This window comes from Ruegeria sp. CDSA020, assembly GCF_059612345.1.
In genome coordinates this window covers 1-115,343 of the sequence record NZ_JBXWQK010000004.1, presented here as the reverse complement: position 1 = coordinate 115,343, position 115,343 = coordinate 1, and the positions used below count along the sequence as shown (strand labels likewise).

At 55.6% G+C, this 115,343-nt stretch carries 96 protein-coding genes and 5 pseudogenes (1 of these 101 running past the window's edge); 42 read left to right on the top strand and 59 right to left on the bottom strand.

What is annotated here, in order from left to right; all coding sequences use genetic code 11:
- The 14 genes from AC2FJW_RS08105 to AC2FJW_RS08040 all read right to left on the bottom strand — a co-directional run.
- Positions 1-624: the 5' portion of a glycosyltransferase family 4 protein gene (locus AC2FJW_RS08105; protein WP_496749775.1), read on the bottom strand. The gene continues 540 nt to the left of window position 1, outside the view; the window shows 624 of its 1,164 coding nt (coding positions 1-624); the start codon lies at positions 622-624; the stop codon falls past the left edge of the window.
- Positions 625-699: 75 nt separating this feature from the next.
- Positions 700-1,911: a polysaccharide biosynthesis/export family protein gene (locus AC2FJW_RS08100; protein WP_496749773.1), complete on the bottom strand. Its 1,212-nt coding sequence runs from the start codon at positions 1,909-1,911 to the stop codon at positions 700-702.
- On the bottom strand, positions 1,908-3,185 hold the full coding sequence (locus AC2FJW_RS08095) for an O-antigen ligase family protein (RefSeq protein ID WP_496749771.1): 1,278 nt from the start codon (positions 3,183-3,185) through the stop codon (positions 1,908-1,910). The genes AC2FJW_RS08100 and AC2FJW_RS08095 overlap by 4 nt, the downstream gene beginning before the upstream one ends.
- On the bottom strand, positions 3,182-4,528 hold the full coding sequence (locus AC2FJW_RS08090) for a lipopolysaccharide biosynthesis protein (RefSeq protein ID WP_496749769.1): 1,347 nt from the start codon (positions 4,526-4,528) through the stop codon (positions 3,182-3,184). The genes AC2FJW_RS08095 and AC2FJW_RS08090 overlap by 4 nt, the downstream gene beginning before the upstream one ends.
- 173 nt (positions 4,529-4,701) lie before the next feature.
- Positions 4,702-6,558, bottom strand: coding sequence for a GumC family protein (locus tag AC2FJW_RS08085; RefSeq protein WP_496749767.1), 1,857 nt, complete (start codon positions 6,556-6,558; stop codon positions 4,702-4,704).
- 290 nt (positions 6,559-6,848) lie between these two features.
- Entirely contained in the window at positions 6,849-8,414 is a 1,566-nt protein-coding gene (locus tag AC2FJW_RS08080; RefSeq protein WP_496677171.1) for a carbamoyltransferase C-terminal domain-containing protein, read from the bottom strand.
- A 54-nt stretch (positions 8,415-8,468) separates the two neighbouring features.
- Positions 8,469-9,791 carry an alginate O-acetyltransferase AlgX-related protein gene (locus AC2FJW_RS08075; RefSeq protein WP_496697080.1) on the bottom strand — a complete coding sequence of 441 codons (1,323 nt, stop codon included), beginning with the start codon at positions 9,789-9,791 and terminating at the stop codon, positions 8,469-8,471.
- Positions 9,792-10,396: 605 nt separating this feature from the next.
- A complete protein-coding gene (locus AC2FJW_RS08070) occupies positions 10,397-12,613 on the bottom strand; it encodes an NADP-dependent isocitrate dehydrogenase (RefSeq protein ID WP_496749765.1) in 2,217 nt (738 codons plus the stop codon).
- 219 nt (positions 12,614-12,832) lie between these two features.
- On the bottom strand, positions 12,833-13,858 hold the full coding sequence (locus AC2FJW_RS08065) for a trans-3-hydroxy-L-proline dehydratase (protein WP_496749764.1): 1,026 nt from the start codon (positions 13,856-13,858) through the stop codon (positions 12,833-12,835).
- A gap of 11 nt (positions 13,859-13,869) precedes the next feature.
- Complete coding sequence (locus tag AC2FJW_RS08060; RefSeq protein WP_496749763.1) at positions 13,870-15,108, bottom strand: NAD(P)/FAD-dependent oxidoreductase; 1,239 nt, start codon at positions 15,106-15,108, stop codon at positions 13,870-13,872.
- A complete protein-coding gene (locus AC2FJW_RS08055; RefSeq protein ID WP_496749762.1) occupies positions 15,105-16,037 on the bottom strand; it encodes a 4-hydroxyproline epimerase in 933 nt (310 codons plus the stop codon). Before AC2FJW_RS08055 ends, AC2FJW_RS08060 begins: the two co-directional genes overlap by 4 nt.
- Positions 16,028-16,987 (bottom strand): dihydrodipicolinate synthase family protein, encoded by a 960-nt coding sequence (locus AC2FJW_RS08050; protein ID WP_281995060.1) that lies wholly within the window; start codon positions 16,985-16,987, stop codon positions 16,028-16,030. The genes AC2FJW_RS08055 and AC2FJW_RS08050 overlap by 10 nt, the downstream gene beginning before the upstream one ends.
- Positions 16,988-17,145: 158 nt before the next feature.
- Positions 17,146-18,204 (bottom strand): ABC transporter ATP-binding protein, encoded by a 1,059-nt coding sequence (locus AC2FJW_RS08045; protein ID WP_271948765.1) that lies wholly within the window; start codon positions 18,202-18,204, stop codon positions 17,146-17,148.
- Entirely contained in the window at positions 18,201-19,007 is an 807-nt protein-coding gene (locus tag AC2FJW_RS08040) for an IclR family transcriptional regulator (RefSeq protein ID WP_496749761.1), read from the bottom strand. The genes AC2FJW_RS08045 and AC2FJW_RS08040 overlap by 4 nt, the downstream gene beginning before the upstream one ends.
- Positions 19,008-19,147: 140 nt before the next feature.
- Here AC2FJW_RS08040 and AC2FJW_RS08035 point away from each other — a divergent pair, with 140 nt between their 5' ends.
- The 10 genes from AC2FJW_RS08035 (at position 19,148) to AC2FJW_RS07990 (ending at position 30,412) form a co-directional block, all read left to right on the top strand.
- Positions 19,148-20,407: an ABC transporter substrate-binding protein gene (locus AC2FJW_RS08035; RefSeq protein ID WP_496749760.1), complete on the top strand. Its 1,260-nt coding sequence runs from the start codon at positions 19,148-19,150 to the stop codon at positions 20,405-20,407.
- 94 nt (positions 20,408-20,501) lie between these two features.
- Positions 20,502-21,425, top strand: a complete 924-nt coding sequence (locus tag AC2FJW_RS08030; RefSeq protein WP_142636168.1) for a carbohydrate ABC transporter permease — start codon at positions 20,502-20,504, stop codon at positions 21,423-21,425.
- Position 21,426: 1 nt separating this feature from the next.
- Positions 21,427-22,275, top strand: a complete 849-nt coding sequence (locus AC2FJW_RS08025; RefSeq protein WP_142636166.1) for a carbohydrate ABC transporter permease — start codon at positions 21,427-21,429, stop codon at positions 22,273-22,275.
- A 22-nt stretch (positions 22,276-22,297) separates the two neighbouring features.
- Positions 22,298-23,638 carry an alpha-glucosidase/alpha-galactosidase gene (locus AC2FJW_RS08020; RefSeq protein ID WP_496749759.1) on the top strand — a complete coding sequence of 447 codons (1,341 nt, stop codon included), beginning with the start codon at positions 22,298-22,300 and terminating at the stop codon, positions 23,636-23,638.
- Positions 23,639-23,662: 24 nt separating this feature from the next.
- Positions 23,663-25,372 (top strand): IlvD/Edd family dehydratase, encoded by a 1,710-nt coding sequence (locus AC2FJW_RS08015; RefSeq protein ID WP_496749757.1) that lies wholly within the window; start codon positions 23,663-23,665, stop codon positions 25,370-25,372.
- Positions 25,372-26,139: an SDR family NAD(P)-dependent oxidoreductase gene (locus AC2FJW_RS08010; protein ID WP_496749756.1), complete on the top strand. Its 768-nt coding sequence runs from the start codon at positions 25,372-25,374 to the stop codon at positions 26,137-26,139. Before AC2FJW_RS08015 ends, AC2FJW_RS08010 begins: the two co-directional genes overlap by 1 nt.
- 4 nt (positions 26,140-26,143) lie before the next feature.
- Positions 26,144-27,037 carry a 2-dehydro-3-deoxygalactonokinase gene (locus AC2FJW_RS08005; protein WP_496697100.1) on the top strand — a complete coding sequence of 298 codons (894 nt, stop codon included), beginning with the start codon at positions 26,144-26,146 and terminating at the stop codon, positions 27,035-27,037.
- Positions 27,034-27,639, top strand: coding sequence for a 2-dehydro-3-deoxy-6-phosphogalactonate aldolase (locus AC2FJW_RS08000; RefSeq protein WP_496749754.1), 606 nt, complete (start codon positions 27,034-27,036; stop codon positions 27,637-27,639). The genes AC2FJW_RS08005 and AC2FJW_RS08000 overlap by 4 nt, the downstream gene beginning before the upstream one ends.
- Positions 27,636-28,496, top strand: coding sequence for an SMP-30/gluconolactonase/LRE family protein (locus AC2FJW_RS07995; RefSeq protein WP_496749753.1), 861 nt, complete (start codon positions 27,636-27,638; stop codon positions 28,494-28,496). Before AC2FJW_RS08000 ends, AC2FJW_RS07995 begins: the two co-directional genes overlap by 4 nt.
- Positions 28,493-30,412: a beta-galactosidase gene (locus tag AC2FJW_RS07990; RefSeq protein ID WP_496749751.1), complete on the top strand. Its 1,920-nt coding sequence runs from the start codon at positions 28,493-28,495 to the stop codon at positions 30,410-30,412. Before AC2FJW_RS07995 ends, AC2FJW_RS07990 begins: the two co-directional genes overlap by 4 nt.
- 27 nt (positions 30,413-30,439) lie before the next feature.
- On the opposite strand, the gene AC2FJW_RS07985 is transcribed toward AC2FJW_RS07990, so the two are convergent.
- The 14 genes from AC2FJW_RS07985 to AC2FJW_RS07920 all read right to left on the bottom strand — a co-directional run bounded on the left by AC2FJW_RS07985 (position 30,440) and on the right by AC2FJW_RS07920 (position 47,690).
- On the bottom strand, positions 30,440-31,690 hold the full coding sequence (locus AC2FJW_RS07985; protein ID WP_142636150.1) for an ABC transporter permease: 1,251 nt from the start codon (positions 31,688-31,690) through the stop codon (positions 30,440-30,442).
- Positions 31,687-32,607 (bottom strand): ABC transporter permease, encoded by a 921-nt coding sequence (locus AC2FJW_RS07980; protein ID WP_142636148.1) that lies wholly within the window; start codon positions 32,605-32,607, stop codon positions 31,687-31,689. The genes AC2FJW_RS07985 and AC2FJW_RS07980 overlap by 4 nt, the downstream gene beginning before the upstream one ends.
- Before the next feature lie 12 nt (positions 32,608-32,619).
- Entirely contained in the window at positions 32,620-33,732 is a 1,113-nt protein-coding gene (locus AC2FJW_RS07975) for an ABC transporter ATP-binding protein (protein ID WP_142636146.1), read from the bottom strand.
- Positions 33,733-33,849: 117 nt separating this feature from the next.
- The gene (locus AC2FJW_RS07970; protein WP_496691368.1) at positions 33,850-34,974 is read right to left on the bottom strand and encodes an extracellular solute-binding protein; all 1,125 of its coding nucleotides are present in this window, start codon (positions 34,972-34,974) and stop codon (positions 33,850-33,852) included.
- Positions 34,975-35,115: 141 nt separating this feature from the next.
- Complete coding sequence (locus tag AC2FJW_RS07965) at positions 35,116-37,080, bottom strand: beta-galactosidase (protein WP_496749750.1); 1,965 nt, start codon at positions 37,078-37,080, stop codon at positions 35,116-35,118.
- A complete protein-coding gene (locus tag AC2FJW_RS07960) occupies positions 37,077-38,723 on the bottom strand; it encodes an amino acid ABC transporter permease (protein ID WP_496749749.1) in 1,647 nt (548 codons plus the stop codon). The genes AC2FJW_RS07965 and AC2FJW_RS07960 overlap by 4 nt, the downstream gene beginning before the upstream one ends.
- A gap of 65 nt (positions 38,724-38,788) precedes the next feature.
- A complete protein-coding gene (locus AC2FJW_RS07955) occupies positions 38,789-39,538 on the bottom strand; it encodes a basic amino acid ABC transporter substrate-binding protein (protein ID WP_142636138.1) in 750 nt (249 codons plus the stop codon).
- A 22-nt stretch (positions 39,539-39,560) separates the two neighbouring features.
- On the bottom strand, positions 39,561-40,607 hold the full coding sequence (locus AC2FJW_RS07950) for a LacI family DNA-binding transcriptional regulator (RefSeq protein ID WP_496749748.1): 1,047 nt from the start codon (positions 40,605-40,607) through the stop codon (positions 39,561-39,563).
- Positions 40,607-41,359 (bottom strand): sugar phosphate isomerase/epimerase family protein, encoded by a 753-nt coding sequence (locus AC2FJW_RS07945; RefSeq protein WP_496749746.1) that lies wholly within the window; start codon positions 41,357-41,359, stop codon positions 40,607-40,609. The genes AC2FJW_RS07950 and AC2FJW_RS07945 overlap by 1 nt, the downstream gene beginning before the upstream one ends.
- 84 nt (positions 41,360-41,443) lie before the next feature.
- A complete protein-coding gene (locus tag AC2FJW_RS07940) occupies positions 41,444-42,526 on the bottom strand; it encodes an ABC transporter ATP-binding protein (protein WP_496697111.1) in 1,083 nt (360 codons plus the stop codon).
- Between the two features lie 3 nt (positions 42,527-42,529).
- A complete protein-coding gene (locus AC2FJW_RS07935; RefSeq protein WP_496749745.1) occupies positions 42,530-44,185 on the bottom strand; it encodes an alpha-amylase family glycosyl hydrolase in 1,656 nt (551 codons plus the stop codon).
- Positions 44,186-44,194: 9 nt separating this feature from the next.
- On the bottom strand, positions 44,195-45,343 hold the full coding sequence (locus AC2FJW_RS07930; RefSeq protein ID WP_496749743.1) for a carbohydrate ABC transporter permease: 1,149 nt from the start codon (positions 45,341-45,343) through the stop codon (positions 44,195-44,197).
- A gap of 3 nt (positions 45,344-45,346) precedes the next feature.
- On the bottom strand, positions 45,347-46,354 hold the full coding sequence (locus tag AC2FJW_RS07925; RefSeq protein ID WP_281995048.1) for a carbohydrate ABC transporter permease: 1,008 nt from the start codon (positions 46,352-46,354) through the stop codon (positions 45,347-45,349).
- A 67-nt stretch (positions 46,355-46,421) separates the two neighbouring features.
- Positions 46,422-47,690, bottom strand: a complete 1,269-nt coding sequence (locus tag AC2FJW_RS07920) for an ABC transporter substrate-binding protein (protein WP_282021726.1) — start codon at positions 47,688-47,690, stop codon at positions 46,422-46,424.
- A 223-nt stretch (positions 47,691-47,913) separates the two neighbouring features.
- On the opposite strand from AC2FJW_RS07920, the gene AC2FJW_RS07915 reads away from it, so the two are divergent.
- The 7 genes and pseudogenes from AC2FJW_RS07915 (at position 47,914) to AC2FJW_RS07885 (ending at position 53,797) form a co-directional block, all read left to right on the top strand.
- Positions 47,914-48,945, top strand: a complete 1,032-nt coding sequence (locus AC2FJW_RS07915) for a LacI family DNA-binding transcriptional regulator (RefSeq protein WP_496701951.1) — start codon at positions 47,914-47,916, stop codon at positions 48,943-48,945.
- Between the two features lie 2 nt (positions 48,946-48,947).
- Positions 48,948-50,252 (top strand): annotated as a pseudogene (locus tag AC2FJW_RS07910) (GH1 family beta-glucosidase); the annotation flags it as partial.
- Positions 50,253-50,291: 39 nt separating this feature from the next.
- Positions 50,292-51,272, top strand: coding sequence for a glucokinase (locus tag AC2FJW_RS07905; RefSeq protein WP_496749950.1), 981 nt, complete (start codon positions 50,292-50,294; stop codon positions 51,270-51,272).
- A 36-nt stretch (positions 51,273-51,308) separates the two neighbouring features.
- The gene (locus AC2FJW_RS07900; protein WP_496749742.1) at positions 51,309-52,235 is read left to right on the top strand and encodes a carbohydrate kinase family protein; all 927 of its coding nucleotides are present in this window, start codon (positions 51,309-51,311) and stop codon (positions 52,233-52,235) included.
- Positions 52,236-52,251: 16 nt separating this feature from the next.
- Positions 52,252-52,917 (top strand): D-lyxose/D-mannose family sugar isomerase, encoded by a 666-nt coding sequence (locus AC2FJW_RS07895; protein WP_496749740.1) that lies wholly within the window; start codon positions 52,252-52,254, stop codon positions 52,915-52,917.
- A gap of 127 nt (positions 52,918-53,044) precedes the next feature.
- Positions 53,045-53,314 (top strand): hypothetical protein, encoded by a 270-nt coding sequence (locus AC2FJW_RS07890; protein ID WP_496697121.1) that lies wholly within the window; start codon positions 53,045-53,047, stop codon positions 53,312-53,314.
- Positions 53,315-53,323: 9 nt separating this feature from the next.
- Complete coding sequence (locus tag AC2FJW_RS07885; protein WP_496705194.1) at positions 53,324-53,797, top strand: hypothetical protein; 474 nt, start codon at positions 53,324-53,326, stop codon at positions 53,795-53,797.
- Between the two features lie 3 nt (positions 53,798-53,800).
- On the opposite strand, the gene AC2FJW_RS07880 is transcribed toward AC2FJW_RS07885, so the two are convergent.
- The 5 genes from AC2FJW_RS07880 to AC2FJW_RS07860 form a co-directional block, all read right to left on the bottom strand.
- A complete protein-coding gene (locus tag AC2FJW_RS07880; RefSeq protein ID WP_496749738.1) occupies positions 53,801-54,973 on the bottom strand; it encodes an acetate/propionate family kinase in 1,173 nt (390 codons plus the stop codon).
- The gene (locus AC2FJW_RS07875) at positions 54,966-56,360 is read right to left on the bottom strand and encodes a bifunctional enoyl-CoA hydratase/phosphate acetyltransferase (RefSeq protein WP_281972984.1); all 1,395 of its coding nucleotides are present in this window, start codon (positions 56,358-56,360) and stop codon (positions 54,966-54,968) included. Before AC2FJW_RS07875 ends, AC2FJW_RS07880 begins: the two co-directional genes overlap by 8 nt.
- 520 nt (positions 56,361-56,880) lie before the next feature.
- Entirely contained in the window at positions 56,881-57,957 is a 1,077-nt protein-coding gene (locus tag AC2FJW_RS07870; protein ID WP_496749737.1) for a helix-turn-helix domain-containing protein, read from the bottom strand.
- 54 nt (positions 57,958-58,011) lie between these two features.
- A complete protein-coding gene (locus AC2FJW_RS07865; protein WP_496697128.1) occupies positions 58,012-58,752 on the bottom strand; it encodes a hypothetical protein in 741 nt (246 codons plus the stop codon).
- Positions 58,749-59,345 carry an RNA polymerase sigma factor gene (locus AC2FJW_RS07860; RefSeq protein ID WP_246097204.1) on the bottom strand — a complete coding sequence of 199 codons (597 nt, stop codon included), beginning with the start codon at positions 59,343-59,345 and terminating at the stop codon, positions 58,749-58,751. Before AC2FJW_RS07860 ends, AC2FJW_RS07865 begins: the two co-directional genes overlap by 4 nt.
- Positions 59,346-59,582: 237 nt before the next feature.
- On the opposite strand from AC2FJW_RS07860, the gene AC2FJW_RS07855 reads away from it, so the two are divergent.
- Complete coding sequence (locus AC2FJW_RS07855) at positions 59,583-59,726, top strand: hypothetical protein (RefSeq protein ID WP_496693718.1); 144 nt, start codon at positions 59,583-59,585, stop codon at positions 59,724-59,726.
- 151 nt (positions 59,727-59,877) lie between these two features.
- Here AC2FJW_RS07855 and AC2FJW_RS07850 read toward each other — a convergent pair whose 3' ends face one another.
- The 8 genes from AC2FJW_RS07850 to AC2FJW_RS07815 all read right to left on the bottom strand — a co-directional run bounded on the left by AC2FJW_RS07850 (position 59,878) and on the right by AC2FJW_RS07815 (position 70,402).
- A complete protein-coding gene (locus tag AC2FJW_RS07850; protein WP_496749736.1) occupies positions 59,878-61,389 on the bottom strand; it encodes a M81 family metallopeptidase in 1,512 nt (503 codons plus the stop codon).
- Positions 61,389-63,035 (bottom strand): amidohydrolase, encoded by a 1,647-nt coding sequence (locus AC2FJW_RS07845; RefSeq protein ID WP_496749735.1) that lies wholly within the window; start codon positions 63,033-63,035, stop codon positions 61,389-61,391. Before AC2FJW_RS07845 ends, AC2FJW_RS07850 begins: the two co-directional genes overlap by 1 nt.
- Before the next feature lie 11 nt (positions 63,036-63,046).
- The gene (locus tag AC2FJW_RS07840; RefSeq protein WP_142636099.1) at positions 63,047-63,970 is read right to left on the bottom strand and encodes an oligopeptide/dipeptide ABC transporter ATP-binding protein; all 924 of its coding nucleotides are present in this window, start codon (positions 63,968-63,970) and stop codon (positions 63,047-63,049) included.
- A complete protein-coding gene (locus tag AC2FJW_RS07835) occupies positions 63,967-64,947 on the bottom strand; it encodes an ABC transporter ATP-binding protein (protein WP_271948711.1) in 981 nt (326 codons plus the stop codon). The genes AC2FJW_RS07840 and AC2FJW_RS07835 overlap by 4 nt, the downstream gene beginning before the upstream one ends.
- Positions 64,944-65,801, bottom strand: coding sequence for an ABC transporter permease (locus AC2FJW_RS07830; RefSeq protein ID WP_281995038.1), 858 nt, complete (start codon positions 65,799-65,801; stop codon positions 64,944-64,946). The genes AC2FJW_RS07835 and AC2FJW_RS07830 overlap by 4 nt, the downstream gene beginning before the upstream one ends.
- Before the next feature lie 12 nt (positions 65,802-65,813).
- Complete coding sequence (locus tag AC2FJW_RS07825; protein ID WP_496749734.1) at positions 65,814-66,752, bottom strand: ABC transporter permease; 939 nt, start codon at positions 66,750-66,752, stop codon at positions 65,814-65,816.
- An 86-nt stretch (positions 66,753-66,838) separates the two neighbouring features.
- The gene (locus tag AC2FJW_RS07820; RefSeq protein WP_142636091.1) at positions 66,839-68,404 is read right to left on the bottom strand and encodes an ABC transporter substrate-binding protein; all 1,566 of its coding nucleotides are present in this window, start codon (positions 68,402-68,404) and stop codon (positions 66,839-66,841) included.
- 21 nt (positions 68,405-68,425) lie between these two features.
- On the bottom strand, positions 68,426-70,402 hold the full coding sequence (locus AC2FJW_RS07815) for a CocE/NonD family hydrolase (protein ID WP_496749733.1): 1,977 nt from the start codon (positions 70,400-70,402) through the stop codon (positions 68,426-68,428).
- Positions 70,403-70,530: 128 nt separating this feature from the next.
- Here AC2FJW_RS07815 and AC2FJW_RS07810 point away from each other — a divergent pair, with 128 nt between their 5' ends.
- Entirely contained in the window at positions 70,531-71,292 is a 762-nt protein-coding gene (locus AC2FJW_RS07810) for a helix-turn-helix transcriptional regulator (RefSeq protein WP_281972993.1), read from the top strand.
- 151 nt (positions 71,293-71,443) lie between these two features.
- On the top strand, positions 71,444-71,593 hold the full coding sequence (locus tag AC2FJW_RS07805; protein ID WP_496749732.1) for a hypothetical protein: 150 nt from the start codon (positions 71,444-71,446) through the stop codon (positions 71,591-71,593).
- Positions 71,594-71,662: 69 nt separating this feature from the next.
- Here the strand turns inward: AC2FJW_RS07805 and AC2FJW_RS07800 are convergent, their stop codons facing one another.
- Together AC2FJW_RS07800 and AC2FJW_RS07795 are read right to left on the bottom strand one after the other, a co-directional pair.
- Positions 71,663-73,489, bottom strand: a complete 1,827-nt coding sequence (locus AC2FJW_RS07800) for a BCCT family transporter (RefSeq protein WP_496697191.1) — start codon at positions 73,487-73,489, stop codon at positions 71,663-71,665.
- 485 nt (positions 73,490-73,974) lie between these two features.
- On the bottom strand, positions 73,975-74,130 hold the full coding sequence (locus tag AC2FJW_RS07795) for a hypothetical protein (RefSeq protein WP_281995035.1): 156 nt from the start codon (positions 74,128-74,130) through the stop codon (positions 73,975-73,977).
- 87 nt (positions 74,131-74,217) lie between these two features.
- Here AC2FJW_RS07795 and AC2FJW_RS07790 point away from each other — a divergent pair, with 87 nt between their 5' ends.
- The 4 genes from AC2FJW_RS07790 to AC2FJW_RS07775 all read left to right on the top strand — a co-directional run bounded on the left by AC2FJW_RS07790 (position 74,218) and on the right by AC2FJW_RS07775 (position 77,885).
- Positions 74,218-74,976 (top strand): IclR family transcriptional regulator, encoded by a 759-nt coding sequence (locus AC2FJW_RS07790; protein ID WP_496749731.1) that lies wholly within the window; start codon positions 74,218-74,220, stop codon positions 74,974-74,976.
- A gap of 81 nt (positions 74,977-75,057) precedes the next feature.
- A complete protein-coding gene (locus tag AC2FJW_RS07785) occupies positions 75,058-76,458 on the top strand; it encodes a selenium-binding protein SBP56-related protein (protein WP_281995033.1) in 1,401 nt (466 codons plus the stop codon).
- 3 nt (positions 76,459-76,461) lie between these two features.
- A complete protein-coding gene (locus AC2FJW_RS07780; RefSeq protein ID WP_496691393.1) occupies positions 76,462-77,130 on the top strand; it encodes a hypothetical protein in 669 nt (222 codons plus the stop codon).
- Between the two features lie 446 nt (positions 77,131-77,576).
- Entirely contained in the window at positions 77,577-77,885 is a 309-nt protein-coding gene (locus AC2FJW_RS07775) for a DDE-type integrase/transposase/recombinase (RefSeq protein ID WP_496749730.1), read from the top strand.
- On the opposite strand, the gene AC2FJW_RS07770 is transcribed toward AC2FJW_RS07775, so the two are convergent.
- The 3 genes from AC2FJW_RS07770 to AC2FJW_RS07760 all read right to left on the bottom strand — a co-directional run bounded on the left by AC2FJW_RS07770 (position 77,796) and on the right by AC2FJW_RS07760 (position 81,591).
- Complete coding sequence (locus tag AC2FJW_RS07770; protein WP_496749728.1) at positions 77,796-78,683, bottom strand: LysR family transcriptional regulator; 888 nt, start codon at positions 78,681-78,683, stop codon at positions 77,796-77,798. The genes AC2FJW_RS07775 and AC2FJW_RS07770 overlap by 90 nt on opposite strands.
- Positions 78,684-79,145: 462 nt before the next feature.
- A complete protein-coding gene (locus AC2FJW_RS07765; protein WP_496749727.1) occupies positions 79,146-80,213 on the bottom strand; it encodes a ParB/RepB/Spo0J family partition protein in 1,068 nt (355 codons plus the stop codon).
- Positions 80,206-81,591, bottom strand: coding sequence for an AAA family ATPase (locus tag AC2FJW_RS07760; protein ID WP_496691397.1), 1,386 nt, complete (start codon positions 81,589-81,591; stop codon positions 80,206-80,208). Before AC2FJW_RS07760 ends, AC2FJW_RS07765 begins: the two co-directional genes overlap by 8 nt.
- 581 nt (positions 81,592-82,172) lie before the next feature.
- Here AC2FJW_RS07760 and AC2FJW_RS07755 point away from each other — a divergent pair.
- Positions 82,173-83,432, top strand: a complete 1,260-nt coding sequence (locus AC2FJW_RS07755; protein ID WP_496749725.1) for a replication initiation protein — start codon at positions 82,173-82,175, stop codon at positions 83,430-83,432.
- Positions 83,433-83,470: 38 nt separating this feature from the next.
- On the opposite strand, the gene AC2FJW_RS07750 is transcribed toward AC2FJW_RS07755, so the two are convergent.
- Both AC2FJW_RS07750 and AC2FJW_RS07745 read right to left on the bottom strand, forming a co-directional pair.
- Positions 83,471-85,777, bottom strand: a complete 2,307-nt coding sequence (locus AC2FJW_RS07750) for a Tex family protein (RefSeq protein WP_496749724.1) — start codon at positions 85,775-85,777, stop codon at positions 83,471-83,473.
- A gap of 64 nt (positions 85,778-85,841) precedes the next feature.
- Entirely contained in the window at positions 85,842-86,864 is a 1,023-nt protein-coding gene (locus AC2FJW_RS07745; RefSeq protein ID WP_496749723.1) for an Ldh family oxidoreductase, read from the bottom strand.
- Positions 86,865-87,236: 372 nt separating this feature from the next.
- Between AC2FJW_RS07745 and AC2FJW_RS07740 the strand changes: the two genes are divergently transcribed.
- The 9 genes from AC2FJW_RS07740 (at position 87,237) to AC2FJW_RS07700 (ending at position 96,737) form a co-directional block, all read left to right on the top strand.
- Complete coding sequence (locus tag AC2FJW_RS07740) at positions 87,237-87,869, top strand: helix-turn-helix transcriptional regulator (RefSeq protein WP_496749722.1); 633 nt, start codon at positions 87,237-87,239, stop codon at positions 87,867-87,869.
- A gap of 210 nt (positions 87,870-88,079) precedes the next feature.
- Positions 88,080-88,706 (top strand): hypothetical protein, encoded by a 627-nt coding sequence (locus AC2FJW_RS07735; RefSeq protein WP_142640307.1) that lies wholly within the window; start codon positions 88,080-88,082, stop codon positions 88,704-88,706.
- 73 nt (positions 88,707-88,779) lie between these two features.
- Positions 88,780-89,379 (top strand): hypothetical protein, encoded by a 600-nt coding sequence (locus AC2FJW_RS07730; RefSeq protein WP_496749721.1) that lies wholly within the window; start codon positions 88,780-88,782, stop codon positions 89,377-89,379.
- 23 nt (positions 89,380-89,402) lie between these two features.
- On the top strand, positions 89,403-89,996 hold the full coding sequence (locus AC2FJW_RS07725; RefSeq protein WP_496749719.1) for a hypothetical protein: 594 nt from the start codon (positions 89,403-89,405) through the stop codon (positions 89,994-89,996).
- Positions 89,997-90,032: 36 nt separating this feature from the next.
- Positions 90,033-91,340, top strand: a complete 1,308-nt coding sequence (locus tag AC2FJW_RS07720; RefSeq protein WP_496749717.1) for a hypothetical protein — start codon at positions 90,033-90,035, stop codon at positions 91,338-91,340.
- Positions 91,341-91,381: 41 nt separating this feature from the next.
- Positions 91,382-92,062: a hypothetical protein gene (locus AC2FJW_RS07715; RefSeq protein ID WP_496749715.1), complete on the top strand. Its 681-nt coding sequence runs from the start codon at positions 91,382-91,384 to the stop codon at positions 92,060-92,062.
- Between the two features lie 5 nt (positions 92,063-92,067).
- Complete coding sequence (locus tag AC2FJW_RS07710) at positions 92,068-95,364, top strand: hypothetical protein (protein ID WP_496749714.1); 3,297 nt, start codon at positions 92,068-92,070, stop codon at positions 95,362-95,364.
- Complete coding sequence (locus AC2FJW_RS07705; protein WP_496702403.1) at positions 95,361-95,999, top strand: tail fiber protein; 639 nt, start codon at positions 95,361-95,363, stop codon at positions 95,997-95,999. Before AC2FJW_RS07710 ends, AC2FJW_RS07705 begins: the two co-directional genes overlap by 4 nt.
- A 21-nt stretch (positions 96,000-96,020) precedes the next feature.
- On the top strand, positions 96,021-96,737 hold the full coding sequence (locus AC2FJW_RS07700) for a glycoside hydrolase family 25 protein (RefSeq protein WP_496749713.1): 717 nt from the start codon (positions 96,021-96,023) through the stop codon (positions 96,735-96,737).
- A 129-nt stretch (positions 96,738-96,866) separates the two neighbouring features.
- Here the strand turns inward: AC2FJW_RS07700 and AC2FJW_RS07695 are convergent.
- The 6 genes and pseudogenes from AC2FJW_RS07695 to AC2FJW_RS07670 form a co-directional block, all read right to left on the bottom strand.
- Positions 96,867-98,045, bottom strand: a pseudogene (locus AC2FJW_RS07695) (IS3 family transposase).
- 53 nt (positions 98,046-98,098) lie between these two features.
- The gene (locus AC2FJW_RS07690; protein WP_496749712.1) at positions 98,099-98,722 is read right to left on the bottom strand and encodes a class I SAM-dependent methyltransferase; all 624 of its coding nucleotides are present in this window, start codon (positions 98,720-98,722) and stop codon (positions 98,099-98,101) included.
- Between the two features lie 9 nt (positions 98,723-98,731).
- The gene (gene pssA / locus AC2FJW_RS07685) at positions 98,732-99,478 is read right to left on the bottom strand and encodes a CDP-diacylglycerol--serine O-phosphatidyltransferase (RefSeq protein ID WP_496691414.1); all 747 of its coding nucleotides are present in this window, start codon (positions 99,476-99,478) and stop codon (positions 98,732-98,734) included.
- A gap of 12 nt (positions 99,479-99,490) precedes the next feature.
- Complete coding sequence (locus AC2FJW_RS07680) at positions 99,491-100,165, bottom strand: phosphatidylserine decarboxylase (RefSeq protein WP_496749711.1); 675 nt, start codon at positions 100,163-100,165, stop codon at positions 99,491-99,493.
- 347 nt (positions 100,166-100,512) lie between these two features.
- Positions 100,513-101,946, bottom strand: a complete 1,434-nt coding sequence (locus AC2FJW_RS07675; protein ID WP_496691416.1) for an NCS1 family nucleobase:cation symporter-1 — start codon at positions 101,944-101,946, stop codon at positions 100,513-100,515.
- A 222-nt stretch (positions 101,947-102,168) separates the two neighbouring features.
- Positions 102,169-103,626: an NCS1 family nucleobase:cation symporter-1 gene (locus AC2FJW_RS07670; protein WP_496749710.1), complete on the bottom strand. Its 1,458-nt coding sequence runs from the start codon at positions 103,624-103,626 to the stop codon at positions 102,169-102,171.
- Between the two features lie 109 nt (positions 103,627-103,735).
- Between AC2FJW_RS07670 and AC2FJW_RS07665 the strand changes: the two genes are divergently transcribed.
- Positions 103,736-104,302: a recombinase family protein gene (locus AC2FJW_RS07665; protein WP_496691418.1), complete on the top strand. Its 567-nt coding sequence runs from the start codon at positions 103,736-103,738 to the stop codon at positions 104,300-104,302.
- Positions 104,303-104,348: 46 nt separating this feature from the next.
- Here AC2FJW_RS07665 and AC2FJW_RS07660 read toward each other — a convergent pair whose 3' ends face one another.
- Together AC2FJW_RS07660 and AC2FJW_RS07655 are read right to left on the bottom strand one after the other, a co-directional pair.
- Positions 104,349-105,302: a helix-turn-helix transcriptional regulator gene (locus AC2FJW_RS07660; RefSeq protein ID WP_496749709.1), complete on the bottom strand. Its 954-nt coding sequence runs from the start codon at positions 105,300-105,302 to the stop codon at positions 104,349-104,351.
- A 454-nt stretch (positions 105,303-105,756) separates the two neighbouring features.
- Positions 105,757-106,234, bottom strand: a pseudogene (locus AC2FJW_RS07655) (IS6 family transposase); the annotation flags it as partial.
- 178 nt (positions 106,235-106,412) lie between these two features.
- Here AC2FJW_RS07655 and budA point away from each other — a divergent pair.
- Both budA and AC2FJW_RS07645 read left to right on the top strand, forming a co-directional pair.
- Positions 106,413-107,207 (top strand): acetolactate decarboxylase, encoded by a 795-nt coding sequence (gene budA / locus AC2FJW_RS07650; protein ID WP_496749708.1) that lies wholly within the window; start codon positions 106,413-106,415, stop codon positions 107,205-107,207.
- Between the two features lie 123 nt (positions 107,208-107,330).
- Positions 107,331-108,983, top strand: coding sequence for an NAD-dependent malic enzyme (locus AC2FJW_RS07645; protein WP_496749707.1), 1,653 nt, complete (start codon positions 107,331-107,333; stop codon positions 108,981-108,983).
- 97 nt (positions 108,984-109,080) lie between these two features.
- On the opposite strand, the gene AC2FJW_RS07640 is transcribed toward AC2FJW_RS07645, so the two are convergent.
- Positions 109,081-110,268 (bottom strand): YbfB/YjiJ family MFS transporter, encoded by a 1,188-nt coding sequence (locus AC2FJW_RS07640; RefSeq protein ID WP_496749706.1) that lies wholly within the window; start codon positions 110,266-110,268, stop codon positions 109,081-109,083.
- A 178-nt stretch (positions 110,269-110,446) separates the two neighbouring features.
- Here AC2FJW_RS07640 and AC2FJW_RS07635 point away from each other — a divergent pair, with 178 nt between their 5' ends.
- Positions 110,447-110,656 carry an isochorismatase family protein gene (locus AC2FJW_RS07635; RefSeq protein WP_496749949.1) on the top strand — a complete coding sequence of 70 codons (210 nt, stop codon included), beginning with the start codon at positions 110,447-110,449 and terminating at the stop codon, positions 110,654-110,656.
- Between the two features lie 208 nt (positions 110,657-110,864).
- Here AC2FJW_RS07635 and AC2FJW_RS07630 read toward each other — a convergent pair whose 3' ends face one another.
- Complete coding sequence (locus tag AC2FJW_RS07630; protein ID WP_496749705.1) at positions 110,865-111,377, bottom strand: class I SAM-dependent methyltransferase; 513 nt, start codon at positions 111,375-111,377, stop codon at positions 110,865-110,867.
- 270 nt (positions 111,378-111,647) lie between these two features.
- Here AC2FJW_RS07630 and AC2FJW_RS07625 point away from each other — a divergent pair.
- Positions 111,648-111,755: pseudogene (locus AC2FJW_RS07625) on the top strand (IS6 family transposase); the annotation flags it as partial.
- A gap of 323 nt (positions 111,756-112,078) precedes the next feature.
- Here the strand turns inward: AC2FJW_RS07625 and AC2FJW_RS07620 are convergent.
- Positions 112,079-112,648, bottom strand: a complete 570-nt coding sequence (locus AC2FJW_RS07620) for a hypothetical protein (RefSeq protein ID WP_496749704.1) — start codon at positions 112,646-112,648, stop codon at positions 112,079-112,081.
- A gap of 120 nt (positions 112,649-112,768) precedes the next feature.
- Here AC2FJW_RS07620 and AC2FJW_RS07615 point away from each other — a divergent pair.
- The 3 genes and pseudogenes from AC2FJW_RS07615 to AC2FJW_RS07605 form a co-directional block, all read left to right on the top strand.
- Positions 112,769-113,184, top strand: a pseudogene (locus AC2FJW_RS07615) (Tn3 family transposase); the annotation flags it as partial.
- Positions 113,185-113,355: 171 nt separating this feature from the next.
- Positions 113,356-113,754 carry a hypothetical protein gene (locus AC2FJW_RS07610; RefSeq protein WP_496749703.1) on the top strand — a complete coding sequence of 133 codons (399 nt, stop codon included), beginning with the start codon at positions 113,356-113,358 and terminating at the stop codon, positions 113,752-113,754.
- Between the two features lie 469 nt (positions 113,755-114,223).
- The gene (locus AC2FJW_RS07605) at positions 114,224-115,234 is read left to right on the top strand and encodes an autotransporter outer membrane beta-barrel domain-containing protein (RefSeq protein ID WP_496749701.1); all 1,011 of its coding nucleotides are present in this window, start codon (positions 114,224-114,226) and stop codon (positions 115,232-115,234) included.
- Positions 115,235-115,343: the final 109 nt, after the last annotated feature.

Sequence of the window (115,343 nt, the reverse complement as noted above, 5' to 3'; positions counted from 1 at the left end):
ATATCCCAGAAGAACTGCATTTTCCGGCGCACCGATTTCGTTCAGGATCATCCGACGCGCCGCGTCTGGATCCGGGCGCTGAATGCTCAGGTCGAAGGGGCTGCGGATGACCTGAAACTTTTTGTCAACCGAGCGTATCGGGCGCGAGGGTTTCGAAAAATACGACACGCTTAGGATGCGGTTCGAAAACACCGGCGCGACATAGTTAACGCCTACCGCGCGCGGATCCTGCCTGTGGTGCCAGATATGCTTGATCCCCAACCGTCTGGCCGGAAACACCCAATTCACATGCAATCGGCCCTCATTTGTGTGGACGATATCTGGCTTTTTGTCCCGCAAAAACCGGACGAGCTGGCCGTAGGTCCGGCTCCAGTATTCCGGAAAGCCAACATCTGCATCCGTTTTGTTGTTTGGAGGGCCCATAAGCCTGGGGCCCTGCAAAACATCGACATTCAGACCCAACGATTGAGCATACTGCCCGACCGACCCGGCTTCGTTGTGGCAAAGGACCAATGGTTCAAACTGATCCCGGTCCAGACAGGACGCAAGTTTGAGCGCGGAAACATGACTGCCGCCCAGATCTGCCCAACCTGCAAAGGGAAATAAAACGCGTATCTTTTTCATTCTGGCCTGCCGCCTTTTTGGCTCAGCGCCGAACATCAGAACCGCGCGCTGAACCATAAATCATTGAACTGAAATCTATTGTGTTTGCGTGACGAAGGTTCGAGAAACCGAAAGCGTATCCCCGGGGGACAAGACAGTGTCACCCGAAATCGCCGTTGCGGCTCCTCCGGCCGCGCGGGTGACCGAGTATTCGATGACGATCTCTTCGACCGCATCAACCTCTTCAACAACGCCAAGCGCTGCCAGCTCGGCCTGCAGGATTTTCGCGGTGCCCAGCCGGGTCTGCAAATCCTCGAGTTCGATCTGCACCAGATTCAGCCGCACCAGCGCATTCGAGCGCGCGGTATCAAGCAACTCCAGCTCATCGCGTTGCGCGCGGTTCAGCTGTTGCCGGGCCAAGCCCAAAGCGATCTCGATATCCACACTTTTGCTTTCCAGATCGTTCAGCGAGTTGGACAGAGATGACACGCGCGAACTGACCGTAAGGCCCTTTTTCTGTAGTGCCAGAGCATCATCCAGATCTTTGCGCGTGATCCCGATCTGATTTGCGCGCAATTCCAGCTGCCGCTCGAGGCTATCGATCTGATCTTTGAGGGTTTCCTGCAATTGGATGATGCGTTCACCCTGCCCTTCCCGGGCCTGTTGATCCGCTTGCAGAATCTCCCCCTGCAGACCTTGCGGGGGTTCAATTTTGGCATCACCACCGTCCGGGGATAGTGTTGACAGATCAGCCAGCAGTCGGCGTTGTTCGGCTTGCAGAGCTTCGATCTGTTCATTGTACAACTGAACTTCACCCTGAACCCGCAATCCGGTAAAGTTCGTTCCTACGTCATTTTGCAACGGCAACCGGTATTCCCCGCCCGCAAGCGCCATCGCCTGCTGCGCAGTCAGTTGTGGCCGATAGGGGTACGAGCCTGGAATCTGGACATCCCCCAATATGTATACAGGCAGATGGCCGATGACTTCGATCGCCAGATGAGGCGGTTCTGCCATCCCCACGCGAGTGCGCATCTGAGTTTCCAGCAGCAGTACCAGTTCTTCGGTCGTTCGCCCTTCAGCATGAACCTGACCGGCCAGAGGCACCATCAGCATTCCTCCCGAAGAAAGCGCATATTCACCGGAAACGCCTTGCCAGTTCACAAAAGACGCGCCCACCGGATCCCAGCGCATCGCACGCAAATTGATCTTGTCCTGCGGTGCCAGAACATATTCATCGGCCTGAAGCGCACCGATAAAACAAGCCGAAGCCGCGATCACAGAAAGCATCAGTTTTTGCAATAATTTCACGACATTCTCCTAAGTGTATTCGTTGGTCCAAACACCGGCAGGCGCGACACGCTAAGCGCAATGGCTAGGACAAAGGGTACGTTCCAGAACCGGGCATAAAAGGTCGTCGCTCCGGCAAGCAGCACGACATACATCAGCATGGCAACGATGGTCAGTGCCCCGACCGATGGCGAGCGGCCGACAGAAATGGCCATCCAGGCCAAGTATATGCTGGCCAAAATAAAGCCGACCATACCGAGCAGAGAAATCAAGCCACCTTCGGACAGAGTCAGCAAATAGGCCGAATGAACCACGATTCCCTGTTCGCTGGCCAGGCTGTACTGGTTTGCACCCAGCCCGATCAACAAAGTGCCACGGGATACCTCGAAAGCCTCTTGCAGCAGGAATAACCGGTCAGAGAACGTGCCCGCCTGGCTAATGTCACCTGCAAGAACGGCATTCAGCACTCGTTCGCGAAAGACCTCGGGCAAGAAAAGCTCACCAAAGTTCAGGACCACCAAAACCGCAATCAACGTGCCGACGATCAGGGTCACAACATGACGCGGGGACCCGCTGCTGAGGATAATGGCGACAGTCCCCACTATGGTCACGATCAGACCAGAATTCGAACCGGTCAGAATGACTCCGTAAAACAGGATTGGCAGCCCGATCAGCCCCCAGATGCGGCTGCTTTGCTTCTGCAGGATCAGGCTAAGCAGGAAAACGATGGCCATCGCCAGCATAAGCGCGCATTCATTTGCCCGCTCGACCAGCGAAAGCATGCGACCATTGGCGGATACAAACCGGTGTGTCGGGTCTTCCATGAAGTTGATTGCATAGATGCCAAACAGCACAACAATGCCCATACCAATAATAAATGCCTTCATCAGAAGGACGATCTGATCAAAGCTTCGATTGCCGATCAGGACTGGCAGCACGATCAACGAAAAGAAGTACTGAACAAACACTGTCAGCAGCTCGGTCGGATCACCGTTGATCAACGAACCTATGGTCAGGCCCCCTGTGAAAAACAGGAACGAACTGTACCAGAACCCGCTTGCTGGCCCGAATATCTTAACCGGCAGCTGGCCGGTTGCCAGCATGACAAACCCAGCCAGCACAAAGAAGAAATCCGAGAGGGTGAAATAGACGAAATCCACTCTGAGATAGTTCATCGGCGCCAGGGCTACAGCCGCCATCAGGAAATAGAGAGCTGCCATGTCTACGCTTGGCAAATAGCCGATTCCATTGGTCGGCTTGCCAAAGGAAACTGATTGGGCCGATGCAGGTCTCATGGGCGCACCTGCTCCTTTCCGTGTAATGCAGGGTTCAGCAATGTACGCCGCAAGTGTAACACACACAGCCCTAGCCAGACGGAATTACACAGCACATGCGCCACAGCGGCACCGACCACACCCAAAACAGAAACCATCGGTGCGATGAGGATCAGAAACAAAATGGTGTTCAACAAACCGATCCGAACCAAGGCCCGGTCTTGCCCCAGGCTCAGCAGTGCAGGGTTCAGCAGTATCCCACCAAGATAAATACCTACCGCGATTGCCTGCACGCGCACGACCGGTACTGCGGGGGCATAATCCACGCCAAAAATCGCAGTAACGATCGGTTCCAGCATCAAGATCACTGGAATCAAGACAAGGGCAATTACCCCCCAGAACCCGGCGCTGAGACCCGTTAGCATTTTTTGCAAACGGTCAAATTCATTTCGGGCGGCAAACCGGGTGAACTCGGGATAGATCGCCTGGCTTAGCGGTCGTCCAAGACGCAGTGCAGCTTCGCCGCACCGTTTCGCGATATGGTAATATCCCACCATCGTCGGTGAAATCAGAACACCCAATATGATCACGTCCAGGCGCTGCGTGGTCTGACGCAAGATGACCGAGAGATTGCTGTTCCAAACAAAGCGCAGAAACCCGGAATTTTCACCCAGAGTTTGCTTTATTCCAAGCATCGGACGGCCATAGCCATTCCGCGACATTTCTCGCAGCCCCGCGGCAAAGGCCAGAACGCCGTCTAAAAGGCTGACAGCAACAAATATCGCGACAAAGCCAGGCAGCCCAAACCCCAATTGCCAGACAATCACCCCCAGCACCATCCGCACAGACGCTGCGAAAATATCCAGTTTGGCCAACAGATCGAACCGGTCGAAGGACCGCAACAAAGCCAGCCCGGTTGGCCTCAGCGAAACCAGAATTCCCAGCGATGCGACCGGCAGCACCCATGCAAGATCCTGATCCAGCCCCAGCCATCCGGCGATAATCGGTGCGAATGCGATCGCTGCGCCGGCGGCCAATACGCCCCCAACCACGTCAATCAGGACCGACAGCCCGACAAGTCGGCGAAATCGTTCGCGGTCTTCTTCCTCCAGCGCAGTGCTTCCATATCTAATCACCGCCTGCCAGGGCTCAAGATGAAGGAACCGGGAAACGATCCGCGCATAGGCCTCGCCTATTGCCATTACCCCCAAGCCTGCAGCTCCAAGTGCGCGAGCGGCCACCGGCAGAAACACAAGACCCAGCAAAGCGACTGCTATCTGAGAGGAAAAGATCCATTTCAGATTGCGCAGTAAACGCCGAAGCACAGCAGCCGGGATTGAGGTTGCGCCGGGCTGAGAGGTCATGTCTGATCCACCCGCCCGCCGCACAAACGACCGGCCAATTCCACCCCTTGGCGGCTGCCGGTCATTGGACCACGCCGCAAAAGCGTCGCGGGCGCTGTGCCCTCATATTCGCAAATAAAAACCAATACCCAATCACCAATCTAACAAATCCTACAAGGGTCTGCGAACCGTAATCAGCTGCTTTTCCCAGGCTCATCCGAGTAATGATATGTATAGGCACCATACCCATATTGCCTTTGCTTCCGCATGTTCACACCATTCATGATCGTACCGGAAATCTTGATATTGCTCATCCGCAGCTTTTCGATTGCATCCTTGAGAATTTTTTCGGTGGTCTGCCCCCAGCGCACCACCAGGAACGTACCATCGACAAGCGGCCCAAGTCGGATCGTGTCATCAATGACCAATGTCGGCGGCGTATCGACCAACACAAGATCGTACTGATTGCGCAACATGCGCCCGTATTCGCCAAGCTGCTGCATCAACTGTTTGCGGGATATTTTCGGACGCAGGTTCAGACTGATCGACGAAACCCCCGGTACCCTTTCACCATCGACATAAATCTGGCTGGGTTGCACGGCACCGCTCAGCGCGTCATCGATCTCGACCGGGGCCGCCCCGGTCAGACCCAGTGTTTTTGAGGCACGGCAACGGTGGTTGTCCATATCCAACAATAGAACGCGCATCCCATCTGTACCCGCCACTAGGGCCAGCGAAACCGCAACCACGGTCTTGCCTTCTCCAGGAACACCAGAGGTGACCATGACGATGCTGCCGTCATCATTTGTGTTAAACCACATGGTCAAAACACTGCGCAGCGCCTCGACATAAGGCGAGCGGCCCTGATCACGGATAAAGCGCAACAACTCCTGCTGACCATCCGTGTCCGAATCCATCACCGTATCCGGCAGGAAACCCAGATTGGTCAGATCGGTTTGCTGTTCGATCTGGTTTTCGTTGACGATCCGCGTGTTGCTGCCCTCCATCAACAGGGCGATCACAAATGCCAGAGAGAACCCGACAATCGCGCTGACTGCGACGGCGACTTTGGTATTCGGCCAGAATGCCGAAGTCGGCGCATGAGCAACCGAAACCTGCTGAACCGCCTGGCCAAGAAACTGTTGCTGGGTTTCGAAATCATTCAGCTTTTCAATCGTCGTCTGATACCGGATCCGAAGAAGCTCTAGCGCGCGTTCCATCCGCAGCAATGCAATTTCCGAACCGGTCCGGCTGCGCAATGCCTGTTCAACAACGGCAATCTGGTCAGCAATTTTGTCGACCTCTTCGCTGCTGGCTTCGTTGATCTCATGCACATCTTTTTGCGAGTTCAGCCGCGCAAGTTCCGACCGAAGCCTACCCGGCACGGATTCATCCGCCAGATTTTCTTCAAGAATAAAGGCCGCCATCTGAAGTTCGTCACGGGTTAGTTCGTCACCCAGCTCATTTACGCGGTCCTTAAGAAAAGAAATGGAAGATGAAAGACCCTGCTGCCGCCGCTGCTGCAGGCGAAGGATAAAGGTTTCTGCAACTGTATTAGCAATATCGGCTGCCAGCTGCGGGTCTTCGGCTGTTGAGATGATCTCAATCGCAAGGCTCTCTCCTTGCCGAAGTACGTTATATGTCGACAGTGTATTGTCGATTACACGATTGCGGATAACGGATGTGGATTGCGGATTTGCGGGGTTTTGCGCCCCGGCAAAAGCCTCATTCTCGAACAGGTCCAGCGCCAGGGCGACCTCTGCCGCAAACTCCCGTGACCGCAGGATGTCGATTTCGGTTTCAATCAAAGTGCGGGTCAGCTCGTAGGATTCAAGTTCGACACTGTCGGCGCGGACGCGCATATCCAGAGATGTGAGAACGATTTCGGCGCGGGATTTGTATCTTGGGTCCAGTTGATTGACGACCATAAACGTGCCGACGATCACAGCTGCGGTCACTCCGAGGATCAACTTCAGATGACGGTAAATCATCCGCCATATGCCATCCAGACGCTGTTGGCCAAATTGGTTTGCGATATGGTTTTGATCCATTCTCTATCGTCCCTTGTAGCGACCAAGATCACCGTCGCCTGAAATACAAATCTTTGATGCTGCGCCCATGTTCGAACGAATTCTTATCCTAATGATTGGACAGCTTGGCCATTTTTCCGAGTTTTCTTGTCGTTATTTGCTCAATGTTTCCACACAAGAGACAATAGGCCGAAATCCTTGCTGTTGCAGAAGCTAAGAGGCGGCGTCTTTCAAAGTTTTGCAGACCTGATTCATACGACAAAGTACTTAACCTCCAAAAGTGCGGCGACACCGCAAGCGCGCCAATATTACTAGTTAAACCTGTAGAACGTGTTTCCTGCGACAAAGCCGTCCAGCTTTGCCGATCTTGCATAGTGATGCAGATCACTGGTTTTGTTTATGAACCCCGCTCCGCGAAAGTTCAGTGACGTATTGCACAATACACCCGTGCCCGAAGCCGACTTGAATGCGTTCAGCAGGTCGTAAAAGAAAGCATTCTGATCCCGGCGGACTGTTTGGACCCTTGCTGTCCCGTCTACATGCGTGATCGCGGCCAGGTTCTGATTGGTCACCTTCTGCAGATGCAACATATAAGGCGCGGAGTTTTCCCACTCAAAATGCTGGCTGACATCTTCCTCAAGGCAGGATGGGGCCACGGGGCTTGTATCCGGCCGGTTTTTAGCCCTGTTCAGGCGCACGCGGGTTTCGGCCCAGAACGGGGCCGCCAGAATCGAGCGGTTGCCCAATGCGCGCGGACCGATTTCACAGTTCCCTCTGGCCCAACCGATGAGCTCACCGGACATCAACGCATCCGCGACATCGTTCAGACGCAGCTCGCTGACCCGCATGCCGCTACTGTCGATTTTATCATCCACAAAGGACTGTCCGGAATAAACCGTCCAATCCAGCTTTGCCTGGCCCGTATAGTGGCGCATGGCATCAACTGCAGTTCCTATGGCGCAGCCGGAATCACTGCTGCAAGGTGGTACAAATACATCTCGGAACAAGCCGCAATTCTGCCACTTGGTGTTCCAATCGCAGTTCAATCCACATCCGCCGGCAATCACCAGCGGATAGCCCTCTGTCAGGTTCTGTTCGGCAAAGGCAAGGAACCGTGAAAAAATCGCATCCGAGAGTTTCTGTGCAAGATTACTGAACTGCTGGCTGTGCATTCCGACATTGAAAAACGGGGAATCGGTCAACCGATCCTTGCGCAGAATTTCGGCCAATGGCTGATCTGACAAAAGATAGTCTATCAGTGCATGTTCATCCGCGTCATGTGAACCGGGCTCTGCATAGGCACATGCCGCCATCATCCTCCCGGGGTCCTCACGCCGTTGTTCACGCGAAAGCACGGGATAATCGGGATCAACCAGTGCGCTCAGGAATGAATATCGGGCACCTGGCCCGGTCATTACCCGACCGACATGAGACAGCTTTAGATCTTCATCAATCTTGTAGAAATCGCCAAGCGTGTCTTCCCAAACCAACACATAACAAGGTTCACCCTGACGAAACGGAGACATCCCATAAGCGCCCCAAATATGTGCCCTTTCATGGGTCGATGAGAAAAAGTCGATCTCCTTGCCAAAAAACGTTCGTTTCCCCACGGTCTGAGCATCTTCGCCAATGCCGAAATACCCTGCCCCCGAGGTCGTCACATGTTGTGTTCCGGTCGTTGACCAGCCGCTAAGGGCCAGGATATCAGGCAAGTCCCGGAACCACAGGCCAGAGTCGATAAATGTATCCGGTGTGACTGACGTATTGCGGGGAAAACTGTCTTTCTCGGATTCATAGGAAAACAGCAGGTTACCGTTTTGGGCATCAATACCCGCAACCGTACCGTCGTGACCCGACTTGAATGACAAAATCTTCATTTCACACCTCAATACCGCGCCTGTTGCGCGGCCCTGGCAAAACACACCAATTCGTTACTGTTCTATCAAATTGCGTTGGCGCAGCCCCTCTGTAATTGCCCGAGCGGCCAGTTCTGCGCCTGCTTCGTTGAAATGAGAATCCGGCGCATAATACGATGCCGGATCCTCTTGCATTTCGATAACATCCGTTAAGTCTATCACGTCCAGCCCGGCCTGCGCAGCCGCATCTTTCACCAATACTCGCAGCGGGTCGTGGATAAAGGGCTGGGCGACCAGACCCATATAGCGGCTGACCGTCGGCACATACACGATGACGATCTCACCATCCCATTGTGATGTTATCTGCTTTGCCCGGATTAGAACATCCGCAAATACCGGGTTCTCATCGGTCGCTTTGGGATAGTGAATCCCAAGAATCTCGGCCGTTTTCTGCAATGCCAGAAAGTTCCTGAACACCCTTTGCGCCCGCAGGTAGTCGATCCAGGACAACGTCGTCTCAGACCACCATCCAGAAATAATTGGAGCGGATATTTCCGACTGATCCGGATGCTCGATCGGGCCAAAATCTGCAGCCGGGTCGAGTGCTTCGCGCAGCCACGGCTTCTCAAGCTCTCGTTCCAGATTGCGCCAGTCATTGCCCGCAAAGAAAGAAAAGATCGTAAGATCAGGCTGGAACTCTGGCCCGTATCGGCCCAAAACCGCCAGTTGATACAGCGGGCCAATGCCTCTGTGACCGGTGTTAAGCAAGCTCGGCATATCCTGACGCAGCTTATCCGCCAGATGCTCACCCTCTCTCAGGCAGAACCCTTCGGAAAACGAGTCGCCCAGCAGCATCACATTCAAATCGTTTTCAAAGACCGAAGGTGGATTGCGAAACCCCAAACGATCAGGCGTATAGGTCACCGGCTCGCCCAGCACCGAGCACAGCAGCATCTTGTCACCCGGCATGGGCGCCAGATACGCGGATTCGAGCAGCTGTGTATCCAGCGCATCGTTCACATGTTTCATTGTCCGGCCCGGCGGCAAATTTTCCTTGTATTCTTCGACGCTGACGTCATCGCCGACAAACCCGACCAGCCCCAGGCGCCCGGGGATTATCTTGATTGTCAGATAGGCCTCGAATGCGAACAGAGCCGCCAACAGGGAAACAGCGCTCACGCCAACTGTCAGCCTGCCTTCGTCTGATAAAAAGACCGCGCATAAGGCCAGCACCAGCCCAATCGCGCCCGGGGCCAGAATGTACCGGATCAGCCGCGCGGTTCCATTGGCAAATTCCGCTGAATTCATCAGCGCGTATGCGACGACCCCAAAGAAATAGAGAGCGGCAACCAGACATAGGATTGACCCGAAACGCGAACTGCGGGTTTTTTCAGTCATTCCATCTGGTCCCTTTCGACCGATATCGACATTTGCCGTCATTAACGGCGAAACCAGGCGAATTCAGTTGAACCGATTTGCATATCATCGGCAAGCTTTTCTGCGGCGCCCGGACAGGCGCAGGAAAAAGACGCATCACATGGACCTGTGAAATAGGAAAAATGCTCAAAAACAACGGGATAAACACACACGGCACACAACACTCGAATACAAAACAAAATCAGATTTTCTTACCACCGTTGTGCTGAAAAGCAAATCACCCGCTCTTTCAACACCTTGTGGGCACATGGCACAATCACATTTCGCGCATAATTCGCCTTTTCCAAGCCTATTGTTCCCGAATTCAACACGGCGCCAAAGCCCTTTCTGCGGCGGTAGAGCAATGATTTTGGTAGGTGTATCGTCTGCGGCACAGCAGACGGATGAATATACGGGAAACCCCTAATATCCAGCCAGCAGGGTTTTGTTACAGTTAACGCAACTACACCGGAGAGGTTTCGGCCTCCCCACTCGCTCAAAAAGGGACTGACTTTGGGGGTCGGTCCCTTTTTAATTTTCACGCCAGGTTCAGAACCCTGCCCAAATCAGGACAGAGGGCACCTGGATTACCCGTCAATGATACCATTGAGTGTCGCGCTCGGGCGCATGACTGCTGCAGTCTTGGTCGGGTCGGTGTGATAGTAACCACCCAGATCTGCCGCTGCCCCTTGTGCGTTGGCCAGTTCGGATAGGATCTGCTGTTCTTTCGCGGCCAACTCTGCAGCAATCGGCGCGAACTCGGCGGCCAGATCAGCATCATCGGATTGCGCGGCCAGCGCCTCGGCCCAATAGCGCGCGAACCAATAGTGGCTGTCGCGGTTATCCGGCTGCCCGACTTTGCGGCTGGGCGACTTATTGTTGTCCAGAATGCCCTGCGTTGCGGCCTCGGCAGCGGCGCCAAGAACTCCGGCTTTGGCGTTGCCTTTGCTGTCGGCAAGGAAATTCAAAGACTCGCCAAGCGCGCAGAACTCACCCATCGAGTCCCAGCGCAGGTGGTTTTCCTCGACCAGTTGCTGCACGTGTTTCGGGGCAGAGCCACCCGCGCCGGTTTCGAACAATCCGCCGCCCTGCATCAGCTTGACGATCGACAGCATCTTGGCCGAAGTACCCAGCTCAAGGATCGGGAACAGGTCGGTCAGATAGTCACGCAGCACGTTGCCGGTGATGGCGATGCTGTCGTTACCGGCCGTGATGGTCTCCAACGACTGGTGGGTCGCCTCACGCGGTGCCAGGATTTGGAACTTGTCCGCCACGCCAGCAGCTTCCAGTGTTGGTTGGACGGATTTGATCAGTTCGGCATCATGGGCACGGTTTGCGTCCAGCCAGAAGATCGCCTCGGATCCGGTCAGACGCTGACGGTCCATCGCCAGTTGAATCCAGTTCTCAATCGGAGCCTTCTTCACGGTGCAGGCACGCCAGATGTCGCCCTTTTCAACCGCATGCTCGTGCAACGTCTCACCATTGGCCAGCACGATGCGAATGGTCCCATTCGCCGGCGCCTGGAATGTTGTCGGGTGGCTGCCGTATTCTTCAGCTTTCTGTGCCATCAGACCCACATTGGCCACAGCCCCGACGGTGGCTGGGTTCAGCGCGCCATTGGCTTTGAAGAATTTGACGGATTCATCATAAATAGACGCATAACAACGGTCCGGGATCACACAGTTGGTGTCACCCTTGGACCCGGTTTCGTCCCAACCCTTGCCACCAGCACGGATCACGGCAGGCATCGAGGCGTCGATGATCACATCAGACGGCACGTGCAGGTTGGTGATACCCTTGTCGCTGTCGACCATGTACATGGACGGGCGGTCGCCCTTGATCGCGTCAATGGCTGCCATGATATCGGCGTTGCCTGCAACCCGCTCCAGCAGATCGCCCAGACCCGAGTTCGGGTTCACACCCAGCGCATCCAATTCAGCGCCATAGGCCTCGAATACCGGGGCAAGCCACGCCTTGACCGCATAGCCGAAGATGATCGGGTCGCTGACCTTCATCATTGTGGCCTTCAGGTGAAGCGAGAACATGGTGCCGTCTTTTTTGGTGTCTTCGATGGCCTCGGCCAGGAAAGACGACAGCGCATTGACGGACATGAAGGTCGCATCGGCAACGGTGCCCTCGGCCAGCGGCCAGCCGTCTTTCAGAACCGTAGTACTGCCGTCTTGTCCGACAAATTCGATTTTGGCGTCACCGGCTTGCGCCGCAGTGATGGTGGCCGATTTCTCATTCGCGTAGAAATCATTGCCGGACATGGACGAGACTTTAGTCTTGCTGTCAGCGGCCCATGTACCCATCGAATGCGGGTTCTTCTGGGCATAATTCTTGACGGCGCGCGCGGCGCGACGGTCGCTGTTACCTTCGCGCAGAACCGGGTTCACAGCCGAACCCTTGATAGCATCATACCGCGTGCGGATCGCTTTTTCTTCGTCAGTCGCAGGTTCTTCGGGATAGCTCGGGATGTCATAACCCTGTGCTTGCAACTCTTCGACGGCGGCCACCAGCTGCGGCACCGAGGCCGAGATGTTGGGCAGCTTGATCACATTGGCATCGGGTGTCTTCACCAACTCACCCAATGCGGCCAGATCATCGGTGATGCGCTGCGCATCTGTCAGCTTTTCGGGGAAGGTCGAAATAATCCGCCCAGCAAGTGAAATATCCTTGGTTCCGACGCTGACACCGGCGGCGGATGCAAACTTTCGAATGATGGGTAGGAATGAGGCGCTGGCCAGCTCGGGCGCTTCGTCTACAATGGTATACAATATGTCGAAGTTCGATTTATCTGCCATATTCTTTTACCTTTTTAAGCCTTTCGGGGCGTGCGATCCAAGAGTTGGGGCCACGTCGATGTGGCACGTAAGGGACGTTACAAGACTGCCGTCCCGGGATGACTCTGTATTGACAGGGCCTCCCTTAAATGACGTTTGGCTTGGGATCAATCGCCAGAGGCCGCGCATTTTGACACGGTTTGCGGAAAATCATCAAAACTGCTTGCCAATGGGCAAAATTCAGACGCCCCACGTATCGCTGAGCTTATATCCGCCCGGCCAGGGATCGTCCGGGTCAAGCATGTGTTGATGTGTACCGGTAATCCATCCGCGGCCACTGATCTCGGGAATGATCGCGGCACGCCCCCCGATCGTTGTGGCCTCGACGATCTGTCCGGTGAAAGACGAGCCGATGATCGAAACCGCCTGGAAAGTTTGCCCGACTGCCATTTCTCCCTTGGCGGCCATCAGGGCCATACGGGCAGAAACTGCGGTACCGGTAGGGGACCGATCAACTTTGCCCGGCTGGATCGCCACAGCGGATTTTCCGCGCAGGCCATTTGCGACCCGCTCGGTCGGGCCACAAAAAGCGCAGAATGAAATGTGATTCCAGTCCGGGTTTTCGGGATGCGTAAACCCAATTTGTTCGTTGGCCGCATTGGTGATCGCTACACCCAGCCGCGCAATGTCACGCGCCTCGTCCTGCACGATGTCAAACCCAAGCGCCGCCGCATCGACCACCACGAAACTGTCGCCCCCATAGGCCGTATCCACGGTCAGGGTGCCAAGGCCCGGCACCTCAAGCGGAACGGCGAGCCGGTCTACAAAACTGGGCAGGTTCTGCACAAATATGCGCTCAGCCTTTCCATTCCGGCATTCGGCGCGCACCTCGACCAGCCCGCCCGGCGCCTCAAGCGTCAGATGTGTAACCGGTTCCTGCATCGGAATGATCCCGCTATCCAGCAGCACGGTGGCCACGCAGATCGAGTTTGAACCAGACATGGGCGGTGTGTCTTCGGGCTCCATGATAATGAACCCGGCATCTGCCTTCGGATGTTTGGGCGGCACCAACAGGTTCACATGGCGAAACACGCCTCCGCGCGGTTCGTTCAGGACAAAGTTGCGCAGGGACTGGTCGCGGGCGATGAACGACCGCTGCTCCCACAAGGTATCACCGGGTGGCGGAAGAACACCGCCGACGATGACGTCGCCAACCTCGCCCTCGGCATGGGCAGAGATCACATGGAGAGTTTTGTTACTGCGCACGACCCCCTCCCTCAGAACCGGCCAGCAGCAAAGGGGGCTGGCGAAATCGGGGGGGCCTGACGGTCAACCATGGCCCCAACAAGTTCGGCCGTGCCTGCGGATTGGGTCAGCCCAAGATGCCCATGGCCGAACGCATAGAACACGCCAGACGCATTTGGAGAAACACCGATGACCGGGATGCTGTCAGGCATCGACGGCCGGAACCCCATCCATTGCGTGCCTCCTTCGGTCTTGAGGCCGGGTAGAAACTCTTCGGCTTTGTGCAATAACGTGTCGGCCCGTTTGAAATTGGGGGCAAGGTTCAGCCCACCCAACTCAACCGCGCCACCGATCCTGACACCGCCATTGATCCGACTGGCAACGAATCCGTGCCGCGAAAAGGACAGGTGCATCCGCAGATCAAACGCGCCTTCGGGCAGGGTCGTATTGTATCCACGCTCGGTTTCAAGCGGGAACCGATCACCAAGAGTTCTGGCGATGTGATGCGACCATGCGCCCGCAGCCACGACCACTTTCGCCGCCTCCACCGGACCTTCCGCCGTTTCAAGGCGCATACCGCTTTGCTGTGGCACCAGAGCCTGAATATCGCGCCGCTCGATCCGGCCTTGCCGGTTTTGAAAGGTTTGGGCAAGGCGCTCGACCCATTTCTTGGGATCAACGGTATTCAACCAGTTGGGCGTAAATCCCGCATGAGTGAACCGAGGGCTGAGGCCCGGCTGTTTTTCGGCAATCGCCTGAGGGCTTTCCAGCAATTCAAAGTCGATACCATGCTGGCGGCGCACCTCCCAGGCGGGCAGGCTTGCGCGGTATTCGGCCTCGGATTCATAGAGCTGCATCTGACCGTCGCGCTGCATCATCGCCTCGCCGTCAACCGCTGGGATCAACCGTTCAAGCGCGGCGCTGGACACTTTCATGAGGCTGGCCTGAGCGGCCAACAGCTCGGCATAGCGACCGGGCTGGCTCGCGCGCCAGAAACGGTACATCCAGGGCGCAATCTGCAATGCATAGGCAGGCGGGATCGACAACGGCCCCAACGGGTCAAGCAGCCACTTCGGTGCCTTTTTCATGATGCCGGGCGTTGCCAGAGGCTCAACCTCGGAAAAAGCAAAGGCCCCGGCATTTCCGGCCGAGGTCTGCGCGGCGACGCCTTCCTTGTCCAGGACCAACACGGCATGACCCCGGCGCTGTAGTTCCAGCGCAATGGTCATGCCAATCACACCAGCTCCGATGACGACGATCTGCTGGGTCATACCTCAATCCCCGAACGGAATGGATCAGCCGCTTCAAAAATCAACCGCGACTCCGCCATGACATAGGCCTGCCCGGTGATCGAGGGGATGACACCGCCATTGGACCCAGCCTGATAGGACAAGCGATAGGTGCTGCCAATGACACTTTGCTGGACGATTTCCTGCCCCGGTGCCAATAGACCCTCAGCGGCCAGACAGGCCAGGCGGGCGGAGCTGCCGGTGCCACAGGGCGACCGGTCGTAATTGTCATCCGGGCACAGAACAAAGTTGCGGCTGTGAATCGCGTGCTCGGGCGATGCGTCCTGAAAGATTACATGATCAATTGGTTCACCCTGCTCGCCGCCAACCCTCTGCGCGATCGAGGCTTTGCGGATAGCAACGGCCCTATCGGTCAGTTCCCGAATATTGGCCGGAATGACTGAAAGCGGGCTTGGATCGACGATAAAGAACCAGTTTCCACCATAGGCCACATCCCCTGCAACCTCACCGAAACCGGGCACATGAAGTGAAATGTCGCTGTGAACGCGGCGGCTTTCGATATTCGTGACCGTGACAGTATTGGCATCGTGCAGCTCGACCGAGACAACTCCGGCTGGCGTTTCGATCCGATGTGTTCCAACATCGATCCGACCAAGATGCGCCAGCGTCACGGTCAGGCCAATGGTTCCGTGGCCGCACATTCCCAAAACAGCATCGACATCAAAATAGATCACGCCGGTGACACAGGTTGGATCAACCGGTTCCACCAGCAAGGCCGCGACCATGGCCGGTTGTCCCCGCGGTTCAAGCATGACCGAACGATAGAAATCCCTGTATTCGGTGGCCAGCCGCCGGGCGCGTTCAGCCAGAGGGCCAGAGCCCAGATCTGGTGCGCCATCGAGGATAACCCGGGTCGGTTCTCCTCCGGTGTGGCTGTCGATCACATGCATTCTGCGATCACCCCACCTTGTTTCAACCAATCGGCGAACCAAGCCCCAAACAACGCGTATTGCTGTTCGCAATAATTCCGCTGTGCATCTGTCAGGGCATCAGTTTCATTGAAATGCAGGCGGTATTCCTCTTCCCCGTTCAACACCAGAAGATGCTTGTAATACAGCACAAGATCCGGGCCCTCATCAAAACTGGACAGCACCTGAATGGCCTCGGTCAGTTCTTGCGCCCGTAACCGGGCTTCGGCATCGCCCCGCGCGGCCTTTTGAGAAAGCGCAGCCAACAGCAACGCCTCACGCGGGAGGGCCGTTCCGATCCCGGTGATCGAACCGGTTGCCCCACAGTTGACGAAACCGTGGTAAACCTCGGTGTCCACACCCACCATCAACGTCACATCATCATCCTGACTGGTGATGTTTTCCGCTGCATAGCGCAGATCGTCCTTGCCTCCGAATTCCTTGAACCCAATGAGGTTAGGGTGTTCGGCGCGCAGGGCAAAGAACAGATCAGCCTTTGTTGCGAAACCATAATATGGGCTGTTGTAGATAATTGCCGGCACGTCCGGCGCAGCGGACAGGATTGCCTTGAAATGGTTCTTTTGCGCAGTTGATGAGCTCCCTCGGGACAGAACCCGGGGAATGACCATCAACCCGACTGCGCCGACCTTTTGCGCATGTGCTGCGTGGGCCTCGGCGGATTTGGTGTTGATTGCCCCGGTTCCGACCACAACCGGCAACCCGGCATCCACCAGACGTTCCACCCCTTCCATGCGCTGCGCATCCGTCAAAAGCGGCCAGTCGCCCATGGATCCGCAATAGACAACCGCAGACATGCCTGCGTCGATCATTTGCTTGCCCTTCCGAACAAGTGCGTTGAAATCCGGCTGCCTATCCGCCGAGCAAGGGGTCATGAGCGCGGGCATCGTACCGCTAAATACATTGGTCGACATACGGTGCTATCCTCTAGTTACAGGGGTCCAGATAGGCGTCAGGCGCCCGTTTTCACGCGATAACGGATATTGGATACAAAATCCATATATATTCGACGCAAAAAGCCCGCGTTGGACCTTTCGTCTGACGCGGGTGTTTTTGACTGTCTAAACGGCGATTATCTCAACCGCAGGCCGGTTTCAGGATCAAACAGCATGGTGCGTTCCGGGCGGATCGAAATACCAATGCGTGTACCCTGCTTACTGCGCTCGTCTTCGCGCTCTTCAACGATCAGCTTGTCGCCATTCGATGTCAGCAAATAGGAATAGCTGACGCCGCCAAGCGCCTCGGTCAGATCAACAGTGCAGGTATCGCCCGATCGGTCGACCTGAATATGTTCGGGGCGGATACCCAGCGTGACCCGAGACAGACCCAAAGGAACCGATGCTGGGACGGGCAGAGGCTGAGTGATCGCCGGATGAGTCACCTGACCATCAACGATGTCGCAATCCAGGAAGTTCATGGCAGGCGAGCCAATGAACCCTGCTACAAACTTGTTATCTGGATCCCGATACAGATCCATCGGCGCACCGACCTGTTCGATCCGACCATCGCGCAGCACCACGATCTTATCGGCCATGGTCATCGCCTCGACCTGATCGTGAGTCACATAGATCATGGTCGCGCCAATTTCATTGTGAAGCCGGGCAATTTCCACACGCATCTCAACGCGCAATTCGGCGTCCAGGTTGGACAGAGGTTCATCGAACAGGAACACCTCGGGGCCGCGCACAATCGCACGCCCGATGGCAACGCGTTGGCGCTGACCACCCGACAGGGCCTTGGGTTTGCGCTTCAGGTACTGGTCCAGCTTCAGGATACCCGAGGCTTCCTGAACCTTCCTGTCGATTTCGGCTTTTGCCACGCCGTTCATCCGCAGGCCAAACCCCATATTCTCGGCCACCGTCATATGCGGGTACAGGGCATAGGTCTGGAACACCATCGCCACGCCCCGTTTCGCAGGGTCCTGATGTGTCACCTCGCGCGCGCCGATGTGAATTTGGCCCTCGGTCGTTTCCTCAAGCCCTGCGATCATCCGCAACAAAGTAGATTTTCCACATCCCGATGGGCCGACAAAGACACAGAATTCACCATCCTCGATTTCGAGGTCGATCCCGTGAATCACCTGTGTCTGGCCATACCGCTTAATCGTTTGGTTCAGAGTTACTCCGGTCATGTCGCTTGTATCCTGTCCTTCTGGCCATCGGGGCGTGTTTCAGGGAACCGCCAGGCCTGAGCTTCGGCCGCGATTTGATCGGCCACCCGGCGCACGCGGGGAATCCAAGCCTCGAGCTGGTCGAAATTCATCCGCTCGGTCGAGCCGGTCACCGATATTGCACCCAGCATCCGCCCGCCCGGCGTTCGGATCGGGCAGGCAACACAAATGATCCCCGTCTCGTGTTCTTCATCATCCAGGGCGTAGCCCCGGCTGCGGATCAGTTCCAGATCGGACCGCAGCGCAGCTTCCGAGGCCAAGGTCTTATCCGTAAACCGGTGAAAGCTTTGCTGTGAGATCACCTTGTTCAGCTCGGCCTCATCCAGAAAGGCCATCATCGCCTTGCCCACACCCGTACAATAGGCCGGTCCGACCTTGCCCGCCTGTGAATACATCTCAACCGGCTGGGCGGCATTGCGCTTATCGACATACAGAACCTGACCAGAATCGAGCTGCGCCAGATGCACAGTCTCGCCCGTTTCACCGCTGAGCGTATCAAGAAACGGCCTTGCGATCGGCGCTAGTGAGCTTTGCGTCCACGCCGCATGGGCCAGCCGAACCAGCCGCAAACCCGGCGCATAGGTCTGCCTGTCCGGGTCATAGGACAACATCCCCTGATTTGTGAGGGATTGCAGAAACCGATAGAGCGTTGCCTTGGGAAAGCGGCTGCTTTCCAGCAGTTCCGCAAAGCGAACCGGCCGCTGAAACGCGGCCACCTGATCAAGCACGTCACATGCTTTCCCTATCGTTCCATCACCTGCCACGGGCGCTCTGTCTCCTCCGATTAACCTGCGGCCGCAGCCACGAGGGTCTTGACAAGACTAACCGAGTCGATGTGTAGTTTTCAACATATAAAACTAAGTTCCAATATATGGAACTAAAATGGAAGCTAAGGGAGGAAACCATGCATTCCATCTACAAGCGCACCACGGCCGCGCTGGCCATGAGCGTTGCACTTGCTGTTCCCGCCTCTGCCGAGCTTACCGGCGAACTGCGGATATTCCTGGACACATCGAACCCGGCACCCCGGGCCACGATGGAAGCAATGATCGACAGATTTCAGCAACAGCATCCGGATTTGGCCATCGAGACAACGGTGATCGACCGCGAGGCCTACAAAACTCAGATCCGCAACTTCTTGACTGCGGATACGCCGGATGTCGCCACGTGGTACGCGGCGAATCGGATGAAACCCTATGTCGAGGCCGGCCTGTTCGAAGACGTCTCAGACCTGTGGGCGGAACCTGCGATTGCGGACAATCTGGCCTCAACCAAAGGTGCGATGACGATCGACGGCAAACAGTGGGGCGTGCCCTATACCTACTATCAGTGGGGCGTTTATTATCGCAAAGACATCTTTGACGAGCTGGGCCTGACCGAGCCCACCACCTGGGAAGAAGAGCTGGCGAATTGCCAAAAGATCGTCGATTCCGGTCGCGCCTGCTATACGATCGGCACCAAGTTCCTTTGGACTGCAGGTGGCTGGTTCGACTACCTGAACATGCGCACCAACGGCTATGACTTCCACAACCAGCTGGCCAATGGTGAAATCAGCTGGGAGGATGACCGGGTCAAGCAGACCTTCGCCAACTGGAAACAGCTGATCGATATGGGTGCCTTCATCGACAACCACCAGACCTATAGCTGGCAAGAAGCTCTGCCCTTCATGGTCAACGGTGATGCGGCGGCTTATCTGATGGGCAACTTTGCCGTGGCGCCACTGCGTGAGGCGGGCCTGAGTGATGACCAGCTGGACTTCTACCAGTTTGTTGCCATCAACCCCGATGTCGAACTGGCCGAAGATGCACCGACCGACACGTTCCACATCCCGTCAAACGCGGCAAACAAAGAAGCCGCCCGTGAATTCCTGCGCTTCGTTGTGTCTGCGGATGAACAGACCGAGATCAACAATGGCTCGAATCTCGGCCAGTTGCCGGTCAATGCTCAGTCCTCGGTAGATGCCGACAAGTTCCTGCAGCAGGGCTTTACCATGCTGTCGTCAAACAGCCCGGGCGGAGTCGCCCAGTTCTGGGACCGCGACGCACCGGCAGAAATGGCCAAAGCGTCGATGGAAGGCTTCCAGGAATTCATGGTCAAGCCAGACAATGCGGACAAAATCCTGGCCAAACTCGAACGGGCGCGTCAGCGCATCTACGACAACTGAACCGGTCAGGATTGGCAAAGCCCATCCTGAGCCATGACCTGCGTAAGGCGGGTATCAACCCGCCTTACTCCGCCTACCAGAACCGGGGACGCCCATGACCGCCGTCGATACCCACGAACAAGAAAGCTGGTTCCACCGAAACCAACAGCGCATCGCGCCCTGGTTATTTTTGGCCCCAGGCCTGTTGTTCTTTATGGTCTATGTGATCATTCCGGTCTTTCAGTCCTTCAACCTGTCGCTTTACGAATGGGACGGCCTGGGGGCTGCCGAATATGTCGGATTTCGCAATTATGAAGACCTGTACTGGGAATGGTCGGATCGGGACGCCTTTTACATCTCGCTCAAAAACAACCTGATCTGGTTGCTGCTCTATCTGGCGGCGATTCCGGCGGGTCTGTTCATTGCGCTGTTCCTGAACCAGACGGTCTGGGGCATCCGCCTGTATAAATCCCTGTTTTTCTTCCCCTTCGTGATTTCTCAGGTAGTTGTTGGCCTAGTGTTCACATGGTTCTATGACCCCACATTCGGCCTGCTGAACGAATTCCTCGGATTCTTTGGCATGGGCCCCGTGAACGTGTTGGGTGACGAGCGGTTCGTGACCTATGGCATCATCTTTGCCGGTCTCTGGCCGCAGACAGCTTATTGCATGATCCTGTACCTGACCGGCCTCAACGCCGTGGACCCCGAACAAATCGAAGCCGGGCGGCTGGACGGTGCCAAGAGCTGGCGGATGTTGTGGCATATCATCCTGCCGCAACTGCGCCCTGCCACCTTCATTGCCTTTGTCGTCACCATCATTGGTGCGCTTCGCAGCTTTGACCTGATCTCAATCATGACACAGGGCGGTCCGTTCGGATCATCGCGCGTGCTGGCCTATTACATGTTCGAGGTCGCCTTGTCCGAATACGGATTCCGCATGGGATATGGCGCGGCTATCGCGGTGATCCTGTTCCTGATCATGCTGTGTTTCATCGGTTATTTCCTGTGGTCAATGTACCGCGAAGAAAGGGGGCACTGAGATGTTTCCCAAGCCAATCGAAAAACAACCTCGTGCAGCGCAGATCACCTATCAGGCGTTGCTGCCGCTGGCCTTGCTTCTGTGGCTCGGGCCGTTGCTGGCCGTCGCCCTGTTCTCGGTCAAACCCGCCGCGGATTTCACAAATGCCAACTACTGGGGGATGCCGTCCAGCTTTGAGGGCGCATTCAACTATGGGCAGGTGTTTTTCAATTCGGATATGCCGCGCTATCTGATGAATTCCTTCCTGATCACCGTTCCCACGGTCATCGGGTGCGTCGCGCTCAGCAGCATGACGGGGTTTGCACTCGGCATCTACAAATTCAAATCGAACCTTTGGATCTTCTTCCTGTTCGTAGCGGGCAATTTCGTGCCTTTCCAAATCCTCATGGTGCCCGTGCGCGACCTGACGCTGGACCTGGGCCTGTACAACACCAAGACCGGGCTGGTCTTGTTTCACATCGCGTTCCAGACCGGGTTTTGCACCCTGTTCATGCGGAATTTCATCCGCGCCCTGCCCTTTGAACTGATCGAGGCGGCGCGGGTCGAAGGGATCAGTGAATGGCGTATCTTCTGGTACGTGGTGCTGCCGCTGATGAAGCCCGCCATCGCGGCGCTCAGTGTGCTGATCTTTACCTTCATCTGGAACGACTATTTCTGGGCAGTAGTGCTGACGCAAGGTGCTGAGAGCCAGCCTGTAACCGCAGGGATCACCAGCTTTAACGCGCAGTTCCGCGCCGCCTATCAGCTGATGAGTGCCGGTTCCATTGTCGCGGCGCTGCCGCCGGTTGCCATGTTCTTCCTGATGCAGAAACATTTTATCGCGGGCCTGACACTCGGTGCCGTAAAATAACATCAAGCTAAAGGTTTGCCTGATGACCAAAATCACTTTTATCGGGGCCGGTTCCACGATCTTCATGCGCAATATCGTGGGCGATGCCCTTTTGACCCCCGCCCTGGCCGACAGCCATTTCGCCTTGATGGATATCGACACACAGCGCCTGGCTGAGAGCGAATCCGTGGCCCGCGCCATGGTGCGCTCGGTCGGCACGGGGGCCACCATAACCACCCATACCGATCGACGCGCCGCATTGGAGGGGGCGGATTTCGTGATTACCGCCTTTCAGATCGGAGGGTATAACCCCTGCACAGTGACTGATTTCGAGATCCCCAAGCAATATGGCCTGCGTCAGACCATCGCCGATACGCTGGGCGTGGGCGGGATCATGCGCGGGTTACGCACCGTTCCGGTTCTGTGGGACGTGGCGCAGGATATGTTGCAGCTCTGCCCCAACGCGACGCTGTTGCAATATGTGAACCCGATGGCGATCAACACCTGGGCTTTGGCCGAACGGTTTCCGACATTGAAACATGTCGGACTGTGCCATTCGGTGCAAAACACGGTCGAGGAACTGGCCCATGATCTGGACCTGCCCAAGCACGAGTTTCGTTATAAGGTCGCAGGCGTCAACCATGTGGCTTTCTTCCTCAAGCTCGAGCATCGGGGCCGCGATCTCTATCCTGCGCTCCGACAGGGATATGCCGGTGGACAGCTGCCGAAACCGCCTCTTTTGATGCCACGCTGCCCCAACAAGGTCCGATACGAAGTGATGGATCATCTGGGCTATTTCTGCACCGAAAGCTCGGAACATCTGGCCGAATATGTGCCCTGGTTCATCAAGGACGGGCGCGACGATCTGATCGAGCAGTTCTCGATCCCACTGGATGAATATCCCACCCGCTGCGTCGAGCAGGTCGAGGACTGGAAAGAACAGGCCAAGACCCTGACCGACGGGCGTGCGGTTGAGGTGTGCCGCAGCCACGAATTCGCGGCGGACCTGATGAACGCCATCGTGACCAATACGCCCTACACCGCCTATGGCAACCTGCCCAATACCGGCCAGATCCCACAGTTGCCCTTGGGGGCTGCTGTGGAAACGCCATGCCTGGTGGACATCAACGGGGTGCAACCCTCGGTCGTGACCGACATCCCACCGCAGCTGATTGCGCTGATGCGCACCCAGATCAACGTGCAGGAACTGACCGTGCGGGCGCTGACCGACCAGAACCCCGAATACATTTACCACGCCGCCACGATGGACCCACACACAGCCGCCGAGCTCGACCTGCGCCAGATCCGTAATCTGGTCAGCGATCTTTTGATCGCGCATGCGGATTGGTTGCCAGACTGGTGCAAACCGGCCAAAGCGGCATGACCAAATATTAAAGGGCTGACAATAATGACAAAAAAACACCGCTCGCAGCATTGGTATGGCAAGCTGGACAAGGATGGTTTCATCCACCGGTCCTGGATGAAGAACCAGGGCTTTCCCGACCATGCCTTTGACGGGCGTCCCATTATCGGCATCTGCAATACGTGGTCCGAACTGACGCCGTGCAATTCCGGCCTGCGCGATCTGGCCGAAGGCGTCAAACGCGGCGTGTGGGAGGCTGGCGGCTTCCCGGTCGAATTCCCGGTCATGTCGCTGGGTGAAACGCAAATGAAGCCCACCGCCATGCTGTTTCGCAACCTACTGGCCATGGATGTCGAAGAATCCATCCGCGCCTATGGGATTGACGGCGTGGTTCTACTGGGTGGCTGTGACAAAACTACGCCGGGGCAACTTATGGGAGCCGCCTCGGTCGATCTGCCCGCCATCGTTGTCAGTTCCGGCCCGATGCTGAACGGCAAGTATCGCGGACAGGATATCGGCTCGGGCACGGATGTATGGAAGTTTTCCGAAGCCGTGCGCGCCGGGGAAATGACCCTGCAGGATTTCATGAGTGCTGAATCCGGCATGTCGCGCAGCGCCGGTGTCTGCATGACCATGGGCACCGCGTCGACCATGGCATCCCTGGTCGAAGCGATGGGCATGAGCCTGCCCACCAACGCCGCGCTACCCGCCGTAGATGCTCGCCGAATGGCGCTGGCGCATCTGACCGGCAAACGGATCGTCGAGATGGTGGATGAAGACCTCAAACCCTCGGACATTCTGACCAAAGAAGCCTTTGAAAACGCCATTCTGACCAATGCTGCCGTGGGCGGATCGACGAACGCCGTGGTGCATCTGCTGGCTTTGGCCGGTCGTGTAGGCATCGACCTGACACTGAAGGATTTTGAGATCGGGTCGGATATCCCGCTGCTTGTGAACTGTATGCCCTCGGGCCAATACCTGATGGAGGATTTCTGCTATGCAGGTGGCGTGCCTGTGGTTTTAAACGAACTCAAACCCTTCCTACGACCGGCCAAAACGGTTCTGAACAAGGATATTTCGGCCCATTACGAAGGTGCAGAATGTTTCAACCGCGATGTGATCCGCCCCTTCAACGACCCAGTAAAACCTGCCGCAGGCCTGCGTGTGCTGCGCGGCAATCTGGCACCGAACGGGGCCATTGTGAAACCTTCGGCGGCCACGGACGCACTGTTGGAGACCGAGGCTGTGGCCCATGTCTTCGAAAGCATCGAAGATATGAAGGCCAATATCGACAGAGATGACCTGCCGGTGACGCCCGAGACCATATTGGTGCTGAAAGGCTGTGGACCCAAGGGTTATCCCGGCATGCCCGAGGTTGGCAATATGCCGATCCCGGCCAAGCTGGTGAAGGACGGTGTGCGCGACATGATCCGTATCTCGGACGCACGGATGTCCGGCACGGCATTTGGCACTGTCATCCTGCATGTCAGCCCCGAAGCCCAGGCGGGCGGCACGCTGGCGCTGGTCAAGACCGGTGACCGTATCCGTGTATCCGCTAGCAAGGGCGCGCTCGAGTTGCTGGTTGACCAAGTTGAACTGGACGCCCGACGCGCCGCATGGCAACCGGACGCTCCGCATTACACCCGCGGCTATGCCAAGCTTTACATAGACCACGTCCTGCAAGCCGATCAGGGTGCGGACCTGGATTTTCTTGTCGGCAAAGACACCCGCCTTGTGACCAGAGAGAGCCACTGATGGACCAACCCGCCACTTTCCACGACCTGAACGGTGCATCCGTCTTTATCACCGGAGGTGGTTCTGGTGTCGGGGCCGCTTTAACGGACGGATTTCTGGCGCAGGGTGCGCAGGTCGCCTTTATCGGGCGCTCCGACGCCAGTGCCTTTGTTGATGAGATGCGCGCCAAGCACGGGCGCGGGCCGCTGTTTCTGCAAGGCGACATGACAGATACCGACCTGCTGCGCGCCTCAATGGCCAAAGCCGCCGAGGCCCATGGCCCCCTTGATGTGCTGATCAACAATGCCGCCAACGACAAACGCCATTCGCTTGACGAAACCACGCCCAAATTCTGGGACTGGATGATCGAAGTGAATCTGAAGGCGTATTTCTTTGCCTGCCAAGAAGCCGCACGTCAAATGCAGGACAAAGGCGGATCAATCATCAATTTCAGCTCGATCAGCTATATGATGGGTAATTCCGGTTATCCGATCTATACAACATCAAATGCCGGGATCACCGGGATGACCCGGTCGTTGGCGCGCGAGCTTGGCCCGCAGAAAATCCGCGTTAATGCGCTGGCCCCCGGATGGGTTCTGACACAGAAACAGCTGGACATGTGGGCCACGCCAGAAGATCTGGCCGCACATCTGGAACGCCAATGCCTAAAGGACCACCTGACGCCCGAGGATATGATCGCACCGACCCTGTTTCTTGCGTCGGAAGCCAGTCGCGCCATGACCGGGCAATGCATGGCCGTTGATGGCGGTGTTGTAGTAACAGGATGAGAACATGACAATCGAATGGATCGCTGTTGATTGGGGAACAACTCATCTGCGGGCATGGGCAATGCAAGGTGACACCATTCTGGACCAGGCTCAGTCCGCAAGCGGCATGGACCAAATTCCCCGGGATGGGTTTCAAAAAGCATTGCTGGACCTGATCGAGGGCTGGCTTGGCGATGCCGCCATTGATGTGGTCGCCTGCGGTATGGTGGGTGCGCGTCAAGGCTGGGTTGAGGCACCATATTCCGCTGTACCTTCGGTTCCTGTTTCCGATGCACCTGTCCGCGTTCCGGCAACAGATCCCCGAATCCGCGCCTTTGTCGTACCCGGGCTAAAGCAAACAAGCCCCCCCGATGTCATGCGCGGAGAAGAGACACAGATCGCCGGTTTTCTGGCCCACCGGCCAAACTGGGACGGCATCATTTGCCTGCCCGGAACGCATACCAAATGGGTACAGGTCAGCGCGGATGAAGTCGTCAGCTTCCGCACATTCATGACAGGCGAAATCTTCGGATTGCTCAGCAATCAATCCGTCCTGAAACATACGGTCAGCGAAGGCTGGGACGACGCAGCTTTTGCCGAGGCTGTGGCGGATGCCCTGTCCCGACCGGAACAACTTGCCGCGCGCCTTTTCGGCCTGCGGGCCACTGATCTGCTGCAGGGCCAGGACTCTGGTGTCGCACGCGCGCGTCTGTCGGGATACCTGATCGGAGCGGAACTGGCCGCGTCCCGTCCCTATTGGTTGGGCCAGCAGATTGCCATTATCGGGGACCAAAGCCTCTCGGAAATCTATGCCATCGCACTGAAACAACAGGGTGCATTTGTTGAAATAGCCGACAGCACGCAATCTACATTGGCAGGTCTTTTGCAGGCCCGAAATCTGACGAGGCAAACCGCATGAGCCGTCCTATCATTGCAATTCTGCGCGGTCTGCAACCCGTAGAGGCCGCCGAAGTCGGGCAGGCCCTGATCGACGCGGGCCTAGACCGGATCGAGGTGCCCCTGAACTCACCCGATCCGTTGACCAGCATCGGCATTCTGGCGGAACGTTTCGGCGATCGCGCATTGATCGGCGCCGGAACCGTCCTGACCATCGAACAGGTCGATGCGGTGGCCGGGGTCGGCGGCAAGCTGATCGTCTCGCCAAATTTCGACGCTGAGGTGATACAGCAGACTATCAAACTGGGCATACAAAGCTGGCCAGGCGTCTATACCCCGACCGAGGCCTTTGGCGCGCTCAGCGCAGGGGCAACCGGGCTCAAACTGTTTCCGGGCGTGATGGCGGGGCCCTCGGGCCTGGCCGCAATACGCCCGATCCTGCCCAAGGACGCGCTTGTCTTTGCTGTGGGTGGGGCGGGCCCCGAAAACTTTGCCGATTGGCTCAAGGCCGGGGCGGACGGGTTCGGGATCGGCTCGGCCCTGTTTAAACCGGGAATGGCCGTTGCCGACATTGCAGAGCGCGCGCGAAAGATCGTCTTGGCCTATGACAAGGCCACCCAATGAGTGTCGTGTTTGACGACCGTCCCTGCGATCTGGGCGAAGGGCCTTTGTGGCACCCGGAACGGGCGCAGCTATTCTGGTTCGACATCACCGGCAACCGCCTGATGACCCAGAAGGACGGGCAGCAGCAAAGCTGGCAGTTCCCGGAAAATGTTTCAGCAGCAGGCTGGGTGGATAGGGACACGCTGTTGATGGCTTCCGAGACCGGGCTGTGGCGCTTTGAACTGAAAACCGGCGCGCGTAGCTTGGTCACCCATCTAGAGGCGGACGATACGGTCACCCGTTCCAACGATGGCCGCGCTGATTCCTGGGGCGGTTTCTGGATCGGCACCATGGGCAAGAACGCCGAACCCGGCGCTGGGTCCATCTATCGGTTTTGGCACGGAGAACTGCGGCGGCTGGTGCCGGATGTCACGATCTCGAACGCCATCTGTTTTGCGCCGGATCGCACTTGCGCCTATTTCACCGACACGGTCACCAGACAGGTCATGCGCTGGAGTTTGGACCCGGAAACCGGGTGGCCAGAAGGCCAAAGCACCGTGTCCCTCGACCTTACCAAAGACCAGCTGAACCCTGATGGAGCAGTGGTCGATACGAGCGGAAATATCTGGATCGCCCAATGGGGCGCCAACCGCGTGGCTGCTTACTCGCCTGAGGGTCGGTTCCTGAAGGCGGTCGGTTTTGACGCGGCCCATGCCTCGTGCCCGGCTTTTGGCGGGCCAGACCTGACAACGCTGTTCTGCACCACCGCTCGCCAAGGGCTGGATGCGGCACAGATTGAAACCCAACCTACCAACGGAATGACCTTTGCCGCGCCCGACGCAGGCAAAGGTCAGGCAGAGCACAGAGTCATCCTATGAACCCCGAACTTGGCGTTTGCTATTACCCCGAACATTGGCCAGAGGCGATGTGGGCGGACGATGCAGCACGTATGGTCGAAACCGGCCTGACATGGGTGCGGATAGGCGAGTTCGGCTGGAGCTGGATGGAGCCCACGTCGGATGATATGCACTTCGACTGGCTGGATCGCGCAATCGAAACCTTAGGTTCTGCCGGGTTGAAAGTGGTGCTGGGCACGCCAACAGCGACGCCGCCACGCTGGATGCTGGACAAACACCCGGACATGCTTGCCGTGGATGCGCAGGGTCAGCCGCGCAAGTTCGGCTCTCGCAGACATTATTGCTTTAGCCACACCGGGTATATCGAAGAATGCGTTCGGATCGCACGTGTCATGGGCGAACGCTATGGGCGCAACCCGCATGTCGCAGCATGGCAGATCGACAATGAATATGGCTGCCACGACACTACTGTCAGCTATAGCCAACCCGCCCTACACGCCTTTCAAAACTGGCTGGAAGGTCAATACAGCACGATTGAAACCCTGAATGCAGCGTGGGGAAATGTGTTCTGGTCAATGGAAAATGACAGGTTTGATCAGATCGACCTGCCGAACCTGACAGTGACAGAACCCAACCCGGCCCATGTTCTGGCCTTCCGGCGGTTCAGTTCAGATCAGGTGGTGGCCTTCAACAGGGCACAGGTCGAAGTGCTGCGGCCCCTGACCGATGCGCCTTTGCTGCACAATTACATGGGGCGTGTGCTGGATTTCGACCACTTCGCAGTGGGTGCCGATTTGGATATCGCCACATGGGACAGCTATCCGATCGGGTTTCTATCTGACCGGCTTGAGGCGGATAAGGCACATAAGTCGACCTTTCTGCAGCAAGGCGATCCCGACATGCAGGCCTTTCATCACGATCTGTATCGCGCTGTGGGGCGCGGACGTTGGTGGGTGATGGAACAGCAACCCGGCCCGGTGAACTGGGCCCCTTACAACCCTGCACCTCTGCCCGGTATGGTGCGCCTGTGGTCGCTTGAGGCCGTGGCGCATGGGGCCGAGGTGGTCAGCTATTTCCGCTGGCGGCAGGCGCCCTTTGCGCAAGAACAGATGCATGCAGGACTGCTGACGCCGGACAACCGCTCTGCCCCGGCTTTGGCCGAGGCACGCCAAACCGCCGATGATCTGGCCGGGCTGGGAGCAATCACACAGGCCAGAGCGGATGTCGCGATCCTGTTCGACTATGCCTCGGATTGGGCCTGGGCGACGCAACCTCAAGGGGCTGGGTTCGACTATTTCAAACTGGTCTTTTCAACCTACCAAGCCCTGCGCCGGGCTGGATTGTCAGTGGATTTCCTGCCTGCGGATAACATCCCAAAGGCGGGATATAAGGTGATCCTTGCACCGGGTCTGGCGACCATCGGACCCGGTCTGGAACAACGCCTGACCAATGGTTGTGATCTGGCTGTTCTGGGCCCGCGCTCTGGCGCCATCACGCAGGACTTTCAGATACCCGCAACTGGTCGCCCCGGGCTGACTGCACTGGATTGCACTGTCGATCTTGTGGAAACCCTGCCCCCTCAGGTGACCCGGGAAGTTGATGGTGGCGGCGCAGCCCGTCACTGGGTCGACCGCCTGTCAGGAAAGGCCCCGGACCTTTTGGCATTTCAAGACGGAGCACCTGCCCTGAAAGGGACCGACCACATGTGGTATCTGGCCGGGTTCCCGGATGACACGTTATGGGATCGCGTGATCAGCATGGCCGCTGCTCTGACAGGCATTGCCTTGCATCCGATGCCTCAGGGTTTGCGGCGGCGCCAGACCGCCGGGCATACATTCCTGATCAACTACAATTCGGCGCCGGTTGAATGGAACGGCCGGATGATCGAAGCCTGTGATGTGTTCATTCAGGAAAATGACACGCCCGCCAAGGGGTAACCCCGGCGGGCGCAAACTGCGAGGCGCTTAGTTCGCCTGCAAACTGTTGGGATCAAAGGCACCGCCATTGCCCGAAGGCGTTTCAGTACCAGAATCCTCTTCTTCGTCACCCAGAGTATTCGGCGCAAACACATTGCCGAAACCGCTGTTATTCGAGGGTTTCGGGGCCGATTCCTGCGCACCCTCTCCCTCTTGCTCAGCCGCTTCCGCCTCGCGCTTTTTGCGCTGTTCTTCGCGCTGCTTGCGCAGCTCTTGAATACGCAGATCAGCTTCAAGGCGCTTTTGCTCTTTGACATCTGCGACACACTGAGCCGGATTGTAGGCGGTTGCGGTTCCGACCACAGTGATCGTGGCAACCGCAAAGACAACCAGCAGAACCGCAGCAAGGTTCCCGGCAAAGAAGCTGGGAAGCTTGATCTTGCCCGCCAGTTCCTCGACCGTGGCGTTCTTGCGTGCAGCAGCCACCAGTTCCTGTCGCTTCAGCTTGGCCTCGTTCAGCAGGGCAAAGAACACCGTCAGCGCCACGATGATGAAGGCCAGCGCCGAGATCGAGGGCGTGATGCCATAGCGCACCTTCTGCGCCAGTTCGATGGTCAGCGTCGGGTATTCACCAAAGGTGAAGGTGGTGGTGTTGTAGTTCTCAAACGAGGCCAAGAACGCCAGCACTGCCGCGCTGGCAATCGCCGGACGCATGAACGGAAGCATGATCTTGCGGAACGCCTGAGCATGGGTTGCACCCAGATCCAGCGCGGCCTCGGTCAGCGCCATATCATAGCGCTGCAACCGTGCCACCAGCACCAGCATGCAATAGCTGGCGATAAAGGTGGATTGGCCGATCACCGTCAGGAATATCCCGTTTGACAGGAAACTGTCGGCACCCAAGCCCAACATCCGGTTGATCCGGTCCCAGAACACCAGTGTCGAGATACCCAGAACAACGCCCGGGATCAGGATCGGCGCGATGATGACCGTATAGTAGGTCGCGCGCAGTTTTGGCCAGATCTGCGTCAGCATCAGCGCGCCCGCAAGACCCATCGCCACCGATAGAACCACCGTTCCGGCGCCGATGATCAGTGAGTTCTTGATGCCGTTCAGGATACGTTGGTCCTGAAACAATTCGCCAAACCACTGGAAGGTCAGACACTCCCACGGTGTCATCCTTGGGAATTCGGACGAGTTGAAGGCCGTGACCGACATGATCACCAGCGGACCCAGAAGGTACAGGAAGAACAGCACCAGGTAGACCCAAATGCTTACACGGAGGAAGGACAAATTCATTTCCCTATATCCCCCATATTCACCTTGAACAGGCGCATAACGGCCAGCACGAACAAGATACAGGTCACCAGCAGAACGATGGCGTAGGCGGCACCCTGCGGCCAGTCATTGTTGTCGTTGAACTGCTGATAGATCAGCTGCGTGAACCACAGGGAGGACGGCCCGCCCAGAATTTGCGGCGCGGCCAGCGCACCCGCGGACAGCATGAACACCATAGTACAGCCCGAACTGATCCCTGGCTTGGCATAGGGAATGACCACGCGCCAATGGATACGCCACCAGGGGGCTCCCAAATCTCGCGCCGCCTCGATCTGGTTTTTATCCAGACTTTCTATGACGTTATACATCGGGAAGATCATCAGCAAGATATAGGCATAGCCCAGCCCGGCATAGAGCGCGATGTCATTGCGGATGAAATCAAACGGCATATCCCAGACCCCCAGCCCAGTGAACAGCGTGTTCAGTACACCGGTTTCGCCAAAGATGATCCGCAGGGCAAAGGCGCGCAGGATCTCATTGATCCAGTAGGGGATGATCAGCATGATCGCAAAGATGCGGATGTGACTGCCCTTGGACTGACCCAGATAATAGGCGATCGGATAGCACAGGATCAGGTTGAAAATCGTAACGCATACCGCGGCCAGAAGGGTGCGGAAAAACACCCTCAGATCGACGGCGTTATAGTCCTGGCTGCCGCCTTCCGGGCCATAGATCAGGTATTTGTAGTTCTCCAGCGTATAGACATCCTTTGGCCCCCCGATCTCGGGCGGGGGCAGGTTTGGCCGGAATGAGAAATCCAGCATCGACAGCTGCGGCAGGATGATCAGGCCGATGGTCCAGAACAGGACCAAACCCAGTATCATCAATCCCATGCCGGTGCCGTTGCGGTTGAAGAATTCTTTCAGAAAATGGGGCATATTTTTATCCCCTTATTCCGCGGCCAGCTCACCCGCTGGAACCAGAACCGCATTATGGGTCTGATATTCCAACGTGATGGTCTGCCCGGTATGGTCATCGAAAGATTGGCCTAGATTGGGCAGCGATACCTTAATTTCCTTGCCGCCATCGCCTTCGGTGAAAATATTGAAGGCGTTACCTTCGAATTCTTCATGGTTCACGCGGGCGGTTACAAAATGGTCGCCCACTGCACCGTCCGGGGCAATCGCCAGCGCCTCGGGGCGAATGAACATCATCGCGTCATCGCCTTCTTTCAGCTTGCCCTGATTTACAGTGGAAATCCGTGCGACCAGATCGCCGGATCGGTTGGTTGCAATCAGCGCCTCATCTCCCATGACTTGCTTGATCTTGCCGCGGAAAACGTTGTTTTCGCCAACGAACGACGCCGCAAAAGCCGTGTTGGGGTCATTGTAAATTGTCTTGCCATCGGCAATCTGGTCGATCACTCCTGCACGCATTACGGCGATATTGTCCGACATGGTCAGCGCTTCGCCCTGGTCGTGGGTGATATAGATAAAGGTGATACCGACACGCTTCTGAATCTCGCGCAGCTCGGTGCGCATATGCTGGCGCAACTTCAGGTCCAGCGCCGAAAGCGGTTCGTCCAGCAGCAGTACATCGGGTTCGGCACATAGGGCGCGGGCAATCGCCACGCGCTGACGCTGACCACCCGAAAGTTCGCTGGGCAGCTTGTCACCCTGTCCCGGCAACGCGATCATGTCCAACAGCTCATCGGCCCGCTTGCGGCGCTCGGCCGCGCTGGCGCCTTTGATCTCCATCGAGAAAGTGATGTTTTCCCAGACTTTCATCAGGGGGAACAGCGCGAGGTTCTGAAAGATCAGGGCAGTCGGGCGCTTGTTGGGCCCGATGCCGCGCATGTCATTACCACCGATCAGAACCTTACCCTCGCTGGGGTCCAGAAACCCCGAAACAGCGCGCAAAATCGTTGTCTTGCCGCAACCGGATGGTCCCAGGAACGAAAAGAAATCGCCCCCGTTTATGTTCACATTTGCGTCCCGCACCGCGACAAAATCGCCGAAACGGATCCACAGGTTTTCAAGATCTACACCGACCCCTGCACTCATTTTTGGTATCTCCGATTGATGCGCTTGGTGGTGCGCACCCAAATGGGTTCCGTCACGCAGTGGCGTGCGGGTTGGGAGCCCCCCGCGTTTGGCGGAGGGCACTTTTTTGAAAAGCTATCAGGCGCTTTTGAACTTGTTGACGAACTCGGTCCGGGTTTCCGCATACCAGGGCGCTTCGGCCGGCCACGGATTGAGGTTGGCCAGCGAGTCGCCCGGATAGGCTTCGGCGAAGTTCTTCTTGTAGGTGTCGCCCGAATATTGGTCGGCACCCAGAACGGGCGAGTTGTACCCGTGGCTGTCGATCGCAACGCCGGCCGGTTTGGCCTGGTAGGCAAAGTCGATGAAGGCATAGATCTGGTCGATATTGGCAGCACCTGTTGGAATTGCCATACCATCAACCCAGGCCATCGCCCCTTCAACCGGAGCCTGATAATGCACAGGCTCACCTGCAGATTTAAGTGCCAGCGGCGGGCCATCCCATGTCTGGCCAACAATCACGCCTTCGTTCAACAGACCGTTCTTCTGTGTGTCGGCGTCGTTCCAGATCAGCTTGATGCGGTTCTTACGTTCGATACACCAATCTGCGATCTGACCCCAAACCTTGCGCATGGTATCTTCGTCGCCATAAGCGGCCCAGACGGAACCGGGCTCCATCTCGCCTGCGCGCTCCATGTACAGGCCTGCGCCCAGCATCATCGAGTGCGCGCGGCCCATGGTCTTACCTGCGTTTGCTTCGGACCAGACGTCGCCATAGGACGGTGCGTCACCTTCAGGCAGCCACAGATCAGTCCGATATGCGATGCCTTCAGTTCCCCAGATATGTGGCAACCAATGCACACCGGAATCGCCAAAGTTCCAGGCATCTGTACCAATCGCTGCCATCGCCGGGTTCACCAGATCAATCGGAACCTTGTTCATGTCAAAAGGCTGCAACAGCTCAAGCGGTTCCCACTGCAAAGACCGGTTATTGGTCGGCGACACGATGTCGAAACCCTGACCCTTGGTGGCCTTCATCTTGTTGATGATTTCTTCGTTCGACCCGATACCGGTATAGTTCACCTTGATTCCGGTCAGTGTCTCGAATTCCTGCAAGAATGCTGGCGGCAGGTAATCGGACCACATCAGAATGTTGATCTCACCCGAGGACGCCAGCGCGCTTTTGCTGTACAGCGGTGCTGCAAGTGCTGCCGCCCCTGCGCTCTTCAAGATTGTACGTCTGGAAAGGTTTTTCCGTTCGGCCATATTCGATTCTCCCATAGTTGGACTTTCAGTCCTATTGTTATGCAATCACAGGCTAGAGGGTTGCTGCAAAGCTGTCAGTCCAAAAGTGACAGTTTGCAGAATTCATAGGTCCAGTTTGCAATCATGTCCGCAAGCTCTGGTTTACTTCCACTTCCAGACTGAGACACCATAGGATGGGATTTCTGAAGTACCAACAATATATTGCCGATTTTCGTCATCCGGCAGAACCTGTGCGGCAGCCCCGAAGTTGAACGCAAAGCCGAGGTCACCCCGCTGTGTAACACGAAGGTCCGGGCCACATTCCCGTATCGGAAGGCCCGCCCATGTCAGCGCTTTAATCAGGATCGCCCGTAGCAACGGCCCGTTGGGGATCATCGCCAGATACATAGCCCGGTCCGATTTCACAATCGCCGGACTGCCAGCCCTGTAAGCACTTACGAAATGCGCGATTACCTGATTTTCGGTCTCGATGACTTCCCGCCAGCCCTTAAAATCAAAGGTTCCGGTGCTCTCGAGGCTTACGGATTCATCCGCCAGATCCGGCAGGGATTCGACGCGTATGACTTTTATCCCTGCAAGATCGGCCAACTCACCGGGAGCGAGATTTTCAGGGGTCCACATGTCTACAGTCTTGCTGCCCGCACGGGCACCGATCAGCAATTTGGCCTGGCTGTGGTGCAATCTCTTTGCCAGATCGGGCGAGATGATCATGTTTTGCGGCAATACGATCAATGAATACCCTGTCAGATCATCATCGGGACCAACGAAATCCAGATCGACCCCCAATGCACGCAGGCCAGCATACCAAATCCGGAAAATCCCGGCATTCGGGAATGCGTCATCATGCGGCAGGATATCTGCAGCCCAAATGGATTCGTAATCCAACAGAATTGCCACAGCTGCATTCTGCCGGGTGACTTCCGGCAGGGCAGCACGCTCTTGTGCAACCTGAGCCAGTTCCAGCGCGGCCTGATCCGGGCTGCCATCCGATCGCAGAAGCGCCGTGTGGAATTGTTCCTGCGCGAACTTCGCCTGACGCCATCGGAAGAACATCACTGCCTGTGCACCGTGGGCAAAAGCGGCCCAAGTCCAAAGCCTGACCATCCCATCCGCAGGTGAGGGGTTCTTTTCGGCCCAGTCCACCGGACCGGGCTGTTGTTCCAGAACCCACATTCGGCCCCTGCCCTGGCTGCGATACAAATCGCAGTGAAACCCCTGATAGTCCGGCGCGCCTGTTCGCAAGTATCGACGTTTGTCTTCATCAGACAGTGACGATCCCAACAGGTTGCCCAGCGGATAGCTGTCAAAACCGACCACATCCAGATCCGCCGCAACAGCGTGATGGTCGAACTCAAAGCTGCCTGCCATGAAATTATGGGTAATATCGCGCCCCGGCGCAAACCTGCGCAGAATATCCGCCTGAGCACGATTGAAATCCCGCACCCGATCCGAAGAATAGCGGGCAAAATCCAGAGCATGGGTCGGGTTCGGGCTGGCCACCAAACTTATGGGCAGTTCGATCTGATCAAAATCGGAATAGAGCGACCCCCAAAACACTGTCCCCCATGTTCGGTTAAGCGCCTCAATCGTACCGTAGCGGTCTTGCAACCATCTGCGAAAACCGGTGCGAGCGGCATTGGAATAGCTCAGAACCGTATCGTGATCGTTATATTCATTGTCGATCTGCCAAGCACAAACAAATGGATTTTCGCCATATCGACGGGCATATTCCGTGGTGATCCGACGGGCCTCGGTCAGGTAGATATCGCTGGAAAAACAATAGTGTCGGCGCGACCCGAACCCACGCACCCGGCCATCCGGCCCCACTGGCAGAATCTCAGGGCAGTCATCCACTAGCCATTTCGGAGGTGCAGCCGTAGGCGTCGACATCATCACGCGCAAACCGGCATCGCCCAGAATTCCAATCACCTCGTCCAGCCAGCCCCATTCGAACCGGCCTCTTTCCGGCTCGATCAGGCCCCAGGTAAACTCAGCAATCCGAACCCAATCCAATCCCATATCGACCATGCGCTTAGCATCGTCGCGCCACTGCGATTTGTCCCATTGCTCGGGGTAATAGCAAACGCCCAGCTCAAGCCTGCTCATCGGTTTTCCCGTGCGCTGCGGCGTTCGATCCATTTGAGGAAACTAGCGCAACCAAGCGTCACCACGACATAGAGGATCGCCGCTGTGTTGAATGGCGCGAAGGGCAGAAAACTTGAGGCCTGAAATTCGCGCATGCGCTGAGTCATGTCGCGGACCGACAGGATGGACAGCAATGAGGTATCCTTGATCATCGCGATAAATTCATTGCCCAAAGGTGGCGTCACTATGCGCAATGCCTGTGGCAGGATAATAAGCCGGGCAGTTTGCCAGCGGGACAGCCCAAGCGAGCCGCCTGCTTCGATCTGACCTCGTGGGATGGCCTCAATCCCTGATCGGAAAATCTCGGCCATATAGGCCGAATACCCTATGGAAATGGCGATGATGCCGCGGGTCATGTTGGTCATGTCGATGCCGCCACCTGTGGCATCCTTGACCGCACCAGCAAGCGGCAAGCCGATATAGAGGATGATGACCAGCATTGGAATGCCGCGAATGGTATCGACAAAAAACTCGGCCCCTACAGCCAGCGGATGTAGCTTATGCTGTGCGCCTCCGACCGTCAGTGTCAGAAGCAAAAACCCAAAAACCGCAAAAGTCAGCGCCGGGTTACGAAACTTGTCTGGCAGAAAACTGGATTGCCAGATCACCGGATAGCCCTGCGTATGAACGCCAGCCGGAACAAAAGCACCAGATACGCTGTCGACGGTTGTAATCTGATCCAGTGCAGAGACGGCATCGGGGGCGCTGCGAATGCGATACTGTTGGCCTTCACCTCCGTCGAACTCTCCGAACCGGATCAAATCCGCCTGGGCCTGTGGCGTACCCCGAACAATGGCAATTCTTGCTTCAGTACTGCCAACCAGAACAAAGCTCACCTTTGGTTGCATAAAAAAGAACGCCGACACGGCCAATAGTGTCAGGCTGATGGACCCATAGACAACGGTTGTTCGAGCTTTGGGCTTGAAGGACTGCAAACCGACCCAGACCAGACCCATAATGGCCGCAAAGATATAGGCAAAGATCGCTGCACGGAACGTTATCGCGACCCCGGTCGCAAATTGCCAATGCGCCAGAAACATCAGGTAAAACAAAACCAGCCCGGTCAGCAGTTCGAGTCCAATCTGAACATAGGCTTTCATGGATCGTGGGAAACGGGCCGTCAGGGGGATCACCGCGACCACCATCGCAAACCCTACCAGCAGGGCCTGTAGTCTCATTTGCACCTTGGCGACGATCTCGGGGAACAAGACCCAAGGTTGCGAAGATCGGTCAATGAACTCAGACGTGTTTTCGCTGAGCGCATTAAAGAAGACGGATTCCGCAAAGGGCATCAGCATCTGAGGCTGGACAAGTCCAAGGATCGCCAACCCGGCCGAGGCCGGCATTGCCAAAGCCGCCGCAATCCTCAACCAGTTCGGCGCGATGGTTTGAAACCGGATGCGGCGCGCCGAGAGATAGGCCAATATGGCCACGGCCAGTATCAGAAGAAACCCAACAAAAATGGGCCCCGCATTTTCACCAATCCCCAAAATGGCAACCAATGACCTCAGATATTTCGAGGATGAGGCAAACAGGTAGATGATGAACGGGGCAGCGGCGAGCAAAACAAGATTACTCGGCCGGATCGAGCTTAGGCGGATCATGGCGTCCCTCGGGTTATGCTTGACCCGGCAGGTTTTCCCGCCGGGTCAGAAAGGGTTTCAACGGCTCAATCAGTGCCCCAGTATTTGGCAACCAATGCGTCCATCGTACCGTCTGCCTGAATGGCGGCCAGCCCTTCGTTTATGGCGTCAACGGTTGCGTCACCTTCCTGAAACACAATACCCAGTGGATCAGACTGAAGGCCTGTGATGCCTACAGCCAATTCCCCGGCAAATTCCTGTTCATATGCCGATGCCGAGGTTCCATCAATGATCACCCCCTGTACGTCAGCATTCTGCAAAGCCAGGATCGCTGCAGAGAAATTGTCATACAGGCTGACATTCTCGCGTCCGACCAGCTCTTCGGCCAGCTGGGCATTGGTGGTGCCGGTCTGCGCGGCCAGTTTCTGACCGCCTGCTTTGAAGTCATCCAACGTCATGTCGGCATTATCGACCTGCAGCAGGATGGCCTGGCTAACAATGATATAAGGCTCGGAAAAATCCATGTTTTCTTCGCGTTCAGGCGTGATCGAGACGCCCGAGATCACGAGGTCGAACTCTCCTTGCTGAAGCGCGGCGAAAATTCCGTCCCAGGCTGTATTCACGAAATTCGGAACGCAGTTCACCTTTTCGCAGATCGCATTCATCACATCGACGTCAAATCCCACAATCTGACCCGTGGACTCATCGACCGTTTCCATGGGCGGATAGGTGGCATCTGTTCCGATCTTAAGTACGCGCCCTTCAAGATCCGCTGCAAACACAGCAGGCGCGGCAAGCGCGGTCAGGGCGGCGGCGGCAAATAGGTTTCTTAACATCTCCGGTTACTCCTTTGTTGGTTCAGGTGTTTAGCGCCGCTTCTGGCGCGACTGTGTCAGGTTGCCGCTCGATCAAAATGGCCCTGATCTTTTTTTGTGTTTCGGACGGGTCAACCCCGTCCAAAGCCTTGAGCATATACTCACCCAGCAATCGACTGGTTTCCTCAATAGGGACGTAATAGGTGCTGGGCGGAGGGACAAAATATCGGCTAAGTTGCAGATCATCGGTCGAGATCACGGTCAGTTCGCGACCGACCTCAACACCCGCCGCATGGGCAGCAGAAAGCACACCCAGGGTCATGGCTTCGTTCGCGCAGATGATCGCGGTTGGCCTGTCGGATAGCCGCATCAAAACTTCAAAGGCATTAAACCCCGTTCGCGCGGTCGTAGGCCCGCTGAAGATCAGGGCCGGGTCAACGGCCAGACCGGACGCTCTGAACGCCTGGGCATAGCCCGTTCGACGTTGCGTCGCATAAACCAGGTCATCCGGCGGGTTCACCAGGGCAATCCGGCGATGCCCCAAGGCTAGCAGTCGTTGCGTTGCATCGTGACCTGCTGCCTGACTGTCGAAATCGACATAGGCATGTGATCTGCCGCTGTCGCTCATACCCATGGTGACAAAGGGGAAACCATTCTGTTGCAGATAGGCAATGCGCGGATCGGCGTGGCGCGTTCCCGAGAATATCACCCCGTCTGCCAAACCGTTCTGAACGATTTCCTTCAGCGTCGCCATCGTTCCCTGCAGGCCAGCCACGCTGTGAACGCCAAGTTCATAACGCGACCCCTTCAAAGCCCGTGAAATACCCGCGACAATGCGTGTGAATTCGACGCCTTCCCATTCTTCATCTGAATCAGGCGACACGCTGACCAGAACGCCGATGCGATAGGACTTTTTTGTCCGCAGCTTCAGCCCGTCCAGATTGACCCGGTATCCAAGCTGTTCGGCGGCGGACTGAATCTGCTGCCGCGTTTCTTTCTTGACGGTTTCGGCACCACGCAGCGCGTTCGAGACGGTTCCGACAGAAAACCCCGTCTGCTTTGCAATCGACTTGATCGTCGCGCGCGCCACTATGTCACCTCAACGCTGCGCATTCGCATCAACAGGTCATGTCCCGTCTGCAATGTTTGCGCGTGATCGGCGGTTTCATCATGTTCCACAAAAAGGTCAGCGCAGGGACTGTCAGCCAGAACACGCAGGACCAGAGGCCAGTCCACAACCCCCTGCCCCAGATTTCGCCAGCGCTCGTCGCCTTGTCCGGCCAATGGATCGACGTCTTTAGCATGGACGGAAACGATCCGGTCGGAATAACGGCTCAACAATGCAGCGGGGTCAGAAAGCGCCGAATATAGCCAACCGATATCCGGCTGCCATCCAACGGCCTCGTGCGACAGGACCATATCCAATGGCGAGCCCTGCCCAAGATCGACAAGGTCGAAATCGTGGTTATGATAGGCAAGGCGCACACCGTTGGCTGACAGGGCATCAGCCCATTCCGCCAACCGGCCCGACACTGCCTTCCACCCCTCGGCGGTGCCGGGCCGAGCCTTGGGCGACAGCCAAGGCATGACCGCCACAGGGCATTCCAAAGCTTCAAGCATTCTAAGAATGTCATCAAACCGGGTTTCAAATTCTTCCCAGTCAAAATGGGCCGATCGAACAGTGAAACCAGCCTGTCTAACCACATTGGTAACCTGCGTGGGGGTAAGATCGTGGAACCCAACCGTTTCAATATCGGTGAACCCGCAGGCACGCACCAAGTCAAGCTGGGCCGCCAAATCCCCAACCTGCCGGACTGTGTATAACTGCGCTGAAACTCGCATTTCCACGGTTCTACCACAAAATGAAACGTTTCAATCAAGTTGAAACAGCATCAGGGGTCTTGTCAAGAACCGTGTTGGAAAGGGTTATTTCCGCATGGAAACCCCCTGATGGAACAAATGAACCTTGTCAGGATTCGCAGAGACCATCACAGTCTTGCCCCGCATATTCTTCTGAACGCCCGGAAGCTTGGCAATAAGGGCATCCGTCCCATCCTCGACCGCGAAGTATAACAGCGTCACCTCGCCCAAAGCCTCGGTAAAGTCTACGACCCCTTCAAGGATTGGGTCGCTGTCCACGGACACAAAATCCTCGGGGCGGACGCCGATATTCACCTGCTTGCCTTCGTCTCCAGCCTCGGTTGGTACCGCTGATATCGCCGTGCCGCCACCGTCCAGCTTGACGACTGTCTGTGCGCCGGTCGCGGTAATGACCCCCGACATCAGGTTCATTGCTGGTGAACCGATGAATTGCGCGACAAACTCGTTGTCCGGCGTCTCATACAGCTCCAGCGGCGTGCCAACTTGGGCGATCCCTTTGTTGGCTAGCACAACGATACGGCTGGCCAGGGTCATCGCTTCGACCTGATCATGGGTGACATAGATCATCGTGCTGTCCGGCATCGCCTCTTTCAGACGGGCGATTTCGATCCGGGTGGCGACACGCAGCGCCGCGTCCAGGTTCGAAAGCGGTTCGTCGAACAGGTAAACCTTGGGGTCACGAACAATGGCGCGCCCGATTGCGACACGCTGACGCTGACCGCCGGATAGCGCTTTGGGCAACCGGTCCAGATAAGGTTCAAGCTGTAGGATGCGGGCCGCCCGATCGACCGCGGCGCCAACTTCAGCCGCCGGCATTTTGGCTATCTTCAGCGCAAAGGCCATGTTTTCGCGAACGGTCATATGTGGGTACAGCGCATAGCTTTGGAACACCATCGCGATGCCTCGCTGTGCTGGCGGCACATCGTTCATCACCTGCCCTTCAATCTCGAGCGTTCCGCCCGAGATCTTTTCCAACCCGGCGACCATGCGCAGCAAGGTGGATTTACCACAGCCCGAAGGCCCGACAAAAACGATCAACTCGCCCCGCTCAATCTCAAGATTGATGTTCTGAAGAACATCCACATTGCCATAGGTTTTGGCGACATCTGTGAGGTTTAGCTCTGACATGGTTTATTCCTTCTCCCTCAACAGCAGGCAGAATTGTGCAGCACCCAGAGACACTGTCCCCGTTCCCGCGACGCCGCCCAACTCTTCCCCGATCACGCACCAGTTCCCGTCTGGCAAGATTACTTCGGAACGTTCGGTACCGAGGTTAAATGCGCAGAACACCTCTTCTGCATGATCTTCACGCGTGAAAGTTAAAACGGTCCCGATCTGCGTCATGTTCTTTTGTGCCCCCAACATCAAAGCCGAATGGGCATGGCGGAATGCAATCGCACGACGATAATGGTGAAGCATAGATTCGGGCTCGGCCTCTGATCGATCCACGGCACGCTCGGCCTGAGGGTCACTGACAGGCAACCAAGGCTTGCCGGTGCTAAAGCCCGATTGTTCATCCTGCGCAGCCCAAACCATCGGCGTCCGGCATCCGTCGCGGCCCTTGAACTCGGGCCAGAATTCGACGCCATACGGGTCTTGCAGATCGTCAAAGGCCACGTCCGCCTCGGGCAGGCCCAACTCTTCGCCTTGATACAAGCAGGCCGAGCCGCGCAGGCACATCATCAAAACTGCATGCTGTCTGGCGGCTGCATCGTCCAGACGCCAACGCGACGCGTGACGTTCCACGTCATGGTTCGAAAATGCCCAGCAAGGCCAGGCATCACCTGCTTTGTCCTCGAGCTGATCAAATACCTGCTGTGCATAGCTGGCGGTCAAAGCGCGCTTTTCAAGGAACTCGAATGCATAGCACATGTGCATGCGCTTACTACCGCTGGTGTATTCGCCCATTATCTCAAGCCCACGCTGTGCGTCGCCCACCTCGCCCAGACAGGCGCGATCTTCATATTGATCGGTCAGGGCCCGCAGGCGTTCCAGAAAAGCAATGTTCTCGGGCTGGCTTTTGGAGAACAGGTGGTCCTGATGGTTATACGGATTCACCATCGGCGCGATTGAGGCATTGCGCTGATCCACGGGCAAGGCGGGATTGTCGCGCAGCGCCTTGTCGTGGAAATAGAAATTGATCGTATCCAGACGAAACCCATCGACACCCAGATCAAGCCAGAACCTTGCGACGTCCAGCAATGCGTCCTGCACATCCGGACAGTGAAAGTTCAGATCCGGCTGCGAGGTGAGGAAGTTGTGCAAATAATACTGCAAACGTCGCGAGTCCCACTGCCAGGCCGAACCCCCGAAAATCGACAACCAGTTGTTCGGCGGCGTACCGTCCGGTTTTGGATCGGCCCAGACATACCAGTCGGACTTGGCGTTTTCACGGCTGGCGCGGCTTTCGCTGAACCAGGGGTGCTGATCTGACGTATGCGACAGAACCAGATCAATCATCACCTTCAACCCCTGGGCATGGGCGTGATCCAGCAGGTCCCGAAAATCCTCCATCGTGCCGAACATCGGATCAACATCGCGATAGTCGCTGACGTCATATCCGAAATCCTTCATCGGAGATTTGAAGAAGGGCGAAATCCAGATCGCATCAACGCCCAGAGAGGCAATGTACCCCAATCGCTGGGTGATGCCTTTCAGATCTCCGATCCCGTCACCATTGCTGTCCTGAAAGCTGCGCGGATAGATCTGATAGATGACGCCACCACGCCACCAGTCAGCGGTCACCTTGGTTGCATTGGAAAGTTCTGCTGTGTTCTGCACGTTCATCAGACGCCTCTATTTGACGGACCCGGCCAGCAGGCCTCGGACCAGGTAATTTTGCATTGCGAAGAAGACAGCCAACGGCACAGCGATCGAGACGAAGGCCGCCGTGGCAAGGATTTCCCAGTTCCCACCGCGCGTGCCCAACAGCTCGACGATCCGGTTTGTCATCACTGTGGTCTGGCCGGACGCATCGATCAGGAACACTTTGGCAACCAGCAGATCATTCCAAGTCCAGAGAAATTGGAAGATGGCAAAAGACGCCAATGCCGGAAAGCTGAGTGGCAGGATCAGTTTGGTAAAGATCTGAAACTCGGTCGCGCCGTCAACACGTGCGTTTTCGATCAGATCGCGCGGCAGCCCGGCCATGTAGTTGCGCAACAGGTAGATGGCCAATGGCATCCCGAACCCGGTATGGGCCATCCAGACGCCCAGATAGCCTTTACCAATCCCGATACTCAGGTGAAATTTCAGCAAGGGGATCAGTGCCAGTTGCAGCGGCACCACCAACAGGCCAACAACCGCAGCGATCAACAGTGCCCGACCTGGGAAATCCATCCAAGCCAAGGCATAGGCGGCAAAGGCGGCCACTAGGATCGGAATGATCGTCGCTGGTATCGTGACGGTCAGCGTGTTGAAAAACGCCCGTCCCATACTGTCCGTGCTGTCTTCTGCCAACAGAACCTTGTGGTAATTGGCCAGGGTGAACTCGGGAGGGAGTTCCGCCGTCACAAAGACGCGCACGCCGCGACTGCCGGTGAACTCTTCGGTGTTTTCCATCCGGTACTTGCCGTCGGCATCCACCGTAATAGTACCACCCTTACGCAGTTCCGCGGTATCGCCCGGTACAAAATCATCGATCGCACGAGAACTGATGCCCCATTTCGAGATCGCCGCCTGCGTGCCGGTTTCAAACAGGTTGCCCTCGATCATGTAAACGCCGTTCTCCAGCACCTGAGTTTCCGGTGCGGCAGCGCGCAGGGTCAGGTTCTGCTCGGATGGGAACAGCGACCGCCACCAGCCGCTTGTGGCAATCTGGTCGGCAGTACGAAAGGATGAGATCAACAGCCCCAGCGTCGGCACCACCCAGAGCACGACCAGAAAAAGAACCGAGGCATGGACAGCCCAGCGAAGGGCGGGTTTGGTTCCTGCTATATCGCTCATGGCCTACTCCATCTCTTTACGCGCATTGCGCACATTCCAGACAAGGATCGGTGCCACCAGCAGCATGATCACCATGGCCGAGGCCGAGCCCACGCCCCAGTCATTGGCGCGAAACAGCTTGTCATACATGTAATTGGCCAGAACCTGCGTTTCCCACTGGCCGTTGGTCATGGCAAACACGATGTCAAAGACCTTGAGCACGGTGATGGTGATCGTGGTCCAGACCACCAGGATGGTGGTCTTGATCTGCGGCACTTTGATACGGAAGAAAATCTGGAACGGATTGGCCCCATCCAGAATGGCAGCTTCGATAGTTTCCTCGGGAATACCGCGCAGGGCGGCCGACAGGATAACCATGGCAAAACCGGTCTGAATCCAGACCAGCACGACCATAAGAAAAAAGCTGTTCCAGAAGGGAATGGTCAACCATGTCTGCGGCTCGACTCCTCCGAAAAAGATGTAAAGCGCGTTCAGCATCCCGATCTGGTCCTGCTCAACCGGACGGGTGTCATAGACCAGCTTCCAAATCACCGAGGCCCCCACGAACGAGATGGCCATCGGCATGAAAATCAGCGATTTGGCGATATTGCCCCAGCGGATACGGTCGGTCAGCTGCGCCACCAATAGGCCAAACGCTGTCGACATTGCAGGCACCACGATCAGCCATAACATGTTGTTGCGCATGGCTTCCCAGAATTTGGGCTCTTGCGCCATCTGGACATAGTTATCCAAGCCCACCCACTCGTACCCGCCGCCAGGAATGCGCTGCGTCAACGACAGGCGCAGCGTTTCCACCACCGGGTAAGCCAGATACAGGCTTAATGCAGCTAATGCGGGAAACAGGAACAGCCATGGGCGGATCATGCTCGCTCGGTTGATGTTGCGGCCTGCATTGGGACCGCGCGCAGGGAACAGAACTTTGTCCAGAAACTGATTAGACAGGTAGAAATAGCCCACACAGGCTGACACGCCGATTGCGATGGTCAGCAGGCCCTGAAATGCCGGATGCATGACGCCTCTCCCTTGTGACGGTTAGCTTGGGCAACCCGATGGTGCGGGTTGCCCAACCCCGGACGCCTTAGTCCAGCGCATCCCAGGATGACTGAATTTCATCCGCCACTTCTTGGGCAGAGGCACCGCCTGCATAATCAACCATTCCGGTCCAGAATGTTCCGGCTCCTACGCCGCCCGGCATCAGGTCAGAACCGTCAAACCGGAACGTCGTTGCACCAAGAAGAATGTCATTCATCTTTTTCAGCGTCGGATCCGAGAAGACCGAAGTATCTACCCCCTTATGCGGGGTCAGAAATCCGGTCAGCGCCATCCAGGTCTCATGCGCTTCAGGCGTTTGCAGATACTCGATCAGCGCATGTGCACCGGGACTGTCATTGGTGATTGCCCATAAAGTGCCCGCACCCAGAACCGGGCTGCCAAGGTCTTTGCTTTCATAGGCAGGGAAGTAGAAGAAATCCGCATCTTCCCCGACGATGGTGCCCTCTGGAAAGAATGCCGGAATGAATGAGGCCTGACGGTGCATGTAACACTGCGGAGGTGAGCTGAACATGCCTTTCGGGCTGTCGCGGAAATCCGTCGTTGCAACAGCACCGGCGCCCCCTGCGACATAGTCTTCATTGCGGGCAAAGGCCCCGAATTCCTCAATGGCCGCGACGACTTTTGGATCGTTGAACTTCAATTCATTGGCAACCCAAGCGTCGTAATCCGCGGGGGATTGTGTACGCAGCATCATATCCTCGACCCAGTCGGTCGCAGGCCAGCCAGTGGCCCCACCCGAACCCAGGCCAATACACCATGGCGTGCCGCCATCTGCCACAATCTGATCGGACAGAGCCTTCAGCTCTTCCATCGTGGTCGGCACCTCATATCCCGCATCCTCAAAATTCTCGGGCACAAACCACACAAGGGATTTCACATCGACCTTGTAGAAGAACCCATAAAGATGATCCTGACCGTCCGGCCCCGGATAGGTGCCGAGATCGACCCAGGATTGCCCGGCGGCATAGTTGTCGCGAATCCAGTCCCCTGACCCTTCTCCCAGTGGCGTCAGAAATCCGGATTTGGCCATATCCGCCGCCAACCCAGGTTGCGGGAAAACGGCAATATTCGGGGCCGATCCGGCCTCAGCATCAATACGGATTTGCGATTCAAAACTGTCCGAACCGACATAAGCGTATTCATGCCCGGTCGCCGCCGCAAACCCATCCAGAACCTTTTCGACATTCTCTTGGTCCGGCCCCAGCCACGGGCCGAATACGGTAACCTTGTCGGCCTGTGCGACGCCCCCGACCAGGGTAAATGCGGCAACGCCAGCATAAAGCGAGTGTTTCATGAATTTCTCCTCCCAACGATATCTCGCGCCTTAGGTTTCAAATTTCCAAAGCGCTTTGGCTGGAGTGAGTTTATGCGCTAACAGCCTCCACCTGTCAACGATTGCTTTGCGAAGGCCCATAAATATAAATATCAAACGAGATGTTCGTAAAATCTGTTGACCACCGGAGAAAATGCCCGCAAAAACAGGAATACGCAGTAATTTGTAGGCGCTTTGAACAAATATGAACCTAAAGCAGCTCTCTGAAATCCTTGGTTTGTCCCAAACAACCGTCAGCCGTGCGCTGAACGGATACCCTGAGGTCAGCGAAGCCACGCGCACAAGGGTTCAGACCGCCGCAACAAAACACGGGTACCGCCCGAACAGCCGGGCCAAGGGTCTGGCGACAGGTCGATCACACGTGATCGGGCACGTGATTCCCAGCTCATCCCAGCATGAAATGGTGAACCCAATCTTTGGCGATTTTGTCGCCGGGGCTGCTCGTAGATATGCCGAACACGGCTATGACATGATGTTCACCAGCGCCGACGACACATCTATTGAACGCGCTTATCGCGACCTGTTTCAGCGTGGTGCCGTGGACGGTGTCGTTCTGCAGGGCCCCAAGGTGAACGAGCAGCGGATTGAAGTCCTCAATCGCATGGGCGCGCCCTTCATTGTGCACGGACGATCCACTGGAATTGACGCGCCCTATGACTGGGTTGATGTGAACAACAAAAGCTCGTTCATGCGCGCCACCCAGTTTCTGATTGACCTGGGGCATCGACGGATCGCCCTTATCAACGGACTTGAAGATATGGATTTCGCCCAACGCCGCCGGGCCGGTTACCTGCAGGCCCTGAATCAAGCCGGTCTGTCACCGGACCCTGAATTGATGCGCAGCGCCGAGATGACAGAGGTATATGGCCACCACGAAGCGCGCGATATGGCTCAACTTAAGAACCCTCCGACCGCCATCCTGGTTTCGTCGATGATTTCGGCCATCGGAGTTCGGCGGGCATTGAACGAAGCAGGGCTGCAGATGGGCCGCGATGTTTCGGTGATCGCCCATGATGACGACCTGTCCTATCTGAAAAACGGGCAGGATGTACCGATCTTCACCGCCACGCGATCCTCGGTTCGGTTGGCCGGTGAAATAGCTGCCGAAATGCTGATCGAACGAATAAATGCGCCCGAAGACCCGGCCAAAACTAGATTGCTGGAGGCTGAGCTGGTAGTTGGCGGCTCGACCGGCCCCGCCCCCAACAGGTTCTGAATATGATATACAACCGCACTGATTTCCCCAAAGATTTCCTCTTTGGCGTCGCAACTTCGGCCTATCAGATCGAAGGCCACGCACAGGGAGGGGCCGGGCAAACCCATTGGGATACCTTTGCCAGGACCCCCGGCAATGTTGTGCGAAATGAAAACGGGGATCTGGCCTGTGACCACCTGAACCGGTTCCCGCAGGATCTGGATCTGGTGCGCGATGGCGGCTTTGATTGCTACCGGTTTTCGACCAGCTGGGCGCGGGTGCTGCCCGAAGGCCGCGGTCAGGTGAATGAGGCCGGGCTGGATTACTATGATCGGCTGGCCGATGCGCTGCTGGAACGCGGTATCCGCCCCTGCGCAACGCTTTACCATTGGGAACTACCTTCGTCTCTGGCCGATCTGGGCGGCTGGCGCAATCGCGATATCGCCGGGTGGTTCGCCGATTTCACCGAGGTCATCATGGGCCGGATCGGCGATCGGATGTACAGCGTCGCCCCCATAAATGAGCCCTGGTGCGTCAGCTGGCTCAGCCATTTCGAAGGCCATCACGCCCCGGGTCTGCGCGACATCCGTGCAACCGCCCGCGCGATGCACCACGTCCTTCTGGCCCATGGCAGCGCCATCGACGCGATGCGGGGCCTTGGCATGTCCAACCTGGGCGCGGTTTTCAACCTGGAATGGGCCGAACCCGCAGATGACAGCCCCGAAGCGCGCCGCGCGGCTGATCTGTATGACGGCATCTACAACCGGTTCTTTCTGGGCGGCGTTTTCAACAAGGCCTATCCAGACAACGTTCTGGAGGGGTTAGAGCCCTACCTGCCCGCTGGCTGGCAGGATGATTTCGACATCATCGGTACGCCGGTCGATTGGTGTGGTCTGAACTACTATACCCGCAAGTTGATTGCGCCTTCGGAGACCACCTGGCCCAGTCTGCAGGAAATCGCCGGACCGCTGCCCAAAACTCAGATGGGGTGGGAGATCGAACCCGCCGCCCTGACCCGGTTTCTGACCCGCACCAAGCAGGATTACACCGGGGACCTGCCGATTCTGGTGACGGAAAATGGCATGGCCAGCCCCGAACGGCAGCAGGATAGCGACCGGATCGACTATCTGAACCAACATCTTTCGGCGGTACAGGACGCCTTGGCACAGGGCGTGCCGATCAAGGGCTACTTCATCTGGTCCCTGCTGGACAATTACGAATGGGCGCTGGGATATGAGAAGAGGTTTGGCCTTGTGGATGTGGACTTTCAGACGATGGAGCGCACACCCAAGGCGTCCTATACCGCAGTACAAAACGCCCTGACGGGAAGCACAGTGTCCTTACCGCTGGCGCAACCGGCTGGGGCCATGCACGACCATTGGAACCTCGTGGCCGATATCGGCGGCACCAATACGCGGCTTGGCGTTATCACCAATGGTGAACTGACGGACCTGCGCAAATACCCCACCGGCAAACTGCCCGAATTGCTTGAGGCCTTTCATAGCCTGCGCGACGAGATCGGAACCGACCCACAGGCCGTGGTTGCCGCCGGGGCAGGACCTGTCCGCAACGGTACAATCAGGCTGACCAACGCCCAACTTGATCTGTCAGAGGATGATATCGCCCGGGCAACGGGCGCCCGACATACCTTTGTGATCAACGACTTCACTGCCGCTGCGTGGTCTGTTGCCGAAATTTCCCATGACAATGTTGAAGTCTTGCAAGGGGCCAAGCATCCGCCGACCGGCACTCGTCTGGTCGTCGGGCCTGGAACCGGGCTAGGTGTCGGATCGCTGCTATATTCGAATGGCCGCTATCACACGGTGTCCGGCGAAGGCGGCCATATCGGCCTCTCGCCCCGAAGTCAGGACGAGGTCGAAATATTCAACGCCGCGCGGCAGGTGGCCCCCGAGTGTTTTTTTGACGACACCCTGACACTTGAGGCGGAAATGTTCCTCAGCGGTACGGGTTTGCCGATCCTCTATCAGGCCATCGAACTGGCAGGGGGTCGGGCAAAGGCCGAGCACCGAACCGCGCGCGATATCCTTCAGGATGCACGCGACGGAACCGATGCCCATGCCGTCAAGGCCGCGCATATGTTCACCACACATCTAGGCGCGGTCATGGGCGATCTGGCGGTCGTCATGATGCCTGCCGGTGGCGTGTTCCTTGTGGGCGGCGTGGCCGAAAAGAACCGCTGGCTGTTCAAAGACGCCTTCCGAGACGCTTTTAATGCCGGAGGCCGGTTCAGCGAGTTGCGCCGATCCATGAACCTGTATGTCTCGGAACAGGATGAATTTGGCATTGTTGGCGCTAACAATTTCTGTAAAAATGCGCTAAGGCGGTAGTCTGACCGCACGTTTCAGAAACAGAAAGGTCCCGGCATGATCCTATGCTGTGGTGAAGCCCTGATCGATATGATCGAGACGCCCACGATCTCGGGCGAACTGGGGTTTGTGCCCCATTCTGGCGGTGCGATTTTCAACACGGCTATTGCCCTGGGTCGATTGGATACGCCGGTGGGTCTGCTGACCGGGCTTTCGTCTGACATGTTCGGGCAACAGCTTATGACCGCCCTCAAGGCCAGCCATGTTGACTCCGACCGGGTAATCCACTCGGACCGCCCGACAACATTGGCATTTGTACAGCTCAAGGATGGGCAGGCAGCCTACAGTTTCGTCGATGAAAACTCGGCCGGACGGATGTTGACGCCAGAGGATATGCCAACCCATCTGCCCTCGGTCTCGGCGCTGTATCTGGGCGGGATCAGTCTGGCATGCGAGCCTTGCGCAGATGCCTATGCGGCGGTGCTTGACCGCTTTGGATCAGAGCGCGCCGTCATGTTGGACCCAAACATTCGCCCGGATTTCATCCGGGATCAGACCCGGTATCGCACCCGGCTGAACCACATGATTGCGCAAGCGGATATCGTCAAGGTCTCGGACGAAGATCTGGACTGGATCATTCCGGGCCCAGAAAGCCTTGCTGAGAAAGTTCCTCTGTTGCTGCAGGCAGGACCTTCGGTGGTGATCGTCACCCGGGGCAGCGAAGGCGCGATCGGGTATCTTGCGGACGGGTCCGACGTTTCTGTTCCCGTAAAAAAGGTCGAGGTCGTCGACACCGTTGGCGCCGGTGACACTTTCAACGCAGGCGTCTTGTCCGCCCTAGATCAATCAGGCCACTTAACAAAACCCGAATTGCGCACATTGCCAGCAAACGCCTTGCGCGCAGCCCTTTCGAAAGGGGCGGAAGTCGCCGCTGTAACCGTCGCGCGCGCCGGGGCAAACCCGCCCTGGGCACATGAACTCTGACCCAACGAAGAAGCCGATGAAACGATCAGACATCAACGAAATCAAATCCGAGGCCGAAGCCTTTATCCGATCCTTTGGGGCAGTGCTGCCGCCGTTTGCGGGCTGGTCGCCCGAGAAAATGCGCAGCGAACAGGCCGCCGGTATCCGTGAACGCGGGCTTGGGTGGGACATAACCGACTATGGCCAGGGTCGGTTTGACGAACTTGGCCTGTTCCTGTTCACCCTACGCAATGGCGATGTCAGCGATCTGAACAAGGGGCAAGGCATGCTCTATGCCGAGAAACTGCTGGTGTCGCGGGACAAGCAGCTTTCGCCGATGCACCGGCACATCGTTAAAGCCGAGGATATCATCAACCGGGGCGGTGGCGATCTGGTGATGGAAATCTACGCCACAGACCCTCAGGGCGGCATTGACCGCGATACCCCTGTGACCGTGCCTAGCGACAACTGCCCTGTGACGCTTCAACCTGGCGAACTGCTGCGGCTAAAGCCCGGTCAAAGCGTGACTTTGATGCCGGGTATCTGGCACGCGTTCTGGGCGGAAAAAGGCGATTGTTTGATTGGCGAAGTGTCTACCGTCAATGACGACCGAACCGACAACGTCTTCGAACAGCCGATCCCTCGCTTTGCGACAATCGAGGAAGACGCCATCCCGGATTTCCTGCTGGTTGCGGATTATTGACATTGGCGCATAGGCGCGCTGGCACCGGCTTTGAACCCGATAAGCCCCTTTTACTAAATCGGAAAATCAGTCTACCATGGGCGATACTGGCACGCTGATAGTGGTCCGCCGGGAAGGAGCCTGAGCAATGGTGACAAAAGCCGAGCTTGAAGCAGAGATCGCAGAGTTGCGACGGCAACTTGCCGCGCAGCCAAAGGCAAAAAACGCTTCGCCAGATAAAGGGGCTGACGCCCCGCCGCACGAAACCATCGCCGACCGGCTTACAGATAACCTCGAATCCTGGTCCACACAGCTTGACGATATACTTGAGGAATTCGAAGATCTGCCGCACAGAAAATCAATTCTGTTTGCCGCTGGTATTTTTGCCCTAGGCTACATGCTTGGCCGGTCACGCTAGGAGACGCCCATGAGCCGCATATCCCGCAATGTCTCAGTCATTTTGCGCGCTGAACGCTTGATCGCACGCGCACAGCTTGCGATCACCGTGAAACGGGCCGGGTTTTACATAGCCGCCGGAGTGGCGGTGGGCCTGGCGATCATCATGCTGAATCTCGCTGGATTTTTCTGGCTTTCCGCGACCCTGTCGAAACCCGTTGCTGCGATACTTGTTGCGGGGACCAATCTGGTACTTGCTTTGGTTCTGGTTCTGCTCGCCAATTCGATAAACCAACACGGCGATGCCTCGGCCGCAGTCGAACTTCGGGATATGGCGCTGCAAGACATTGAATCCGAAATCAGGGATTCCCTGGCCGAGGTCCAAAACACCGTAGCCGGAATTCGCCGCGACCCGGTTGGCGTACTGGCGCCCGAAGCCATCACGGCCTTGCTGAGCATGCTGCTGAAATACGCCCGGCGCCGGAAAGAAACGCCGAACGAATAAGACCTATTCCAGAAAATTTACCGCAGCCCGCGCGATCACCATCTCCTCATTTGTGGGGATCGTCAGAATCCGGACACGGCTGAAATCCGTGGACAGGACTGTTCCACCATCGGCATTTCTGGCGTGGTCCATTTCGATCCCGATCCATCGCATTCCATCACACACCATCTGCCGGATCTGGGCCGCGTTCTCACCAACGCCACCGGTGAAGACAAGCGCATCAATCCCTTCAAGTGCGGCGGACAGGGCGCCAAGCTCTCGCCGGATACGGAAGACGTAATAGTCGATTGCCTTTCGGGCTTCGGGCGTATCAGCGGCCAGCAACGTGCGCATATCCGATGATATCCCCGACAGGCCAAGCAGGCCGGATTTTCTGTACAGCATTTCGGCAATCTCTTCTGCGGTCATTCCGTCCTGCTGCAGCATATACAGCACGACACCTGGATCCAGTTGACCGCAGCGCGTGCCCATCGGCAACCCGTCAAGCGCCGAAAACCCCATGGTCGAAGCCACAGCGCGCCCACCTGAAACCGCGCACATGGATGCCCCGTTTCCAAGATGGGCGATAACCACACGGCCATCATACAGACCCGGTGCCGTTTCTTTCAGCTTGTTCGAAATGTAGTCATAGCTCAGCCCATGGAACCCATAGCGGCGAACGCCTTTGTCATAGTAGCTTTTCGGCAAGGCAAAGGTGTCGTTTACCCACGGATGGGTGCGATGAAACGCCGTGTCAAAACAGGCAACCTGAGTTGTTCCGGGGAAGGCAGCGCTGGCTGCGCGAATACCCGAAAGACTGTAGGGCTGATGCAAAGGAGCAAAGGGAATAAACCCTTCTAAAATTTTGATGACGGTGTCATCCACGCGCACAGGCTCGGAATAGACTGTTCCTCCATGCACTACGCGATGACCTATTGCGCGCACATGAATGTCAGGAAGATATTCCCGCGCCATTTCAAGAAATGCGTGGATTGCTTCATCATGGCTTTTGGTGCTCGACAGGGGACGATCTACTGATCTGCCGCCTGCCGACTGGGCCAATAGGCGTGGTGCATCACCTAAACGTTCTATTTGTCCGCGCCACCGCATGCTGGGGCGGTTGTCATCAACCAGTTCGTACAGCGCGAATTTCAGTGATGAGGACCCGGCGTTCAGTGCCAGAACATGGTCAGCCATGGAGTTTGCCTTTACTTGCATATGCATGGAGCGCCGCCACCGCGCAGGACGCCAGACGCGAGTCGTCATCATCCGAACGCGAGGTCAGAATAATCGGAGCAGCAGCTCCGACCACGATCCCTGCCGCCTCGGCATGAGAGATGAAGGTCAGCTGTTTCGCCACCATATTGCCTGCTTCTATGTTTGGGGCGACAAGAATGTCCGCAGCACCAGCCACCTCGGACGTAATCCCTTTGGTGCGTGCCGCATTCAGATCGACCGCGTTGTCCATAGCCAAGGGGCCGTCAACCAACCCTCCTGTGATCTGACCCCGTTCGGCCATCTTCGACAGCAAGGCAGCATCTACTGACGACGCCATGCGCGGGTTGATCGTCTCAATGGCTGAAAGCACGCCTACCTTTGGGGTCTCAATCCCGATGGAATGTGCCAGATGGATCGCATTCTGAACAATATCAGCCTTGGTTTCGAGGTCAGGGGCAATATTCACGGCCGCGTCAGTGACCATGATCGGACGCGACATCCCTGGAACATCCATAACGAATATATGTGACAGCCTTCGCCCGGTTCTCAACCCGTTTTCGCGGCGCAGAACTGCGCGCAACAGGTCATCGGTGTGCAAATGCCCCTTCATCAGTGTTTGCGCCCTGCCCTCAACCACCAGGTCAACCGCGCGATGGGCGGCGGCTTGGTGGCCATAGGCCTCGATAATTTCAAATCCGGACAGATCGGCACCCAGTGCCTCGGCTGCGGCAGCGATCTTGCCGGGATCACCCACAAGGATCGGCGTGATAATGCTGTTGCTATACCCCAGCAAAGCACCCCCCAATGAGTTTGGCTCTTCAGGTGCAACAACAGCAGTTGGCATCGGGTCAAGGGGTCTGGCTTTCGCCAGCAACGCTTCGAAATGGCGGTGGCGTTGTACGATAAGTCCCGGCACCTCTATCGAATCGAATTCCATATGCTTTGCGGGCGGCGTGACCCGGACATCTCCGCTCAGGACCAGGGTGCTGTCGCCAACACGCCGAACCTCGGCGGTGCAAATAACATCACCATCGTCGGATTTTTCTGTGACCCGAACAACTGCAGTCAACTCATCTCCGGCCAGAACGATCGCGTGAAACCGCAGATTGGCCGCTCGGGTCTGGGTTCCCGCGCCCGGCAAAATATTCCCCAAGACGGCCGCCACCAGACCGGCGGGCCAAAGCGCAGGGGCCACCGCCTCGGGGTGTCCGTCGCCGTCACCGTCATAGGCCGCCAGATGCAGAGGATTGTGATCCCCCGATGCCGAGGCGAAGGCGTAAAGATCGTCAACCGTGCACAATCGTGTCAGCTGGGCTTCGTCTCCGACCTCGAGCTGTGAAAAGGTTCGGTTTTCCTGGATCTTCATTTGGTCAGGCCTTTTTTCAGACGGTGCATCGGCATGCCTCGGAATTGGCGGCGGGTCGGAGCGGGGCATTCTCGGTCACTATTCGACCTGCGCCAAATCCTCCAGATCGGATGACGGATCCATACCTTCGCCAATAACACGTTAACCTACCTCTAGCCGATCCTCTGCTGACGGCAATAGGCCGGACAATGTTTCAACAGCCCAATTTAAAATGATGGTTTGTTCGACAACAGCACTGCCCGGACCCTCCGAAGGAGTACTGCGCCTGAGGTGGCTTGCCATCCACACCGTCAACCAAGAATAGTTTTCACAAATTGCGAGTTAAACTTTTGATTTAAGAACCACTTTTGACATATATACGACCCGGCCAAACACTTTGCCGCCCTTAGACCTGTTCCCACTAGCCAGTAATGCGGGGGCAAAAATGGGACGGGCATTCACATCTGCACAGGCAAAAACCTGCGGCAGCTGGTATTCAATGCGGCAGACCGGGCATATTGGTCTGATGACCCTGTTTGGGCTACAGCGCCGCTGTCCAAACTCTGTAACGTCCCTGCCCTGTCACCTCGCGGATCAAGCCCCTCCGGCTGAAACGGTCAATGTTGCGCTGAACCGCAGCGCGTGAGGCTTTAGTCAGCTCTTCCGCCAATGGGGCCGAGACCATTGGCCAAGCCGTAAACACGTCGACCAGTCTTGGTGGTGTGCGCCCGCTCAACTCTGCAGTGGTCTCTCTGGCGCGTTGCTCCCAGGCGCTGACCCGGTCCAGGTGCAGCAAGGCGGACAATACCGCCTGCCCTGTTCCCCTGATCCAGGCAGCAAGCTTTTCTGATGGTTCACCAACACCTCTCAACGCACCCGGACCCGACAGAACCAAGGGCATGAACACAGCCCCGCCCCGCCCCATCTTGGCCGCATGACGGGCGGCAATGATTGCAGCCTCGGTATCCTGTCCGATGCCTTGAGACAGGGCCCGCCAGGCATGAAAACCGATGGCGGCCTCCGTCACCGGGTGCAGCCCCTCGGAATTGCGCATGACTTCGGCAAGATCGGCGATGGCTTCGGGGACTTCGTCAATCCCCTGCGCAATACGATCTAAAAAGGCTGTCAGGCCGGTCTCCCACCCGCCATCCGATGGCGCGGCGCCGGATGTTAGCCGCCGTACGGCCCAACCCGCGCGGTACAGGGCCTGCACATCATCCCCGGTTGCACCAATCCGAAGCCCGGTCCAAAGCGCCAGCCGATCAACGCTGATCCGGTCTCCGGTCCACCATCCCAAATCGGATACATCCATCAGCGCCAGCCGGTGTGTCCACCCATCCGGGCCGGCGCGCAAACGTTCGTCCAAGGCGCCGAAACTAACTGCCAGGTCGGCCAGTTCCAACGACAGATCTGCCTGCGCCGCACGCCAGTCCCTGGGATCAAACAAAAGACTGCGGTCGACCCTTGGACCGGGCGGCAGGAAATCCTCGACAGCCTCTTCGTCAGGTGGCAGGAACCACAGATCATCCTCATCAGCGTCGTCATCATCATAGATGCTGCGCGGGCCGAGGGGGTCCTCGTCCTCATCCGGATCGGGAATGACGGGTGTGGTGGTCATGTCCGCTATATTTCTGGTATTTCCGCAGGTTCACAAGGCGTTTTTGACGCGACCTCAGCTTGCAAAGGTCGCGGTTAGAATATCCAGCTTACTTTCCAGGTCAGTCTGATCGCTGTCACCAATCAACATATAGCCATAACCGTCTTTGGACCAGGTCGCCGTCGCCAACCCGCTGAGCACTGCCTCTTTCAAATCCTTGCTTGGCGCGCCTTCACCCTGACGAATGACACAGAAGGCAAAAGGCTGGCCCTGTTCATTCGCAAAGACCACTTGAACCAACGGTTTGCCCCTGAAGGACAACACCTGCGCACGCTTCAATTCCATCCCCGGCAACGCCTCAAGAGTGTCACGTCTCAAGGACAGACCCAGCTGTGCCTCGGCCTGATCAAACTGAGTTGTCAACGCCTGTTCCGAGCTGTCCATCCCCGCGATCGTGTCCGCCGCATATAGTGATTGATAGATCGCCGCCTGCTCAGCCCACCCCATGGGCTGAGGCCTGGTTACCAAATATGTGGCCGACACAGAAATCACCGCGACAGATGCAGCTACGGCCAACAGGCGCAGAGGACCGCCACTGGTTTGTATCTCGGCATTTGGGTCAGGCAAAACCATCCGGGGCATCTCGGCCGGGACATGTTCAAACACCGCTTGTACCACCGGTGCGAATGGATCAAGCCCCATCAGGCGCGCCTCAAGCTCGGGTTCGGCCGCAACCGCAGCTTCTATCGCCTGTGCCTCGGCTTCATTCGCTTTGCCTTCCAGATACGCTTTGAGAACTTCATCGGAAAACTTCATTTGCGACTCCGTCGAACGGCATCTGCCGCCTCATGCTGCATCACGACTTTCAGTTTTTGTCGCGCATTGGACAGCCTGCTCATGATCGTTCCTATTGGCACCTCCAGCAATGCTGCGGCCTCGCGGTAGCTATAGCCTTCGACATAGACCAGCATCACCGTTTCTCGCTGTGCTTCTGGCAACTGCATCACTTGGGTAAACACTTCGGCGGCGAATATATTCGTTTCCGAGTCCGGTCCGGATGCAATCAGCTCTGACTCTGGGGTCAACGACAGTGCCTGCGCTTTTCGGACCGAGCGGGCACGCAGCTCATTCAACCAGATTGAACGGCAGATCGTCATCAACCAACTGTCCAACCGCTCAAATGACGTGACCTGGTGGTGGCGTTCAAGCGCACGCAGGCAAGTGGCCTGCAACAGATCATCGGCCACATCGGAAGCACCCGACAGGGCAAGCCCAAACCGCCAGACGCGCCTCGAATGCGTCTGAATCGCGCCGCGCACGGCCTGCTCGGAACTCAATTCACCGACCATAGTTTGCTTCACGACCTCTATCATTTTCACGAACCAGGTTCGCTGGGTCAGGCCTGACATACCCTGCGCGGGAAAGAAATGGAACTTATGTTGAAAAGGAAAGTACAATGCGGTCTTTGAAATTTCCCGTGATCTGATCGGAAATCTGCAGGCTCTGATCGAAACATCCTCACTAGGAACGGAGTCTACATCCAGACAGCCTGATCAAGGAGATGGGTTTAGGTCGCGAAGATACACGTACATAACAAGTTCGACATGCAGGCTTCGGTCGATTTGATGCTTGCGATCAAGGACACGATGAAACCCCTCGTCGATCAGGGCATGTCCATGGATGAAGTCCTGGCGCAAAATCCGTTATCCGTCTTTGAGAAGTTCGCCTGGTTTCACATTCCAACCGAGCGGATGACGATGATTATCTATTGTCTGCTGGCAGAGAGCTGAAATTCTCTTGGCCGAAATCACCTCCTAGAATTTGGCCGTCGAGAATAAGGGCACAATGCGAGGCAGTTAACTGCCTCGCTCAAAACCCCACACAGCCCGCAAAAGGCGCGCTTCACAGATGATAATGGACCCGCAAGATCAGCGGAATTCGCTAGCCTGTGCCAGTTGAGGCAACGGTAGCGCAGCGAGTGTTAACCAGCCTTCTGGAGATACAAGTGTAGGGGATTTCTTCCAGGTTGCAGAGAAAGGCACCTGGCGAAGAAACGGAACAGATATTTCCTGCAATAGGTTCGAAATCCGCTCGGAAATGTACGGTGCTTTTTACACAGATAACCGCGTAGTTCTTTGGGTCTAGTCCGATATGAGTAAAATGCGCGCGATCAAGACATTGGTTCCGTATACTTGTGACAACAAGGTCAATACTTGCCTCGTGCCCAACCAAACGTAGGGCAGCTGTCTCGCCCAGCGTAGCTACCCCACCGCCATACATTTTTCCGGTATAGCGACAAAGGCCATCACCCAAAGCCAGAACTTCAAACTCTGCTTTGACTGGAACGTGCCCAGCCAAGTTGGACTTTGCACCGACCGCAAGTTTTATCCGTGCACCTTCTCCGGCCTCATGGGCTTGTTTTGCACTTTCAGGGTCATGGAACAGACCCATTAAGACACTCTTTGTCCCGCCCTCAATCAGTGCTGCCAGCAAACCTGTAGTATCTGATGTCCCGCCCGCACCAGCGTTGTCCTGGACATCTGCGACAACAATGGGTTTTCCCCGCCTCTCGCGACATATCGAAACGGTTTCCTCTAGAGACAACATCGAACAATCAAGATCGGCTTCGCGAGATACGAACAAATGCACGACTTCTTCCGCGGCAGCAGCAGCTTTCTGGGCGGTGGCCGCGTAGGCAAGACATGATGGGCCTGTGTCTGAGAAGTCCGCCGCGGTGAAGCCGAGGGCAATTTCTGCCAGAATTTCCTGCTTCTCAAATCTTTCGGGCAACTGATAGATCTCGCTGAATGGCTTGGAGCCCGTATATTGCGCATGCATAGGGATGAGGTAAGGCACCGGTTGGAAAGCCTTGTAGAGCGTTTCGCCCGCTAGCAACCGCTGCAGGACAGGAACGCATCGTGCGCCGGTTTCCGCCATATCCAAATGGGGATAGGTTCTGAAAACAGACAAATAGTCTGCATTGTCGACCATCTCAGCCGAGATGTTGGCGTGAAGGTCCAAACTTGCGACCACTGGCAATTCGAAGCCCACAACTTCACGTACACGACGCAGAAGCTCTCCCTCACCGTCAGCGAAGCTTTCGGTGACCATTGCCCCGTGGAGATCGAGATAAACGCCATCAATGTCGCCCACATCCCGGATGCGATCCAACAACATCTCGCAAATTGTTTCGAATGCGTGATCGGTTACATGTGCAGACGGCTCGGCAGAACACCACAGGGTTGGTGCGATTTCAAATCCTGCTGCCGCTGCAGCCTTCGCAAAACCGGCGATAGGTAGGTTCATGCCAAACGTTTCCGATATCACCTGCGCACCGTGCAACATGCTGGGCCAGGAATCGGCCATCTCAAACTCGTGCAGACCGGCCTGCGTCACACCAAAGCAATTAGTTTCATGCTGAAAACCCGCGATCGCAATACGCTTGGTCGCCATCATGTGTGCTCGATTTCTTGTTCGGTATGGGGTGCAGCAAAAACACTTTGGCCATTGCGGATCGTTTCAAGCACCCGCGTATCTGTCAGGCGGTCCGGATCGTGCAGTGGGTTACGCGAAAGGACAACAAAGTCAGCAACTTTACCCGGTTCGACAGAACCGCGCTGCTCGTCCTTGAAGACTTGCCAAGCAGCGTCGATGGTCTGAGCGCGTAAGGCTGACAGAACGCTGATCTTCTGATCTTCACCGAGCACCCGACCAGAAACGGATTTTCGATTTACCGCACAGTGGGCCAGATGGATCGGACGCGTCGGCGTGACCGAGGCATCATTGTGGATTGTATATCGCAAGCCAAACCGTTCAGCAGACGCCGCAGGGGATATCCGCTCGGAGCGCTGCGGCCCCAAGAATGTATCGTAGTGGCGATCACCCCAAAAATGTATATGAGCCGGAAAGAAACTGACGGTAAGTCCAAGCTGGACCATACGCTCCAACTGATCATCCCGCAGAGCTTGACCGTGGATAATGGTGTGGCGATGATCTGGGCGAGGATGCGCAATAAGCGCCTTTTCCACCGCATCTATGAACATCTCGGCACCGGCATCACCATTGCAGTGGCAATGCATTTGCAAGCCCTTGCTATGAAGTTTTCTGACGTCGGCATCTAACTGTTCTTGTGAGGTGTAAACCATCCCACAAGGGTGACAGGGATCGGACGGCTTGAAATACGGGGTAGACAAAAACGCGGTCTGCAACTGAAAAGCCCCGTCCGTGAACAATTTGCGCGGACCCAGTGTGAAATGCGGGTTGCCGGGCCAGTTCGTACCGATCCAATGCTCGGACAATTCGGGTTCCAGACTTCCGACGGGTAAGAGCTCAATGTCTATTCCCGGATCCAGATCCGCGGGCTGGCTGGCAAAGTGTTCCAACATGGTTTGCGACGCCCAGGCGTTTTGGGCATAGGTCACACCATAGGATAGGTATTCGTCACGACAGGCCTCAAAGCCTTGCCAGAACCTTTCGCGGTCGATCAGGAAATCAGTATCGCCCATCTCGCCCATGGCCGATAATCCTTCGATCAATCCCGTCAGGGCTCCGGTTTCAGGATCACGGCCAAAGCGGCCGCCTTCTGGATCAGGTGTTTGACAGGTTAACCCGCGCCTCTGAAGGGCAACAGAATTGGCTACGCCACAGTGCCCCGACGCATGAATAACCCAGATTGGATGACGCTGTGATACATCGTCCAGCTCAGCCCGCGTAGGCATGCGGCCTTCGCGAATGGCAGTATTATCAAACAACACGCCCATGACCCACTCACCCTCGGGCGTCTCGCCAGCCTTTTCCCGAATCCTATTCAACGCCTGTGCCATGTGCTTGCAGTCCCCTAAAGGAGGCGAAGATAAGTCGACACGGAACAGCCGTATGAACCCTGGATCCGGGAAATGCCCGTGCGGGTCGATAAACGCCGGCATCAGTGTACGACCCTGAAGGTTGTACTCATGTGAGTCAGCCGGCATGCGTGCGCGCAGATCTGCTTCTGCACCGACGGCCTGAATTCTTTTGCCCTCGGTCAGAACAGCCTCTGGAGAGGAGTTCTGTGCATCCATAGTCAGGATTGTGCCGTTAAAATATAGTGTGCTTGGCATTGGGTTTCCTACTACGACAGCGGGGCCAGACAACGCAGCCCGTGGCCGCCATTTACTTCCCATTCCGGGGTCTGGGTGCAGATATCCTTGGCAAAGGGACAACGCTCGCGGAATTCACAACCGGACGGGCGTTTGAGCAAACTGGGGGGCTCACCTTTGAGAGCAATCCGTTCCAACCGCGCATCCGGGTCCGGTTCTGGGTTGGCACTCAGCAGGCAGCGGGTATAGGGATGGCGCGGCTCGTTAAAGATGGCCTCGGTTGTACCTTCTTCAACCAATCGGCCCAAATACATGATGCCCATTCTGTCAGCCACATGGCGTACGACGCTAAGGTTATGCGTGATAATCACCATCGCAAGCCCCAGCCTTTCGCGCAGGTCGTTAAGCAGGTTCAACAGCTCGCCCTGAACCGACACATCGAGACCTGCAGTGGGCTCATCCGCAAGGATCAATTTGGGTTCCAGTGCCAGTGCACGTGCCACACCCACACGCCGAGCTTGGCCACCAGATAGCTGATAAGGATAGCGGTCCGCGAAATGCGTGGGCAAGTTGACCATTTCCAACAGGCGCTTGGCTTCGGCGTCCATGTCACGGTCTTTCATGCCCTGAATGCGGTAAGGCTCGGTAATCAGACTGCGGATGGTCAGACGCGGCGACAGGCTTCCAACCGGGTCTTGAAACATCATCGCCATGTCTTTGCGCAACGGGCGCATGACACTTTCGGGTGCGCCCCGAATTTCCTGACCTTCGAAGGTGACCGAGCCATCTTGCGCAGGTGCTAACCCGGCAATGGCGCGAATGACCGTGGTTTTACCAGACCCACTTTCACCAACCAGCGCGTAAGTCTCTCCGGGTTCTACGGTAAAGCTGACACCCGCCAGTACATTGACCGGGCCATAGCTGGTATTGAGGTCCACAACGTTCAGCAAGCTCATGATGCGACCTCCTGATGGTTCAGCCAGCACGCAGCGTGATGGCCTTCTTTCAATTGATCCAGTGGCGGCACTTCGGTGGCGCAACGCGCCATGGCCTGATCACAACGATCCCTGAAAATGCAGCCCCCCGGCAGGTTGGCCAAGTCGGGCACTTCACCGGGAATGGTTGGCAATACACGGGCACGCTCTTTGATGTGACCGGGGTCGCATTCGATCAGTCGGCGTGTGTAAGGGTGTTTAGGATTGTGGAAAATCTCCCGCACGTCCCCGCTTTCAACAACTGCGCCAGCATACATCACAACAACCCTGTCGCAGAGTTCCGCGATCACGCCCAAATGGTGCGAGATGAACAAGATGGCACAGTGAAACTCACGCTGCAGCTCTTGCAGGCGCTCAATGATCTGCACCTCCAGCGTCGCATCCAGTGCAGTTGTCGGCTCATCCGCAATCAAAAGATCAGGTTCGGACATCAACGCCATCGCGATGGCGATCCGTTGACGCATCCCACCAGAGAATTCATGCGGATATTGCGCCAGACGCGCCTCAGGGTCAGGAATGCCAACAGCGCCCAACATTTTGGCCGCGTGCGCCAACTTGTCAGCCTTGGACTGTCTGGATCGGTGCTGAATATCCAGCATCTGCTGACCGATAGTCAGAACCGGGTTGTGCGTTTGCATCGGATCCTGAAAGACGATGGATATATCCGCCCCGCGCAGGTCCCGCATGTGCCGCTCAGAGGCTTGCAGCAAATCCTTCCCCTTGAACCTAATTTCTCCTTCACGGAACCGGGTATTGGGCGCGGTCAAACGCAGAATGGATGAGATCAACGTGGATTTACCACAACCGGACTCTCCCACGATGCCAACGATTTCACCTTTGTTGACGTTGAATGTGATGTCCCTCAATGCCCTGAGGTCGCCACGGCCTGTTTCGTAATCGACGCAAAGCTGGTCGATTTCCAGAAGTGTCTCGGTCATCGCTGTTTCCTCAGTTTCGGGTCAACTACATCGCGCAGGCTTTCACCCAGAAACGTGAAGCCAAGCGTTGCCAGAATGATCGGCAGGCCTCCGCCAACAACCAACCAAGGAGTTTGGCGGATCAGGGAATAGCCATCCTTAAGCAAAGCACCCCAGCTCGGGGTCGGAGGCTTAACGCCCAGACCCAGGAAGGACAGGCCGGCCTCAAGCGCGATGACTGTGGGGATATCCATGGCTGCCAACACAGCCAGAACGCCAATGATGTTGGGCAACATATGAACGCCTAGAATGCGCGCCATGCTGGCCCCCATTGAACGTTCAGCCAGGATGAACTCAGAGTTGCGGAGTGTCAGCGTTTGGGTCCGCGCCACGCGCCCATATGTTGGGATCGAGGTCGCCATGACGACAAACACGACCGTCTGCAGACTGGGCCCGATCAGGGCCACAACGGCCAGCGCGAACATCACTGTCGGAAAGGACCGGATGGTATCGAAGAACAGCATTAGAAGATTATCGAGCCATTTCGGCCCATACCCTGCAATCATGCCCAGTGTCAGGCCAATCGCCATTGCTCCGAACACGGCGGGCAATGCCACCTTGAGCGCAACTTGGCCCCCCGCGATGACCCGCGAAAACGTATCGCGCCCTAACTGATCTGTGCCCAGCAGGTGTGCTGTGGACGGTCCCTGCAAGCGGGATTTGATATCCATCGCAATCGGATCATAGGGTACGATCCAATACGCAAAGATTGCGCAGAAAACGATGACACCGACGATGATTAAGCCCATGAGACCAAGCGGGTCGCGCGCAACGCCGACTATGATCTGGCCCATTTCGGAACGAGATTTTTCCATGTGCCTGCCTCCTCAATGAGCCGTGCGCGCGCGTGGATCAAGCAGCGCATTGATCAGATCGGCCAATGCGGTCGACACCACGAACAAAGCTGTTGATACTAGGACAGAGCCCATCACAATCGGGTAGTTTCGGGTCGTAATGCTGTCGATGACCAGTTTGCCCAAACCAGGTCGGGCAAAGACGATTTCAGCGAAAACCGCCGAGCTGAGAAGAAAACCCATCCCAACACCGATCACGGTAACCACGGGCAAAATGGCGATCCGCAGCGCGTACACCATGACTACGCGACGTTCGGCGATACCAAAGGCTCGGGCCGTGCGGACATGGCTTTCACCCATAACCTCCAGCATCGAGGCGCGTACCAACCGGGCAATATAGCCAACCCAACTGAGCCCGATGGCAAAGGCGGGCAGGACCAAATGGTCAAGACGGTCAAGGAAGCCTTCCCCGGCACCGATCGCGGGAAACCACTGTAGATGCACTGCAAAAACCAAAAGAGCCAAGAGCGCGACAACAAAGGCCGGAGCGGCCACAAAACTAACAGATATCGCGGCGGCAACCCGGTCGATCAACGTATTGGGATGCGCAGCCGCATAGGCGCCGAGTGCGATGCCCAGCGTAGCTGACCACAGGATCGACGCGAAAATCAGTTCCAATGTGAATGGTAGTTGCTGGAACACGATGTCAGTCACGGAACGACCCGAAAAGACATCGGTTCCCAAGTCTCCCTGCAAGAGGTTTCCGTAAAAAATCAAAAGCTGTTTCCAGATTGGCTGGTCCAGCCCCAACGCTACTGTGAGTTGGGCCTGAAGCTCGGGCGTGGCGCGTGGGCCGAGCATGATTTGGACCGGGTCGCCTGGCACGGCGCGGATCATCATGAACATGACGGTGACCGCCACGAACAGGATAAGCAGCGACAGCCCGAACCGACGGGTTGCGAATTTCAGCATGGCCAACTGGCTCCTTTTGGCTTGATGGCGTTGGTGTTGGCACGGCGAGCGTTATGCACCCGCCGCACCTGGTCGACCTGGGGAGATCAGGTCGCCTTGCCAAAATAGCGAAGCAGGGACAGGCCATCTGGCCGCAGCGCTGGAATGACGCGTGCGCTGTGAATAACCGGTGTCGCCTCGTGAGTGATAAAGCGATAAGCACCGCTTTCTTCCATCAGATCCTGCGCACGCTGATACATTTCAGCTCGCTTTGCGATGTCCGTTTCAGCAGCCGCAGATTCATGGATTTCGTTAAATTCCGGGCTGTTAAACCGTTCCCAGTTCCATTTCCCGATCTGTTCTGGTGTGAACCACGACGTCGCATAATACGGATCAGGCGTCATCGAGAAACGGTTCAGAACAAGCTGTAGGTTCTCATTGTCACCAGACGCCCAGAATGCCCCGGATTCCAGAACGTTAACCTCAACCGTGATTCCGATCTGCGCCAGCGTCGCCTGAATAATCTGTGCAGTTGTTGTAAAGGTCGTCTTGTTCAACGTATCGAGGGTTAGCGTGACATTGGTTTCACCGGATTCCGCGAGCAACTGCGCGGCTTTCTCGAAGTTCGCCTCAGGTGGTACAAGCGAAGATGGCCGATGGCCAGCAAGGCCCGGTGCGATGATGCCGGTAGCCGGTTCAGCAGCTCCAAAATATGCTGCCTCCAGGATGCTCGGAACATCCACTGCGTGCTGAATTGCCTGCCGCAGTTTTTGATTTTGCAGCTTTGGATGCTCGACGTTCATTCCCATCCAGACATAGTAAAGCGAGGGTTTCTCAACCAGCGACCCACCATTGGGAACCCCGGCGCGATACCGCTCAACTGAGCCCAGCGACACGCGAGTTACGTCCAACTCGCCTGCCTCGAACGCAATCTCGGCCGTGTTTTCATCATCGATCGGATAGATCTCGACGGTATCCCAAGCGGGGGCATCCCCTTTCCAGTCAGGGTTGCGCTTTAGAACGGTCTTTTCTTTGGGCGACCAACTGTCTCGCAGATACGGGCCGGATTCCGCAACCGGATCAGCACCGATCCGGCCACCGGCGGCTTCGACCGCTGCCTTGGAGACGATGTTGCCAGTAATATACGGCAGGGCAATCGACCAGATCGGGGCAAACGGGCTGTTCAGAACGATTGTCCCTTCACGGTCTCCTGTCACTTCAACATGGCTGAATGGCCCTAGGTCGGGCTTATTCGGACTGTCGGTCGCGTCGTCCACGATCCGTTCCATGCTGAATTTGACGTCTTCAGCAGTCATCGCGCCAAATCCGTTAGTGAATCCAATATCGTCACGCAATGCGAACTTGATATGGGTCGGGTCAACCTGCTCGATCATAGTTGCCGCATCCATTTGCCAACCCCATTCCTCGCCCGGCTTGTATTGGATCAGCTTGTTGTAGATGGAGGCATGCACTTCTTCTTCAACGACACCAACGGAATGTGCTGGATCCATGTTCTGTGCATCACCATAAGCCCGCACCCGCAGAACACCGTCGTCTGCTGCAAACGCGCGGTTCGCCCACCCCATCGGAAGCGCTGTAGCGGCCCCTAGCGCAGTTGCACCTTTCAGAAACCTCCGGCGACCAACATTGGCCTTTGTCCATTCGATCTTCATAGTATCCTCCCTTAGATTAAGTCAGAGAAGTCCGCGTGGAACGGTTTCGGACCATTCCCTTGTTAGGACTTCGATTTCATTTGCGCCTTCAGCGGCGCGTAGTTTGCGGTAGAGATAGAAATTCTCGGTGTCACAGGTCATGCGGCACTCGGTCGTGATGGCGACCTGCCATTCTTCGCGCTCGAACGAAAAACTCCAAGCGGTCTCGAAATACGCGGTTGTCGGATCATCGGGGTGAATGCGGTAACGCATGCGTACGTCGCTACCAACAATCAGATCGTGGTAGGGATCGCGCGTTTTACCATAGTCATCAAACGTCTCCAGAACCACGCAACCGCTTTCGGTCACCGTGCGTTCTGATTGCGCTGAAGGTAAACGCAACTGCTCAGCTGCCAGAACCGGATACGCCTGCGCCGGGCCGGGTTCAGAGGCTTGAATTTCATGCGTAACTTCACGCACTGGCAGATGCAGAGCACAATCTAGCAAGTGTAAAGTTACCGTGGCCGATTGAGGTGCTGGCCAGACAATCGGCCAGTAAGACGTCGACAACGCCAGTCGCAAAACGTGGCCCTCGCGCAAATGGTGCGCACATTCGTTCAGCGTGATTTCAGCCTCGTAGAACTCACCTGGTTGCAGGACCTGCGGCGTCTCATGACTGTGGTAGTGACACAGGTTCAACGGACGATAGCTGATCCGCTGTGACACACCTTCGGGTGAAACATCACACAGCCGCGCGACAAGCTGGGCAACCGGCTGATCCACTGAAAACTGAAACTTTAGCTTTGCCCGACCCAGCAGCTCGAGCGGTGTTTGCAGCGGCGAGCTGTCAAAACAGACCGATAAGGCATCATCACCGGCCTGATCCCCTGCAAGTTCATTGTCGATACGCATGCCCGCACAGAAATATCCGCTGTCTTCACCAACATAGCAAGGCGATGCCACAGCGACCGCACCAACCACCGGGTCGCGCGAAAACCCACCAGGAACCAGATGCCAGACCCGTTCTGAGACATGAGGTGACGGCCATGCCGTCTCTGCAATCCAACGACCTTTCCGAGGACCGTTTTGCGCAGTCGGATTGAAGTGTTCCTGCATGTATGTCCGATAGGCAGGCAAGTCCTCGGCGCCGTTTTGTTGTCCCTTCAGCCAGCGGTCAAACCATCCGACGACTTCGGAATGGAAATCTGCGGGATCAAGCTTTGAGATGTGCGGATAGCGGTGTTCCCACGGCCCAATGATAGCTTTGGTTGGCGCCGTCAGGTTGGCTGCCAAAGCCGGAGGCGCATTGACGTAAGCATCTGCCCAGCCTGTAATCGCCAAGACAGGGGTTTGGATCGCGGTCCAATCCTCGCAAACTGAGCCGTGCTTCCAATATGGGTCGCGCGTCTGATGTCGCAGCCAATCTGCAGAAGAGAATGGGACGTTTTGCAGTCGGGCAAGCCAGTCCTGTCGCCAATCTGCTCGAAGCTCTGGATCAGCTGGGCGCGTCAGATAGGCAAACATCTGACTGCCCCAATTCATGTTGTCACTCAGCAGGCACCCACCCATGAAGTGGATGTCATCGGCATATCGATCCACAGTCGAAGCGACACTGACGATGGCTTTCAGTGCAGGTGGTTGCCTGAAGGCCAGCTGCAGACCATTAAACCCGCCCCAAGATATCCCAATCATCCCGACATTGCCGTCACACCAATCCTGCGCGGCAATCCAGGCTATGACTTCCTCACCATCATGTAGTTCCTGTTCCGAGTATTCGTCGTCGAATTGCCCTTCGCTGTCCCCGGTGCCAGCTATGTCGACCCGAATACAGGCATAGCCCGCCTTTGCAAAAACCGTGTGTGTTGTTTCGTCTCTGGGCGCGGTGCCGTCACGTTTGCGATATGGCAGATATTCCAGAATGGCCGGTGTGGGGCCTGTCTCGGGCAACCAGAGGCGCGCCGCAAGCCGTCGCCCATCGGCAAGTGTGATCCATGTGTTTTCGATTGTTTCGATTGGCATCTGAAGCTTGTCTGTTACGATCTGATGCTGAAGAAGAAACCGATTTGCAGATAAATCAAATTGTGCAATCTTATGCGAGTTGACGCAGTTTGCAGTGATATAGCGTCAAAACGCGAAAGGTTTTTCTTGTGTCCGAGTATTTTTCTGCCAACTTACGATCGTTGTGCGCAGAGCATGGAAACATTTCGCAGATTTGCCGCGAAATCGGCGTCAATAGACAGCAATTCAATCGCTATTTGAATGGCTCCAGCCTGCCCTCTGCCCATAACATGCGCCGCATTGCACGTCATTTCGACCTGACCGAAGCACAGCTTTTCGAGGAAACTGCAAGCTTCGAACGAATGCTAAGAGGCGTCCTGCCACAAGTTGGGAAAACGCCCACAGATGCGTTTTTGGAACCCTTCCGGGGGCAACAGAAGAACCTGAGGCGCTATATAGGTTTTTATCATTCCTATTTCTGCACGCCATCTTGGGAAGGAAAAATCTTCTGTTCATTGATCCGCATTCAGGAAGTTGAAGGGCTAATCACGATCCGGTCCCGTGAAATTGCCACGTCTCCAGACAAGAGCATGCATCAGATTTCGCGCTACGCTGGCTTTGTAACTATGCGCGGGAACAGGATATTCGTGACTGAACACGAGCTCGCGCGCGAAGGCAGCGTTTCCAATACAATCTTGTACTCGGCGCATCGCCAGCAACTGAAGTATTTGCGAGGGATGACCATGGGCGTTGCTTGGCGCCCATACCCCCATCCATACGCAGCCAAAACAATCTGGAAACGTCTGCACGAACGTGTAACTGCGCGCGAGGCGATCGCAGCTTGTGGCATTTACCCAATTCAAAGTAATAGGATTGATCCAACTGTCAGAAAGCACCTGACCGAGGTTTGAATCGCCGGATAGACATAAGCGAAAGCACCGTTCTTTAGGTGCCGACTCCAATTCCGATAGCAATTTTTCGTCCAAACTGTACGAGATCAATTCGTACCAGTTCTTCGAGACAGCACTGACAATGCCGCAAGTCTAGCTCGTGCAACGGGTAATGTTCATCTCTGATTGCTGCGAAGAGGCGGACTATGGCCCAGGCATCACCACCGATCTGGCATACCATGTGCGCGCAGTAGCATTTGTGCTGCTTCTGCAAACATGCTGCCTGTCTGACGTCTGGCGCGAAACACTGGTCAGAACTTAACCCACCGCTGCACGAAAACGCCGCCCCCGATCAAAGGGGCGGCGCAAGGTTCGTAACGCTATAGGTTGATTACTCGGCAGCCTGTGTGCTTGCGTCAGCATGCTTGTCACGCTGTCCGTCGCGGTAAAGCGCTTTGGTCAGCGAGACCATCATCAGGGCCATCACCATGGTAAATGGCAATGCACCGATGATCATCGCGTTGCGCAACGCATCCATCGGGTTGTTTTCCCCTGCAGCAAGGATCAGCGCGCCGATCACAGCCGTCAGGATCACCCCCCAGATGATGCGGTGCTTGATGCCGGTCTCCTGGCTGCCGCCGGACATGATGGTGTTCATCACCAGAATGCCCGAGTCAGCTGAGGTCACCAGGAAGGTCATGATCAGGATCACGCACATGACGTTCAGCATGGACAGCAGCCCTCCGTCGATCATGTAGGACAGGGTCACGAACAGCTTGTTTGTGTTCGAGGCACCAATGATCGCGCCTTCTGCGGCACCGGCCAATTCCAGATCAATCGCAGTACCACCCAGAACAGTCATCCAGGCAAAGCACACCAGCGCCGGTGCAAAGACACAGCCCAGAATGAACTCACGTACCGAACGACCTTTGGAGATGCGCGCAAGGAACAGACCCACGAACGGCGAGAACGCGATCCACCAGGCCCAGTAGAACGTGGTCCAACCGGCCTGCCAGCCGAATTGACGACCCTGCTCACCAGCGGCATATGCCGCGGCCAGCGTGGCCTCGTCCAGTTCAGCTGCTGCGCCTTCCAAGCCGCTCTTGAAGCCATCAAAGCTGCCCCAGGCGTTAGTTGCGCCACCCATCAGGGCATCCGCATGTGCCTGCGCTTCGGCGGGCAGAGCCGCCGCAAAGGCCTCGGCTGACAGCGGACCATAGGCACCGAAGCTCAGCGAGAGGAAGTTCAGAAGGTAGTCAACCAGCGCTGTACCATAAGTGGTCATGGCAAAGACGAAGGACCCGAAGATCACAAACGTGCCCAGCAGGATGATCGACAGGACAAGGTTCAGGTTCGACAGGTATTTAACACCCCGGCCAACACCCGAGACAGCCGAAATGATGGACAAGCCCATGATAACGACCAGACCTGCAATCAGACCAACTTTGCTTGGCGTCGGAACATCTCCGCCAAAGTCCATGATCCATTCCATGCCGGTGATGGCATAGAGACCGTCGATGAACTGGCTGACGCCAAAACCGATAGTCACGGACACACCCAGGATCGTTGCAACAACGCCCAGAACGTCGACCACATGGCCAAGGAAACCGTTCATCAAACGACCGAACAGCGGTGTCAGAGCCGCGCGAATGGTCAGAGGCATGTCACGGGTATAGGCGTAATAGGCCAGCGACAGGCCGGTCACCACATAGATTGCCCAGGCGTGGAAGCCATAGTGCAGGAACGTGTACCGATAGGCCGACTGAACGGATTCGGGATCGTTGCCAGCAACTGCACCGGAGACGACCTCGGGGTTTGATCCCCACAGGCCCAGCGGTTCAGCGGTCGCAAAGACCATCAGGCCGACACCCAGACCGGCGCCAAACATCATCGAGAACCACGAGAAGTTCGAGAACTCGGGCTTTTCGCCAGGTGTTCCCATGACCCGCTTCCCTGTCGACGGCAGGATCGCCACAATCACCAGGAAGATGGCAAACAGGCCAACAATGACAACGTAGAAGCTGTTGAAAATTTCCAACAGCTTGCCATTCCAGCTACCGAGGGTGCTGTTGGCATTGGCCGGGAAGACAAGCGCCCACAGTACAAGGGCAACCATGATGCCCTTGCTGATCAGCGCGATCGGTACGCTGTAATTCTCATAGAAACCGGCATCCGCCGTTTCTATCTCTAGATCCGTAAATGGTTCAGGTAATGACATAAGGTTCCTCCCAGTTGTCACTTTTTCATTATTTTTCCGCACAGGTTAGTTGGCTTTGTACCATGAACCCGACGGGCCTTTGGTTCGAACACACGTGCCGATCTTCTCATGCAGCGTGGCGGTTAGCGCTACGTCTCCGGTAGCGGCACATTCAAGGATTACCGACGGTTCACATCTGGTAGGCGAGCATTGCTCGCCGACTGAAACGACGCGATCAGGTTCAGAAGTGGTCACGTCTGGCTCCAAATTCGGCAATTCCGATTCAGAGCAGAATGCAGCTAGAGGGCGATATCAGTCAAACTCAATTAGCTTTAATTAACTTCAGTAAAGATGAAGTCGGTAACTTTCCTTGCCAGAATTCAACAACCGCACGGATCTACTTAGGTGCATGCATAGGGTCGACACTAATGATCTGAACCGCGCCAACAAGTCGTAACCTTTGTATAGCGTTGGGCCTATCCCGCCCTATCCGACGCGAAACCGGTTCAGTCAATTTCGGCCTCGGCCGGGTTGGTAATAGCTACAGTCCCCGTCGCATAGATCTCTATCAGGGCTTCGCCAGCCTGTGATCCATCTAGCTCCACCTCAATGATCTCAAGGAATTTTTCGGTCTCAATCGCAGCCACCGCCATTGTCCGCATATAGATTTCCCAAAGATTATACTTGCGTTTGGACGAAAGATTCCCATCATTCGATATACAGTCTCGTATTGTGAGAATTTCATTAATATGCACCTAGAACGTCTGATCCAGATACTTGAAATCATCGCAGTCGTCGGACGCCCTGTTTCGGTGGCAGAGGTTCAACGTGCAACCGATCTGCCCAAGCCCACATGTTACCGGCTCATTCAGTCACTTGTTGAACAAAATCTCCTCGACGAACCCTCTGATGACGGAAAATACATCATTGGCGAGCGGATGATCAGGATTGCCTTGCTCGGAAAGTCCGATGCCGATGTCCGGCGCTGTGCAGCCCCCCTCATGCGCCTCGCAGCGACAAATTTTAATGAAACGGTTTTTCTTGCGCGCTTTCGCGACAACAAAGTTGAAATCATCCACGTAGAAACACCCGATGATCCCGCTCGTGCCTTCATTCATCCGGGCTTGGGCGTACGTCCCATGCATGCCTGCTCGTGCTCGAAAGCCATTGCCGCCTTTGCGGAACCGGAATTTCGCGAAAGCATCATGTCAGGGAGCCTGAAGGCGTATACTGAACACACCAAGACGAACGAAGATGAGCTGCGCCGCGAATTCGAGATAATTAGCGAACGCGGCTTTGCCGATTGTGATCAGGAAATCGACATCGGAATTGCCAGCGTTGCGGCACCGGTATCGATCGGCAACATCGGAGCTACGTTCAGTATTGGTGCGGTTGGCCCCATTCGCCGGTTCCGCACCGAATACCGAATCGAGATCGGCGAGAAATTGAAAGGTTTGTCCAAGAAGGTCAGTGGCGCAATCCAGCTGTGCAACGTGACGGATACATAACGAAACGAACAACTAGCGGCCCTTTTGGCCAAAAGGATGACACTGAGAATAGGAAAAATTCAACAAACCGGAGGAAACCAAATGAACCTGAGACCAGATCCAACGTTTCACGCCTCGCCTAAGCTTGCAATGCAGGCACCGGTGGAAAACTACGCCTTCACTGTAATGCTCAGCCCGGACGGATCGCAATCTGATGGCATCGCGGTCATTGACCTCAAACCGGACTCAGACACCTATGGCCAGATCGTACATCAGGTCATTGTCCCCAACAAAGGCGACGAATTTCACCATTTCGGCTGGAACGCCTGTTCGTCATCTCTGTCTCCTCTGACCGGACACGCCTTTCTGGAACGACGTTATCTGATCGTACCTGGAATCCGATCCTCACGTATTTACATCATCGACGTGAAAGACCCGTTGAAGGCCAAGATCCACAAGACGATCGAACCCGAAGAACTATTTGCAAAAACCGGTTATTCGCGCCCGCACACCATCCACTGCGGTCCCGAAGGGATCTATGTTTCCTGCCTTGGAGGTGGCGGCGAAGACGGCACAGACGGACCTCCGGGCATCTTCATTATGGATTGCGAGACGTTCGAAATTATCGGGCAATACGAGATGGATCGCGGCAAGCAGGACAAGCACTATGATTTCTGGTGGAACCTGCCGCAGGACTACATGGTTAGTTCCGAATGGGGTTTGCCGCCGCAGTTTGAAAACGGCGTGGTGCCCGAGGACCTGTTGTCGAACAAGTATGGCCATTCGATCCACTTCTGGGACTTGCGCGCGCGTAAGAATATCCAGACGATGGATTTTGGCGACAATTACCAGATGGCACTGGAAATTCGCCCTGCGCATGACCCGACAAAATCTTATGGTTTCTGTGGTGTCGTGGTGGACACCACCAACCTGCAAGGCGCAATTTTCACATGGTGGCGCGGTGACGACGGCAAATGGCAGTCCAAGAAAACGATCACCATCGACCCGCGCCCCGAAAAGCCCGAGAACCTGCCGCCACTGTTGCAAGGGTTCGAGGCCGTGCCGCCGCTGGTCACCGATATCGACCTGAGCCTAGACGACAAATACCTCTATGTTGCGTGCTGGGGGCTGGGCGAGATGCATCAATACGATGTCAGCGACCCGATGAACCCGAAGCTGACCGGAAAAGTCGAGCTGGGCGGCATCGCCCGCGGCACCAAGCACTCCAACGGCAAGGATTTTGCCTATGGCCCGCAAATGGTAGAAATCAGCCGCGACGGCAAGCGCGTCTACTGGACCAACTCGCTTTATTCCACCTGGGACAACCAGTTCTATCCCGACGACGAAGGCGGACAAATGGTGATGGCCGATGTGGGCGAAAACGGGGGGCTGACGCTGAACAATGACTTTTATGTCGACTTCCCCAAAGGTCTGCGCAGTCACCAAATTCGCCTGGAAGGCGGTGACTGTTCGACCGACAGCTTCTGCTATCCGTCCGTCTAAGAAATGGGCGACATAACAACAATGACAGCCCTTTGGTGGGCTGTCATTTTTTCTGGACTCTACCACGGTATCAACCCCGGCATGGGTTGGCCGCTGGCCGTTTCGGCGGCGTTGATGGAGCGAAAGCACAGCGCCCTGCCAAAAGCGCTGGCAATGTTGGCCACGGGGCATTTCCTCGCGATGATTGGCATCTTGTTGCCATTCTCACTGATGATGTTCCTTGTTCAGTGGGAAGTTCAAATCCGCGTGGTCGCCGGGCTTTTGGTTATCGCCATGGGCCTCTATCTGCTGATCAACCGAAGACATCCGAAAATTCTGGCGCGCGTGCACCCTGCCCGGTTGGCGCTCTGGTCATTCCTCGCTGCGATGGCGCATGGGGCTGGTTTGATGCTGGTGCCGATTTTTCTGGGCATCTGTGCGATTGGAGCGAACGAAACCGGTCATGCCGCAGCACAAACACTTATGAGCAGCAACGTGACGACTGCGTTTCTTGTTGCAGCAGTACACACGTTGTCGATGACAATTGCTGGCGGCACCATCGCAGTTGTGATCTACCTTTGGCTGGGGCTCAGGTTCCTCTCAAAGACATGGTTCAATCTTGATGTCGTTTGGGCACTCAGCCTCATCGCCGTCGGGGCATTCGGACTCTATGCAGCACTTTTTGGCCATTGAAATCGGTTACCCGACCAAATGGCACCTATCCACGGGCTGGCAGAAACCCTCAATCCCGGCAGTTAATCTTTCAACGCATCTAGTAGCACCTGAAGCACCGGGTTGCCGATTTAGTCGGGTGGAATTTCTCCTGCAGGCTCTGCCGCAAACTTTTCAACTTGATTGCCTGGAATAACCCCGACCGGCATGATGCGTGAGTCAATCTGCAAAGCGGACGCTCAACACGCTCTCGTTCAATGAATGCCATTTTCCAAAGCACATCGTTGTTCACGCAATCTACTTTTACTCACCATATTCAGCGTCTTAACGCGATCTGGAGCAGATATTGGCAGAGCGGGGCGTTGCGGTTGATCATGTGACAATCAGCAGATTGGGTGGTGAAATTCTCGCCCCAGGTCAAGATTGAGACGCACAAATGCAAGCGCCCTAGTGCAGTTTCATGGCACATGGACGAAACCTATCTCAAAGTGCGCGGCCATTGGATGTATCGGTATCGGGCTGTTGATCGCGACGGCGAAACCCTTGATTTTATGCCGTCTGAAAGTCGCGATACCGCGGCGGCCAAACAATTCTTCGCGGAGGCATTGGCCAACAATGGCATTCCGTTGCAGATCGTGGTCGACAAAACCGTCCCTCTCGCTGCAAAATCTGTTTTCATCCCAAGATCAAACATCTTCTTTAAACTGCTTACGCAACCAGTCTACAAAGATCTCGACCTCTGGTCGTACAGCTTTTTTGGAAACAGGTTGCATTAGGAAATGTGCATCCGGGTGTGGCAGCGGTTTACCGGCAAATCGAACGCCCGAGGCGAGCCCATTTTCGGCATTGACCAGTCGCGAGAACACTAGGGCATAGCCACCGCCACTCGCGACAAGTTGCAGCGCCGAAATGGTTGTGTCTACCAAGTATTGCGGGGCGTCTTGCGGCTTGGTGCAATCATATGCGCTCAAGTATCTTTCCCAATGGCCTTCATGGCCCAATATGTGAACAAATGGACCAGACAGCAGATTCTGCACTTGCTTTGCACTGTTCTTCCGGCCTTTGGCGCATATCGGGACGATCGTTTCATCAGAGAGTTTCTCGGAGAGTGCGTCGGTCCAGTTGCCACGACCCAAACGCAGCTCTACGTCGATCTCTTCTAAATTGGTGGTCTCGGTCCAGATATTTGTCACAAGGCGAAGATTTATCGTCGGGTGGTCTTTCTTGAACGACGGAAGACGGGGCGCAAGCCAAAGTGAAGCGGTCGATATCGGCGCCTTGATCGTAACTGTCTTCGTCGCCATCGACCCGAAAAGGTTTGCCGAGGCCATATCGATATCAGCAAGCGCCTGCCGGACAGTTGAGCAATAAGCCTGACCAAGCTCTGTGAGAGACAGGTGTCTTGCGCGCCTCACAAATAACTTGTGCTGCAACTGCTGTTCCAACGATCGGATGTGCAGGCTGACGGCAGCCTGCGTCAGCCCCAATTCGACGCTTGCACTGGTAAAATTCAGATGTCGGGCCGCGGCTTCAAAGCTACGCAGCCAGGTTAGACTTATCTGGTTCGACGGCATTTACCACCAAGAAAAATTTGCGATAGCTCGGTTTATTTATCATTTTTCTTTTATCAGCAAGTTCCCAAATAAGGTCTGGTTTTGTTCTTTCACTCGACCAGGAAATGCGGACATGACTGAAAACAAACATAAATCAGCAGGTAATTGGCCCATCAATCTACTTTAGGAACCGACAGTTCTATCTGCGGTTTCGCAGATGAAACCGGTGATCAGCCGTGACCAAAGCGGGTTCGAGAGCTGCTGTTCTTGGCGTTGCAATGTAACCGTTTAACTTAGCGACATCAGCATTTACCCAAATTCCTCTAGCGAGCACCTCCAAAGGATCTTGAATTCATAATGATCATTTTTTCCACATTTTGATCATTACCTTGACGGTAGTAGAATTCACCTCTGCTAACCAATCCAGTCAGCTCTTTGATTTGTTTGGCGACGAGACCGACCTATCCCGGTCTCGTCAAAGGACTAACCCAGATGGTTGCCAATCTGGTCGATCAGTTTTTGAGCCTCATCAACTGAAATTTCCCGCCCGCGTATCCTGAGGCGGAGTTCCCCAGATGTCACCTCCGCCTGAATTGTGCCGCCTGTGGGAATGATAACCGGTGTCAAGCGTTGCACCTGCTGCGGGCGCCCGCCGCGCGATTTAGCTTTTTTCGCGTCCGGCACGCCCTTGATCGCAGTTTCAAGCAGACCCCATTCGGATTTGGAATCCAACGGGCCGGCGCCAGCCAATGCCTGACGCAATCTGGTTTGTGCCCCGTCCCGCAATGCCGAAGCAAGCTTGAGCCCGGCCTTTTCTGATAACGACACGGGATGCTGCAGCAAATCCCCCAACGCTTCATGCACCATAGCAAAGCTACGGACCTTGGACCGTTTGGCTTTGGACGCTGCAGCAAAAAGCACATCGACAGCGGCCTCGGTTGAAGCAAAAACCCCCTGCCCTGCCGCCAGAACCGCGACGCGCCCGCGTTCATAAGGGCTGAGGTTCGAGCGCAGCTCATTCTCTTCCACCATCGAGACGTAAGCGCCCTGCCCCGTTCCAGCCTCACGGACAAATGCAGGAATCTCGGTGAACCGAGCATCACTTTGGGACAGCCGCTTGAAGGCCTCCAGACGCCGATAGCCCGAGATCAGACCAAAACTGTCACCGACCCGGCTCACCTCGATTGGCGTTCTCAAGCCGTGAACGCGCAACGATTCCAACAGTTCCGCCATGGCTTCTTCGTCTTCAACCATCCGGTCACGGCGGATAAAATCCGGATCAATCTGATCCACCGATATTTTTTCCGCAATCAAACCGGCGGTTTGTGCATCGCGCCATCGAGCTGCATCACCTTGGTCCTGGGCCAAAGCGACCCTGTCTGTCACGGACGCCATGCCACCCAAAGTGGCGGCCTCCGCCGCAACCTGAGCTATCGGAGGTGCGGACGAGCTTGCTTCAAACGGGCTGATCGACGGTTTCGCGGCGAAACCCGCTTCAAGCTGTTCGAGCTCTGTTGTATCCGGTGCGGTCAGTCTTCTGCGTTTAGCCATCTGCCTCTCCTCCCATCTGAGCGTCGCGCCACCAGCAACCGATCAGGACTTCTTTGAATTCTGCGTAAGTCCGGTCAAACGTCTCCCGACCCCGAACATATGTGTCCCGGTTAAAATCGCGGTAGTCGGCTTCGTAGATCCCATTCACCTGCTCACCCGCCTGCCCGACCAAAGCGGTATAGTCTTGCCGGTAGGCATTCATGAAATCCCCGAAATAGGCCTGAATTACATTTGCCATATCGGTCTGCTGACTTGCGTCAAACCGGGTGATGATTGCGCGGACAACATCCCATTCGAACTTGAGCTCGGGCAAGCCAGCTGCACGCTGTGCCGTGTTTTCACCATCCTCGATACTGGCGAAGGTCGTATAGAGCATGTCAAAGAACCGACCCGTTGAATCAAACTCCAAAAACGAAGCTCCAAGCGGAACCAGAAGGATATCTGCAGCAGCCAGTGCATTGATCGTAAGGTACCCAAGTGCAGGAGGCGTATCGAGAAAGACGATGTCATAATCGTTGAGGATCCCTTCATCCTCGAGGAAATTGGTCAGGCCATCCCACAAAGGCCAACTTCTCAGCCCCATCCTCCACACTGGGATCTGGAACTCGGCCCAGTAAAGGTTCAACTGCGCACCTATCAGATCAATATTTGGCCAATGGGTGTTCTGAATTACATCGCCAGGGGTCGTTTTAAGCGCCTCTTGCAAGGTCTCATCCAATGGAATTTCAGGTTGACCTGCCGCATTGCGCACGCGGTTTTCCTCCTGCACCGCCCGAGCATAGTCCTTCGCGATCAAGGGGAACACAGTTTGCCATTCATCTGCGACGGACCCGCCAAGGATCGACGTCATGGATCCTTGGCTGTCGAGGTCGATTACCAGAACTTTGTACCCGTCCAAGGCGGCGGACATAGCCAGATGGGCCGCGGTCGAGGTTTTTCCAACGCCGCCTTTGAAATTTGCAACGGAAACAACCTTAGCCGGAAGCCCTTCAGGCCGGTAGGGAAGATACTCCTTCGTGCTGACGCCTTCAGCCGCAAAATGCTGGCGCAAGGTCAGGACCTCTTCCAAAGTGAACCATTTTGAACCGGCTTCTCCTTCGCCTTGAGGAAGATCAGGATGTGCTTTGAGGACACGGCGGAGATGCGCAGGTGCAACCGGAATTAGGTACTTAGTTATTTCCCAAATTGAAAACCTACGCAGCCGCTTTTCCCCATCAGGAGCATAACCTCGGCGAGCAAGATCCTCACGGCCTTTGGCGCAGAATGCCGCTGCTTTTGCGAATCGAGAGGTTCCTATAGGATCAGGTAACTTCCCGGCCGCTGTTGCGGGATCAAGATTCAGATATGGCGGTAGCGGAGGTTGGTTTGATTTGTTCACTGTCGTTGCCTCAGAAGATGTTCGCCTTAGCGGCGTATATTTAGGAATGTAGCGAACATTATCTTCTAAAGCTATCCTGCGATCGGAAGTTTTCCACAGTTTTTGCGCGCAAGGCTGGGTTTCGCCACGAAACTCTAGAAAAATGAGAGAGCACGCCAACAAAGAGTTTATTATTTATAGAGTCTTTAAGAGATTTAGATTAAGAATATGATAATTATAACAACAAGTTAGATCACCTTAGGGACCCATTTACAGTTCCTAGGGTATCCGATTCCGGGATCAAAGGTGCCCAGATACGGGACCAAGGGAACCATTCGACAGGAACAAGGGCACCGATTCGCAGGGACGTGGATCTTCGACGCTATTAGACACTTACAAAGCCGTTTCTAGTACGTTCGATCCTGTCTGAGTCGTTCTTATGACGGGCTCGCGATGATGGGTCTGGGGATAAGTTTCGGTATATCTGTTTAGGGTACCCGTATTCGGGATGAGCCAGATCCTGTATTTGGGCACCTAATAGAAGTTGATTGATAGGTACCTTTCATGGCAGAAATGCAAAAAAAGAGCAGTCAGGCAGAATCATGCCGGAAACACAAATAGACATGGATCACCTTTCCGGAGCCTTGCGAAGGGAAACGGTGAAAAAGAACGTCGCCGCGATTCACATCAGCGGTAAGTTGACATTGCTTCAGCGAAAGCTGTCGAATGTCCTGCTTCTCAATGCCTATGATGCGCTGACATCTGCACAGACTCATACCATCGATGCACGAACTCTGGCGATGATGGTCGGCTATAACTCGAACGATTTTGATACCTTGCGTGCAAGCCTGCGCGCCCTGGCCGAGACTGTCGCTGAATGGGACATGTTGGATGAGCAGGGGCGTCAGGAATGGGGTGTTTCCTCTCTGCTGAGTTTTGCCAAGCTCAAGAATGGTGTTTGTGAATATGCCTACTCACCGGCGCTGGCGCAGAAGCTGTATGATCCCAAAATCTATGCGCTGATCAACGTTCAGATTCAGCGCAACTTTAGTTCTGGGCACGGATTGGCACTGTATGAAAACTGCTATCGCTTTGTGCGCATCGGGTCGACAGGTTGGTGGGCCTTGGACGTTTTTCGAAAGCTCATGGGTGTAGATGGCAGCGACTATTATACCAGCTTTAAACATCTCAACGCTAAGATCATCAAGCCGGCGGTTGCCGAGGTGAACAAAAGCTCGGACATTCTGATCGAACCCGAGTTCCAAAAGAAAGGCCGGACGGTCACTGATATTCGCTTTCGGATTAAGGGAAACCCGCAAAAGGCGATGTTCGAAATTGATGACAGCGACGGTGCTCGGAATATGCAGGTGTACACGAAGCTACGTGATCAAGGGGTCTCGGACCGTTTGGCCCGACAGTGGATTTCCGAACATGGTGAAGACTACGTCGCGCAGAAACTTGATTACGTAAGGCAAAAGGGCGGAGTGAAATCCACATTGGGCTATCTGTCGGCCGCATTGCGCGATGACTATCAGCCACCTGAACCGGAACAGCCAGCGAAGCCCAGCCCCGAAGCACTGGTAGAAGCGCAGGCGAGGCAGGCCCAAGTGGCGGTTGAAGACAAAGCCTATGCCGAACGGGTAGCCGAGCGGGAGGAGCGGGCGCGGAAACTCTCGATCGTAGAAGAGCTGGTTTCGCGGCGAAACCCGACACAGAGGGACGCAGATAAAAGACTGTTTCTTGCCGGTCTAGACAACGACCTGGACCGCGAGCATTTCCGAGCGCATGCGTGGCGCTCGGGGCTGAATGCAACCGCAATCTTCGAATTCTGGCAAGAGCTAGAGCCAGACGCTTTCGACTGATCGCGGTAAGGGCAGGGGGGTGCACACCCTGTAGCAGATTATTGTTTTTTGAACGCAGATTTCAGTGCATCTGCAAGCGCCCCCTGCTGCGCATTATTGCCGTTTTTTGCGCGTTGTGATTCTTTTTGTTTTGTATGGCTTTGCCGCGTTTGGTCGCTGCTTTGAACGCGCTTTTGCCGGGTTTCAATGCCACCATCCTTGCGCATCGTCAGACCGATGCGTTTTCGCGGCGCATCCACCTCGACGACCCGTACCTTAACTACCTGGCCGGTTTTGACGACATCATGGGGATCTTTGACAAACCGATCTGCCAGTTGGCTGATATGCACCAACCCGTCCTGATGAACACCGATATCAACAAAAGCGCCGAATGCCGCGACATTGGTAACTGTGCCCTCCAGGGTCATTCCAGGTTTCAAATCGCTGATCTCTTCCACGCCATCAGTGAACGAGGCAGTTTTGAAATGTGGCCGGGGATCACGACCGGGTTTTTCAAGCTCGGAGAATATGTCCTGAACCGTGGGCAAGCCAAAACTGTCGTTGACAAACTGTTCGGCGCGCAGGCCTTTCAGGGCGCCTTCATTCCCCAGGATTTGCCGAATATCCCGCCCACATGCGGCGACAACGCGTCGGGCCACGGAATAAGCCTCGGGGTGCACGGAAGACGCATCAAGGGGCTCGGCCCCATCGCGTATTCTCAAAAAGCCTGCGCATTGTTCGAACGCGCGGGGACCAAGGCGCGCCACCTTCAGCAACTCTGAACGAGATTGAAAGGCACCATTCATGTCGCGGTGCAACACGATGGATTCTGCCAGCCCCGGGCCCAACCCGGACACATGCGACAGCAATGGGGCAGAAGCAGTATTCAGATCAACGCCAACGGCGTTCACAACGTCTTCAATGACAGATGCCAATGATTGCGAAAGCTTATATTGATCCACATCGTGCTGATATTGCCCGACCCCGATGGATTTGGGTTCGATCTTGACCAGTTCCGCCAAGGGGTCCTGTAAACGACGGGCGATTGAAACTGCGCCCCTAAGGGAAACATCCAGGTCCGGGAACTCTCGGGCGGCCAGTTCGGATGCGGAATAGACCGATGCTCCGGCTTCCGAGACCACGACTTTGGTGGGAGGAGTGACGGTTTTGGGCAAATCTAAGAGCGTGTCGCCGACCAGCTTTTCGGTTTCGCGGCTGGCTGTTCCGTTGCCGATTGCAACAAGCTCAATGCCGTGCTGGGCGATCAGGCGCAGGATTGTGGCCTGCGCGCCTCGAAGGTCATTCTTGGGTTGGAACGGGTAAATTGTTTCAGTTGCAACCACTTTACCAGTTGCATCGACAACCGCTGCTTTGACACCTGTTCGTATTCCAGGGTCCAGCCCCAAGGTTGGGCGGGCGCCAGCTGGCGCAGAGAAAAGTAAGTCTTTAAGATTGCGAGAGAAAACAGAAATCGCCTCGTCCTGGGCACGGCTGCGGAGGTCGGCCATCAGGTCAACCATCATCGTCAGCGAGAGCTTTACTCTCCAGGTCCAACCGGCCACCTTGCGTAACCAAGTATCGGCAGTTGAATCCGTGCGGGTTAGCAGATGTGATGCGACGATCGCTTCCGCCCGAGCAGCGCCGGTCTCGGGGTCCGGCGCGATGTCCAATGTCACGATGCCCTCTTTTGACGCGCGAAGCATCGCCAAAGCCCGATGAGACGGCGTTTTGGCCCACAGCTCGGAATGGTCGAAATAGTCACTGAATTTCGCGCCATCCTGTTGTTTGCCATCAATCACCTTCGAGGTCAGCAGCGCCTCGCGCTGCATGAAGCTGCGCAGTTCGCCTAACAGGGTGGCGTTTTCGGTTAGTCGTTCCGTGACAATGTCACGGGCACCGTTCAGGGCATCCTTGCCGGTCGGAACGGCCTCGGACAGGTAGGATTGGGCAAGAGTATCGGGATCGACAGACCGGTCTGCAAGAATTGCGTCAGCCAGAGGTTCCAACCCGTTCTCGCGTGCGATCATTGCCTTGGTGCGCCGCTTGGGTTTGTAGGGCAGGTAGATGTCTTCCAGCTGTGCTTTGGTGTCAGCCAGCGCAATGGATTTTGCAAGTTCGTCTGTCAGCTTGCCTTGATCCTTGATCGAATTCAGGATGGTTGCGCGACGGGCGTCCAATTCGCGCAGATAGGTCAGGCGTTCTGACAGGGTGCGCAGTTGGGTATCGTCCAAACCACCTGTCGCTTCTTTGCGGTAGCGCGCAACAAAGGGCACAGTCGCGCCTTCGTCCAACAATTTTACTGCGGCCCCTACCTGATCGGGTCGGGCGTTGATCTCGGTGGCGATGGTGCGGGCGATGCGGTCCAATGGGGCCTCCTGACAGTCGTTCGGAGAGACTTCTTAGCCAGCTGCTTTGCTGAGGGGAAGGGGGCTAAATCTGTTGGGCCAACTCTTGCAGATCGTCATAGAGGGTTTTGGCAATCTCAACATATCCGCGTTCCGTGTTACGGGCCCGGGCGGCAAACCGGCGTTGGGATGGCAGGCGCGCGCCCTGATCGGTGATGTCAGCGAACAGGCGTTCTGCCCTTGCATCGTTCGGGTCTATGCGGCCACCGCTGAAATGCCCCGGATCGAAGGCCAGAAGGATTTCACCATGATAGGGCGCGCCGCCTGAGTTGCCGGCAAACTCCATGCTTTCCAGGCTGGTCAGGTCGTCGATCAGCGGACCGGCCAAGAGTTCGATCATGATGGACAGGGCCGAACCCTTGTAGCTGCCGAAGGTCAGCATCGCACCCTCCATCGCAGCCTGCGGATCGTTGGTTGGGTTGCCGTCCTTATCGATTGCTACGCCATCGGGCAGGGGCTTGCCTGCGCGGCGATAGAGTTCGATTTCGCCACGGGCAAAGGCGCTTGTTGCGAAGTCAAAGGTGAAGGGATCCTTGCCTCGTCGCGGCCAGCTGAAGGCCAGCGGGTTGGTGCCCAACGAACCGCGGGTGCCGCCGGCAGGGGCAACCCAGGAATGGCTTGGTACCATCGCCATCGCTGCAAGGCCGACAGCAGATAGCCGCTCCACTTCGGGCCAGAGGGCAGAGAAATGAAAACAGCGATTGATGGCCATGGCTGCAATACCATGGGTTCGGGTTTTCTCGATCAGAATTGGCAGTGCCTCATGAAATGCCAGCAGGGACATACCCCCGCGAGCATCGACCCGAACGATGGCGTTATCTGATTGGGTAATGGTTGGCGCGACATTTCCGTCAATCTTGCCTGCCTTCATGGTGTCATTGCACATGAACAGTCGGAACAGGCCGTGCGACTGGCAATCATCAATCTGACAGGTGACCAGCATATCCGCGATGGCCGCTGCATGGTCCGGCCCGTATCCGGATCCGGACAGGATGTTCAGGCTTAGGTTTCGTATTTCATCCAGTGTCAGCTTGACCGCTTCGCTCATCTGCCATGTCTCCCATTGCGTTGGCAGAAGAAGGCATAGCTTGGTCTGGCTGGCAAGGAGAACCCTTGGCAATTTGCCATTCATTTATGGTTAATGCCGTATTGGATTGGTCTAATAATGCAATATGTGAATAAGTTAACAGAAGTTCCCAGACCTTTTGTACTCAATCGAAAGTTGTGGTGGCGGCACAGCGACTCAAGTTGATTTTTCAGATCAGCAGAGGTCGCACCCTGCGTGGCGCCCTACAAAATTTTCAGAAGTTTTTTTTGGATGGGGAATTTTATGCATAGTCCTTATGATCGTGACCGAGTGATCTGCTTGGAGTTTACACCGCGCCTTTTGTCCGAATTTCGCAGCATAGTTGAAAGGTCTATGGGATACCGCGTGTCGAACGATGCAGAAAGCACAGGCATATCTTACCATGAAAAAGCAATCTTTGTACGTCAGTGCCTGAAGCGTTTTGTGCCGGCCAATGCCCCAAAACCTGCCGGGTCACATAAGCGCCAGCACAGTTTTGCACTGATCAACCTGGGTTTGTCGACGGCGCGTGCCGAAGTATATTCGCAAGGATACAGCGACTATATTGCCTATCCATTTGTCACCAGCGAAATCCAGCACAGATTCAGTGCGGCGCGAGCATTGATGAAACAGAATGTCTCTGCCGATTACTTTTCAAAAGATACGTTGGTCAATGCTGCTTGTAATTTCCTTTCTACCGAGCCCGAATTTGCAGGCGGCATTGACGCCTTGGCACAAGTGGTCGGGTCAAACCGGAACACCTTGTCCAAGCGGTTCAAGGAAGAGTTCGGCGTTGGCCCCATGGCTTGGTTTCGGCGCTACAGGTTGAACTATGCAGCGGCCCTGGTTCTTGAGGGGCAGCACAGCATTCAGGACATCGCCTTCAGGGTTGGCTACGAGGATGCGAATAACTTTTCGACCGCGTTCAAACGGGAATTCGACGTCTCGCCGTCGGAGTATCGGCGCTATCGCAATTCGATGAACTAAGCATCACCCAAAACACGTCCTGGATGAGCATGCTCCTGCGCGCGCGAGGCTGGCCAAAATGTGCACCGGTTACCGCGGGCAGGGGTCTAACAGTGCAAAGATCAAAGGAAATGATGATTCCTGCAAAGATCGAATTACAGAGTTCTCAGCTAGCATTGATTCACGATTTCGTCGTTCTCGACAAGAACCGCTAATGGAAGGAATCTGAAATTGGTTACCGAAAATATTCAACTCAGATTGGTCAATCACTCGGATGATGCCAATAATTCATCGATCGTTATTTTCCAGCAAAACGTGGCCGAAGATTTCGGCGAACTCGCTATCGCGTGGAAAGTCATCAAAAACCTGGGGCGTCTGGATTATCACCCCTTCAAATACCCGCTGAAGTTTCAGGTTTCGGCCTCGGACAGCTATGGGAACTATACGCCGCAGATGACGGCCTATGACGGTCAGGCCTACGAAATGGTCAAAGACACCAGCGGGGATATCTTGCGCCTGGCCAAGACCCCGGCAACGTCGCCGAATGAGGTCGAGCTGCGCAACAACCTGACCATGGGATCGATCAACGCGAATATCTATCGCGAAGGTAAACTTCTGGCCGCCAAGACCAACCTTGCGCCGGGGCAGAAGGGCGTCTTTCAGTTCCACCCGACCATCTATATCGGCGTGGTGTCGCAGATCGAAGAGGGCCAGGTCATGGACTCGGCGATCATCAGTCAGATCAACACCGAGATCAATCTGTTCGGCATCCAAAGCGCTGATATCGTGATGTCGGGCGGCGGGCCTGGCAAAAACTCTACCCCCTTCGATTTCCAGCTGGCAAACATCAATGCGTAAACGTGCCCTGCGGCGGATTACTCGCCGCAGGATGCACCCCGCTTGACGGAGCTATGGAAGAAGGAGGTGTGTCATGACCAAAACTGCCGACACAACAATCGCCCTAAAACGCAAACGGTCTGAGGGCGACGAAGACAGCGATCAGAAGGCTGCCGCTGATACCCCGACGCCGGTAAAGCCCGCGAATCCCAAAAAGCCGGATTCGAAACCCAAGGATGACGCGGACAAGAAAGACAGTTTGAAGCCCATCAAACAGGTTTGGCAATCTGGCGATTTCCATAAGACCGGGCGCAACAAGCCCCCCTATAACGGGCTTCAGATTTCGGTCCAGTACAAGGTGGACGATGCCGGGAAATTTGAGGACGTAACCGTCACCTTCACTGACTACACATATTCTAAGGACGGGGTTTCATCCAAAATTCAGGCTCTTGCGGTCAGTGATGGCTGGGTTGAAGTTCCCAAACCCGCCAAACCCAAGCCCAGCAGCGACCCCAAGACGCCACCGTCCACGGGCGATAAGGGGAAAACAGATTTCACAGTGATCGGCCACGTCAAAATCAGTGGCGAGCCGGATGGAAAGTTCTTGAGGTTGCGTCTGAAATCCGGCCTGGAGCCGGGGTTTCAACAGCTCGGTTTTATCATGAGGCTGTCGCCGCCGCCGTCGAGTTCATAACACAGATTCGTCAGGGTGGCGCGATGACAACCCAACTCGTATTTGAGAACCGATCATTAAACCCCAATGTGCGCAGGGTTGGCCTGTTCTGGGACTGTTTGGATCACGACCAGCACATCAGGCCGTTAACCTGGCAGGTTGTTCTGCAATGCCCGTATCGCTGGTACCGAAGCTTTCAGATTGACCTGACCCTGTCGGTCAGGTTCGTCACCCGCGAGGGCAATATCTCGCCCGATGTTCTGGTGGATCGCAAAGTTGTCTGTGGCGAGGCAACGATCGAACCCCGGCGCAAAGGCGACGGGATTGACCTGACCATCACGGTTCCAAAAGGGCATCGGTTGCACAAGGTGCAGGTCGTGCGCTGTGGCTATCCCCTGACCGAAGCCCGCCTGCCTTTACAGGGAAAATGTGTCGTCAGGGCTCCGGACCGGCTGAACTTTGCGGCCGATATGACAACGCGGCAGGGTTTTCGGATCGACCGCCGGGAAATAGGTCCGGGTGTGGCCAGTTTTGATCTTCACCATGTCCAGGCGATGCGCGTCGCCATGTATGGCGGCACGCCGGGTCCGAAGTCCGATCCAATCAATTTTGTTGGTTACGACATTGAATATTCATGACGCCCCAAGCGGGCGAAACTTTGGAGGAGTGAATTGATGGCTTACAGACGTACATCCGGAATTCTGACCGACGGCGGTGCTGATCCCAAGCTTGAGGCGGACTATATTGTTGCCGCCGCCATCCTAGGTCATTCGATCGAACAGATCCGCGCCAATGTCGATGTGCAGTTTTCGATGGAACCCTCTGATGAGATGCCGAGACCCGACAAATGGTCCCGCGAATGGGATCAGCTTCAGCAAGCCGCCCAGAAAATCGGGCAGCTGGCTGCTTTGGAAATCGACATGCAGGGTCATTCGGTTAGGGCAGGGACGGCCGTCGATCATAAAGCCGGCGCTGTGATCGTTGGGGTTTATGGTTTGGCCGGGCATGAGCCTCCGACCGAGGGCGATATCCGCCACCCCGAACACCACCTCAGTGACAAGGGGCAGGTGCTATATGATGAGATCAAGCAAAGGGATCGCGACCCCGCTTATCAGTATATCGGGCTGGGGGCCTATACCGGGTTTGTCGATAACGGAAATGTCGAAGGCGACACCGATCCGGTCGGTCCGATGCCAAGCGCGCGGTTCCATATCCCTGATCTGGATGCGGGCGATCATGACGACAATATTTTCGAGGGATGGTACCCTCGGTGGTTGCCGCCCGAGGATTCTGCCCTGTGGAACCCGCGCGTTCGTCGCGATACCCATGACCATGACTGCGTTGGTTGGGGCATCATTGGCGGCGATCTGGCGCAGGATGCTCCGAAGGAAGAGGAACCCGATCACGGGGCGACAAACCGGTCGGACCAGATCACCAATATTATGCGCTTTGATCAGGGTATGAATTTCGTCGATGAAAGCGGGGACGAAGGCGTTAAGGGCTATACCCACGGTATGATCCAGGCGATCTACAAGGCCTATCATCTGGGCCCGCATTGCACGCCTTATGAAATTACGGTTGGTGATTGTACCACCAAGCTGGCCTCGTGTTTTGGCTGTACGATGTTCATGACCGCCAATGGCTATCCGCCCACGTCGACCCATCTGGGGCGCGCCGAAAGCTGGGTGCCACTTTACGAGCCGTACAAGCCGTCGACCTCACCCAAAACCGAGCGGATCGTGATCAACGACCTGAACGCCAGCTTTGCCGCCTATTGCGACAAGGTTCTGCGTACTGGGATGCGCGCGCTGAGCGTCGACAATATCGCGGATGCCTATGACCACTGCCCGGCTGCGCTGGAGCATGTTCTGGGCGGGCAGTATTCTGCGGATAACCGGGTTGCGGTCTCTCTGTTTCTGGATGCCCTGACTGTTCATGACCGCGAACTGAGCCGCGTCCGTCGCGTATTGGGTTTGGACTAAGTCACCGACAGCCCGAATTAACATATCGGAGGAGAAGACATATGGCCTTTCAGGTTTATGCACTCGTACATACCCGCTCTGGTCGGTTTCTGATGTTTCGTCGACCTATCCTGACCTTTTTCCAGCGTGGAAATGGGGGGCAGATTTTCCCTGAAGGTCAGAAATTACAGGGTGGTGGGCGCTATGCTTTGCCATACGCACAGGTTGATCCTGAAATCGCGATTGAGCTTTGGGAGGATGATAATTTCATTGCCGAAGCCGGCCAGCAAATTCTGATTGATTGTTGCGGTGCGCTGATCGAGTTTCTTCCCCCAGAAGCGGCAGACAAGGGGCCCGTGTCAATCGAGGGCGAGCATGAGATATTGCTCGCCCCGGCGACCGAAGTCGTGACCCGTTTCGACGAAGATGGCACGCGATCCGCGGTTTATTTCGCCGAAGTGTCCGACGCGGATCTGGACCGCATTCGCGACTATATGGTTGAGGTGTTGGCCGAGGCTCGCGCGGCGATGTTGGCCGTGATTCAGGACAACCTGTATGAATACACCGAGATCGAGGCATTCTTTCCGCACGTGCCCTTTGACAATATCCATACCGGTGTTGATGTCTGGCAACTCGACATCGAGCGTCTGGAAATCAGTGGCCTGAAATCCAGCAAGCTGACCAAGGGTTCACTGCAGGCGATCAGCGAGCTTGAGGTCGTGTTGGCGGTGGAAGACGCTTAACGGGCATGACCAGCCAGGACCCCAAACTCATTTGGATGGATGCGCCGTTCGAGGATCTGCGTAACCAGTTGGTGGCCAATTTCGAAACCCATCCGCATGGTGCCGATCCCCCGGAATTCGTGACCGTCCAGTTCTTTTTCACCAAGACACCGGGCAAGGCCGTGCGCGGCCCTGTTCTGAGGTACAAGGAAAGAACGCCGCTGAATGTGCTGTTCGAAACCGGTGAGCGGTTGACCGGTACCCTGACCTGGCAAAGCGGGTTGAGTACGCCGCTGTCTCAGCAGGTCCTTGGGGCTTTGGCTCTGCAAGAACCCGAGACCGGTCGTGTCTGGCGCTTTCAGGGTTTCATGTCTGAATTTGGCAAGCCAAGCCATATTCCATCGCCCGATTCCGGGGCAGGGGGCGGGGCCGATGATGGTGGGAACTCTGGCACCGGGCAAAACGGTTCAGGCGGACATGACGGGCATGACCCAGATCAGCCAAGCCACAATCACGCCGGAGATGGCAGTGATCCCTTCAGCGATGATCCAGATTCCGAAGGGCTGAGCCCGGTCACTCAGGGTGCTAACCTGCGCTGGGATGAGCTGTTCCCCTTCATCTATATGAAACATTGGCCGTCGATAGCGCCGGGCGCGCTGGATGCGGGTTTCATGGAAGTTCCGCAAAAGATCCTGGCGAACAGCGTGTTCCTGCAAAGCCTTGTTTCAAAATCCGGGGACAGGTCAGGGCAGGAGGCTTTGGCGGTTAGTTACGTGGATCCAAGCTCGAACACCGACAAGACACCAGGTGGGGATAGTTCGCCCCATCCGGCATCGGATGCGGGGCAATCCGGCAAGGCTCAGCCTGCGGCCGAACCGGGCAAACCCAAAGGGTTCATCTCCTCGATTGAAACGCTTGGCCCGCCATTCAGTTCATATCCTGAACTGTGGCCGGCTCTGCGAGAGCTGCCGGAATTTTCGCTGGCCCAGATCACAGATCTGATCAAGGCCCGTCTGGGCGGATGGGCCGCATTCAAGGTTCTGGCAAATGCACCGGATGCGCAAAAGGAACTGGCCCGCATCTGGGAGAGCATCGTTGCGCTGAACCTTTTGGCTGGCTGGCAAAAAGACGAACTTGCAGTTCTGATTCAGGTGTTGACTACCCATCACGTTCTGACCCGTGCGCTGGCTGCAACCGAAGGAGGGCAGGCCAGTTTGATGACCGATCCGGTCACCGGGCAACAGATCAAAGCTTGGATGCATGCGACGCTGGTTTTGCCTGGCTCCATATTCGAGCTGAAAAAGCCTGCGCCGGTTGCGGCAAAGGATACAGATCATCAGATCCCTTTGAAATTGACAAAGCCCGGCTGGGTGCGCGCCTATTCATACGGGCTTGCCCGTTCGATCCGGTATCAGCCGCTTGGGTATGAATTGGGCGACGTGCAGCGTATCGAAAATGTCCTGCGCGGTGAAATGCGCGAGACGCGAAACCGGAGGTTGCAGCGCCGCGAAAGCCATGAGGCACATTCCGATGTGACCACCAAAATTGCCCGGAGGGACGAGGATACCTCGGTTTCGGACCTGATCAATCAGGTGCAAAAGACGTTGGCCGACCATGTCTCGACCACGCATGTCAACTCTTACGACACCCAGTACGGAATGCCGACAGATGGCAATAAGATGAGTGTTACTGGGAATTGGTGGGTGCAAGAGCAGCCAGCCGGAGGCTTCGCGAAAAACGACCTGAAATTTGCTCGCGACATCGTCGAGAAAACGGTGCGAAACCTGTCACGCGAAATGCGCCATACGCGCGAGCTATCCGAAGTTGAAGAAACCGAATACTCGGATGTGACGCGCTTTGACAATCGGCGGAACGGCACGGATATCCGCGGCATTTATCGCTGGGTGAACAGAAGCTTTCGCTTGCGCACGAAAAGTCTGGGCGAGGTTTTGATTTTTGAGATCATGGTCCCCAGCCCGGGTGAGAATCTTGTCCGGCATATTCGCCGGTCCTGGCAGCTTGATCTGCGCCCACCGAAGTCTCCAGGTGAGTTTGGGATAAGCGGGTTTCAGGATTTGACCGACGAGGCTGGCAAGACAGACGATGGCAAGATCTTTTATCTCGATGCGTTTCAGGAATTTGGCGTGGAAGAGACCCGAATGGCCCCGCCATCCCAGCTTGTGGTCAGCCAAACGGTGCAAAGCCACACGCCAGTGGCCGAAGGCGCCCTGCTGATCCCCGGCGGCTTTGATCCGATCAGTGCAACAGCCTCGGTGATGAGTGTCGGAACCCCCGCAGAAACCCATGTCATCGTGGGGTCGGTCGCCCTGCAACCTCAGCAAGCGGGGGGCAAATCCGTCCCGCCCGGTTCAAACGGCCATGCGGACAAGTCACCGCAGCCACTGCGCCTGCCTGTCCGCCAAGCCTCGGGCGCGCAGGTGCTGAGCGCCCAGCTGGATAAAGGGTTCGGAACCGGAACCTCTCCGGCGGATGAAGGCCATCCGCTTGGTTTCACCATTCTGTGCAGCCTCAAGCAAACCGCAGCCACACAATCGTCCGAGCCCAACTCTCCGCCGGATATGCCGGTTCCCGATCCTGCACCAATGCATCTGCAATCCGAATTGACCGGTTTCTTTGCGGCAACTCTTGAAGTGACGTGCCAACGGTCGGCGCAGACTTATTCCGATTGGCAATTCGAAACCTATAGGCTGATCAAGGAAGCGTATGCGCGGCAGCTAGAGGGATATCGTCGCAAACTGGAACAACAGGTGGCTGCGATTGAGGCTCAGAACCCTGCGTTCCTGAACAAGGCGGTGACGACGGAAATCCTGTCCGCGGCCCAGGAGCAAATCTTGACCCTCAGCGGATCCGAGAAAGATGCCGTGGCCCCGGATTATGCCAAGCCGCGTATCCGGCACTATCTGCAACAAACGGTCGGGTGGTCCGACATCGCCACATTTATGGATATCGAGGACGAAGTCAGCGATCTGACAGGCGACCCCGCGGATCTTGCCCTGCGCGAGACCGTACCCGACCTGCGGTTCCGGGATTTTCTGCGCGCTGACCGTGTGCGCATTCTGGCGCCGGTCGACAGAAAGCACGCGCGCAGTTTCCTGTATTTCCTGCGCACCGGCCGGATCTGGCCGGATGCAGACCATCTTGCCCCTTGCTTGCCCGAAGACGCCGAAATTGTGGCCCGGATTAAATCGGAACATACACAAGACGATGAAGGCAATGCGCAATCCTGGTCGGTTCAGGTGCCCACGCATATGTGCATGCTGAGTGCGGATAGTGATCTGCCAGGTCAGGCGGATTCAGAATGAGACCGCCAGGCTTTCCGACCCCGCCCCGACCAAATGCTCCTGGCGGACCGCTTGAGCCGCAACAAGGCTGGGGTCCGTCTCCGGGCCGGGTATTGGGGATGCCGGTTGGCGCGGTGATCGCTTTTTCCGGGGAGCTTCTGGGACAATCCAAAAAGCTGGCGGGCGGGACCACTGATCTGCAACATTATGGCTGGAAGGTTTGCGACGGCTCACCTCTGTTGATTTCCGCTTATCCGGAATTGTTTGCCGCCATCGGATATCTGTTTGGTAAAGGCAAGGACGGAGAGTTTCGACTGCCTGATTACCAGGGCTATTTTCTGCGCGGGGTCGACCCCGGCGGGAAAGTCGATAAGGATCAGGACCAGAGGTACCGAACCGACAAAAAGAACCAGAAATATGCCGGGGTAGGGTCGCTGCAACTGTCTGCGCTCCAGCAACATCAACATGTGCTGGAACAAAGCGACAGCACGGTTTCAAACGGAGTGTTAGGCCCGGAACCGGTTATAGCCCCCACACCCCAATCCAATTCGGGCAACGTCGTTAAAGGGTCGGCCCTGACCAGCGAGACCGAGACCCGCGCAATCAACATCTCGGTCTATTGGCTGATCAAATGTCGGTTGGATGCGGTGTTATGACAGATAGAAAAGGCCGATCTGATGGCATGTAGGCTGGGCAGAATTGTAAGGTCGTTTCGCAAACCATCGGGTCAGATTCCCAAAGCGGCGCCAGATAAGGCGCAGGCAAAAGGGATAGATGTCAGTGATCATCAGCGGGATATCAACTGGCCGCAAGTCGCAGCCTCGGGTGTTTCTTTTGCGCTGATAAAGGCGACCGAAAGCGTCAGCATCAAGGATGCGTATTTTCAGCCAAATGTACTGGGCGCGAATGAGGTGGGTATCCTGTGCGGCGCCTACCACCTGCTTCACATCAGCCACCCGGCCAAGCCACAGGTCACGAATTTTGTCGATGCAGTGCAGGCTGTTCTTTCGAAAGGCCCGGTTGGAAAATCCGGCCTTCTGCACCTGCCATTTACACTCGATCTTGAAGGCGTCCCGACGGCACAGGGGGCGGCCTATCGAAGCCTCGCGCTGGAATGGCTTACCAGCGTTCAGAGGGCTTTCGGAACGGTTCCGATGGTATATGCCAATCTGAACACCTGGGAGACCGAGCTGACATCGGGTTTCGGGAACTACCCGGTCTGGCTGGCAGAATACGCAGCCAGACCCGCACCGAATGCTCCGCAATGGGAGTTTTGGCAGCACTCTACGAACGAGCGAGTGTCCGGTATTGCCCCAGAGGTTGATTTGGACGTGTATTGCGGATCGGTTCAGCAACTGAAGGCGCAGTACGGGGTGCAAAGTCGAAACTTATAATTGTCACAGTTCGATTCACCAAAATGATCAGTTGCTAACTTGGGCAAACCCAAAAAACGGTAGTGCAACTCCGCAAAGAATTTGAGTGATCCCGTTGAGCAGCCTCATCTGACTGGTTCAATTTGATTGTTAGTGCATCATTGGCCTGTGATCCATTGAGATGATGGTTTCGGGAGCTGACGGGCGGTAGCCCAGTGCACTGTGGGGACGTTTTGTGTTGTAGTGTTTCCTCCATTGTTCGATCAGGATTTGAGCTTCGCGCAAGCTGTAGAAGATCTCACCGTTGAGCAGCTCGTCCCTGACCCGGCCGTTGAAGCTTTCACAATATCCGTTCTCCCACGGGCTGCCAGGTTCGATGTAAGCCGTCTTGGCGCCAACGGCGGCGATCCAGTCTCGGACCGCCTGGGCGACAAATTCCGGCCCATTGTCAGAACGTATGAACTGGGCGCGCCGCGAAGTATGAACAGGTCTGTCAGAACGTCGATTACATCGGTCGAGTTCAGTTTCCGCTCGACCCTGATTGCCAAGCATTCCCGGCTGTACTCATCAAGGATGTTCAGCGTCCTGAAGGCTTTGCCGTCGTCGGTTCGACAATGAACGAAGTCATACGACCAAACATGGTTGCGATACTCTGGCCGTAGCCGAACGCATGAGCCGTCATTTAGCCAGAGCCGTCCTTTCTTCGGTTGCTTTATTGGCACTTTCAGCCCCTCTCGTCGCCAAAGCCGTTCAATTCGCCCATCGCTGACAGACCATCCAGCCCCTCTCAGCAGCGCTGCGATCCTGCGATAACCATATCGGCCGTACTGTCGGGTCAACTCGATCATGTCGGCCACCAGTCGGCCTTCGTCTGCGCGACCTTGTGGGGCGCGCCGTTGCGTGGACCGGTGTTGCCCCAGAACGCGACAGGCGCGTCTCTCGGAAACGTTCAGCTGGTTGCGTACATGATTAATACAAGCACGACGGCGAGCGGGGCTCAGTAGGGCTTCGCGTTCAGGGCTGCAAACCATCCACGGGATGGTTTGCTAACCGCCCTTCATCCTTTGTGGCTTCCGTCAAGATCAGTTTGTCCAGCGTCAGATCAGAAACCGCACGTCGCAATCGTTCGTTCTCTTTCTGAAGCCGTTTCAGTTCCTTCAATTGATCAACACCCATTCCACCGTACTTCTTCCGCCAGCGGTAATAGGTTTGTTCAACAACGCCGATCCGCCTGATCGCATCAAGACGGGACATGCCTTGACCCATCAGAACTTCAACTTGCCGTAACTTCGAGACAATCTCTTCCGGCTTCGGTCTCTTGTTTGCCATTCTAGGTCCTCCGTTTCCTGTTTGCAGCCGTACCCAGTTCTTTTGCCGAACAGTTACGTGACAACTGATTTTTTCAGTACCAAAAATGTCATCATCCCCAGAGGTGGAAGGGTTCTTTGCTCCTCTACGGCAAGCGCATCCTCCTGCAGCACTGTTTCAATATCGAAATCAGAATGCCAGCCAATCGTATTTGCGACCGGAGCAATCGCGCGTTCCAAGGATGCGAGCAACCCCCGCTTTCGTTGGAAATGGTTGGTAATCACTACTTTTCCACCCGGTTTACAGACCCGCGCTATTTCCGCCATTACCCTTTCCGGTTCCGGTACGACGGATAGCACGTGCATTGCCGCAACCGTATCGAAATAGTTGTCGGGAAAATCAAGCGTGCGGGCATCCATTTGCCTCAGCTCGACAAGATGGTCCAGCGATAGATCTTTTGCTTTGTCGCGCGCTTTTTGCAGCATGTCCTCACTGAAATCGATTCCGGTCACTTGCGTTTCGGGCCCGTAATGTTCCAGCGAAAGTCCGGTGCCGACGCCAACCTCCAGAACTTTGCCTGGACGTCTATTGATAAAATCAACCGCCTGCTGCCGTCCGACATTGGTAACTGCCCCAAACGTCTTGTCGTAGATGGGGGCCCAGCGAGCATAGGAAGTTTGAACGGCTTTGATGTCCATATCGAGTCCTTAACGGTTAGAAGGTATTCCCCTGTCGAGCCACGCCCAGGCGACCGTGCCCACATATCCGAAACAAAGCACAATCAACGTAGCCCAGGCGAAAGTCAGCAATGCGGCCCCCGCAACAGCGACACCGATGAGAAAAAACTTTGCGTTCTCGCGCGAGATTCGCGTCGTCTTGAATGACCAGGTCGGTATTTGGCTGATAAGCAGAAGACCTATGATCACCATATAAAGGCAAATCAATATACTGGGCAGCAAAGGGGCATCGGCGAAGGCGAAGGACAGATACATTGGCAACATGACAAGCAGCGCCCCTGCAGGGGCGGGGACTCCCTCGAAATAGGCCCCATCTTGATCGCAGGTTTCGGATTTGCCGCCCACATTGAACCGGGCAAGTCGCATGACGCAGCACACCGCAAAAAACAGAACCGCAATCCAAGCCGCACTGCGTATATCCTGCAAGGCCCAGAAATAAAGAACGAGCGGTGGGGCGACCCCGAAGTTCAAGAAATCTGCAAGTGAGTCCAGTTCGGCCCCCAGTTTGCTGTCACTGCTGAGAAGGCGCGCAATACGGCCATCCAGCCCATCCAGCACACAGGCGGCAATTATCAACTGGACAGCGAGCACATAATTGCCCTGAACGCCAAATCTGATTGCTGACAGGCCCGCGCATATGGCCGTTATGGTCAATGCATTCGGCAACAAATGGATCAGCGCAAACTCGGTCTCTTCCTGTTTGGGTGGTTTTTCCACTGATCCAGTTACCTACTTTTCTTCAGGCGTGGGCAAACTGGCAAGGACGGTTTCGCCCGCAATCATCGTTTGCCCTACACGCACTTGTAGGACCATGCCATCAGGAAGATAAACATCCAGCCGCGACCCGAAGCGGATCAATCCAAATCGTTCTCCAGTTTGCATAGCTGCGCCTGGCTTCACGAAGCAGACGATCCGTCTGGCCACCAGGCCGGCAATCTGGACAACAGCCAGATTCTGACCGTTTTTCATACGAATGCGCAGGCTGTTGCGCTCATTATCAGCACTGGCCTTGTCCAGGGATGCGTTGAAAAACTTGCCGGGGCGATATGCAACAGCGGTAATCTCACCTTCAATTGGCGTGCGGTTCACATGACAGTTGAAGACACTCATGAACACACTGACACGGGTGAGAGGCGTGTCAGGCATCCCAAGCTCGTTCGGCGGCACCGCCGCTTCGATCAGCGAAACTACCCCGTCCGCTGGGCTGACGATCAACCCTTCTCCTTTGGGTGGCACGCGTTCCGGGTCGCGAAAGAAATAGTAGCACCAGATCGTGAGGCCGACACCAATCCAGCCCAGAATGTTAGACAGGATAAACAGACCGAAAGTAATGGCGGCAAAGATCGCGACAAACCGAATACCTTCCGGGTGCATCGGTTTGATGAACGTATCGCGCATGCGCATTGCAATCTTTCCCCTAGGTCAACTGATTGAACTTCATAAGTGGATTGGTAGGGAAGGCAAGTGGGACTATTGCTGTGGGCAGCGATTGATGGCGGGGTGTTACAATTTGATGGGTTCTGCTGACAGCTTTTTTGATGCCCAGGTATCGGGGGTTGGACTAGGCGTCAGATTTTCGTTGTGGCATTCCGCACCGTTATAGATCCCTGATCCATGCAAAAAGGTCCAAATGCGCCATGCTGCGATCTCTTTAGCGCTCCATTGCAAGCAGCTTTTGGTCAGAGCCACTGTCAACAACCTCAATACCTGATGGCAGGCGGCGCGCCGCCCGCCATCTATCTTCTGAAAGATTAAGTGTTCTTCTTGGCCATAGCGTTATAGATAACACCGCCAAGTATCGCACCGATGATCCAGGCATATCCTGACAGAATTCCCAGTGCTGGCACCCAAACAGTAGCGACCGAGAATACTGAAGCAAAACCAAAGGCAATTAGTGCCGAGTCATTCCAACCGTTACCATAATGGTAGGCACCGCCTTCCATGTTGTAGAGGTCGTCCACATTCAGCTCTTCCTTCCGAATTTTGTAGTAATCTACGATCATGATCCCAAAGATCGGAGCCAGAGTCGCACCCAGCGTGTTCACGAACCCGGCAATGCCGATATTCGAGATAATGGCCGTCCAAAGACCGCCAATTACCAAGGCAAAGACTGAAGTGGCCAGACCTGCCTGACGGAAGCTGATCTTACCAGGGGCCAGGTTGGCTATGCCATTCACCGCCGGAATGAAGTTCGCGACCAGATTGATGCCAACGGTTGCAGCGAAGAAGGTAATCGCTGCGATGATGGCCAGCAGAACGCTGTCGGTCTTCTCGACGATCTCGGTCGGGTTGATGATTTCTTCACCAAAGACCACGGCGGCACCGCCAGTCGTCAAAAGCGCCAATGCCGAAAAAAGGATCATGTTCAGCGGCAAACCGGCAAGATTACCGGCCTTCATGGATGCCTTGTCGCGGGAATAGCGCGAAAAGTCCGAGAAGTTGATCATCACGGCCGAAAAATAGGCAACCATAGTTCCGAATATGGCGATGAAGCCTTTAACTTCAGATCCAAAGGTGCCTTCTGGGTTGGCGAAGATGGTCGCGGTTGCGCTCAGAAGCTGCCCGTCCGCGCGCTGCCATAGCACGATGACCAAGCCTATCATCACCGCATAGACGAATGGTCCGGCAAAGTTCAGAAATGTCTCGACCCAACCCATGCCGCGCCAGAAAATGACGATGTGGAACACCCAAACGAGTAGAAAGGCAAGCCAGTCGATGCCCGTCAACCCTAACATCTCTGCACCACCGCTGATGCCTGTTATCGAACGGATCAACAATGAAAGGGCGGTCGAAGCGAAATAGACCTGAACGCCATACCAGAAGACAGCGACTGTGGCCCGCAATACTGCCGGTAGCTTGGATCCGGTTGTGCCCATACTGGCGCGCGCCAGAACCGGATAGGGGATACCGTATTTTTCTCCGGGCGCGCCGGATAGGTTCACCATCCACATAACGAACAGCCCCGCGAAGATGAGTGCCAGGAAAGCTGTCCAACCCCCAACGCCGTAGGATATAAAGAGTGACGCTACTAGCGAATAGCCAAACAGTGATTGAACATCGTTGGCCCAGATGTTGAAAATCGCAAACGCGCCCCAGGTTTTTTCATTGGGCGTGACCGGATTTAGCGTGTCACCTTCCGGATCTGTAGTACTTGCATTTTTTGCAGTTGTTTCTGCGGTTACCATAATGGTCCTCCCATTTTGCTTTCGGGGGGAAAGCCCCCAAGATTTGCGGCAATAGCCGCCCATCGATTCAAGGTTTGTGGCCTGAACCGTTTCCGTCGCATGGTTGCGACGTTCGTTCCCGTGTCGGCTTGTTGTCTGAGACAAATCAATCCAGTCCGATTGCATGTATTTGCAATCGGTTGCTCTGCCCGTAGGCATCAAACTGGTGGATGTCTCAGCCTATCAGCGCTTTGCAATTGCCCAGTAGAAAACACCTCCAAATCCTGCGCCAATCACCCATGCAAAGCCTGACAGCGTATTCAGCATGGGAACCCAGACTGTGAGTACCGAAAATGTAGCCGGAAGGATGAACGACACGATCGCGGCCATATTCCATCCGTTACTGTAGAAATAGGGGCCGTCGCGGGCCGCCGAAAAAAGCTGATCAACGTCCAGCTCACCGGATTTCACCAGATAAAAATCTGCGATGATGATCCCATAAACAGGTGCCAGAATGGCGCCTAATGTGTTCACAAACCCCAAGATACCGATCTGGCTGATCGTCGATACCCAAAGCCCGCCAATCACCAGCGCGTAGGCCGAGGTAATTATCCCGGCAACGCGGAAATTGATCCGACTGGGCATAAGGTTCGCCAAATCGTATGCGGGTGGTATGAAGTTGGCGACGAGGTTGATGCCGACCGTGGCGGCCAGAAATGTCGCCGCCGCCAGGAGTGTTAGTGGCAAGGAATCGACCCTTGCAATTATAGCGGTCGGGTTGGTTAACGCCTCGCCCCAGATTGCGACAGTACCTGCCGTTACAATCAAAGCAATCAGGGAAAAGAAGGCGATATTGATCGGTAGACCGATCAGGTTACCCTTTCGCATTTCATCTTCTGACCGTACGAACCTGGAAAAATCGCCGAAATTGATCACCACGGCCGAAAAATAGGCGGTCATTGTGCCCACGACTGCAGCGAATGCGCCAAGTGAGTTGCCCTTGTAGTCGCCGGTTCCGCGGAAAATAGTGCCGACCTCCAGCCAGAGATCGTTGCCGACTTCGACCCAGATCATGATCGCCAGCGCCACCATCACCGCATACACAAATGGGCCAGCGAAATTGAGAAAACCGACAATCGGATCAATACCGTTCCAGAAAAGTGCAATCTGAAAGGCCCAGACTGCCAGAAAGGCACCCCACTCGATGACGCTGAGGCCCAGAAAGATTGCAGGGCCATTTTCCCCGATCAGTGCGACCATGGCCAAGGCAAGTGCAGTCGATGCAAAATATGTTTGCACACCGTACCAGAAGATAGCCACGACGGCCCGGATGAGGGCAGGGAAATTCGCCCCGCGAACGCCCATGCTGGCTCGAGCCATTACAGCAAATGGTATTCCATATTTGACACTGGGTTTGCCGATCAAGTTGACGAGCCCCATGACAATGAATCCCGCCAACACGATACCCGCAAACACCGCCCAGCCATTCAGCCCGTAAGTCAAGAACAGCGACGCCGCCAATGTGTACCCAAACAGCGATTGAACATCGTTGGCCCAGACATTGAAGAGCTCAAACCAACCCCAATCGCGCTTTTCGACAGGAACGGGGGCCAGGTCCTCGTTGTAGAGGCTGGAATCCTTTGTAGCTTCTGTAAGAGAATGCTGCATTTCGTCCCGGTCATTCGCTGCGGCGATTGTCATTGCACAGATTCAGCGCTATTGTCGTGCAGAACTGCGTGCAATTAAACGGTCATAAATGCGTGCAAAAGTCAAGAACTACTGTGATCCAATCCTACGAGACTGATTTAAAATGGTAAAAATCGGATATGCGCGGGTATCATCGAAATGGTACCGAAGTGAGGTTCAACTCAGCGAGCTCAAGCGTCAAGGATGCGACCGCATATGGAGCGATACCGCGCAGGACGGGACCAACCGAGGCGAAACGCTGGAGGAATTTCTGGCGGATGTTTCGGCTGGTGACGTAATCGTCGTGTCTCGTCTGTCTGCGATTGCTGACTCGATCGCAGAGCTATTCAATCTGTTAGAACGGCTTCACGAAAAAGGAGCGGCATTTCGGTCAATGTCTGAACCCTGGATCAATACCGCAGACGGGCGCGCGAGTATGGTCTTGGAAGTACTAGGCGGAGTCATCGACTATGAGCTTGGGCTGGCTGACTTGGAAAGCCGTGCAGTGGAAGATCGGCCCAAATCCTTCGGCCTGAGTAAAGGACGACCGCAAAAACTGAGCGCAACGGAACGCGAAGAGGCGATTTCCCTGCTATCGATGGGCAAGACTGCGGCAGAGATCGGTCGTATGCTGGGTGTGAGCAGATCCACAATCTCTCGGCTCAAGACTGCGCAAGCCGAACCCGGGTAAGAGAAATTATGTGTAATTTGCGCCTCTGCGCTTTTTCAATACGAATTCAAAGATACCTGACCCACAATCTTTGATCACGGTTACACCCAAGTTCTTCGACCATCTTTTTTGAACTCAAGTTGAACTCTCTGGCGAGGTCTGTGATTTGGGCGGACCGAAAACTATCAGTGTTTCGAGCGAGTCCGCCGTCGTCAAAGGCGATCAACTCATGGGACCTGCCGGCCCAACGGACAATCCCACCGCACAGCCGCTGACGTTCTGGTTTGACTATTTCTGCCACGGGGTCGGCAAAGAAATCGCTCCATTTGAGGATACCGGTACTGACAGCTCGGGCAACCGCCTGTTCGATCGTCCGACTCTTGAGCTTGGTAGTGATGGAGGCAGTCAGAACATCGATCGTTCTCGAAGCGTGCCGCGTTTTCCTGGCAATGACAGTCAGTTTCAAACCCGACGCGAACATCTTCAACACATCCAGTTCATCCGCAGACAGGGAATTCGATGGAAAGTTGAATACGGTTTCTATGACATCGAGGGCAAGCAGATGCAGGACCTGCGCTTCCTGGCGTAGGGCAGGGAGCTTTTTCGCGATCAAGGCGCTCCACTCAGGACGAGCCATATTGGACGTGACGGTAAACACGCCGCGCTCGCCAAAAGGGTTGATCACCGGAATGGAAAGACCGTTTTGTCCCACTCCAAACCTTCTGGCCGCTTGAAAAAGCGCTGCATAGTCGGCTTGGTCGTCGAACACTGCCCAGTCGATTGGTGCGATCATTTGGGCGCCGAAACGAATGAGGGGATCGGCCAGAACGAGATTGTTGTCGACGTAATACTTGACCCATTCCTCTGGAAATGTAGTGCAGCCATGAACGACATTATGATGCTTGTCGATGTGGGCGTAGGAGGCGTTTTCAAATCCAAACTTTTGGCAAATTTCCTGAATAAGAGCTTCCCCAGATTGCCAGAGATCCAGTTCAGAATTGCCAATATCTGCAATTTTCATAGATCGTCTTTCTGTCCTACGTTGCCGTCGGGGCGGAGTAGCAACCTAAAACTGAACTAACTATTCGGGAATTCCCGTAGCCAACCGCACATTTGAATACGGGTCTGTTATGGGGACGGTAATAGAGCGGAAACCCGCTGATGAGACACATGAAATTGACTAGCTGGCAGCGCAAAACTCGTCACGGCAATAACCGTTTTTGTGGTCTTGCGCGGTTCAGTTTCCGTAGGTCGTGGGCATCTTGAGCGTGTGATCTTAGCCTATCCGGCGTCATGTATTTCATCTTGTCAGCACGCGGCCAGGAACGAAATTCAGCCTTCATTTCGTCGACATCTGCAGCAGGGCAGGGGAGCGCAAAAAGCGCCGCCAGGGCTATGTGTCAGATAGCGATAAAGCCGTGAGCGATCACCGCGCAGCAAAAAGGTTCCTGAGACGGAACGCAGATGGTGAGATCATGTCGATGGTGATCCGCGTACGGCGCAAGATCGTAGATTGGCTTGAAATAGCATCGCAACTTATCCGTGATCACGACACGGGGTTTGCCGAACTGCGAGATCAATCGCTTTTAAAACGCCTTGCCGCCTTGGTGTTTCGCTGTGGTTGGACAAGAATATCAAGGGTATTCCCATTCGCATCCACTGCCCGCCAGGGCCGACATTTCCAACCGTTGATCGGTAAACAACTTCGTGCAAATGCCATTTGTCGGTCGCCTTTGGCCGGTCCCGCTTGATGCAGTCGGCGAAATGACGGCCAAAGCGGTTAACCCATTGCCGGGCAGCTTCCGGGCTGACGATTACACTGCGCTCAGCAAGCAAATACTCGACAGTGGCCGTGTTGTGGGCGAAACGGTGATAAGCCCATACGGCTTAGGCGATGATCTCGCGGGGAAAGTGAAAGCCCTTCCGGCGCGGCATTGTCCGTGGCGTTCTCATGATGATCGGTTATCCCGGGGCAATCCCACGATCACCTTTGTAATGCCCTGTAAAGCTGTAAACTATCAAATAATCTCTTGTGTTGCCCGATCTCGAGAGGCACGCGATACTGGAAAGCAAGACAGTTTCGAATGGTCGAAAATGTATAGACGCCAGGCAGATAGATTGGTGAAACAGCATGCGACAAGATATAGAGCTTTCTTTTGCAACGGCCCTGGCTAGTCATTCCAGAGAACGGGGTTTCCAATCGGAAAAACATGCACATGAGTATTATCAGGCTTCGTTGCTGAGCGCAGTCATGCAAGGCGTTTACGACGGGACCGTTTCCACCGAACAGCTGCTGGAACATGGAAACTTCGGCCTGGGTACGTTCAATGCGCTCGACGGAGAAATGATCGTGTTGGATGGCGTTGCCTATCGCCTCGACGGGAATGGCAATGCTTCGGTCGCAAGCGACAAGGCTCTGACACCTTATGCTGCCGTCATCAATTTCGAACCAGCGGTTTATCGATCTTTGGACAGAGAAACACAAAAGGATGCTCTTGAGGCCAAGCTTGATGCATTGGCGGAGGCAGGAAACCTGTTCTATGCCGTTCGATTTACCGGCGACATTAAACACATAAAGTACAGAAACGTTCTACGGCAGGAGAAACCATACAAACCTCTGCTGGAGGTTGTAAAAACGCAGGCTGAGTTTGAGCTGAACAACGTCGAGGGGACAATTCTGGGTTTTCGATGCCCGGATTATGCCGTCGGGATCGGAGTCCCGGGTTACCACCTACACTTTATTTCCAGCGATCTGAGCAAAGGAGGACACGTCCTGGATTACACTCTGACCAACGGTCGAATTGAAATTGATCATACGTCTTCTCTGCATCTTGAACTTCCAGAAACCAGATCATTTTCAGACGCCAATCTGTCTGCAGGCGCTTCGGCAGACAAAATCCTAAGTGCAGAGAGTAACAATACTTAGGCACTTCTATGCAAGATGGTTAAATGCAACCGTGCTCTAAGTTCGTTGCAATTGTCGTCTTATAATGCTGACTTTACTGGACGTCGCGTGCAAACAGTGCGTGCCGATCCGAAAGGGTAACCTATGGTCGATTCCGGTCCTGTAAATTTACAGTATTTGACAAACCCACTCTTGAACAAAGGTACTGCCTTTTCTCTACACGAACGAGAAAAGCTCGGATTGCTAGGCCTTCTTCCGCCACACATCGAAACGCTCGAAACCCAAGTAGATCGTGCCTATGCCGCCTTTGAGCGCGAAGAGACACCGCTGGACAAACATGTCTATCTGCGTGGCCTGCAGGATGACAACGAGGTTCTGTTCTACGCTCTGTTGGTGCGGCATCTGACCGAGATGATGCCGATAATTTACACACCCGTTGTGGGTGACGCCTGCAAGCAGTTCAGTGAAATCTATGATCACCCACGCGGATTTATCATTTCGTACCCAGAGCGTGACCGGATCGATGACATACTTGAGAACGCCATCCTGCCCTCTGCCGAAGCCATTGTCGTTACCGACGGAGAGCGGATTCTGGGTTTGGGTGATCAAGGCGCGGGCGGTATGGGAATTCCGATCGGAAAACTCTCGCTTTATACCGCTGCAGGCGGGATTAGCCCGTCTGTAACGCTCCCGGTGGTATTGGACGTCGGCACCAACAATCAGGAACGGCTGGAAGATCCCCTTTATATCGGCTGGCGTCATGAGCGCATGACCGGGGATGACTATTTCGAGTTCGTCGATCTTTTTGTGCAGGCGGTAATGCGCAAGTGGCCGGATGTGTTGCTGCAATTCGAGGATTTTGCACAGCAACATGCGGCACCCCTGCTTGCGCGGTATCGCGATCAGCTCTGTACATTCAATGATGATATCCAGGGCACGGCTGCGGTAACGGCGGGCACTTTGCTGGCTGCCTCAGATGTCACCGGCATTCCATTAAGGGACGCTACCATCGCGTTCCTCGGCGCCGGGTCAGCGGGAGTGGGTATCGCAGAACAATTAGTTCAACTCATGATCCGGCAAGGACTATCCGAAACCGAGGCGCGCGAGCGCATCTACATAGTGGATCGGAATGGCCTGTTAACCGATGCGATGACAGATCTTCTGCCGTTCCAGAAGCAGGTTGTCCAACCCTTCAACAAAGTGAGGAACTGGTCCAATGGTGAAATTTCCCTGTTGGATGTGATTAATCAGGCCAAACCCAACATATTGGTTGGTGTCAGCGGTCAGGCAGGCTTGTTCTCTGAAGAAATCATTCGTGCAATGGCGGCTCAGACTGATCATCCTGTCGTGTTGCCGCTTTCGAACCCGACATCGCGAATTGAGGCCGCGCCCGCAGATATTATCGACTGGTCAGGTGGCCTTGCAATAGTCGCCACCGGAAGCCCGTTTGATCCCGTTGTCTACAACGGCAAGACGCACCATGTCGCGCAATGCAATAATTCCTACATTTTCCCGGGTATGGGCTTGGGTGTGCTGGCGGCAGGCGCGCGCCGCGTCACTGACGGAATGTTCATGGCCGCCGCCGAGGCCTTGGCTGCATTATCGCCTGCGAAGTCCGATCGCACCGCAAGCCTGCTGCCCGATGTGGGGGACATTCGCCAGGTCAGCAAAGCTATTGCATTTGCCGTTGGTCAACAGGCGCAATTGGACGGGGTTGCGCCTAAATCCTCAGAAAATGATCTGAAAGCGGCGATAGAGGCGAAGTTCTGGATCCCGCACTATGAGGCAAGTGCCTGAAGCAGACCCGCGCTGGAGTGACCAGAGAGCTATTCTTCGCGCAGTCAGAACCCACCTAGTCTGTTGTAGTGAATGAGCGCAGTTCGGAACAGGACGGTTACGCCACCGCACGCCCGAGTGGTTTTTGCATCGCAGCACAAAGGGCACCCACCAGCAGGACAGCAGAGGCCACTACAAGGCTATCTCCAATTTCTCCGGTTATGTCTCCGATGACGCCGGCTCCGATCGGTCCAAGTGTTTGTGAGATAGCGAAAACAACTGTAAAAAAGCTTATGGTTGCACCCCAATCCTGCTGATCCAGATTCTGGCGGACAAAGCTGGTGACAGCAGTGGGCGGCATAAAGACCGACAGCCCAAACACGAGCGCCGACATGATCAATCCATATCCGTTTGGAACAAGGATCGGCAGGGCTGAACCACAAGCGACGCCGGCTAAGATCAACGCCAATGGCGTCCCAGAAGCGAAGCGGGCTAATATCCCACGCCAAACAAATGGCGACGCCATAATGCTGAATCCAAGGATCATCCAAGTTGCCGTGGTCAACAGGACACTGGAATGCTGCTCCTTCATCCAGACAGCGATGAAAGTTACGTAGACTATGTAACCCAACCCAAACAGCGCGTATCCGCCGAGTTCGCCTAACATCCTGCGCACTGGAGGAATGGAAGGAAGCGCTGCGTCGTGTTCGGCTTTGTTCAGCTTTGTGGAGGCCCAAACGGAAAATGGACAAATGATCAGAGCTGCAATCCCAACTCCGATCCACGCCCAGTTCCAGTATTGCGGCCCGAAAACGTCCAGCATAGTCGGAAGGATTGCGCCACATAAGGCGATACCAAACCCACCGCCGCCGCCAAAGTACAAGGCGATAGCCAGTGCATTCCTTCGGGCGCAGTTCTGGAACAGAGATGCCGCCAGAACGCCGCCTGATACAAAGGAAAGAGCGCCGAACAACCCCACCAATGTACGACAAGCGGTTTGAAATACGAGGTCCTCATTTAACCCGGTCATTAACAGACACAGTGCGGTCGCCACAGTGCCGCCAGCAAACAGCCGTGACGGCGAAATATAGCGGATCAGGAAAAGTGTTAGGATTGCACCCATTATGTAACCAATCGAATTGGCGGTGTTTAGCCAACCAGATTGAGTGAGGTTCCAGCCGAGGCTACTTTTCATTGATGGCAGAATTAGGCCGTATGCAAAGCGGCCAAAGGCGTTGGATATGCTGACGCCAAGCGCAAGGCCCAGCAATATGAACCACGGGTTAGTAGTTTTTGCCGAAGTCATGAGTATTCTTCCAGGTTGAACAACACCGTGCCCCATTGTGGGTGGCTGTGCAATCTCAACAGATCCAAGTCAGCCCCGTGCGGCTTAACCTGAGAAACAGCAGATTGAATATTCTCAACAATCTGCCGCGCTGCTTTCGTCTACGCTATGTGAGTTCAATTGAGCAACGACCTGCCAGATTGGATGGCCGGGTGTTGAGCTTGCCTCAGAGGTCGCTCGACTGCGAGACGACATTCTGCTTCGTCGCAATCGTCTGTCGGCTTTTCAGTCGGCACCTCCGAGTCACCTGACTCCTGGTGAAACGCTGTACGTTTGTGGCATTTCGACGAGCATATGTGTGTCGTCGACGGCCATTGCGGGCGAATATATCGACAATATCTTACAATAGCACACCGCCATGACCGGGAACCGCCCGAGAAACGCAGATCTTGCGAATGCTGCGATCGGTTGTCAACGTCCGCTTTTGGGAAGCTGCACTGCGGCGCTAACCAAGCTGACGAACGGCAGGTATGTGCCCGTCCGGGAATTCTGTTTGAGGTGGGGCGGGGGATAATGCTGCACCGGCTGTGACGGCCGCTCTGAGCCCAATGTGCTCGTTAAGATCGGCGCATAAACAGATAACCGCGTTCTGCGAAATGTGCTTTCCAATCCAATTCATGGCCCAATGCGGTGGCTTTAAAGTCTGCGATATTGGGCGACTCATCCGCGATTAGAAGCCATCCGTCATCGGTTACATGGTTCATCAACGAATTCAGAACCGTGCCCCGAGATGGGCGATCTAACATGTGCAGTGTTCGGTCGATCAGCACTATGTCAAATAGACCCTCTGGGTTGTAGGTAGTGATGTCGGCCACAACACCTTCAACTTTTAAATTTTCTTTTGTCGCTGCAGCTCTTAGATCGCGAATGCCATTGGGGGATATGTCCACTCCCACAACGCGATGCCCCAAATTCGCAATGAAAATAGCGTCACGGCCTTGTCCGCACCCCACGTCCAGGACACGAACGTTATGTTGGTCAAGTTGGTCGAAAAATTTGACAAAAACCGAAGTTGGTTGCCCCAGTGCATTTCGTGTCTCGCCGTACAGTTTGTCGTAATTGTAAGCCATGGAATCAGCGTTAGTAGATATCCACGTGATTAGCTAAGTGAAATATTTCGTGAGCGGCAGGAATGTCCGGCAGATTTCCTGTTCGGATTGCACGTGATTTCGCGTCTGCGGCGAATGGCAGGAATGCGGGCTGCTACCGCAGCATCTCGATTGGGTGCTGGATGTCGGCTCTGGGCCGTTCGTATCGATAACGATAATGGGAGCCATTATCGTTACTGGTTTGCACTCGCAAACTTATCATTCACCTGCACGCAGTGCTGTATTAAGTGGTCGGCTACGGCAACTTTTGCAGGTATCGAGGTGGCGCACATGATCCGTAAGGACCAATTCACGCCCGGACTCTGTCCATTCAAACAATTCGCAGAGCTGACCGTCTAGCTCCTATCTGATCGTTAAGACAGCTCGTCGGGCTCAAATCTTTGCAACAAAACCGGCAATGTCCAGGTCGGTGAGTGACTTCGGGCTGCAATCTGTTTTTGTAGCAAATCCCGAGCTTGCCGTCTCGTGACTGGGCTCTAGGTTTCAGCCAACATATCGGATTCCACCCAGAACACCCCAGCATGATCTTCCCGACGCAGTAGCCCCTGAACCGTCTCTTGTGAGCCGGCGCAGGGGTTTTGGGTCATGGTCGGTCCATACCGTGGTGATCTTCCCACTATACCGGGTGGCCTTTCAGTATTGCAGCGCAGCAGTTACCGGAACTACATCGCAGCCGGACCTAATTCTCCCGCATTCCAGAATTGGTAGCATTCAGCTGGGCCAAGATTGCCACGTGGGCAAGCGATATCATAAATAATTTCCGCAAAACCCTCGATGATAACCCCAAACCCTGCCGCGACAATGATCACGGAACCAATGAGGTATCGACCATCTTCTTCAACTTGACCAAGCATTTGGTTTTCTTGATTTGGCCCCCAATTCAGGTGAATACCGTCTTCGATCGCGTATCCACCAGTATCAGTTCCGATCACATCAACATCGGACAAATCCCAGCTCCAATTCGGGTCTATTGCGGGATATTGCAGAGTGGCGGACAGGTTGTTTTGACCCAGATGACGCTCTGAAGGCAAATCGAAGCTAAAGCCGGACGAATTGGTGGTTTGGTAGGTATTGGCCATCCCATCAGTGTGGTTGACTGTTTGCGAAACTGATGAGTGAACTTTGTGCGCAAACCCGCGTTGGCCATGGTCACGCAACGGACCAGCTGTGGACGTTCCGGCACTCAGGACAATGGCGAATGCGGTGACGGATGTAATCAGTGTCTTTTTCATTTCTTGGTCCCTCTAGGTTGAGCGTGTCTGATACGCTGTAGGTGGAACCAATTTGGAAATTTGAGGTTCGGATTTATTGCGCTGACAGGTCAAGGTTTTGAGAAAAGGCTTCAAGTTGACGCCTATCCCCGCCAGCATGAACTAGCCTCCGCCTTGCGTAAAATTTGCAGGATGGAGCGGACACTGTTTGTCATCGACTGGATGCTCGATGCCGACATGCAGCGCCGTGCACAGATTGGGCTGAACAAGGGCGAGGCGCATCACGCCCCGAAGACCGCCTTGAGAATTGGTCGACAGGGTGAAATCCGCGACCGTACTGCCAAGGACCAGCGCTATCGGATGGCAGGCCTTAACCTCCTGGCCGCTATCATCATCTACTGGAACACCAAGCATCTGAGAGGGGCGATCATCGCACGATAGCGCGCCGGTCTGGCCTGTCCCGATGACCTTCTCGCGTATATCTCACCGCTTGGATGGGCTCCATCCTCCTCACCCGCGTATACAAGTGGAAGAATCCGAGCAGTCACCGCTTGTGATACAATCCTTCCCCTTACCGGATTCCCCTCCAAACACGCTGCGAACAGGCGCTAGCTTGATGACTTTTCTCAAAACCTTGACCTGTCAGCGCAATAAATCTGAACCGCAGTTTGCCAGATTGAGTGCACACACAGCGATTCAGATACGCTCAGCTGAAAAGGAACCAAACGATGAAAAAAGTACTGATTGCCTCCGCCACAGTGTTCGCGATTGTTGCAAGCGCCGGAATGTCCATGGCTGGTCCGGTGCGTGATCAAGCCCAGCGTGGGTTTGGGAAGAATGTCCACGTTTCGGCCTCACAAGCAATTGGTCACGCCAGTGAAAAAGCCAAGGCCTACCAGACCCCTTATTTGACCGGCGCGGGCACCCATTCGACGTCAAAATACGATCTGGGCCAAAAGAACCAGTCCTCGACACAGCAGACTGGCGCATATGGCGCGAGCGGGGGCTCGCAAGCCCCCAATGTGGTCGTGATCCCGATTCAGGAAAACGGTAGCTACACACTGATTATTGGCAAATCGTCGGGCTCCGATCTGACCCCATACCCGCGCCTTAGCTACTACTGGTAAACCTGTGTCCATCATGGAAGGTCTTGTCAGAGAAAACGTGACCTGCCTCCATCAACCGCCGGGCCCCGGATACGAACTCCGGGGCCTGGCTGCTCTGACCTCATGACGGCAATGGGTCAGCGGGTTTTTCTCAGGCAAGCCTGCGCTGACATCAACCATCGCCTGAGCCAGATGGTTGGTAGGTACGGATGTTTCATAGCCGTTATGACGATAGACCCACCGAGGCCTGCTTTTGGGGGTTGCGAGCCGACCATGAGCATTGCCATCACGCGCATTCGGAGGGTGGTTTTCGCGACGCCAATGTTTGCCTGACAGAGGCTGCCCCGCTGCAATAAATGCTGCGGACCGGGGGAACTTGATGCTTTTTCTCAAAACCTTGACGTGTCAGCGCAATCAACCTGAGGCGCAGATTGCCAATTTGATTGGACACACAGCGTGCCAAACACGCTTAGCTGAAAGGCGCGAAAAGATGAAAAAGGCAATGATTACATCCGCAACAGTATTCGTGCTTGTCGTAAGTGCCGGAATGTCCATGGCCGGTCCTTCGCGTGGCAACCTAAGCGGGTTTAAACAGGGTGTTCGCTCATCAGTTTCGCAAGCACACAACCGCACTGAGACGCAAGGCAACGGTTCCAAAGCCTTCACCGTCAGCCAGGTGCTGACTGAGTTGACCACAACCGCCGGACCATTGTTCTGGTTTGAGTCCCAAAGTGAACGCGACAGCTATGATGTCGGTGAAGGCGAGTTGACGACAAACAATGGCACTCTGCGATATGGCGCGAATTTGCCTTTGGGTGAGATCGCGGGCGGACAGCTGTTTGGCGGGCTGGAATTTGGCATCGGCAGCCTGTCATCGAACGTCGGCACCAGCCTGGCCAGTGCCAATATCTCGACCGAAGCCTATGATGCAACCCTGAGCGCGCTTTGGGTTGCGGACAGTCTGTTTTATGTCGACGGGCAGCTTCGTTATGGGTATTTCGACAGCCAGATACGTGCGAATGGCAGGGGCGCAGTGGATGCCGATGGCAGTGGGTATGAGGTATCTGTTGAAGTTGGCAAGCCCTTCACGCTGCTGAACGAATGGACGCTCACCCCGCAAGTGCAGATCATGTACAGCGATATCGAGATGAACGATGTCCCAGATGGCGTCGGGGGTGGTCGGATCGGATCCCTGGTGGATGGTGACACATTGACGGCTCGGGTCGGACTGCGTGCTGAGCGTGCCATTGCAAACAATTCGATGCTGTATGGTCAAATCGACGTCTATCATACGTTCGACAACGCAACCTCGATGGTGTTTGGGCAAGGTGCAGTGTTCACCGAGCGCGGTCAGGACACAGCGGCCCTGACCTTTGGCGGCAATGTCTCCCTGTCAGATCGCTCTTGGTTCTATGGTGAGATCACTACTGAAACTGGATTGGGAAGCAGCTCGGACGACTACGCCTTCAGCTGGAACATCGGCGTAGAGGTGCAGTTTTGAAGCGTAACGGGGTTCAGACGTCAGCTTGATGTTTTTTCTCAAAGCCTTGATGTGTCATCGCAATAAATCTGACCGACAGATCGCCAAATTGAATGCACACACAGCGTTT

Bases quoted from the DNA above. Each gene is read 5' to 3' on its own strand.
- AC2FJW_RS08095 (WP_496749771.1), bottom strand. From the start codon at position 3,185: ATGAGACCTGCATCGGCCCAATCAGTTTCCTTTGGCAAGCCGACCAAT.
- AC2FJW_RS08090 (WP_496749769.1), bottom strand. From the start codon at position 4,528: ATGACCTCTCAGCCCGGCGCAACCTCAATCCCGGCTGCTGTGCTTCGG.
- AC2FJW_RS08085 (WP_496749767.1), bottom strand. From the start codon at position 6,558: ATGGATCAAAACCATATCGCAAACCAATTTGGCCAACAGCGTCTGGAT.
- AC2FJW_RS08080 (WP_496677171.1), bottom strand. From the start codon at position 8,414: ATGAAGATTTTGTCATTCAAGTCGGGTCACGACGGTACGGTTGCGGGT.
- AC2FJW_RS08075 (WP_496697080.1), bottom strand. From the start codon at position 9,791: ATGACTGAAAAAACCCGCAGTTCGCGTTTCGGGTCAATCCTATGTCTG.
- AC2FJW_RS08070 (WP_496749765.1), bottom strand. From the start codon at position 12,613: ATGGCAGATAAATCGAACTTCGACATATTGTATACCATTGTAGACGAA.
- AC2FJW_RS08060 (WP_496749763.1), bottom strand. From the start codon at position 15,108: ATGACCCAGCAGATCGTCGTCATCGGAGCTGGTGTGATTGGCATGACC.
- AC2FJW_RS08055 (WP_496749762.1), bottom strand. From the start codon at position 16,037: ATGCATGTGATCGACAGCCACACCGGAGGAGAACCGACCCGGGTTATC.
- AC2FJW_RS08050 (WP_281995060.1), bottom strand. From the start codon at position 16,987: ATGTCGACCAATGTATTTAGCGGTACGATGCCCGCGCTCATGACCCCT.
- AC2FJW_RS08045 (WP_271948765.1), bottom strand. From the start codon at position 18,204: ATGACCGGAGTAACTCTGAACCAAACGATTAAGCGGTATGGCCAGACA.
- AC2FJW_RS08035 (WP_496749760.1), top strand. From the start codon at position 19,148: ATGCATTCCATCTACAAGCGCACCACGGCCGCGCTGGCCATGAGCGTT.
- AC2FJW_RS08030 (WP_142636168.1), top strand. From the start codon at position 20,502: ATGACCGCCGTCGATACCCACGAACAAGAAAGCTGGTTCCACCGAAAC.
- AC2FJW_RS08025 (WP_142636166.1), top strand. From the start codon at position 21,427: ATGTTTCCCAAGCCAATCGAAAAACAACCTCGTGCAGCGCAGATCACC.
- AC2FJW_RS08020 (WP_496749759.1), top strand. From the start codon at position 22,298: ATGACCAAAATCACTTTTATCGGGGCCGGTTCCACGATCTTCATGCGC.
- AC2FJW_RS08015 (WP_496749757.1), top strand. From the start codon at position 23,663: ATGACAAAAAAACACCGCTCGCAGCATTGGTATGGCAAGCTGGACAAG.
- AC2FJW_RS08010 (WP_496749756.1), top strand. From the start codon at position 25,372: ATGGACCAACCCGCCACTTTCCACGACCTGAACGGTGCATCCGTCTTT.
- AC2FJW_RS08005 (WP_496697100.1), top strand. From the start codon at position 26,144: ATGACAATCGAATGGATCGCTGTTGATTGGGGAACAACTCATCTGCGG.
- AC2FJW_RS08000 (WP_496749754.1), top strand. From the start codon at position 27,034: ATGAGCCGTCCTATCATTGCAATTCTGCGCGGTCTGCAACCCGTAGAG.
- AC2FJW_RS07995 (WP_496749753.1), top strand. From the start codon at position 27,636: ATGAGTGTCGTGTTTGACGACCGTCCCTGCGATCTGGGCGAAGGGCCT.
- AC2FJW_RS07990 (WP_496749751.1), top strand. From the start codon at position 28,493: ATGAACCCCGAACTTGGCGTTTGCTATTACCCCGAACATTGGCCAGAG.
- AC2FJW_RS07985 (WP_142636150.1), bottom strand. From the start codon at position 31,690: ATGAATTTGTCCTTCCTCCGTGTAAGCATTTGGGTCTACCTGGTGCTG.
- AC2FJW_RS07980 (WP_142636148.1), bottom strand. From the start codon at position 32,607: ATGCCCCATTTTCTGAAAGAATTCTTCAACCGCAACGGCACCGGCATG.
- AC2FJW_RS07975 (WP_142636146.1), bottom strand. From the start codon at position 33,732: ATGAGTGCAGGGGTCGGTGTAGATCTTGAAAACCTGTGGATCCGTTTC.
- AC2FJW_RS07970 (WP_496691368.1), bottom strand. From the start codon at position 34,974: ATGGCCGAACGGAAAAACCTTTCCAGACGTACAATCTTGAAGAGCGCA.
- AC2FJW_RS07965 (WP_496749750.1), bottom strand. From the start codon at position 37,080: ATGAGCAGGCTTGAGCTGGGCGTTTGCTATTACCCCGAGCAATGGGAC.
- AC2FJW_RS07960 (WP_496749749.1), bottom strand. From the start codon at position 38,723: ATGATCCGCCTAAGCTCGATCCGGCCGAGTAATCTTGTTTTGCTCGCC.
- AC2FJW_RS07955 (WP_142636138.1), bottom strand. From the start codon at position 39,538: ATGTTAAGAAACCTATTTGCCGCCGCCGCCCTGACCGCGCTTGCCGCG.
- AC2FJW_RS07945 (WP_496749746.1), bottom strand. From the start codon at position 41,359: ATGCGAGTTTCAGCGCAGTTATACACAGTCCGGCAGGTTGGGGATTTG.
- AC2FJW_RS07940 (WP_496697111.1), bottom strand. From the start codon at position 42,526: ATGTCAGAGCTAAACCTCACAGATGTCGCCAAAACCTATGGCAATGTG.
- AC2FJW_RS07935 (WP_496749745.1), bottom strand. From the start codon at position 44,185: ATGAACGTGCAGAACACAGCAGAACTTTCCAATGCAACCAAGGTGACC.
- AC2FJW_RS07930 (WP_496749743.1), bottom strand. From the start codon at position 45,343: ATGAGCGATATAGCAGGAACCAAACCCGCCCTTCGCTGGGCTGTCCAT.
- AC2FJW_RS07925 (WP_281995048.1), bottom strand. From the start codon at position 46,354: ATGCATCCGGCATTTCAGGGCCTGCTGACCATCGCAATCGGCGTGTCA.
- AC2FJW_RS07920 (WP_282021726.1), bottom strand. From the start codon at position 47,690: ATGAAACACTCGCTTTATGCTGGCGTTGCCGCATTTACCCTGGTCGGG.
- AC2FJW_RS07915 (WP_496701951.1), top strand. From the start codon at position 47,914: ATGAACCTAAAGCAGCTCTCTGAAATCCTTGGTTTGTCCCAAACAACC.
- AC2FJW_RS07905 (WP_496749950.1), top strand. From the start codon at position 50,292: ATGCACGACCATTGGAACCTCGTGGCCGATATCGGCGGCACCAATACG.
- AC2FJW_RS07900 (WP_496749742.1), top strand. From the start codon at position 51,309: ATGATCCTATGCTGTGGTGAAGCCCTGATCGATATGATCGAGACGCCC.
- AC2FJW_RS07895 (WP_496749740.1), top strand. From the start codon at position 52,252: ATGAAACGATCAGACATCAACGAAATCAAATCCGAGGCCGAAGCCTTT.
- AC2FJW_RS07890 (WP_496697121.1), top strand. From the start codon at position 53,045: ATGGTGACAAAAGCCGAGCTTGAAGCAGAGATCGCAGAGTTGCGACGG.
- AC2FJW_RS07885 (WP_496705194.1), top strand. From the start codon at position 53,324: ATGAGCCGCATATCCCGCAATGTCTCAGTCATTTTGCGCGCTGAACGC.
- AC2FJW_RS07880 (WP_496749738.1), bottom strand. From the start codon at position 54,973: ATGGCTGACCATGTTCTGGCACTGAACGCCGGGTCCTCATCACTGAAA.
- AC2FJW_RS07875 (WP_281972984.1), bottom strand. From the start codon at position 56,360: ATGAAGATCCAGGAAAACCGAACCTTTTCACAGCTCGAGGTCGGAGAC.
- AC2FJW_RS07870 (WP_496749737.1), bottom strand. From the start codon at position 57,957: ATGACCACCACACCCGTCATTCCCGATCCGGATGAGGACGAGGACCCC.
- AC2FJW_RS07865 (WP_496697128.1), bottom strand. From the start codon at position 58,752: ATGAAGTTTTCCGATGAAGTTCTCAAAGCGTATCTGGAAGGCAAAGCG.
- AC2FJW_RS07860 (WP_246097204.1), bottom strand. From the start codon at position 59,345: ATGTCAGGCCTGACCCAGCGAACCTGGTTCGTGAAAATGATAGAGGTC.
- AC2FJW_RS07855 (WP_496693718.1), top strand. From the start codon at position 59,583: ATGAAACCCCTCGTCGATCAGGGCATGTCCATGGATGAAGTCCTGGCG.
- AC2FJW_RS07850 (WP_496749736.1), bottom strand. From the start codon at position 61,389: ATGGCGACCAAGCGTATTGCGATCGCGGGTTTTCAGCATGAAACTAAT.
- AC2FJW_RS07845 (WP_496749735.1), bottom strand. From the start codon at position 63,035: ATGCCAAGCACACTATATTTTAACGGCACAATCCTGACTATGGATGCA.
- AC2FJW_RS07840 (WP_142636099.1), bottom strand. From the start codon at position 63,970: ATGAGCTTGCTGAACGTTGTGGACCTCAATACCAGCTATGGCCCGGTC.
- AC2FJW_RS07835 (WP_271948711.1), bottom strand. From the start codon at position 64,947: ATGACCGAGACACTTCTGGAAATCGACCAGCTTTGCGTCGATTACGAA.
- AC2FJW_RS07830 (WP_281995038.1), bottom strand. From the start codon at position 65,801: ATGGAAAAATCTCGTTCCGAAATGGGCCAGATCATAGTCGGCGTTGCG.
- AC2FJW_RS07825 (WP_496749734.1), bottom strand. From the start codon at position 66,752: ATGCTGAAATTCGCAACCCGTCGGTTCGGGCTGTCGCTGCTTATCCTG.
- AC2FJW_RS07820 (WP_142636091.1), bottom strand. From the start codon at position 68,404: ATGAAGATCGAATGGACAAAGGCCAATGTTGGTCGCCGGAGGTTTCTG.
- AC2FJW_RS07815 (WP_496749733.1), bottom strand. From the start codon at position 70,402: ATGCCAATCGAAACAATCGAAAACACATGGATCACACTTGCCGATGGG.
- AC2FJW_RS07805 (WP_496749732.1), top strand. From the start codon at position 71,444: ATGTTCATCTCTGATTGCTGCGAAGAGGCGGACTATGGCCCAGGCATC.
- AC2FJW_RS07800 (WP_496697191.1), bottom strand. From the start codon at position 73,489: ATGTCATTACCTGAACCATTTACGGATCTAGAGATAGAAACGGCGGAT.
- AC2FJW_RS07795 (WP_281995035.1), bottom strand. From the start codon at position 74,130: ATGCGGACAATGGCGGTGGCTGCGATTGAGACCGAAAAATTCCTTGAG.
- AC2FJW_RS07790 (WP_496749731.1), top strand. From the start codon at position 74,218: ATGCACCTAGAACGTCTGATCCAGATACTTGAAATCATCGCAGTCGTC.
- AC2FJW_RS07785 (WP_281995033.1), top strand. From the start codon at position 75,058: ATGAACCTGAGACCAGATCCAACGTTTCACGCCTCGCCTAAGCTTGCA.
- AC2FJW_RS07780 (WP_496691393.1), top strand. From the start codon at position 76,462: ATGGGCGACATAACAACAATGACAGCCCTTTGGTGGGCTGTCATTTTT.
- AC2FJW_RS07775 (WP_496749730.1), top strand. From the start codon at position 77,577: ATGGACGAAACCTATCTCAAAGTGCGCGGCCATTGGATGTATCGGTAT.
- AC2FJW_RS07770 (WP_496749728.1), bottom strand. From the start codon at position 78,683: ATGCCGTCGAACCAGATAAGTCTAACCTGGCTGCGTAGCTTTGAAGCC.
- AC2FJW_RS07765 (WP_496749727.1), bottom strand. From the start codon at position 80,213: ATGGCTAAACGCAGAAGACTGACCGCACCGGATACAACAGAGCTCGAA.
- AC2FJW_RS07755 (WP_496749725.1), top strand. From the start codon at position 82,173: ATGCCGGAAACACAAATAGACATGGATCACCTTTCCGGAGCCTTGCGA.
- AC2FJW_RS07745 (WP_496749723.1), bottom strand. From the start codon at position 86,864: ATGAGCGAAGCGGTCAAGCTGACACTGGATGAAATACGAAACCTAAGC.
- AC2FJW_RS07740 (WP_496749722.1), top strand. From the start codon at position 87,237: ATGGGATACCGCGTGTCGAACGATGCAGAAAGCACAGGCATATCTTAC.
- AC2FJW_RS07730 (WP_496749721.1), top strand. From the start codon at position 88,780: ATGACCAAAACTGCCGACACAACAATCGCCCTAAAACGCAAACGGTCT.
- AC2FJW_RS07725 (WP_496749719.1), top strand. From the start codon at position 89,403: ATGACAACCCAACTCGTATTTGAGAACCGATCATTAAACCCCAATGTG.
- AC2FJW_RS07720 (WP_496749717.1), top strand. From the start codon at position 90,033: ATGGCTTACAGACGTACATCCGGAATTCTGACCGACGGCGGTGCTGAT.
- AC2FJW_RS07715 (WP_496749715.1), top strand. From the start codon at position 91,382: ATGGCCTTTCAGGTTTATGCACTCGTACATACCCGCTCTGGTCGGTTT.
- AC2FJW_RS07710 (WP_496749714.1), top strand. From the start codon at position 92,068: ATGACCAGCCAGGACCCCAAACTCATTTGGATGGATGCGCCGTTCGAG.
- AC2FJW_RS07705 (WP_496702403.1), top strand. From the start codon at position 95,361: ATGAGACCGCCAGGCTTTCCGACCCCGCCCCGACCAAATGCTCCTGGC.
- AC2FJW_RS07700 (WP_496749713.1), top strand. From the start codon at position 96,021: ATGGCATGTAGGCTGGGCAGAATTGTAAGGTCGTTTCGCAAACCATCG.
- AC2FJW_RS07690 (WP_496749712.1), bottom strand. From the start codon at position 98,722: ATGGACATCAAAGCCGTTCAAACTTCCTATGCTCGCTGGGCCCCCATC.
- AC2FJW_RS07680 (WP_496749711.1), bottom strand. From the start codon at position 100,165: ATGCGCATGCGCGATACGTTCATCAAACCGATGCACCCGGAAGGTATT.
- AC2FJW_RS07675 (WP_496691416.1), bottom strand. From the start codon at position 101,946: ATGGTAACCGCAGAAACAACTGCAAAAAATGCAAGTACTACAGATCCG.
- AC2FJW_RS07670 (WP_496749710.1), bottom strand. From the start codon at position 103,626: ATGACAATCGCCGCAGCGAATGACCGGGACGAAATGCAGCATTCTCTT.
- AC2FJW_RS07665 (WP_496691418.1), top strand. From the start codon at position 103,736: ATGGTAAAAATCGGATATGCGCGGGTATCATCGAAATGGTACCGAAGT.
- AC2FJW_RS07660 (WP_496749709.1), bottom strand. From the start codon at position 105,302: ATGAAAATTGCAGATATTGGCAATTCTGAACTGGATCTCTGGCAATCT.
- budA (WP_496749708.1), top strand. From the start codon at position 106,413: ATGCGACAAGATATAGAGCTTTCTTTTGCAACGGCCCTGGCTAGTCAT.
- AC2FJW_RS07645 (WP_496749707.1), top strand. From the start codon at position 107,331: ATGGTCGATTCCGGTCCTGTAAATTTACAGTATTTGACAAACCCACTC.
- AC2FJW_RS07640 (WP_496749706.1), bottom strand. From the start codon at position 110,268: ATGACTTCGGCAAAAACTACTAACCCGTGGTTCATATTGCTGGGCCTT.
- AC2FJW_RS07630 (WP_496749705.1), bottom strand. From the start codon at position 111,377: ATGGCTTACAATTACGACAAACTGTACGGCGAGACACGAAATGCACTG.
- AC2FJW_RS07620 (WP_496749704.1), bottom strand. From the start codon at position 112,648: ATGAAAAAGACACTGATTACATCCGTCACCGCATTCGCCATTGTCCTG.
- AC2FJW_RS07610 (WP_496749703.1), top strand. From the start codon at position 113,356: ATGAAAAAAGTACTGATTGCCTCCGCCACAGTGTTCGCGATTGTTGCA.
- AC2FJW_RS07605 (WP_496749701.1), top strand. From the start codon at position 114,224: ATGAAAAAGGCAATGATTACATCCGCAACAGTATTCGTGCTTGTCGTA.